Annotated in this window: 111 protein-coding genes, 1 tRNA gene and 3 pseudogenes (2 of these 115 running past the window's edge); 50 read left to right on the forward strand and 65 right to left on the reverse strand. The window is 43.3% G+C overall.

Going from position 1 to position 115,343, the window contains the following annotated elements:
• A protein-coding gene (gene mfd, locus NGM44_RS09905) for a transcription-repair coupling factor (RefSeq protein ID WP_253223493.1) crosses the window boundary here: on the forward strand, positions 1-967 show its 3' end. 2,600 nt of this gene lie to the left of the window's left edge; only the last 967 of its 3,567 coding nucleotides appear in the window; its start codon lies off the left edge, out of view; it ends in the stop codon at positions 965-967.
• Positions 968-1,061: 94 nt separating this feature from the next.
• Positions 1,062-1,499, forward strand: a complete 438-nt coding sequence (locus tag NGM44_RS09910) for an HIT domain-containing protein (RefSeq protein WP_253223494.1) — start codon at positions 1,062-1,064, stop codon at positions 1,497-1,499.
• Between the two features lie 65 nt (positions 1,500-1,564).
• Here NGM44_RS09910 and NGM44_RS09915 read toward each other — a convergent pair whose 3' ends face one another.
• From NGM44_RS09915 to NGM44_RS09925, 3 genes are read right to left on the reverse strand one after another with little or no spacing between them, the layout of a single operon-like run.
• Entirely contained in the window at positions 1,565-1,825 is a 261-nt protein-coding gene (locus tag NGM44_RS09915; protein WP_253223495.1) for an ImmA/IrrE family metallo-endopeptidase, read from the reverse strand.
• Positions 1,822-2,028, reverse strand: coding sequence for a hypothetical protein (locus tag NGM44_RS09920; RefSeq protein WP_253223496.1), 207 nt, complete (start codon positions 2,026-2,028; stop codon positions 1,822-1,824). The genes NGM44_RS09915 and NGM44_RS09920 overlap by 4 nt, the downstream gene beginning before the upstream one ends.
• Positions 2,028-2,378: a helix-turn-helix domain-containing protein gene (locus tag NGM44_RS09925; RefSeq protein WP_253223497.1), complete on the reverse strand. Its 351-nt coding sequence runs from the start codon at positions 2,376-2,378 to the stop codon at positions 2,028-2,030. The genes NGM44_RS09920 and NGM44_RS09925 overlap by 1 nt, the downstream gene beginning before the upstream one ends.
• A gap of 199 nt (positions 2,379-2,577) precedes the next feature.
• Between NGM44_RS09925 and NGM44_RS09930 the strand changes: the two genes are divergently transcribed.
• The gene (locus NGM44_RS09930) at positions 2,578-3,597 is read left to right on the forward strand and encodes a DNA cytosine methyltransferase (RefSeq protein WP_253223498.1); all 1,020 of its coding nucleotides are present in this window, start codon (positions 2,578-2,580) and stop codon (positions 3,595-3,597) included.
• Here the strand turns inward: NGM44_RS09930 and NGM44_RS09935 are convergent.
• Positions 3,569-5,533 carry an ATP-binding protein gene (locus NGM44_RS09935; protein ID WP_253223499.1) on the reverse strand — a complete coding sequence of 655 codons (1,965 nt, stop codon included), beginning with the start codon at positions 5,531-5,533 and terminating at the stop codon, positions 3,569-3,571. The genes NGM44_RS09930 and NGM44_RS09935 overlap by 29 nt on opposite strands.
• Positions 5,534-5,567: 34 nt before the next feature.
• Complete coding sequence (locus NGM44_RS09940; RefSeq protein WP_253223500.1) at positions 5,568-6,314, reverse strand: S24 family peptidase; 747 nt, start codon at positions 6,312-6,314, stop codon at positions 5,568-5,570.
• A 156-nt stretch (positions 6,315-6,470) separates the two neighbouring features.
• Between NGM44_RS09940 and NGM44_RS09945 the strand changes: the two genes are divergently transcribed.
• The 10 genes from NGM44_RS09945 to NGM44_RS09990 all read left to right on the forward strand — a co-directional run bounded on the left by NGM44_RS09945 (position 6,471) and on the right by NGM44_RS09990 (position 17,577).
• Positions 6,471-6,692, forward strand: a complete 222-nt coding sequence (locus tag NGM44_RS09945; RefSeq protein ID WP_253223501.1) for a Cro/CI family transcriptional regulator — start codon at positions 6,471-6,473, stop codon at positions 6,690-6,692.
• Between the two features lie 2 nt (positions 6,693-6,694).
• Positions 6,695-7,336 (forward strand): DNA-primase RepB domain-containing protein, encoded by a 642-nt coding sequence (locus tag NGM44_RS09950; RefSeq protein ID WP_253223502.1) that lies wholly within the window; start codon positions 6,695-6,697, stop codon positions 7,334-7,336.
• Between the two features lie 101 nt (positions 7,337-7,437).
• Entirely contained in the window at positions 7,438-9,558 is a 2,121-nt protein-coding gene (locus NGM44_RS09955; RefSeq protein WP_253223503.1) for a PhoX family phosphatase, read from the forward strand.
• Positions 9,559-9,707: 149 nt separating this feature from the next.
• A complete protein-coding gene (ftsY, locus tag NGM44_RS09960) occupies positions 9,708-10,649 on the forward strand; it encodes a signal recognition particle-docking protein FtsY (RefSeq protein WP_253223504.1) in 942 nt (313 codons plus the stop codon).
• Between the two features lie 58 nt (positions 10,650-10,707).
• Positions 10,708-11,256 carry a methylated-DNA--[protein]-cysteine S-methyltransferase gene (locus NGM44_RS09965; RefSeq protein WP_253223505.1) on the forward strand — a complete coding sequence of 183 codons (549 nt, stop codon included), beginning with the start codon at positions 10,708-10,710 and terminating at the stop codon, positions 11,254-11,256.
• A 139-nt stretch (positions 11,257-11,395) separates the two neighbouring features.
• Positions 11,396-12,424, forward strand: coding sequence for a quinone-dependent dihydroorotate dehydrogenase (locus NGM44_RS09970; RefSeq protein WP_253223506.1), 1,029 nt, complete (start codon positions 11,396-11,398; stop codon positions 12,422-12,424).
• Positions 12,425-12,436: 12 nt separating this feature from the next.
• Positions 12,437-12,946, forward strand: coding sequence for a CvpA family protein (locus NGM44_RS09975; protein WP_253223507.1), 510 nt, complete (start codon positions 12,437-12,439; stop codon positions 12,944-12,946).
• 93 nt (positions 12,947-13,039) lie between these two features.
• Positions 13,040-14,569 (forward strand): amidophosphoribosyltransferase, encoded by a 1,530-nt coding sequence (gene purF, locus NGM44_RS09980; protein WP_253223508.1) that lies wholly within the window; start codon positions 13,040-13,042, stop codon positions 14,567-14,569.
• A gap of 97 nt (positions 14,570-14,666) precedes the next feature.
• On the forward strand, positions 14,667-16,226 hold the full coding sequence (gpmI, locus tag NGM44_RS09985; protein WP_253223509.1) for a 2,3-bisphosphoglycerate-independent phosphoglycerate mutase: 1,560 nt from the start codon (positions 14,667-14,669) through the stop codon (positions 16,224-16,226).
• Between the two features lie 31 nt (positions 16,227-16,257).
• Complete coding sequence (locus NGM44_RS09990) at positions 16,258-17,577, forward strand: S41 family peptidase (RefSeq protein ID WP_253223510.1); 1,320 nt, start codon at positions 16,258-16,260, stop codon at positions 17,575-17,577.
• A gap of 65 nt (positions 17,578-17,642) precedes the next feature.
• Here NGM44_RS09990 and NGM44_RS09995 read toward each other — a convergent pair whose 3' ends face one another.
• Positions 17,643-18,281 (reverse strand): response regulator, encoded by a 639-nt coding sequence (locus NGM44_RS09995; protein ID WP_253223511.1) that lies wholly within the window; start codon positions 18,279-18,281, stop codon positions 17,643-17,645.
• Between the two features lie 503 nt (positions 18,282-18,784).
• Here NGM44_RS09995 and NGM44_RS10000 point away from each other — a divergent pair.
• From NGM44_RS10000 to lptB, 16 genes are all read left to right on the forward strand, one after another.
• Positions 18,785-19,921 carry a D-alanyl-D-alanine carboxypeptidase family protein gene (locus NGM44_RS10000; RefSeq protein ID WP_253223512.1) on the forward strand — a complete coding sequence of 379 codons (1,137 nt, stop codon included), beginning with the start codon at positions 18,785-18,787 and terminating at the stop codon, positions 19,919-19,921.
• Positions 19,922-20,069: 148 nt separating this feature from the next.
• A complete protein-coding gene (gene uvrB / locus NGM44_RS10005) occupies positions 20,070-22,181 on the forward strand; it encodes an excinuclease ABC subunit UvrB (protein WP_253223513.1) in 2,112 nt (703 codons plus the stop codon).
• A gap of 3 nt (positions 22,182-22,184) precedes the next feature.
• A complete protein-coding gene (locus tag NGM44_RS10010; RefSeq protein ID WP_253223514.1) occupies positions 22,185-22,625 on the forward strand; it encodes a hypothetical protein in 441 nt (146 codons plus the stop codon).
• A gap of 2 nt (positions 22,626-22,627) precedes the next feature.
• Positions 22,628-23,203, forward strand: coding sequence for a uracil-DNA glycosylase family protein (locus NGM44_RS10015; RefSeq protein WP_253223515.1), 576 nt, complete (start codon positions 22,628-22,630; stop codon positions 23,201-23,203).
• Positions 23,204-23,272: 69 nt separating this feature from the next.
• On the forward strand, positions 23,273-24,478 hold the full coding sequence (locus NGM44_RS10020; protein WP_253223516.1) for a carboxynorspermidine decarboxylase: 1,206 nt from the start codon (positions 23,273-23,275) through the stop codon (positions 24,476-24,478).
• Between the two features lie 14 nt (positions 24,479-24,492).
• Positions 24,493-25,305, forward strand: coding sequence for a hypothetical protein (locus tag NGM44_RS10025; protein WP_253223517.1), 813 nt, complete (start codon positions 24,493-24,495; stop codon positions 25,303-25,305).
• A gap of 194 nt (positions 25,306-25,499) precedes the next feature.
• Positions 25,500-26,747 (forward strand): saccharopine dehydrogenase family protein, encoded by a 1,248-nt coding sequence (locus NGM44_RS10030; RefSeq protein WP_253223518.1) that lies wholly within the window; start codon positions 25,500-25,502, stop codon positions 26,745-26,747.
• Positions 26,748-26,857: 110 nt separating this feature from the next.
• Positions 26,858-27,454, forward strand: a complete 597-nt coding sequence (locus tag NGM44_RS10035; RefSeq protein ID WP_253223519.1) for a 6-carboxytetrahydropterin synthase — start codon at positions 26,858-26,860, stop codon at positions 27,452-27,454.
• Between the two features lie 4 nt (positions 27,455-27,458).
• On the forward strand, positions 27,459-27,890 hold the full coding sequence (tsaE, locus tag NGM44_RS10040) for a tRNA (adenosine(37)-N6)-threonylcarbamoyltransferase complex ATPase subunit type 1 TsaE (protein ID WP_253223520.1): 432 nt from the start codon (positions 27,459-27,461) through the stop codon (positions 27,888-27,890).
• Complete coding sequence (miaA, locus tag NGM44_RS10045) at positions 27,891-29,021, forward strand: tRNA (adenosine(37)-N6)-dimethylallyltransferase MiaA (protein ID WP_253223521.1); 1,131 nt, start codon at positions 27,891-27,893, stop codon at positions 29,019-29,021. It abuts the gene before it with no gap.
• Between the two features lie 48 nt (positions 29,022-29,069).
• Entirely contained in the window at positions 29,070-29,714 is a 645-nt protein-coding gene (gene hfq / locus NGM44_RS10050) for an RNA chaperone Hfq (protein ID WP_253223522.1), read from the forward strand.
• 182 nt (positions 29,715-29,896) lie between these two features.
• A complete protein-coding gene (locus NGM44_RS10055; protein WP_371923496.1) occupies positions 29,897-30,874 on the forward strand; it encodes a KpsF/GutQ family sugar-phosphate isomerase in 978 nt (325 codons plus the stop codon).
• Positions 30,875-30,882: 8 nt separating this feature from the next.
• Positions 30,883-31,407, forward strand: a complete 525-nt coding sequence (locus tag NGM44_RS10060; RefSeq protein WP_253223523.1) for an HAD family hydrolase — start codon at positions 30,883-30,885, stop codon at positions 31,405-31,407.
• A 9-nt stretch (positions 31,408-31,416) separates the two neighbouring features.
• Positions 31,417-31,995: an LPS export ABC transporter periplasmic protein LptC gene (gene lptC, locus NGM44_RS10065; RefSeq protein ID WP_253223524.1), complete on the forward strand. Its 579-nt coding sequence runs from the start codon at positions 31,417-31,419 to the stop codon at positions 31,993-31,995.
• A gap of 34 nt (positions 31,996-32,029) precedes the next feature.
• Complete coding sequence (gene lptA / locus NGM44_RS10070) at positions 32,030-32,557, forward strand: lipopolysaccharide transport periplasmic protein LptA (protein WP_253223525.1); 528 nt, start codon at positions 32,030-32,032, stop codon at positions 32,555-32,557.
• 30 nt (positions 32,558-32,587) lie between these two features.
• A complete protein-coding gene (gene lptB, locus NGM44_RS10075) occupies positions 32,588-33,298 on the forward strand; it encodes an LPS export ABC transporter ATP-binding protein (protein ID WP_253224681.1) in 711 nt (236 codons plus the stop codon).
• Positions 33,299-33,421: 123 nt separating this feature from the next.
• Here lptB and NGM44_RS10080 read toward each other — a convergent pair whose 3' ends face one another.
• Complete coding sequence (locus NGM44_RS10080) at positions 33,422-35,254, reverse strand: phosphoenolpyruvate carboxykinase (GTP) (RefSeq protein ID WP_253223526.1); 1,833 nt, start codon at positions 35,252-35,254, stop codon at positions 33,422-33,424.
• Positions 35,255-35,823: 569 nt separating this feature from the next.
• Between NGM44_RS10080 and NGM44_RS10085 the strand changes: the two are divergent.
• A pseudogene (locus NGM44_RS10085) lies at positions 35,824-36,477 on the forward strand (IS1595 family transposase).
• 26 nt (positions 36,478-36,503) lie between these two features.
• Here the strand turns inward: NGM44_RS10085 and NGM44_RS10090 are convergent.
• The 8 genes from NGM44_RS10090 to dnaB form a co-directional block, all read right to left on the reverse strand.
• On the reverse strand, positions 36,504-37,427 hold the full coding sequence (locus tag NGM44_RS10090; RefSeq protein WP_371923553.1) for an IS3 family transposase: 924 nt from the start codon (positions 37,425-37,427) through the stop codon (positions 36,504-36,506).
• Positions 37,403-37,927 (reverse strand): helix-turn-helix domain-containing protein, encoded by a 525-nt coding sequence (locus NGM44_RS10095; protein ID WP_253223527.1) that lies wholly within the window; start codon positions 37,925-37,927, stop codon positions 37,403-37,405. The genes NGM44_RS10090 and NGM44_RS10095 overlap by 25 nt, the downstream gene beginning before the upstream one ends.
• 77 nt (positions 37,928-38,004) lie before the next feature.
• Positions 38,005-41,592, reverse strand: a complete 3,588-nt coding sequence (gene putA, locus NGM44_RS10100; protein ID WP_253223528.1) for a bifunctional proline dehydrogenase/L-glutamate gamma-semialdehyde dehydrogenase PutA — start codon at positions 41,590-41,592, stop codon at positions 38,005-38,007.
• A gap of 238 nt (positions 41,593-41,830) precedes the next feature.
• The gene (locus NGM44_RS10105) at positions 41,831-42,886 is read right to left on the reverse strand and encodes a L,D-transpeptidase family protein (RefSeq protein ID WP_253223529.1); all 1,056 of its coding nucleotides are present in this window, start codon (positions 42,884-42,886) and stop codon (positions 41,831-41,833) included.
• Positions 42,887-42,908: 22 nt separating this feature from the next.
• Positions 42,909-43,601 (reverse strand): SIMPL domain-containing protein, encoded by a 693-nt coding sequence (locus NGM44_RS10110; protein WP_253223530.1) that lies wholly within the window; start codon positions 43,599-43,601, stop codon positions 42,909-42,911.
• A gap of 196 nt (positions 43,602-43,797) precedes the next feature.
• Positions 43,798-44,718: an ornithine carbamoyltransferase gene (gene argF / locus NGM44_RS10115; protein ID WP_253223531.1), complete on the reverse strand. Its 921-nt coding sequence runs from the start codon at positions 44,716-44,718 to the stop codon at positions 43,798-43,800.
• Positions 44,719-44,889: 171 nt separating this feature from the next.
• Positions 44,890-46,005 carry an alanine racemase gene (gene alr / locus NGM44_RS10120; protein ID WP_253223532.1) on the reverse strand — a complete coding sequence of 372 codons (1,116 nt, stop codon included), beginning with the start codon at positions 46,003-46,005 and terminating at the stop codon, positions 44,890-44,892.
• A gap of 124 nt (positions 46,006-46,129) precedes the next feature.
• A complete protein-coding gene (gene dnaB, locus NGM44_RS10125) occupies positions 46,130-47,530 on the reverse strand; it encodes a replicative DNA helicase (RefSeq protein ID WP_253223533.1) in 1,401 nt (466 codons plus the stop codon).
• 123 nt (positions 47,531-47,653) lie between these two features.
• On the opposite strand from dnaB, the gene pdxA reads away from it, so the two are divergent.
• From pdxA to NGM44_RS10140, 3 genes are all read left to right on the forward strand, one after another.
• Positions 47,654-48,739 carry a 4-hydroxythreonine-4-phosphate dehydrogenase PdxA gene (gene pdxA, locus NGM44_RS10130; protein WP_253223534.1) on the forward strand — a complete coding sequence of 362 codons (1,086 nt, stop codon included), beginning with the start codon at positions 47,654-47,656 and terminating at the stop codon, positions 48,737-48,739.
• A 130-nt stretch (positions 48,740-48,869) separates the two neighbouring features.
• Positions 48,870-49,715 carry a 16S rRNA (adenine(1518)-N(6)/adenine(1519)-N(6))-dimethyltransferase RsmA gene (gene rsmA / locus NGM44_RS10135; RefSeq protein ID WP_253223535.1) on the forward strand — a complete coding sequence of 282 codons (846 nt, stop codon included), beginning with the start codon at positions 48,870-48,872 and terminating at the stop codon, positions 49,713-49,715.
• 93 nt (positions 49,716-49,808) lie between these two features.
• Positions 49,809-50,660 carry a symmetrical bis(5'-nucleosyl)-tetraphosphatase gene (locus NGM44_RS10140; protein WP_253223536.1) on the forward strand — a complete coding sequence of 284 codons (852 nt, stop codon included), beginning with the start codon at positions 49,809-49,811 and terminating at the stop codon, positions 50,658-50,660.
• Between the two features lie 99 nt (positions 50,661-50,759).
• Here the strand turns inward: NGM44_RS10140 and rpsT are convergent, their stop codons facing one another.
• Positions 50,760-51,026: a 30S ribosomal protein S20 gene (rpsT, locus tag NGM44_RS10145; protein ID WP_078253793.1), complete on the reverse strand. Its 267-nt coding sequence runs from the start codon at positions 51,024-51,026 to the stop codon at positions 50,760-50,762.
• 366 nt (positions 51,027-51,392) lie between these two features.
• On the opposite strand from rpsT, the gene NGM44_RS10150 reads away from it, so the two are divergent.
• Entirely contained in the window at positions 51,393-52,118 is a 726-nt protein-coding gene (locus NGM44_RS10150) for an NAD-dependent epimerase/dehydratase family protein (RefSeq protein WP_253223537.1), read from the forward strand.
• Positions 52,119-52,246: 128 nt separating this feature from the next.
• Here NGM44_RS10150 and NGM44_RS10155 read toward each other — a convergent pair whose 3' ends face one another.
• The 4 genes from NGM44_RS10155 to NGM44_RS10170 form a co-directional block, all read right to left on the reverse strand.
• Complete coding sequence (locus tag NGM44_RS10155; RefSeq protein WP_253223538.1) at positions 52,247-53,440, reverse strand: ornithine--oxo-acid transaminase; 1,194 nt, start codon at positions 53,438-53,440, stop codon at positions 52,247-52,249.
• Between the two features lie 296 nt (positions 53,441-53,736).
• Complete coding sequence (locus NGM44_RS10160) at positions 53,737-54,993, reverse strand: NRAMP family divalent metal transporter (protein ID WP_253223539.1); 1,257 nt, start codon at positions 54,991-54,993, stop codon at positions 53,737-53,739.
• Positions 54,994-55,235: 242 nt separating this feature from the next.
• A complete protein-coding gene (locus NGM44_RS10165; RefSeq protein WP_253223540.1) occupies positions 55,236-56,648 on the reverse strand; it encodes an L-serine ammonia-lyase in 1,413 nt (470 codons plus the stop codon).
• A 56-nt stretch (positions 56,649-56,704) separates the two neighbouring features.
• On the reverse strand, positions 56,705-57,838 hold the full coding sequence (locus NGM44_RS10170) for a WG repeat-containing protein (protein ID WP_253223541.1): 1,134 nt from the start codon (positions 57,836-57,838) through the stop codon (positions 56,705-56,707).
• A 371-nt stretch (positions 57,839-58,209) separates the two neighbouring features.
• Here NGM44_RS10170 and NGM44_RS10175 point away from each other — a divergent pair, with 371 nt between their 5' ends.
• The 6 genes from NGM44_RS10175 to yghU all read left to right on the forward strand — a co-directional run bounded on the left by NGM44_RS10175 (position 58,210) and on the right by yghU (position 66,032).
• Positions 58,210-58,404 carry a bacterioferritin-associated ferredoxin gene (locus NGM44_RS10175; RefSeq protein ID WP_253223542.1) on the forward strand — a complete coding sequence of 65 codons (195 nt, stop codon included), beginning with the start codon at positions 58,210-58,212 and terminating at the stop codon, positions 58,402-58,404.
• A gap of 427 nt (positions 58,405-58,831) precedes the next feature.
• Positions 58,832-59,326 (forward strand): bacterioferritin, encoded by a 495-nt coding sequence (bfr, locus tag NGM44_RS10180; protein WP_253223543.1) that lies wholly within the window; start codon positions 58,832-58,834, stop codon positions 59,324-59,326.
• An 18-nt stretch (positions 59,327-59,344) separates the two neighbouring features.
• Positions 59,345-59,818 carry a bacterioferritin gene (gene bfr, locus NGM44_RS10185; protein WP_253223544.1) on the forward strand — a complete coding sequence of 158 codons (474 nt, stop codon included), beginning with the start codon at positions 59,345-59,347 and terminating at the stop codon, positions 59,816-59,818.
• Positions 59,819-60,155: 337 nt separating this feature from the next.
• The gene (aceE, locus tag NGM44_RS10190; protein ID WP_253223545.1) at positions 60,156-62,894 is read left to right on the forward strand and encodes a pyruvate dehydrogenase (acetyl-transferring), homodimeric type; all 2,739 of its coding nucleotides are present in this window, start codon (positions 60,156-60,158) and stop codon (positions 62,892-62,894) included.
• Between the two features lie 26 nt (positions 62,895-62,920).
• Positions 62,921-64,894: a 2-oxo acid dehydrogenase subunit E2 gene (locus NGM44_RS10195; RefSeq protein WP_253224683.1), complete on the forward strand. Its 1,974-nt coding sequence runs from the start codon at positions 62,921-62,923 to the stop codon at positions 64,892-64,894.
• Between the two features lie 328 nt (positions 64,895-65,222).
• A complete protein-coding gene (yghU, locus tag NGM44_RS10200) occupies positions 65,223-66,032 on the forward strand; it encodes a glutathione-dependent disulfide-bond oxidoreductase (RefSeq protein WP_253223546.1) in 810 nt (269 codons plus the stop codon).
• A gap of 155 nt (positions 66,033-66,187) precedes the next feature.
• Here the strand turns inward: yghU and NGM44_RS10205 are convergent, their stop codons facing one another.
• Both NGM44_RS10205 and NGM44_RS10210 read right to left on the reverse strand, forming a co-directional pair.
• Positions 66,188-66,961 carry a MipA/OmpV family protein gene (locus NGM44_RS10205; protein ID WP_253223547.1) on the reverse strand — a complete coding sequence of 258 codons (774 nt, stop codon included), beginning with the start codon at positions 66,959-66,961 and terminating at the stop codon, positions 66,188-66,190.
• Positions 66,962-67,494: 533 nt separating this feature from the next.
• Complete coding sequence (locus tag NGM44_RS10210) at positions 67,495-68,136, reverse strand: transporter (protein WP_253223548.1); 642 nt, start codon at positions 68,134-68,136, stop codon at positions 67,495-67,497.
• Positions 68,137-68,865: 729 nt separating this feature from the next.
• Between NGM44_RS10210 and NGM44_RS10215 the strand changes: the two genes are divergently transcribed.
• The 3 genes from NGM44_RS10215 (at position 68,866) to NGM44_RS10225 (ending at position 70,621) form a co-directional block, all read left to right on the forward strand.
• On the forward strand, positions 68,866-69,993 hold the full coding sequence (locus tag NGM44_RS10215; RefSeq protein ID WP_253223549.1) for a Fic family protein: 1,128 nt from the start codon (positions 68,866-68,868) through the stop codon (positions 69,991-69,993).
• 109 nt (positions 69,994-70,102) lie between these two features.
• Positions 70,103-70,381: a helix-turn-helix transcriptional regulator gene (locus NGM44_RS10220; protein WP_078318615.1), complete on the forward strand. Its 279-nt coding sequence runs from the start codon at positions 70,103-70,105 to the stop codon at positions 70,379-70,381.
• A gap of 96 nt (positions 70,382-70,477) precedes the next feature.
• Positions 70,478-70,621 carry a hypothetical protein gene (locus tag NGM44_RS10225; RefSeq protein ID WP_253223550.1) on the forward strand — a complete coding sequence of 48 codons (144 nt, stop codon included), beginning with the start codon at positions 70,478-70,480 and terminating at the stop codon, positions 70,619-70,621.
• Between the two features lie 196 nt (positions 70,622-70,817).
• Here NGM44_RS10225 and NGM44_RS10230 read toward each other — a convergent pair whose 3' ends face one another.
• From NGM44_RS10230 to NGM44_RS10240, 3 genes are all read right to left on the reverse strand, one after another.
• Entirely contained in the window at positions 70,818-71,261 is a 444-nt protein-coding gene (locus NGM44_RS10230) for an ATP-dependent endonuclease (RefSeq protein WP_253223551.1), read from the reverse strand.
• 83 nt (positions 71,262-71,344) lie between these two features.
• The gene (locus tag NGM44_RS10235; RefSeq protein ID WP_253223552.1) at positions 71,345-72,562 is read right to left on the reverse strand and encodes an ATP-dependent endonuclease; all 1,218 of its coding nucleotides are present in this window, start codon (positions 72,560-72,562) and stop codon (positions 71,345-71,347) included.
• 64 nt (positions 72,563-72,626) lie between these two features.
• Positions 72,627-73,838 (reverse strand): ATP-binding protein, encoded by a 1,212-nt coding sequence (locus NGM44_RS10240; RefSeq protein ID WP_253223553.1) that lies wholly within the window; start codon positions 73,836-73,838, stop codon positions 72,627-72,629.
• A 216-nt stretch (positions 73,839-74,054) separates the two neighbouring features.
• Between NGM44_RS10240 and NGM44_RS10245 the strand changes: the two genes are divergently transcribed.
• Complete coding sequence (locus NGM44_RS10245) at positions 74,055-75,029, forward strand: Fic family protein (protein ID WP_253223554.1); 975 nt, start codon at positions 74,055-74,057, stop codon at positions 75,027-75,029.
• Positions 75,030-75,283: 254 nt separating this feature from the next.
• Here NGM44_RS10245 and NGM44_RS10250 read toward each other — a convergent pair whose 3' ends face one another.
• From NGM44_RS10250 to NGM44_RS10320, 15 genes and pseudogenes are all read right to left on the reverse strand, one after another.
• Entirely contained in the window at positions 75,284-75,805 is a 522-nt protein-coding gene (locus tag NGM44_RS10250) for a hypothetical protein (RefSeq protein WP_253223555.1), read from the reverse strand.
• A 35-nt stretch (positions 75,806-75,840) separates the two neighbouring features.
• Positions 75,841-76,053, reverse strand: coding sequence for a hypothetical protein (locus tag NGM44_RS10255; protein ID WP_253223556.1), 213 nt, complete (start codon positions 76,051-76,053; stop codon positions 75,841-75,843).
• Positions 76,054-76,089: 36 nt separating this feature from the next.
• Positions 76,090-76,356, reverse strand: a complete 267-nt coding sequence (locus NGM44_RS10260) for a HigA family addiction module antitoxin (protein ID WP_253223557.1) — start codon at positions 76,354-76,356, stop codon at positions 76,090-76,092.
• Between the two features lie 81 nt (positions 76,357-76,437).
• On the reverse strand, positions 76,438-77,301 hold the full coding sequence (locus NGM44_RS10265) for an IS3 family transposase (RefSeq protein ID WP_371923540.1): 864 nt from the start codon (positions 77,299-77,301) through the stop codon (positions 76,438-76,440).
• A complete protein-coding gene (locus NGM44_RS10270) occupies positions 77,262-77,585 on the reverse strand; it encodes a transposase (protein ID WP_253222813.1) in 324 nt (107 codons plus the stop codon). Before NGM44_RS10270 ends, NGM44_RS10265 begins: the two co-directional genes overlap by 40 nt.
• Positions 77,586-78,249: 664 nt before the next feature.
• Positions 78,250-78,639, reverse strand: coding sequence for a hypothetical protein (locus NGM44_RS10275; protein ID WP_253223558.1), 390 nt, complete (start codon positions 78,637-78,639; stop codon positions 78,250-78,252).
• Positions 78,640-78,869: 230 nt separating this feature from the next.
• A complete protein-coding gene (locus NGM44_RS10280; protein ID WP_253223559.1) occupies positions 78,870-79,289 on the reverse strand; it encodes a hypothetical protein in 420 nt (139 codons plus the stop codon).
• Positions 79,290-79,434: 145 nt separating this feature from the next.
• The gene (locus tag NGM44_RS10285; protein WP_253223560.1) at positions 79,435-79,791 is read right to left on the reverse strand and encodes a hypothetical protein; all 357 of its coding nucleotides are present in this window, start codon (positions 79,789-79,791) and stop codon (positions 79,435-79,437) included.
• A gap of 340 nt (positions 79,792-80,131) precedes the next feature.
• The gene (locus NGM44_RS10290; protein WP_371923540.1) at positions 80,132-80,995 is read right to left on the reverse strand and encodes an IS3 family transposase; all 864 of its coding nucleotides are present in this window, start codon (positions 80,993-80,995) and stop codon (positions 80,132-80,134) included.
• Positions 80,956-81,279, reverse strand: coding sequence for a transposase (locus NGM44_RS10295; RefSeq protein ID WP_253222813.1), 324 nt, complete (start codon positions 81,277-81,279; stop codon positions 80,956-80,958). Before NGM44_RS10295 ends, NGM44_RS10290 begins: the two co-directional genes overlap by 40 nt.
• A gap of 692 nt (positions 81,280-81,971) precedes the next feature.
• Positions 81,972-82,391, reverse strand: a complete 420-nt coding sequence (locus NGM44_RS10300; protein ID WP_253223561.1) for a hypothetical protein — start codon at positions 82,389-82,391, stop codon at positions 81,972-81,974.
• Between the two features lie 292 nt (positions 82,392-82,683).
• Positions 82,684-83,043: a lipoprotein gene (locus NGM44_RS10305; protein WP_253223562.1), complete on the reverse strand. Its 360-nt coding sequence runs from the start codon at positions 83,041-83,043 to the stop codon at positions 82,684-82,686.
• 120 nt (positions 83,044-83,163) lie between these two features.
• On the reverse strand, positions 83,164-84,027 hold the full coding sequence (locus NGM44_RS10310; RefSeq protein WP_371923540.1) for an IS3 family transposase: 864 nt from the start codon (positions 84,025-84,027) through the stop codon (positions 83,164-83,166).
• The gene (locus tag NGM44_RS10315) at positions 83,988-84,311 is read right to left on the reverse strand and encodes a transposase (protein ID WP_253222813.1); all 324 of its coding nucleotides are present in this window, start codon (positions 84,309-84,311) and stop codon (positions 83,988-83,990) included. The genes NGM44_RS10310 and NGM44_RS10315 overlap by 40 nt, the downstream gene beginning before the upstream one ends.
• A gap of 104 nt (positions 84,312-84,415) precedes the next feature.
• A pseudogene (locus NGM44_RS10320) lies at positions 84,416-84,762 on the reverse strand (hypothetical protein).
• A 58-nt stretch (positions 84,763-84,820) separates the two neighbouring features.
• Here NGM44_RS10320 and NGM44_RS10325 point away from each other — a divergent pair.
• A complete protein-coding gene (locus NGM44_RS10325) occupies positions 84,821-85,312 on the forward strand; it encodes an NF045616 family extracytoplasmic (lipo)protein (RefSeq protein ID WP_253223563.1) in 492 nt (163 codons plus the stop codon).
• A gap of 104 nt (positions 85,313-85,416) precedes the next feature.
• The gene (locus NGM44_RS10330; RefSeq protein WP_253223564.1) at positions 85,417-86,364 is read left to right on the forward strand and encodes a hypothetical protein; all 948 of its coding nucleotides are present in this window, start codon (positions 85,417-85,419) and stop codon (positions 86,362-86,364) included.
• 480 nt (positions 86,365-86,844) lie between these two features.
• On the opposite strand, the gene NGM44_RS10335 is transcribed toward NGM44_RS10330, so the two are convergent.
• From NGM44_RS10335 to NGM44_RS10385, 11 genes are all read right to left on the reverse strand, one after another.
• Complete coding sequence (locus tag NGM44_RS10335; protein ID WP_253223565.1) at positions 86,845-87,153, reverse strand: hypothetical protein; 309 nt, start codon at positions 87,151-87,153, stop codon at positions 86,845-86,847.
• A 156-nt stretch (positions 87,154-87,309) separates the two neighbouring features.
• Complete coding sequence (locus NGM44_RS10340; RefSeq protein ID WP_253222824.1) at positions 87,310-87,963, reverse strand: IS1595-like element ISEc69 family transposase; 654 nt, start codon at positions 87,961-87,963, stop codon at positions 87,310-87,312.
• A 461-nt stretch (positions 87,964-88,424) separates the two neighbouring features.
• Positions 88,425-88,700: an integrase core domain-containing protein gene (locus tag NGM44_RS10345; protein WP_253223566.1), complete on the reverse strand. Its 276-nt coding sequence runs from the start codon at positions 88,698-88,700 to the stop codon at positions 88,425-88,427.
• Positions 88,697-89,977: a Y-family DNA polymerase gene (locus tag NGM44_RS10350; RefSeq protein WP_253223567.1), complete on the reverse strand. Its 1,281-nt coding sequence runs from the start codon at positions 89,975-89,977 to the stop codon at positions 88,697-88,699. The genes NGM44_RS10345 and NGM44_RS10350 overlap by 4 nt, the downstream gene beginning before the upstream one ends.
• A 111-nt stretch (positions 89,978-90,088) precedes the next feature.
• Positions 90,089-90,739, reverse strand: coding sequence for a LexA family transcriptional regulator (locus NGM44_RS10355; protein ID WP_253223568.1), 651 nt, complete (start codon positions 90,737-90,739; stop codon positions 90,089-90,091).
• Between the two features lie 155 nt (positions 90,740-90,894).
• Positions 90,895-93,381, reverse strand: coding sequence for a site-specific integrase (locus NGM44_RS10360; protein ID WP_253223569.1), 2,487 nt, complete (start codon positions 93,379-93,381; stop codon positions 90,895-90,897).
• A gap of 547 nt (positions 93,382-93,928) precedes the next feature.
• Entirely contained in the window at positions 93,929-96,016 is a 2,088-nt protein-coding gene (locus NGM44_RS10365) for a hypothetical protein (RefSeq protein WP_253223570.1), read from the reverse strand.
• 199 nt (positions 96,017-96,215) lie between these two features.
• On the reverse strand, positions 96,216-96,770 hold the full coding sequence (locus tag NGM44_RS10370; RefSeq protein WP_253223571.1) for a hypothetical protein: 555 nt from the start codon (positions 96,768-96,770) through the stop codon (positions 96,216-96,218).
• A 224-nt stretch (positions 96,771-96,994) separates the two neighbouring features.
• Complete coding sequence (locus NGM44_RS10375; RefSeq protein ID WP_253223572.1) at positions 96,995-97,294, reverse strand: hypothetical protein; 300 nt, start codon at positions 97,292-97,294, stop codon at positions 96,995-96,997.
• Positions 97,295-97,323: 29 nt separating this feature from the next.
• Complete coding sequence (locus NGM44_RS10380) at positions 97,324-98,499, reverse strand: Arm DNA-binding domain-containing protein (RefSeq protein ID WP_253223573.1); 1,176 nt, start codon at positions 98,497-98,499, stop codon at positions 97,324-97,326.
• Between the two features lie 14 nt (positions 98,500-98,513).
• Positions 98,514-98,729 (reverse strand): hypothetical protein, encoded by a 216-nt coding sequence (locus NGM44_RS10385; protein WP_076555708.1) that lies wholly within the window; start codon positions 98,727-98,729, stop codon positions 98,514-98,516.
• Between the two features lie 141 nt (positions 98,730-98,870).
• Between NGM44_RS10385 and NGM44_RS10390 the strand changes: the two genes are divergently transcribed.
• Positions 98,871-99,089, forward strand: coding sequence for a helix-turn-helix transcriptional regulator (locus NGM44_RS10390; protein WP_078317234.1), 219 nt, complete (start codon positions 98,871-98,873; stop codon positions 99,087-99,089).
• A 304-nt stretch (positions 99,090-99,393) separates the two neighbouring features.
• Here the strand turns inward: NGM44_RS10390 and NGM44_RS10395 are convergent.
• The 3 genes from NGM44_RS10395 to NGM44_RS10405 form a co-directional block, all read right to left on the reverse strand.
• A tRNA-Gly gene (locus NGM44_RS10395) sits at positions 99,394-99,469 on the reverse strand.
• Between the two features lie 144 nt (positions 99,470-99,613).
• Positions 99,614-100,321 (reverse strand): N-acetylmuramate alpha-1-phosphate uridylyltransferase MurU, encoded by a 708-nt coding sequence (murU, locus tag NGM44_RS10400; RefSeq protein ID WP_253223574.1) that lies wholly within the window; start codon positions 100,319-100,321, stop codon positions 99,614-99,616.
• 12 nt (positions 100,322-100,333) lie between these two features.
• Complete coding sequence (locus NGM44_RS10405; protein ID WP_253223575.1) at positions 100,334-101,368, reverse strand: aminoglycoside phosphotransferase family protein; 1,035 nt, start codon at positions 101,366-101,368, stop codon at positions 100,334-100,336.
• A 255-nt stretch (positions 101,369-101,623) separates the two neighbouring features.
• Between NGM44_RS10405 and NGM44_RS10410 the strand changes: the two genes are divergently transcribed.
• Together NGM44_RS10410 and NGM44_RS10415 are read left to right on the forward strand one after the other, a co-directional pair.
• A complete protein-coding gene (locus NGM44_RS10410; RefSeq protein WP_253224684.1) occupies positions 101,624-104,482 on the forward strand; it encodes an LPS-assembly protein LptD in 2,859 nt (952 codons plus the stop codon).
• 220 nt (positions 104,483-104,702) lie between these two features.
• Entirely contained in the window at positions 104,703-105,695 is a 993-nt protein-coding gene (locus NGM44_RS10415) for a peptidylprolyl isomerase (RefSeq protein WP_253223576.1), read from the forward strand.
• 61 nt (positions 105,696-105,756) lie between these two features.
• Here NGM44_RS10415 and NGM44_RS10420 read toward each other — a convergent pair whose 3' ends face one another.
• The 3 genes from NGM44_RS10420 to NGM44_RS10430 are packed head-to-tail and all read right to left on the reverse strand — an operon-like array spanning position 105,757 to position 107,825.
• Positions 105,757-106,386 carry a hypothetical protein gene (locus NGM44_RS10420; protein ID WP_253223577.1) on the reverse strand — a complete coding sequence of 210 codons (630 nt, stop codon included), beginning with the start codon at positions 106,384-106,386 and terminating at the stop codon, positions 105,757-105,759.
• 18 nt (positions 106,387-106,404) lie between these two features.
• Complete coding sequence (locus NGM44_RS10425) at positions 106,405-107,160, reverse strand: PP2C family serine/threonine-protein phosphatase (protein ID WP_253223578.1); 756 nt, start codon at positions 107,158-107,160, stop codon at positions 106,405-106,407.
• Between the two features lie 44 nt (positions 107,161-107,204).
• The gene (locus NGM44_RS10430) at positions 107,205-107,825 is read right to left on the reverse strand and encodes an HNH endonuclease family protein (protein WP_253223579.1); all 621 of its coding nucleotides are present in this window, start codon (positions 107,823-107,825) and stop codon (positions 107,205-107,207) included.
• Between the two features lie 313 nt (positions 107,826-108,138).
• Here NGM44_RS10430 and NGM44_RS10435 point away from each other — a divergent pair, with 313 nt between their 5' ends.
• The gene (locus NGM44_RS10435) at positions 108,139-108,792 is read left to right on the forward strand and encodes an IS1595 family transposase (protein ID WP_253223580.1); all 654 of its coding nucleotides are present in this window, start codon (positions 108,139-108,141) and stop codon (positions 108,790-108,792) included.
• 4 nt (positions 108,793-108,796) lie between these two features.
• Here NGM44_RS10435 and NGM44_RS10440 read toward each other — a convergent pair whose 3' ends face one another.
• The 8 genes and pseudogenes from NGM44_RS10440 to NGM44_RS10475 all read right to left on the reverse strand — a co-directional run.
• Positions 108,797-109,930 (reverse strand): DUF262 domain-containing protein, encoded by a 1,134-nt coding sequence (locus tag NGM44_RS10440; RefSeq protein WP_253223581.1) that lies wholly within the window; start codon positions 109,928-109,930, stop codon positions 108,797-108,799.
• On the reverse strand, positions 109,927-111,285 hold the full coding sequence (locus NGM44_RS10445; protein ID WP_253223582.1) for a DUF262 domain-containing protein: 1,359 nt from the start codon (positions 111,283-111,285) through the stop codon (positions 109,927-109,929). The genes NGM44_RS10440 and NGM44_RS10445 overlap by 4 nt, the downstream gene beginning before the upstream one ends.
• Before the next feature lie 184 nt (positions 111,286-111,469).
• Positions 111,470-112,825 (reverse strand): ATP-binding protein, encoded by a 1,356-nt coding sequence (locus NGM44_RS10450; protein WP_253223583.1) that lies wholly within the window; start codon positions 112,823-112,825, stop codon positions 111,470-111,472.
• A 1-nt stretch (position 112,826) separates the two neighbouring features.
• Positions 112,827-113,183 carry a YnfA family protein gene (locus NGM44_RS10455; protein ID WP_253223584.1) on the reverse strand — a complete coding sequence of 119 codons (357 nt, stop codon included), beginning with the start codon at positions 113,181-113,183 and terminating at the stop codon, positions 112,827-112,829.
• Positions 113,176-113,858 (reverse strand): annotated as a pseudogene (locus tag NGM44_RS10460) (response regulator transcription factor). Before NGM44_RS10460 ends, NGM44_RS10455 begins: the two are co-directional and overlap by 8 nt.
• A gap of 37 nt (positions 113,859-113,895) precedes the next feature.
• A complete protein-coding gene (locus tag NGM44_RS10465; protein ID WP_253223585.1) occupies positions 113,896-114,555 on the reverse strand; it encodes a thiamine phosphate synthase in 660 nt (219 codons plus the stop codon).
• Positions 114,556-114,705: 150 nt separating this feature from the next.
• On the reverse strand, positions 114,706-114,891 hold the full coding sequence (locus NGM44_RS10470; protein ID WP_253223586.1) for a DUF2783 domain-containing protein: 186 nt from the start codon (positions 114,889-114,891) through the stop codon (positions 114,706-114,708).
• Positions 114,892-114,903: 12 nt separating this feature from the next.
• Positions 114,904-115,343, reverse strand: partial view of an FAD-dependent monooxygenase gene (locus NGM44_RS10475; RefSeq protein WP_253223587.1) — the 3' end only. It continues 1,213 nt past the right edge of the window; only the last 440 of its 1,653 coding nucleotides appear in the window; its start codon lies beyond the right edge, outside the window; its stop codon occupies positions 114,904-114,906.

Genomic DNA, 115,343 nt, shown 5'->3' on the forward strand with positions numbered 1-115,343 from the left:
GCGCGAGCTGATTGGTGAAGCGCGCGTGGCGGTGGCGCATGGGCAGATGCATGAGCGTGAGCTTGCGGCGGTGATGAGTGATTTTTATCACAAAAAATTCAATGTCCTAGTCGCCAGTACCATCATCGAGACAGGCATCGATGTGCCGAATGCCAATACCATTATCATCAATCGCGCGGATAAATTTGGCATCGCACAACTGCATCAGCTGCGTGGGCGAGTGGGGCGCAGTCACCATCAGGCGTATTGTTATTTACTTGTGCCATCGATCAAGGGATTAAGTAGTGATGCTAAAAAACGCCTAAACGCCATTACGCGCGCGAACACCCTTGGTGCAGGTTTTATGCTGGCGTCCGAAGATCTAGAAATCCGTGGTGCAGGCGAGATTCTTGGCAAGGAGCAATCAGGCAATATGCAGACCATCGGCTTTGGACTGTATATGGATATGCTGGAGCGTGCGACTCGTGCGATTAAGCAGGGTAAGACACCAAGCCTTGCCACGCCATTGGATTTGGTCAGTGAAGTCGATATTCATGCGTCCGCACTGATTCCTGATGACTATCTGGGTGATGTGCATGAGCGGCTGCTGTTTTATAAGCGCATTAGTAATGTCGATGAAGTCAGTGAGTTGATTGACATTCGCACGGAGATGATTGATCGCTTCGGTGCGCTGCCTGTGCCTGCCCAAAACTTATTTGCCGTGCATCGCTGCCGTATTCGCGCCAAAGCGGTGGGTATTAGTAAAATCGATGCGACCAGTCATAGCATCAGTATGGAATTTAAGGCTGATACGCCTGTCGATGGGCTTGCGATTATCAAGCTGATTCAGTCTCATGATGGCTATCGTATGCAAGGGGCGACGATGCTTAAATTCACCGCCAAAACCGAGATGGATGTGCAGGTGCGACTGGATAAAGTGGCGGAGTTATTGCTGTATTTTGAGCAGAATTTGGTAGAAAATGGCTGATGGAAATTTTTCAAGCGGTGAAAATTTGTGCTATAATAACCACGTTTTGGCGAATTGCCATTTAAGATAAGTTAAGATTATAAAGAGAAAGACCATGTTTCAACTACATCCAACCCTTGCCAAGGACACTTTTTTGGTGGGGGATTTTCCATTATCGACCGTGCGACTGATGAATGATTGTCAATTTCCGTGGTTGATTCTTGTGCCGCGTGTGTCGGGCGTAAAAGAGATTTATGAGTTAAGCCATGCTGATCAAGTGCAGTTTTTGCGTGAGTCAAGCTGGGTATCTAGTCAGATGGCGAAGATTTTTGGCGCTGATAAGATGAATGTCGCCGCCCTAGGCAACCAAGTGCCGCAACTGCATTTTCATCATATCGTGCGTTATCAAAATGATGTGGCTTGGCCAAATCCTGTGTGGGGCCGTCCTGCCATCCCATATACCACCGAAGTGCTGAGCCATATGCAACAAACCTTAATGATGGCGTTGCGCGGTCATCATGAGATGCCGTTTGATTGGAAGATGGATGTTTGATATATAACCCATTGATTTATAAGGGAAATTGTATTTTGTAGTATGATAACATACTGCATAGCGTACTACAAAAACCCGCCTAAAGGCGCTAATAACTCAGCAGCGAACTGGTTGGCTTGCCATTTGCTGTCTTCAAAAGGTTTGTGTGCTGATGGGTTGCTGCGATTCAGAGTAGCTGCGATACCTTTGTGCATGAATAAATGGCCGAATTCATGAGCTATAGTAAATCTTGCACGACTGTCATTATTATACAAGGCGTCAAATACATCTTGTCTAATGTACATTACCATATCATCCGGTGATACAGACGCTTCCACATCTTTCATGTAGCTTTTTCCTTTGGTTCAAAAGAAAAGTCATAGGCTGTGGCTTTGGGCAAATCAATCTCAAGACAATTTAATACATCAAAGGGTTTGTGTATGTCGTCTTGAAAGTGCTGACGAACAAGACGGGCAAAGCCTCTAATTTCATGCTTGCTTCGTGGTTTGACACGCACGCCTTTATTGTATAAATGCAGACTATTTAACATTATACCTCCTTTAAAAACTGCATGATTTTTTTAATGTCTAGTGTTTGATTGTCTAGTTTGCGTGCAAACATTAATGCCAGCTCCGCCTCACAGTCATTGGCAGGTTTGATGACAATATCCTGCTCAAGCGTACTTGCTACCGCAACAAGTTCATTGGCTTGTTGTGCGGATAGTCCGAGATAGTCAATAATTTTGTTTAGCAAATTGGCATTAATTGGCTTTTTGCCGGTCTCAATTGCTGACAAATAAGGTGCAGATACGCCAATATTTTCCGCCATGGTTTTTAGCATGATATTATGTTCAATGCGTAATATTCTAAGCATTTTACCAAATTCTGTAACGGTTGCCATAAAACAGCTCCTAATGATGATTGAGCAAGAAATAAATCTTGTCAGATATATATTATCCTATAGGATAATTATTTGTCAAGAAAAAATCTTAAAATATGCTAAATAAAAAAACCACCCGTGGTGGATGGTAAAAAAATAACTCGAGTTTTTTAGCCAAATGGATTATAATATCCATCAATGGGCTGTTTTGAGTGATATTATGGAAAAAATAGAAGCAGTTGATCTATTTTGTGGTGTCGGTGGTCTCACCGCTGGGCTGATTAAAGCTGGAATCCAAGTGAAGGCAGGTTATGATATTGACGCTGCCTGTCGCTATGGCTATGAATATAATAATAATGCCACATTCATCCAAAAAAGCGTAGCGGATGTCACTGCCGATGAGATCCAAAGTTGGTATAGCGATGGTGCGGTGCGCCTACTGGCAGGGTGTGCCCCATGCCAGCCATTCTCCACTTACAATAATGGCAGGGATACAAGTATGGATAAGAAATATCCACTGCTCTATCATTTTGCGCGACTGATCGATGAAGTGCGCCCTGAGCTTGTGACAATGGAAAATGTCCCTGATGTCACCAAGCATCAAGTATATCATGACTTTGTGGCCAAGCTAGAAAGCTTGGGCTATCAAGTGTCGGCTCAAAAGGTGGAATGTGTGAAATATGGCATTCCCCAAGATCGCAAGCGCCATGTACTCCTTGCAAGCCGTATCGGCAAGATAGAGCTAATCCCTGCGACGCATGAGTCACCAGTGACAGTACAGGACGCCATTGGGCATTTGGCACCTATTGCAGCTGGGCAGAGATGCTCTGAAGATTCGTTGCATCTCAGTTCTGGTCTGAGTGAGCTGAATATGAAGCGGATTAAGGCGTCTAAGCAGGGCGGTAGCTGGCGCGATTGGCCTAAAGAGTTGGTTGCTGAGTGTCACAAAAAAAGCTCTGGCAAAACCTATGGCAGTGTCTATGGTCGTATGTCATGGGATAAGCCCGCACCAACAATGACAACATTATGCACAGGCTATGGTAATGGTCGCTTTGGACATCCTGAGCAGGACAGAGCCATCTCACTTAGAGAAGCTGCCATATTTCAAACCTTTCCCGAAGATTATCAGTTTGCAGAGCGCATCAATATGACAGCCATCTCTAGAATGATTGGCAATGCTGTGCCTGTTAGATTGGGTGAAGTGGTTGGGCTTAGCTTAAAGAATCAACTAGCTTCTTAATTTTATCAAGCTCTTTAGTTGATTCTAAAAAGTCTCCATAAGCAGCTTTTGCCTTTATCAACATCTCATCATAAGTGGACACCCTTCCATTGATTGCATTAAAAATATTTTCGATCTCTTTTTGGTCGCGATCAAATCTGTGGCCAATTAAGAATATCACAGATATTCTGTCTTTATCAGTAAAGGTAGGATTGGTCTGGCTTAAGCATTTAAATAATGTATCCCGATATTTTCTACCTTGCTCGAAAAGCTTAAGGTCATCTAGTTTATAGCTCAACTTAGGTCTTTTTAGTTCAATGATAATATGTTCACCACCTAAGGTTCTATAAGCCAAGTCTAGCCTGCCGCGTCTTTCATCTTCTGACAGCAAGTCTTTAATATCTGGATGTTCTAAAAACATCTTGTGTACGCTAGTTTCTTTATATGCTGTCGTGGAAACTCGCTCCCAAGTCGGATCAATCAACCATAGATGCTCATAAATAAAATCACGAATACTATTCTCGTAGTCATTTTCCTTAATCTTACCCTGAATTAGATCAATGGTATGCAGTCTTGATTTTACTATATCGTGATAAAGAGAAACCTCGTAAGAATCATAACTGCTAAATATTTTAATCAGTTCAGCAGGGCTTGAGCTGATGGCATCATTAAACTCATGAGCACTGCCTTCAAGTTTTAAGCGTTCAAAGGCTAATACCGTACTTCTAAATAACTCTTTTCTATCATCTTCTTTATCGCTATTGATACTCAGATGAGATACGGTGGACAATAGCTTTTCTGCATGTTTTCTGTGGTTCCGCGGTAGATCCTGAAGCCAGTTATTTAGGAGTGGATAGCTCTTAATAGATTCTTCGACATCGTATTTTCTTCTTTCCGTGCTCCATTTACTAAACATTTGATTAATAAGTGATTTAATAAATTCTATCAATGCTATATAGCGTGGATCGTCTTCACGAACACGCTGGCGATCGCTGGTTGCCAAGTCATCGACATCGTCATCATCCAAAAAATCAGCCTGAATCACTCCGGTAATGTAGTTTTTAATCAGTCGATTCTCTGAGATTTTATCCAAAATATTTTCTTGAAAGATGCGCCCACGAGAAAGGATGGATATGCCGTTAATGTTTCCCATATCACTACTATCTAGGTCTTTGGGCTTATAAGCTGTGCCAATCCAGCCAGAAAAGGAGTAAGTTGCATCCTTGTGAGTGTATTGATTGCTGGTAAAATTAAACTTTTTGGTATCTTCTGGAAATTCGTGTTGTTTGCTATTGGGCAACTGCCAAACAAACTGCAAATTACGATAGTCATCTCTATCTAGCTGGCTGATTTTTTCGTCATTGACATAAACATCAAATGCATCCTGCTCTCCAATAACTGAAAAGCGTCTTGCAATGCGTTTTTTCATTGCTGAGATAGATTGATTGACACGACTGCTTAATATTTCGGTTAAAACGAAAGTCGTGCCATGTTCTAGCCCGTCAATACCATCTGCTGACTCTTCTGCTGGATGATAAGGCGTCCCAGATGCGATGCAATCTTTTAGTTTATTGACATTAATAGATAGAGCATGACTATCCTGATCTTTTTGTTTGGAAGTGATTACAACATGTTGGGCGATCGAAAATAAGGCGAGTTTACCAATACCTTTTCTGCCCATTACTGGTCGTCCGCTTGGACTCTTGGCTTGATCAATGCGTCTTTTATAAGCTACTTTTAGAAATTTATTATTCAAATCATCTACAGACATACCATGCCCATTATCCGTGATGATAATTTGGGTTTGATCATCGTTGATCGTAATTCTAACTTCGGTGGCATCTGCATCCCAAGCGTTTGCAATTAGTTCTGTCAGTGCGGCGGCGGTGTTACTATATAAATTTAGACCAAGATGCTCAACTGCTGCCAAATCCACAGAGAATGTATATTTACCCATGGTTATCTATCCTTTGATTTATTCAAATACATTTTTAATACTCCACCAACTTCCCAACCACCTTACCCACTAGCCGACATTCGCCCATCGGTAGCATCTTTTGCTCTGGCCAGTCAGGATTGAGTGGTTTTAGGTACATATCAGACTCAGTCTCGCCCAGTACAAGCTGTTTAAATGTCGCTTCGGTATCATCATTGCACTGCACGACGATCAGATCACCGTCTTTGAGTGCCAATGTAGAGATATTTGGCTCGACATAGATGATGTCATCAGGGCGAAACTCTGGCCACATCGAGCGACCACGCACCTTAAGCGCAAAGCCGTCAGCGGATAGATTGCGTGGGCGTGGATAATAGCCCAAGGCATCATCCAATGTCACAGGTGAAACTTCTGACCATGAGCCAGCCGCCACCCAACTAATCAGTGGCACATCATTGGCAGGCATCGCAACACGCACTGTATCGACAATCTCATGTGCCTGTTCATCGGTCAATATACCGCCAGTCTGTAGGGCGGCAATCTGTGCTTTTAGGTCATTAAGAATATCGGATTTATCGGCTTGGGGTGGGGTATCGGCGGTCATTGAGCCTTGACCAGTCAAAAGCCAACCAACATTAACACCTGTTACTTGTGCGAATTGCTCAAGCGTATCTTTGCCAATCTGACCCTTTTTCCACTTGGATGCAGCTTGGGCGGATTTGCCCGCTTCGATGGCTGCTTTTGACCAAGATAAGCCAGAATGATCCAAGGCTTGCTGCATTCTTGAGACAAGATCTGACATGGTGTTAGTCCTCAAAATTTACTATACCTTAAGTATAATATTATACCAAAAGTATAGAAAAATAAAGCAACCAAAGGTATATTTATTCTTGACTTTTGTTTAAACTTAGGGTTTAATTAGCGATATTATTGGTTTAATCATATCAAGGTGAAAAAAATGAATAAAAACCCAGTCCGAGATGTGGTCAAGCATTTCGGCGGTCGAGAGAAAGTTGCCAGCATTACGGGCGTTACCTATATGGCGGTGAAAAAGTGGGAAGAGCGTGGCTATTTCCCACGCACCGACTACACAGGTGAAACCACACACGCCCAAAAGCTTGCAACAGCCAGTCAAGGTGCATTCTCAGAAAGCGAACTGTTGCCGAAGTATCAAGGATGAATATGACCCCATTAATTAACCAACTATCACACGGTACGCCATCACTCTATCAAACTTTTGATGACAATGCCGACCGTAAAAGCCCTGCACTGGCTCGCCAACTGTGGGGGATGTATGACGATGTCAAAGACGAACTGCACAGGCTCAATGAGCAGGGTGCAGGCGTGTATGTCACCGTCAATCAAACAGACGGCAAAGGGCGTAAAAAAGAAAACATCGTCAGCGTTCGCGCCTTGTTCCTAGACTTTGACACCCCTGATGCCGATCGTGTGGCTCGCTTACAGGCACTGCCACTACCGCCAAGCATCATTAATGAGTCAAGCCAAGATAAGCATCATGCTTACTGGGTGCTGTCTGATGAGATGCCAACGGCACGCTTTAGTGACTGCCAAAAGCGTTTGATTGAGTATTTCACCAAACAGGGCGATGCACCAGATAAGGCAATTCACGACTTACCAAGGGTAATGCGCGCCGATGGCTTTATCCATCACAAAATCAAAAACGGCGTAGAATCCGCGCCATTCACCACGCGCACGCTACACATCGGTAAGGCGTACAGCTGTGATGAACTGATGGCATGGCTGGTAAGCCTACAGCTGCACCAAAGAAACTTTATCACCTTTCACTATGCAAAATTGTCATAAAACTGTCATCGGATCGTCAATAAGCTGTCATGTTCGCTTGCTACAATTAGCGCAACTTTTAGATGAGCGATCATCACATCATAGCTATAAGGAAATCTACAATGCAGCATCCGCATGATTATATCGAAGATTCGAACACCAGTGACAATCCAGAATTTGCAAACTTGCTTGACCAAGCCATCAGCCGCCGCACGGTGCTAAAGGGCGGTGCAGGCTTGACAGCGATGGCAATGTTTGGCGCGTTGCCGATGATGGGCAATGGTGCATTTGCCAAGACGACGGCAGGCGCGATGAATCTACCGCGCCCACAGAGCCTGAAATTCAAAGCCGTGCCACATTATACAGGCAATGAGATGATGGTCGCTGAAGGCTATACCGCCAAAGCATTTTTGCACCTAGGCGAGCCGCTTGTCGATGGCATTGAGCCGTTTCGCGATGATCGCAAGCACTCAGGCGAATCGTTCATGTATCGCATGGGTGATAACCATGATGGCATGAATTTTTATGGTATGAGTAATGGCAAATTTGACCCGCATCAGTCAAACCGCGGTCTGTTTGCCATCAACCACGAATACACCAATGACAACCTACACCCTATGGGTATGTACACACAGGAAGATACCAATGCCGCAGCAATTTATCGTAAAAAACGCCTTGCTATGGATGTCCGCCGCGATGCTAACGCTCATGGCGTGTCTGTGGTTGAGCTAGTGCGTAAGGATAATGGTCAATTTGAATTGGTCAAAAATTCCCGCTTTAACAAACGCTACACCAGCAGCACCATGACCCAGCTATCAGGCGCAGCAAGCGGTGCAAGCCTTGTACAGACCAAGTATGACAAGCACGGCAAGACCACTTGGGGCATCAACAATGAATGCGGTGCAGGCGCGTCGCCATGGGGCACTTATTTGACCACCGAAGAGAATTTCTTAAATGTCTTTGCGCGTGGTGAAGACAAAGCCGTGATTGGTGCGCAAGCTGATCTTGCTTTGGCACGCTATGGACTTAAAGAAAACAGTACAGGTGGCGGCTATCTGTGGCACACTGCCGATGATAAAGATGGCGTCGTTGCCGATGAATTTAGCCGCTGGGACATCACCGCGCGCGGTAAGACAGCGCACGATGATTATCGCAATGGCTTTAATGCCTTTGGTTATATCGTCGAGATCGATCCGTTCAATCCACAAGCCAAAGCCATCAAGCGCACAAGCCTTGGCAGATTTGCTCACGAAAACTGTGCCTTTGCCCCAGCGGTGGCAGGTAAGCCTATCGTGTTTTATATGGGTGATGATGCGCGTGGTGAGTATATTTATAAGTTTGTCTCAAAGGCACTATGGTCGCCAAAAGACATTGGCAAAGGTCTAAAAGCTGGCGATAAATACATGAACGAAGGTACGCTGTATGTAGCCGTATTCAATGCCGATGGCACAGGGCAGTGGCGTCCTTTGACCATGAATACGGTCAAGCACAAGGAGTATAACTTTGCCAATCAAGCCGATATTGTCGTCCATGCACGCCTAGCTGCCGATGCACTTGGTGCGACCAAAATGGATCGCCCTGAATGGGTCGCGGTCAGCCCAATCACAGGCGAAGTATATGTAACCTTAACCAATAATTCTAAGCGCACACCTGATGCCACAGATGCCGCCAACCCACGCAGTTATAATGACAAAGGCAATCAACACGGACACATTATCTGCTGGCGCGAAAAAGATGGTGACCATGCTGCGACCAGCTTTAATTGGGATGTGTACCTGTTCGCTGCGCCAAATGATTTGACCGAGCAAAACCTATCAGGCTTAAGTCCGGATAATGATTTATCATCGCCTGATGGCTTGTACTTTGACCCACGCGGTGTGCTGTGGATTCAAACCGATGATGGTGCTTATACCAAGACCACCAACTGTATGCTACTGGCCGCCTTGCCAAACCGTGTCGGCGATGGCAAAATCGTCAGCACCACCACGGGCAAAAACACCCCTGTGGGCATGATGGCGTCCGATGATACGCTCAAACGGTTCTTTGTCGGTCCAAAGGGCTGTGAAGTGACAGGCATCACCATGACCCCAGATCTTAAGACTTTGTTTATCAACATTCAACACCCTGGTGAAGACCACCCTGATGTGGCATGGGGTGCGGTCGCAGGCGGTAAAGTACCACGCTCAGCCACCGTGATGATTACCAAAGATGATGGCGGTGTGATTTTGGGTGAGTCTTTATAAATCAATCATATCACCTAAAATTTACCAATCAAAGCCCTGAGGATGATCAGGGCTTTTTTGTTGGGTGAAATCTTTGTCAAACTGTGCTACAATCACGGTAATCTATTGAATAGTTATCCAATTTATAATTTATCAAAAAAAGGCAACTTATGAGCGAAAACGAACAAGGCGGCTGGTTTGCTCGCATGAAAGCAGGGCTTGCTAAGTCGAGCAAAAATCTGTCCGAAGGCTTGGTGAATGTACTGGTCGGTGGTAAAGAGATTGATGATGAGCTGTTAGAAGAAGTTGAAGATCAGCTTTTGGTGGCTGACATCGGAGTCAATGCCACCAATCGCATTATTAAGAATCTGACCGAGCAGACCGCGCGCGGTGATTTGATTTATTCGCATTCGCTGTACAAGGCGCTAAAGTCTGAATTACACGATATTCTTGCGCCTAAGGTGCATCCGCTTGAGATTGACACCGAGAAGAAGCCTTATGTAATCTTGATGGTTGGTGTCAATGGCGTGGGCAAAACCACCACCATCGGTAAGCTTGCCAAGCGCCTACAAAAACAAGGCAAATCAGTCATGCTGGCAGCGGGCGATACTTTCCGTGCTGCTGCGACTGAGCAGCTGCAGATTTGGGGTGAGCGAAACGGCATTCCTGTCATCGCCCAAGGCCATGGTTCGGACAGTGCGTCGGTGATTTTTGATGCCATGCAATCGGCACGCGCCAAGGGTATTGATGTCTTGATCGCTGATACCGCAGGGCGCTTGCAGAACAAATCGCATCTGATGCAAGAGCTTGAAAAAGTCGTGCGCGTGATGAAAAAAGCCGATGAGACTGCGCCACATGAGACGATGATCGTGCTGGACGCTGGCACGGGTCAAAACGCCATCAATCAAGTGCAGGTATTCTCTGAAGCGGTGAATATCACAGGCATCAGCATCACCAAGCTTGATGGCACAGCCAAAGGCGGCGTGGTGTTTAACATCGCTCAAAATACCGATATCCCAATCCGCTTTATTGGCGTGGGCGAAGGCATTGATGACTTGCAGCCATTTGAACCCAAAGAATTTGTCGATGCACTGCTAGAAAAAGATGAATAACTGACAAAAAGCATTGCCGTATTTGGTGATGCTTTTTATTTTTAATTGATAATAAAATATGATGACAAAACCCATCAGCACCACCTACCAACCACCATTTGGCTTACCAAACCTTAAGCTGACTGTACTGAATCAGCATCTGATTGCGCTTGATTGGTATGATGATAAGACCAATAAGCTGCTTGATAAAATTATGCCCAATCACACGGCAGATGATGTATTGATACCACAAGAAAGTCTTGATAAAGCGGATGCAAATCATGCGGTGTTATTAAACTGTATTGCACAATTGGATGGGTATTTTGCAGGATCAAGAACGCAGTTTGAGCTGCCGCTTGATTTGTCCTTTGGTACGCCATTTCAGCAAAGTGTCTGGCAGGCTTTATGTCACATTCCCCACGGACAGACCATCAGCTACGCTGCGCTTGCCCAAAGTATCGGCAAGCCTACCGCCTTTCGCGCCTGCGCCAATGCCAATGGCAAAAACCCCATCAGTATCATCATTCCGTGCCATCGTGTGATCGCAAGTGATGGTGGCTTGGGTGGTTATACGGGCGGTACATGGATCAAAAAACTACTGCTTGAACACGAAATGTATCAGTTTTAATAAAGCAGCGCGCCCACACAAATGCTTGATGTTTGCCAATCTGTAAATTTACTAAGAATTTGCTTAAATTTTTGGGATGTTGTGCTATAATTAGGCGAAATTTTTTCTCTTAACTTTAATTCTTAACAAAGGTGCGCCTATGTCTTATGCATTGCTTCGTCCGATTCTATTTAGTATGGATCCAGAGCAGGCACATGAGACCACCTTGGAATTGCTCGAAAAAGCCGATCGCGCCAATCTGTTGGGCTTTGGCTATGGCAAGCAGGCATTGCCGACCACTTGCATGGGCGTACAGCTATTGAACCCCGTGGGGCTTGCTGCAGGTCTGGATAAGAATGGCGCGTATATCGATGCCTTATCAGAATTGGGCTTTGGCTTTTTGGAAGTCGGTACGGTCACGCCGATGCCACAAGCGGGCAATGATAAGCCGCGGCTGTTTCGCATCAAAGAAGCAGGCGCGATCATCAACCGCATGGGCTTTAATAATGATGGCGTCGATCAGATGATTGCCAATATCGAACGCGCGCGTTATAAAGGCGTGCTTGGTATCAATATTGGCAAAAACGCCATCACTCCTGTTGAAAATGCGCTCGATGACTATATCTATTGTCTTGAGCGCGTCTATCCTTATGCAAGTTATATCACCATCAATATCTCAAGCCCAAATACCAAAAACTTGCGCGATCTACAAAGTGCCGATGCGTTGGCGCAGCTACTTGATGGCATCAAAAATTGCCAAATGAAACTTGCCAACAGCTATGGTTTTTATGTGCCGATCGCACTGAAAATCGCTCCAGATCTTGACCTTGAGCAAGTTGATGAGATTGCACAGACGGTGCTTGATTTTGAGATTGATGGCTTGATCGCGACCAACACCACTTTGTCGCGCACGGGCGTGGAAAGCTATCGCTTCGCTGATGAAGCAGGTGGTCTGTCAGGTCGTCCTGTTAATCACCAAAGTACTTTGATTTTGACTGAGTTTGCCAAGCGGATTGGCGATCAGATTGATTTGATCGGCGTGGGCGGTATTGACAGCGGTGAGCTTGCACTGAAGAAAATCCAAGCAGGTGCAAAAGCCGTGCAGCTGTATTCAGGCTTGATCTATCGCGGTCCGTCACTGATCAGCGATTGTGTGCACAGCATTGCAAGCCATGAGCAGTCGCAATAATCGAGCGTATCAATGAACGGATTGGATATTGCCATTAGTCTTGTGGTCTTTGTCGGATTGTGGCGTGGCTTTAGTGCAGGCGCGATTAAGACTTTGGCATCTATGGTGTCGTGGCTTTTGGCGCTGATTTTGGCATCGAAATTTGCCGATGATTTTGCGATCTTTTTTACCAGTGTCATTGATAATCCAATTTTACAAATTGCTTTGGCTTTTGTGTCTATCATGGTGGCGGTGGTCGTCATCGTCGGCATGGTGGCAGGCGTGATTGCCAAAAGCCTAAAAGTGCTTAAGCTTGGCTTTATCGATCGTATGGCAGGTGCGCTATTGGGTGCGATGACTGGCGTGCTAAAGGTGCTGATTGTACTAAGTGTCGCCGCGCCGCTACTTGCTAAGACCACACTGTGGCAAAATTCGGTACTCTCGCCTGCACTATTACCTTATGCACCCGTGGCAAAAACCTTATTACAAGAAGCTTTCGGCGAGACTTATAAACAGCTTGAAAACCCTTATCAAAATCAATAAAAATCGCTTGAATTTGATAAGTTTGACAATTTATTAATTAAGATTTATTTGATAAATTATCTTAAAACTCATTATCAATAACTTGGAGCAACTATGTGTGGCGTAATCGGTATCATGGCGCATGAACCTGTCAATCAAATGCTGTATGATGGTCTAACCATGCTTCAGCACCGCGGTCAGGATGCGGCAGGCATTGTCACCCTAAAAGACAATCGCCTATACCTGCGTAAAGACAATGGCATGGTGCGTGATGTGTTTATGAATAAGCACATGGTGCGCTTGGTGGGTAATTGCGGCATCGGTCATGTGCGCTATCCGACAGCAGGCACATCCAGCACTGCTGAAGCGCAGCCTTTGTATGTCAACTCGCCATATGGCATCGCTTTGGCGCATAATGGCAACTTGACCAATGCCGATAAGCTTGCGCGCGAGCTGTACGAAGAAGACCGTCGCCATCTGAATACTCAGTCTGACTCTGAAGTATTACTCAATATTTTTGCCCATGAATTGCAAAAATTCACCAAGACTTCACTTGAGCCGAGTGATATTTTTGAAGCGCTAAAAAAAGTCTATAAACGCTGCGATGGCGCATATGGTGTGGTGGCATTGATCACGGGTCATGGCATGGTGGCGTTTCGCGATCCTAATGGCATTCGTCCGTTGATTTATGGCCGCCGTTTGACCGAAAAAGGTGTCGAGTACATGGTGGCTTCAGAGTCAGTGGCGCTACAGGCTCTAGGCTTTGAAGTCATTCGCGATGTTGCACCAGGTGAAGCGATTTTTATTGATTTAAATCACAGCATCCACACGCATCAGTGCGTCGAGATCAAAGAAGGTCAGTACACGCCTTGTATCTTTGAATATGTGTATTTTGCGCGTCCTGATTCGATCATTGATAATATCTCAGTGCATAAGGCGCGTATGCGTATGGGCGAGAAATTGGCAGAGCAGATTTTGCGTGAATGGGGTGAAGATCACGGCATCGATGTGGTGATTCCGATTCCTGATACTTCGCGTAATTCTGCGCTTGAGCTTGCGCATCATTTGAATGTCAAATACCGCGAAGGCTTTAACAAAAACCGCTACATCGGCCGCACCTTTATTATGCCAGGTCAGCAGCAGCGCAAAAAAAGCGTACGCCAAAAGCTGAACGCCGTATCGCTAGAATTTAAAAACAAAAATGTCCTACTGGTTGATGACTCGATTGTTCGCGGTACGACTTGTCATGAGATCATTCAGATGGCACGCGATGCAGGTGCGAAGAATGTCTTTTTTGCATCAGCTGCACCCCCTGTGATGTATCCGAATGTCTATGGCATCGATATGCCAGTGCGCAGTGAGCTGATTTCATCGGGTCGCAGTGTCGAAGAAGTGCGCGAGATTATCGGTGCTGATCGCTTGATTTTCCAAGATCTTGATGATCTGATCGAAGCAGTGAATGATACCAAGCACAGCCGCGTGCATGGTTTTGACTGCTCGGTATTTGATGGTAAATACATCGCAGGTAAGATCGACGAAGCGTATCTGACCGAGCTACAGAACAAGCGCAACGATGCTGCCAAAGACAAGGGCGTATCACTGGTCGATACCCCTGTGGATATGACAGGCGTCTCAGCGGTCTAATCACTACAAAAGCACTCAATGTATTTGGGTGCTTTTTTGTGCTATAATGCCCAAAATTCATTTGCCAATTGGTACAATAGACAAATCGGAGTAAGTCATGACCCAAAATAAAAAAATCCCCCATGTACTGATGATTCTAGACGGTGTTGGTCATCGCGAAGATCCACGAGATAATGCGGTGCTTGCAGCGAATACACCGAATTTGGATCAGCTTACCGCCACTTGTCCTAATGGTCTGATTTCAGGCTCGGGCATGGATGTGGGCTTGCCTGATGGTCAATTTGGCAACTCTGAAGTCGGTCATATGAACCTTGGTGCAGGTCGCATTCTGTTCCAAGATTCGACGCGTATCATGAATGATATTGACTCGGGCGAATTTTTTAAAAATCCTACATTGACAGCAGCAGTACAAGCGACCTTGGATAATGAAGGTGCGGTGCATATCTTAGGCTTATTATCTGATGGCGGTGTACACGCACACATTGATCATATCAAGGCGATGGCAAAGCTTGCCCTAAGCCAAGGCGCGATGCAGGTCTTTGTCCATGCTTTCTTGGACGGTCGCGATACGCCGCCACAATCAGCAGAAGGTTATGTAGCTGATCTTGAAAATTATTTTGAACAAATCAATGCAGAATTTGATGGCGATGCCAAAATCGCAAGCGTCATTGGTCGTTTTTATGCGATGGATCGCGATAAGCGATGGGATCGTGTCGAAGCCTGCTTTGAGCTATTGACCGAAGGCAAATCAGTGCGCACGGCAAGCTCAGCCCTTGAAGCGATTGAGCTTGCTTATGCAGAAGGTGAGACTGATGAGTTCGTCCAAGCGACTTTCATCGAAGAAGATGGCGTGGTTTGTGATAATGACGGCGTGATTTTTATGAATTTCCGTGCTGACCGCGCGCGTGAGATTAGCCTTGCCTTTGTTGATGCTGAGTTTGATGGCTTTGATCGCCACATCGTGCCTGAGCTATCGGCATTTGTCATGCTGACCAAATACTCTGATGAGCTTGAAAACAACCCAAAAACCAGCATTGCGTATTATCCAACGAGTCTTGCCAATACTTTGGGCGAATATCTACAAAACCTTGGCAAGACACAGCTGCGCATCGCTGAGACCGAGAAATACGCCCATGTTACTTTCTTCTTTAGTGGCGGTCGCGAAGAGCTGTACGATGGCGAAGACCGCATTTTGGTCAATAGCCCTGATGTCAAGACCTATGACCTTAAGCCTGAGATGAGCGCGTTTGAAGTCACTGAGAAGCTCAATGCCGCCATCGATTCTGGCAAATATGATGTTTTGATTGTGAATTTCGCTAATGGCGACATGGTGGGGCATTCAGGCGTATTTGATGCGGCGGTCAAGGCGGTAGAAGCGGTGGATACTTGTATTGGTGAAGTTGTCAAGCATGTGCGCGCGGCAAATGGCCATCTGCTGATTACCGCTGACCACGGTAACTGCGAGCAAATGCAGGATTATGAAAGCGGACAAGTGCATACACAGCACACCACTGAGCTTGTGCCGTTCATCTATGTTGGCGATAAAGATGTCAGCGTGCGCGATGGTGGCAAGCTGTGTGATGTCTCACCGACCATTTTGCATTTGATGGGTATTGATAAGCCAAGCGAGATGACGGGCGAAAGCTTGCTTGTCTGAGTCAAACTGAAGTTTCATCAAGGATTTTTTCATGCCAAGAGTTAAAATGACACATCCGCTGATGGCAGCGATGATGTGCCTTGGATTGATGGGTGGTGCGGTCTTATACGCGCACGCAGCTGATACACCAGAAGTGGATACACAAGCGGTGGTATCGACCGACGCGCCTGAAAGCTCAGCGGATACACCATCTTTAGAAGTGCTGGAGACACGCCCAAATCCTTTGTACGGTATCGAAGGCTTGCACCAAGGGCGCGTGCCACTTGCTGCCATCAGCCCAAATACACTCAAGACCTTCGTACAAGCGATCGACATGATGCGCCGCGAATATGTCGAGCCTGTCAATGATGAAGTGCTGATGTATCACGCGATTAACGGCATGCTAAGCCGCATTGATCGTAATGCTGAGTATCTGGACGCCACCGCCTTTGCCAATTTGCAATCATTCACCAGTGGCAATGTTGCAAGTATCGGCGTGGAAGCGGTGTGGCAGCCTGCTGATGCGCATTGGGTTGTGACTAAAGTCGCTGCCGATTCACCTGCCAAATATGAAGGCATCGCGGTTGGTGATTATCTGCATCAGATTGGTGATGTCAAGCTGACCCAAAGCCACAGCGAAAATGATGTCGCGCAACTTTTGAGTGGTATTGCAGGTACGAATGTTGAGATCACTTATTCTAAGGCGGGACGGTCTAAGCGCACGGTAATTTTGATGCGCAACCAAATGCAGCACAGTGCAATCGAAGTGGTGATGCGCGATGGTATCGCGGTGATCAAATTGCCTGTATTCCAAAATAACACACGCCAAGATATCCTTGATCATATCAATAAAATCGGCACACCGATTCATGGTGTGGTGCTGGATTTGCGTAACAATCCAGGTGGTGTTCTGGATGCGGCGGTCGATGTGGCGTCTTTATTCATGAAAAAGAAAGTCGTCACCCAAGTTGAGAACCGAAACGGTATCGAGCGCGTGCTTGAAACACAAGGCTCGGCAATATTTGAAAACCTGCCTGTCATCGTGCTACAAAATCGCTATTCAGCATCAGCATCTGAAGTCTTAGCAAGTGCCTTACAAAACTATGATCGCTCGCTTGTTGTCGGCGAGACTAGCTACGGCAAGGGTTCGGTGCAGTCGGTGATTCCGATTGGTAACAACCAAGCGATCAAGCTAACCACCGCGCATTACCTAACCCCAAAAGGTAAAAAAATCGATCGCGTCGGTGTCGTGCCCGATGTCAGCTTTGAGAACACACCTGATGGTAGTGGTGTGGATTGGCTACAATTGGCACTGAATCTGATGCAGCAAGGGCGCTTGCCTGCAGGAGAAGGACTGAGCTTTAAGCAGTAGTTTATTAAGCTCAATAAAAAAGCACTCAAGATGATTTGGGTGCTTTTTGTTTTTAAAATAAAAAATCAATTCGCCTGAATCAAGCCATGGCGAATGGCAAGGTGTGTAAGCTTAACATCGCTATCGACGCCCAATTTTTCAAAAATACGATAACGATAAGTATTGACCGTCTTGGCGCTGACGAACAGCTGATCGGCGATCTCTTGGGTGCTTTGGCAATTGACCACCATCATCGCCACTTGCTTTTCACGCTCTGATAAACTGTCAAACGGCGATTCGGCTTGTTCGCCAAGCACAGTCTCAGCAAGCTGTTCTGCGACATCGTGACTGAAATAGCGCGAGCCTGAATACACTTTTTTGATCGCGCGGATCATCTCATCCAGCGGCGTGCCTTTGGTGATATAGCCATCTACACCTGCTTTGAGTAACATTGATGGATAGGGCTGTGCCGAAAGGCTCGATACTGCCAAAATTTTCACACTGGCATTGGACTGCTTAATGCGGCGGGTGGCTTCGACACCATCGATATTGGGCATATTGACATCAAGCAAAATCACATCAGGCTTGAGTGTTTTGGCAAGGATGACCGCGCTCTCACCATTATCCGCTTCGCCGACGACATCGATCTCAGGATTATCGCCCAACATATGCGTGATGCCCATGCGCACCAAATCATGATCATCTGCCACCAAGACTTTTATCATTATTGTTGTGCCTATTTCATTTAAATTTTGGACTTGTATTATAACAAAACGGACATAAATATTCCATGTGTTTGCTTGGCATTTATTATGCAAGTTCAAACCGCTGTTGATCAAAATTGACACAAAATGTTGCGACAACCTTTCCTTTATTTTATTATTTGCGAAATTTTTATAAAAATTAGGACTGGAGACGGGTTTTTGGTGACAATTGATGGTTTTTTGAGCAGTTGGTGACTGCACCACTCTAAAAATGTGCTACAATAAAGCTGTAGGCAAGGCGCGTATTGGATTGGTGCAAATGACGAGCAAACCCATTGATACCGCGCCGCCACAGTTGATCTGCCGCTGTGTAGATTGATGGTTGGCATGGCACAAGCATAATAAAAATTTAGTGGTATCAATATTTCTTTTGATTTATTGATTTGATTTTGATGTTTGAACCGAAGGCGCAACGCGTCTGTTGGGACACTGCTGTTGCCTTGTTCATTTTTAAAGGAAATCCCATGAAAAACACCCATTTTGGCAAACGATTGAATAAGCATTATGCGATGATGCTAGCACTGATGGCAAGCTCAGGCGCGCACGCTTTTGTGGTGGATAGTAGCCAATCAAAAACTGTCAGCACATCAAGCACGGCAGTGGTCAGCACACAAAATCCTTATGTGCAAATCCCTCAAACCCCAAGCTATAGCGAAGCCTATGAGCCTGCGCCTAGCTACACCACCACGCCTGCGCCAGCCCCACAGATCAACCAAAGCCAAACTGTCAGCGTCGTACCAGCAGGTAGCGCACCTGCTGCTAAGCCTGTGACCAACTATGGCACAAGCTACAACAGCGCGAGCAACTATTCAGGCTACGGTTTTAGCAGTGATCAGTTGATGCTATCACCACGCTCTGAAGCGGTGGCGGTGTTTGATTTGCAATCAAATCAGTTGCTTTATGCCAAAAATGCCGATGAGCAGCGTTCGATCGCATCGATCAGTAAGGTGATGACCGCCATGGTGATCTTGGATGCGCAGCTGGATATGCGTGAAGAAATTACCATCATTCCATCGGATTTGGTCGGCGCTAAGCAAGCCAGTACACGCCTAAAAGCAGGCGATCGCATGACGCGCTCTGAGTTTTTGCTGATGATGCTGATGCGCTCTGAGAACCCAGCTGCTAAGGCATTGGGCCGTACTTATCCAGGTGGTTATGATACTTTCATCGCAGCGATGAACCGCAAGGCGCAAGAAATGGGCATGTATCAGACGACTTTCAGCGATACTTCAGGTCTGGATCCGCGTAACCGCTCATCGGCGCGCGATTTGATCACCATGATGAAAGCCGTGAACAGCGATCCGCGTTATCACAGCATCCGCAACTTCTCAACTGCACCGCAGTATGACTTTTATATCGCCAACTACCAATCAGGCGACCGCACTTATAAAGGCAATAATACCAACCGTCTGGTGCGCGAAGGCAACTATCCAATCGGCGTACAAAAAACAGGCTACATCCGCGAAGCAGGTTACAGCGTCGTGATGGAAACCAATATCAACAATCACCCAACGATCATCGTGCAGCTAGGTGCGTCAAACAGTGCCAACCGCTGGTCAGATTCTGAAAATATCATGACTGAATTGGCATATCGTCGCTAATTGCTGTTTGATATTTGATAAAAACCTTCTAAGTGTGTGCTTGGAAGGTTTTTTGTTAAGTTTAAAGTCTTTTGCTTTATTCAATGGCACTTTAAATCCACAGCATTTGCCACCATATTATCCCCAAATTCTATCTAAGATCACCATCATGCGACAACCAACCACCCGAGCAGACATTCAGACCAATCAGCTTGCCAAACAGCTCCAAGACGAAGCCCAATTGACAGGCGTCAATGCGTCAGGCACACAAATCAGCAGCCGTGCCTTTGATATGGTGACAGAATTTGAGCCATCAGGCGATCAGCCGACTGCCATTGCAAGCCTTGTCAAGGGCGTAAACTCTGGCATGACAGGGCAGCTGCTACTTGGGGTGACAGGCTCTGGCAAGACCTACACGATGGCAAAGGTCATCGCTGAGTGTGGGCGACCTGCGATTATTATGGCGCATAATAAGACCTTGGCAGCTCAGCTGTATGGCGAGTTTAAGGCGTTTTTTCCACACAATGCTGTGGAGTATTTTGTCAGTTATTATGACTATTATCAGCCTGAAGCCTATGTGCCAGCGTCGGATACCTTTATTGAAAAAGACAGTGCCATCAATGATCATATTGATCAGATGCGACTGTCCGCCACACGAGCACTGCTTGAGCGGCGTGATGCGATTATCATTGCATCGGTGTCTGCCATTTATGGTCTGGGTGACCCCGAAAGCTATCTAAAAATGCTGCTCCATATCGTCGTGGGTGATCGCGTGGATCGCAATGCCATCATCAAGCGACTTGTTGAGCTACAATACGAGCGTAATGAGCTGGATTTTGGGCGGGGTACTTATCGCATCCGCGGTGAGACTTTGGACATCTATCCTGCCGAAAGTGAATCGTTGGCGGTGCGTATCGCCATGTTTGATGATGAAGTGGAAAAAATCACTTGGTTTGACCCATTAACAGGCAAAAATATCAAGTCTGTGCCACGCATCACCATTTATCCAAAATCGCACTATGTCACGCCCAAGGATAAATTGATGGAAGCATCCGAGACCATCAAAGCTGAGCTTGCCGAGCGATTGGACTATTTTCGTGCCAATGACAAGCTGATAGAAGCACAGCGTATCAAAGAGCGTACACAGTATGACCTGGAGATGATTCAGCAGCTTGGCTATTGCAATGGCATTGAGAACTATTCTCGCCATCTGTCAGGCCGACCAGCAGGTGAGGCACCGCCGACTTTATTTGACTATATTCCGCCAGATGCACTGCTGTTTATTGACGAAAGCCATGTGACTGTACCGCAGATTGGGGCGATGTACAAGGGCGATAGAAGTCGTAAAGAGACGCTTGTGCAGTATGGTTTTCGCCTGCCCAGTGCGATGGATAACCGCCCGATGAAGTTTGAAGAGTGGGAGCGTATCGCCCCATCGACCATCTATGTGTCCGCCACACCTGCCCAATATGAGCTTGAAAAATCCGAACAAATCGTCGAGCAGGTGGTGCGTCCGACAGGGCTTGTGGACCCTGTGCTAGAGATACGACCTGTATTGACACAGGTGGATGATGTGCTTGGTGAGATTAACCTGCGTAAGGCAGTGGATGAGCGCGTGCTGATTACCGTACTGACCAAACGCATGGCAGAGGATTTGACCAGCTACCTAAAAGAATATGGAATCAAGGTCGCTTATCTGCATTCAGACATCGACACGGTGGAGCGGATGAAAATCATCCATGAGCTACGCACAGGTGTGCATGATGTACTGGTAGGGATTAACCTACTTCGTGAGGGCTTGGATATGCCCGAGGTGAGCCTTGTAGCGATTTTTGATGCGGATAAGGAAGGTTTTTTGCGCTCAGAGCGTTCGCTTATTCAGACCATTGGGCGTGCTGCTCGTCATGTCAATGGTAAAGCCATACTCTATGCTGACAGCATCACCCCAAGTATGCACCGTGCGATGGAAGAGACCGAACGCCGCCGCGCCAAGCAAATCGCCTATAACACCGAGCATGGCATCACCCCAAAATCCGCCACGCGTCAAATCACTGATAAGATTGACACAGGTGATGATGAAAATACCGAAGTGGTACGCATTGTGTTATCCGAAGCATTGGTAGGTGTGGACGAAAGCATTTTGCATTCGCCCAAGCTACTCGCCAAAGAAATCGCCCGCCTAGAAAAACAAATGCAAGCCTTATCTCGAGAGCTAAAATTTGAAGAGGCAATGAAAGTGCGTGATACGATGCTTGCGCTTAAGGAATTGATAGTTAAGTAGCAGATGTGGTTTTTAAATTTTACACTAAAAGCTGTAGTGATCTTTATTGTATCAGCTATACTGCTAATTGGTATTTTGCTTTTGCTGATTACTAGTAGACCTACTTATTATGAATGTAATGATGGTCGGTGTATAACTTTGGTGGGTTATTATCAAGGTGGTGGTAATTGGGTGCGGATTTATGACGGAATTATTTTTAGCCGATTTTTGCTTGATAAAAGAGCGTACGCCCTTCATATTTTAGAGGATGGGGAGTTTTGTATAAATAAAAAATTGGTTGATGGTAAGATTGTGCTTTACTCAGATCAATTACCATATTCACAAACCAAAACATTGCAGAATGTCACTTTTGTCAAAAGAGCAGCAGAGGGTAGGCTGCATGATCAATGCCTTGACAATGAGAAAGACTTTAAAACATTATTTAACTTGCCACTAATTTTATAAATATGACCATCGAAACCCACCCACTGGCTCCATTTACTCCGCCAAATAGCCAAGTGCTGATTTTGGGGAGTTTTCCACCACCGCAAACACGCTGGAAAATGCCATTTTATTATCCCAATTTTAATAATGATTTTTGGCGGATTATGGGCTTGGTGTTTTTTGATGATAAAGATAACTTTATCAATACCGCGGACAAAAGCTTTTATCAAGACAAGATTGAGCAGTTTCTCGCCGATACGGGTATTGCCATCAGCGATACTGCGTATCAAATCAAACGCCTACAAAACAACGCCTCGGATAAATTTCTAGAAGTCATCACGCCGATGGATATTGAGCGGATTTTGGCTAAATTGCCTAATTGCACCAGTATCATCACCACAGGCGAAAAAGCCACGCAAATTTTGTGCGATACTTATGCTGTCACAGTGCCAAAAGTTGGGCAATCAGTGGGTCTAAAAATCGGTCAAAAGCCCATCACTTTATACCGCTTACCGTCATCATCACGGGCTTATCCGTTAAGTTTGGATAAAAAATCAGAAGCCTATCACCATGTATTTTCGTTGTTATCATTGATATAAAAATTCAGCCATCGTTGCAAAATTTTGTTAAAATACCAAAATTGCAAACAAGATTTTAGGAAAAAGCCCATGACCGTGCGATTTTTTGACCGCTTAACGGACAACCAAAAACAAACCCTTGCCAAACTGCCCACACCGTATTATCTACTCGATGAGCGAGCCATTATTGATAACCTTGCCATCACCGAAAAGTTGTGTCAAGCCAGCGGTGCTAAGGCATTGCTTGCGCTCAAATGCTTTGCCACTTGGGGCGTGTTTGAGTCGATGAAGCCATATCTGCACGGCACAACATCGTCATCTTTAAAAGAAGTTCGCCTTGGCAAAGAATGCTTTGGTGGCGAGACGCATGCTTATAGCGTCGCTTATAGTGAGCATGAGATTGATGAAGTGCTCGAGTATGCCGATAAGATTATTTTTAATTCATTTAATCAATTGGCTCGCTTTGGCAAAAAAGCTGCTGCCAAACACATCCCTGTCGGTCTAAGATTGAATCCGCAAACCAGTAATTCATCATTCATCATCGCCGATCCTGCCAGGCCTTTTAGCCGACTTGGTGAGCATGATGTTGAGGCGATTATGGCAGTGGCGGATAGCATCAGTGGCGTGATGATTCATAATAACTGCGAAAATGCCGATTTTGAGGCGTTTAGCCAAAGTCTGTCAGATATCGAAGGGCGATTTGGCGAGCTTTTTTATCGGCTTGATTGGGTGAGTTTTGGTGGTGGTATTCACTTTATTGATCCTGAATATCCTTTAGATAAATTTGCCAATCGACTTAAAGATTTTGCCACCAAATACGGCGTACAGATCTATCTAGAGCCTGGTGAAGCATCAGTGCACCAAGGGGCAGTGCTGGTAACGAGCGTGCTTGACACTTTGCATAATGGTAAGCCTTTGGCGGTGGTGGATGCATCTATCGAAGCACATATGTTAGATTTGCTAATTTATCGTCAGTCGTCACCGCTTGCTTATGTCAATGATACTGCTTATGATATTAAAGGAGGTGATTTTGATGGCGTGACAGCGAATGAGACGGCGGTGCGTATCTATGGCAAGTCATGCTTGGCAGGGGATATTTTTGGCGATTATACACTGGATGAACCGCTACAAATCGGGGATAAAGTCGCCTTTGGCAATGCCGCTGCTTATACCATGGTGAAGAAAAACTGGTTTAATGGCGTCGATATGCCGTCAATTGTCATTATCCGTCAAGATGGCGAAGTGGTCGTGCAGCGTCAGTTTGATTATGATGATTATAAAAATAGCTTGTCATAAGTGTGAAATAACTCATGAATACACCAAAAATTGAGATCTATCAGATTTATTATAATGAGGCGACTAAGCAGTCGCTAGACCCTGATTTTATACCATTGGATAACACGCATGGCCCAAAAGAGTGGTATGAATTTTATCCGATGTTGCAGTTTTTGAACACACATGAACTGGATGATGATACTTATTACGGCTTTTTATCACCGAAGTTTTTTGAAAAAACGGGAGTGTGTGGCAAGGATTTGCATCAAATAATTCAGCGCCATGCTATTGATGTCGATGGTAATCGTGTAGATGTGTTTTTATCATCAGTCGGATTTAATTCATTAACTTACCATCAGAATGTTTTTTATCAAGGGGAGCGAAATCATCCTGGGTTTTTAAGTTTAATGCAATTGTCCTTACGGAAAATGGGCGTTTTTCTCGATTTAAAATCCATGATTTCTACCAACTATAATTCGGCATTTTGTAATTATGTCATTGCCAAAAAACGATATTGGCAACAATGGCAAAAAATTGCCAATCAGTTTTATGCATTGGTTGAAAACGATCAAAGCGAGATTGGGCGAATGTTGCGCCAGAACACACGCTATATGACTGATCCAGCACCGATGCGTGCCTTTATCCAAGAGCGGTTCGTAAGTGTAGTTTTGGCGATGGATGGATATAGAACCATGCCTTTTGGCTTTGAGACTTCCAAGTTGAATTTGGATGCTGATAATATTTTTGGGCTATGTCATTACTTTAAAACAAAGTATGAACAGACGCGCAATATGGAGGACTTGTTGATGTATCAAAAGTTAAAAGAGTTGGTTTATTTTCCATGGTAACGAAAATAGACATATTTTTATTTAATGGTTGAAAAATCACCAAATACTCGTTATTATTCTAAGCTTTGTCATGCTTGTAATTTTGCAAGTATTGATGGATGTTGGGTGCATGGATTTTCCTTGAAGTCTTCCTTTTTAATTCATGCATAATTTTGATGTTGCTTATTTTTTTTAAGCACAAAGGAGGATTTATCATGACTCAACCGAATGTTTTGATTATTGGCGCTGGTGGCGTCGCACAAGTCGTGGCACACAAATGCGCGATGGCAAATGATGTTTTTGGCGAGATTCATATCGCATCACGCACCAAAGAAAAATGCGATGCGATTGCTGATAGTGTCGCTGAAAAGGGCAGTTTTAAAAAAGATGCCATCTTGCATACGCACGCTGTCGATGCTTTGAATACTGAGCAGCTTGTACAGTTGATTCGTTCGATTGATGCGCATATCGTCATCAATGTCGGCTCACCATTTGTCAATATGAGCGTGATGGATGCGTGTATTGAGACAGGTGCGCATTATTTGGATACGGCGATTTATGAAGATCCGACCAAGATTTGTGAAGCGCCACCGTGGTATGAGAATTACGAGTGGAAAAAGCGTGACGCCTTTAAGAAGGCAGGTGTGACAGCGATTTTGGGTATCGGATTTGACCCTGGTGTGGTGAATGCCTATGCACGCTTGGGTGTGGAGTATTTTGATACAGATACTGTCACAGATATTGATATTATTGATATCAATGCTGGCAGTCATGGCAAATATTTTGCCACCAATTTTGACCCTGAAATCAATTTCCGTGAATTTACTGGTGTCGTTTATTCTTGGCAAAATAGCCAATGGCAAACCAATCAGATGTTTGAAGTCAAACGCACGGATGATTTGCCTGTGGTCGGCATCCAAAACAGCTACCTATCAGGGCATGATGAGCTGCATTCATTGCACAAGAACCTAAATGTGCCAAATATCCGCTTTTGGATGGGGTTTGGCGAGCATTATATGAATGTCTTTGGTGTACTAAAAAACTTAGGTCTATTATCAGAGCAACCTGTCAAAACTGCCGAAGGTTTGGAAGTTGTGCCATTAAAAGTGGTCAAAGCAGTTCTGCCAGATCCAGCAAGTCTTGCACCCAATTATAAAGGCAAAACCTGTATCGGCAACAAGGTCAAAGGTAAAAAAGACGGCGTCGATAGCGAGATTTTTATTTATAATATCGCTGATCACGAAGAAGCTTATTGTGAAGTTGGCAGTCAGGGCATCTCTTATACAGCAGGCGTACCACCGGTTGCAGCGGCAATTTTGATCGCGACAGGTGAGTGGAATGTCGGCACGATGGTTAATGTCGAAGAGCTTGATGCGCGCCCATTCATCAATCTACTCAATCAAATGGGCTTACCAACTCGCATTACCGATAAAGACGGCGATCGCTTGTTGGAATTTGCATGATAAACGCAGCGCAGATGACGCACTCAAGCCAACTTGGGTGCGTTTTTTATGTTGCTATGAAAATTTATGCTATAATAAAAATCATATGATCAAAATAATAAAGGCATCTCATGCGTATTCGCAAACTGTTTAAATTCGAAAATGCTCACATCGTCCGCAACTGCTCATCCGATCGTTGCAAACGCTCTATTCATGGGCATAGCTATCAAGTTGAGCTGATCTTGGAAGCGCATCGCTTGGATCATGGGCAGATGGTCTATGATTTTGGGCTACTTAAGGGTAATATCAAAGACATCATTGACAGCTTTGATCATGCCATCACTTTTTGGGATAAGGATGATCCAAGCTATATTCAAGCTTGCAAAGACTTTAGTGCGCGTTGGGTGAGCTTACCTGTATCACCGTCAGCTGAGCAATTTAGCCGTGTGATTTTCTTTTGGGCAGACGCCATCTTAAAACAAACGCAAATGCAAAATGGCGAGCAAGATGTCCATGTACACTCGGTCATCGTCCATGAGACGGCGACAGGCTATGCACAGTGCTTTGGCGATGATGTCACCAATGAACAAATGGGCAAGCTTGATTTGGCTGGCTTTGAATTTAGTGAACAGGTCAAGGCAGAATGGGGCGATCCAATGATGTATGATAAGCTAAAAGCAGGCAAGCCATTCATCAATCCCTCTGTGGATTTGCAAGTCCAAGTTTGAGCATATGAAAATTATCCTAAAAAATGAAACTGATACTGCGGCTTTTGCCCAGCAGCTGGCTGATATGAATCTGACGGGCAGTGTGTGGCTGTCAGGGGATTTGGGTGCGGGTAAGACGACGCTGACTCGCTATTGGCTGCAAGCCATGGGGCATACTGGTGCAGTCAAAAGCCCGACTTATACACTTGTTGAACCTTATCAAATCCAAACAAAAACAGGCATCAAGCCAGTTTATCATGCCGATTTATACCGACTCAATGACCCAGAAGAGCTTGATTATATTGGATTTTTTGAATATTTTGATGAGCATGATAGCCTTGTCATCATCGAATGGGCGAGCCGTGCCGAATCAAATCTGCCAAAGCCTGATTATCTGATTGATTTGACTCGTCAAGCAGATGATTGCCGTGTGCTTGAATTTATCAAGGCTTCATAAATGTCATCACTACCGCATTATCAAGATTTGCCCAACAATAGTGTCGTGTGTCTGATGTCGCCGACCGCCAGTGGTAAGACGGATTTGGCGTTTAGACTGTATCAGACAGGGCGATTTGAGCTTGTGTCGGTGGATAGTGCATTGATTTATCAAGGTATGAATATCGGCACTGCCAAGCCAACTGCCGATGAGCTTGCCCAATTCCCCCATCATCTGGTGGATATCATTTCTCCGACCAAGACCTATAGTGTGGCGAATTTTGTGGCGGATGTCGAGCGACTGATTCATGAAATTCATCAGCGGGGCAAGATTCCACTATTGGTCGGTGGTACGATGATGTACTATATGGCGTTGTTTGACGGCATTTCTAGCGTGCCAGAAACCGACCAGTCGGTTCGTGAAAAGGTGAATCAGTGGCTTGACAATGAAGGCAATCAAGCACTGTATGACTATCTACTCGCCCACGATCCGATCATCTGCCAAAAGCTTAAGCCGTCAGATACGCAGCGTATTACCCGTGCTGTTGAAGTACATCTACAAACAGGCAAGCCAATGAGTCATTGGCAAGACACCCCAAAAGTCGCCCTTAGTCATGACCCAAAATGGCAGTGGTATGGCATTGTTGTCACGCCTGATCGTGCTTGGCTACATGAGCGTATCGGTCGCAGACTGGATATCATGTGGGCAGATGGCTTTGTGGATGAAGTGATTGGGCTGATTAATGAACACCCAGCACTGGATGTGGATATGCCATCGATGCGATGTGTCGGCTATCGGCAAGTGCTCGAACATCTATGCCGTACTCGTCATAAGAGTGTGGTCAATCACCCAACGATACATCAATATTATCAATCAAATTTCTCAAAACTAACAGATGAGCAAATCATCAATGAGATTTCAGCCAATTTTCCAAAAAAATCGACAAAAACCCCGATTAACTTATGGGATCTATCTTGTCAAGATATGAAAAATAAGGCATTATATGCAACAAGGCAATTAGCAAAACGCCAATATACATGGCTAAAACAACTTGCCTTGATGGATAATCCAACTATAACCAATGTTACAATAGCTTCATTTGATAGCATAGAACAAGTACAAAAGCAATTCTTGCAATCGCACCAACGTTAGGCACAGCCTTTTTTTGCATTGCATGAGCTATTTTATGTGGAGAGTCGTATGTCAAAAGGACAAACCTTGCAAGACCCATTTTTGAACGCGCTGCGTAAAGACCGTATTCCTGTTTCGATTTTTTTGGTCAATGGCATCAAGCTACAAGGTCAAATCGAATCATTTGACCAATATGTCGTATTGCTAAAAAACACCGTTAGCCAAATGGTGTATAAGCACGCCATTTCTACCGTCGTACCAACTCGTAACCCACGCACCGAAGGGGGTTCCACACCAGCATCAGGTGGCTATCAAGGGGCTAATATTGGCGTAATGAGTAGTGGCACTTATCAAGGTGGCGGCTTTGAACGCCAAGGCTTTGAGCGTAGCGGTATGGGTGGTGGTTATCAAGGTGGCAGCCGTCCACAAGGTGGCTTTACTCGTACGCCACAAGCAGGTTTTGAACGTCAAGGCTTTGACCGTAGTAATATGGGTTATCAAGGCGGTATGGGTGGTATGCAATCAGGCTTTGACCGTAGCACATCTACTGTCATGGGTTTTGAACGCCAAGGCTTTGACCGTCAAGGGTTCGAAGAGCGTGGCTTTGATGGCAAATCGTTTGAAAATAACGATACTCGCAGCTTTAATCGCCAAGGCTTTGATGCCAAAGCGGATGCTAAATTTGGCAATGATGACGATGAATTTGATAGCTGATTTTCGCTGATTGATTTAATGATAAGAGCTTGCAAATAGGCAAAAGGTCTGTTTGCAAGTTTTTTGTTTTTTGAGCAAATGTAAAATTTGGTTATCATATTGAAAATTTGCCAAAATAGCCATCAATCAGTCTACAAAATATGCTATCATAACCTTTTTAATTGAATGAATATCAAGCAATTATGACAGATACAGCCCCTGTGATGACGGATTTTATCCAAGATGGTATCAATGCCATCCGCACCGAACAAAAAGCTCTGGATTTATTGATTGGCGAGCTAGATGAGCGATTTACCCAGGCTTGTCAATCGATTTTGGCTTGCTCAGGCCGTGTGGTGGTGACGGGTATGGGTAAATCTGGTCATATTGGGCGTAAGATTGCAGCGACCTTTGCATCGACTGGAACGCCGGCGTTTTTTATGCATCCGGGTGAAGCAGGGCATGGCGATTTGGGAATGCTGGTCAAAGGCGATGTGCTGATCGCGATCTCCAACTCTGGCGAGTCTGATGAGATTCGGATGCTATTACCTGTGGTCAAACAGCTTGGTATTCCGCTCATCAGCATCAGCCGTGATAAGCGTGGCGTATTGCCAAAGTCGGCGGATATCGCTTTGACACTGGGTCGCTCCGAAGAAGCATGTCCACTTGGGCTTGCACCGACATCATCGACAACAGCGACTTTGGCGCTCGGCGATGCTTTGGCGGTAGCGCTATTGCACGCTCGTGGCTTTACCAGTAATGATTTTGCCTTGTCGCATCCTGCGGGTGCATTGGGGCGTAAGTTATTGACTCGTGTCCAAGATGTGATGCATACGGATAATTTGCCAATCATCAAAGAGTCGGCAAGTTTAAATGACACTTTGCTTGTGATGACAGGCGGTCGCCTAGGTCTTGCGGTCGTAGTTGACGATGCTGATAAGGTGGTAGGGATTTTCACCGATGGGGATTTACGCCGTAAGCTTGCACAAAATACTGATTTATCTATTCAAATTGGTGAGCTAATGACCAAAACGCCAAAAAGTACCACAAGCCAAATGCGTGCTTCCGATGCGCTGACTGTGATGAATGAAAATGCCATCAGCCAATTGTTAGTGCTTGATGATCAGCATTTGGCAGGGGTAATCAGCATTCACGATGTGCTAAAAGCAGGTGTTAGCTAGGATTTGTCATGAACGAAGTTATTTTACAAAAAGCCAAAAATATCAAGCTGTTTGCTATGGATGTCGATGGCATCTTATCTGATGGCAAGATCATTTATAACTCCTATGATGTCGAGACTAAGGCATTTTATGTGCAAGATGGTGTGGGACTAAAGGCTCTGCAAGATTTTGGCATTGAGCTTGCCATCATCACGGGGCGCACATCACCGATGGTGGAACGCCGTGCGCGCGAATTGGGCATCAAGCACCTAATCCAAGGACGCGATGATAAATTCACGGCATTATCAAGCTTGGCTGATGAATTAAACCTAGACTTAAGCGAATGTGCTTATATGGGTGATGATCTGCCTGATTTAAAAGCGGTGCGTGAAGCAGGTTTGGGCTTTAGTGTACCAAATGGCTGTGCTGAGACGCAAGCGGTGGCGGATTTTGTCACTACCAAGGCAGGTGGCAATGGCGCGGTGCGTGAAGCGTGTGAACTGATTTTGCACGCACAAGGTCATTACGATGCCTTTATCGCCAAATTTCAATAAGGATGCGCGATGAATTTTCGCATTTTAAGCGTACTTGGTATCATGGCGTTGGCGGTCGCAGCGTGGTTTTATTATCAAGAAGACAGCGAGATCAAGCCTGCCTTGCCTGAAGTGACGGCGACTAATAATTATGAAGTCACTGGTATCCAAGCGGTGCAGACCAATCCTGAAACTGGCGAAACCGAATATACCCTGACCGCTGATTCTTTGGTACAAAATGCCCAAGGTGAAGATGAGATGGTGGGCGCGACCATCAATTGGCAACCACCACAGGGTGAGAATTACACTCTGACCGCTGAGCGAGCGACTTTTGATCAGCAGACAGGTGCGCTAAATCTTAAGAATGGCTTTAAAATGGTGCGTGCAGCGACAGCGGACAAACCTGAAATGGTGATTGTTGGCAATAGCTTAGCAGGCAATACGCGTGATCGTAAGCTTAATAGCCAAGAGTCATTGACCGTCACTCAAGGTACAGACAGCTTTAAGGCACAAGGGTTTACCGCTGATTTAAATACGGGCGATTATGAATTTCATAAGATCGATGTGCTGTTCAATGCACCAAAGCGCCAAGACAAACCATTATTCTAACTGATTGATTTTTTATACAATTTTAAGGTTTAATATGCATATCAAACCACTGATTGCCAAGTTTAGCTTTTTGACTGCGTTGGCGGTTGCGCCGATGATTGCCAGTGCATTGCCATCAGATGCCAATCAGCCAATCCGTCTATTGGCTGACCGTGCTACTTATAGCGAGCGCACAGGTGTGACCACTTATTCGGGCAATGTCACCATCGAGCAAGGCACGCTAAAGATTGCTGCTGATAATTTGACAGTAAATCTTAACACTCGCAATCGCAGTATCAACTCTGCGGTGGCGACAGGTCGTCCTGCGACGATGCAGCAGATCATCACTCAAGAAAAAGGCTTGGCAAAAGGTCAGGCCAGTCGCATCGACTATGATGCGGTATCAGGCATCGTGACATTGACAGGTAATGCTAAGCTGACCCAAGCAGGTTCGAGCTTTTCGGGCAATGTCATTCGCTATAGCCTAAAAGATGGGGATGTCGAAGCCAATGGTGGTCAAGGTCGCCGTGTGGAACTGATATTCCCACCAAATTCTGATACCAATCAGCGCGGTATTCGCTAATCATCGGGGTGTGATGTGACGACCTTGAGTATGCGACATCTTGGCAAGCGCTATGGTCAGCGTTGGGTGGTCAAAGATGTGTCGTTCGAGATTGAGCAGGGGCAAGTGGTCGGGATTCTAGGGCCAAATGGTGCTGGTAAGACCACAAGCTTTTATATGGTCATTGGTCTTGTGCCGATGGATCGCGGTCAGGTGCTGTTTGGTGATACTGATATTTCCAAAAAGGCCATGCACGAGCGTGCAGCGCAAGGTATTGGCTATTTGCCGCAGGAAGCATCGATTTTTCGTAAATTGACCATCGAACAAAACATCATGGCGATTCTGCAGACGCGCAAGGATTTGGATAAAGCTGCGCAGACTGCCGAGCTTGAAAAGCTAATGGCGGAATTTCACCTTAAGCATGTGCGTCATTCATTGGGTATGAGCGTGTCGGGCGGTGAGCGCCGTCGCTGTGAGATTGCCCGCTGCTTAGCGTCAAATCCGAAATTTATTTTGCTGGATGAGCCCTTTGCTGGCGTTGATCCGATCTCGGTCGGTGATATCATGCAGGTGATTGAAGCCTTGCGCGCGCGTGGCATAGGTGTGCTGATTACCGATCATAATGTACGAGAGACTTTATCTATTTGCCAAAAGGCGTATATCGTCTCAGAAGGTACGATCATTGCTGAAGGCAGCAGTGATGAGATCTTAAGCAATGAGCTGGTGCGTAAGGTGTATTTGGGTAAGGATTTTGTGGTTTAAGTATTGAAAAATATAGTCAAACTGTTTGTTGTGTATTAATAAACCCATCACAAAAATTCAAAACACCCGCCCAATAAAAATCCCCAAAGTTTTTCACTTCGGGGATTTTTTTTAGTTCATCGATTATGATGCTTGGACATCAGCCATTAGCTTGGCATTGTGTGCTTTTAGTGCTTGTGGCATACGCTCGCCCAGTTTTTCGAACAGCTCAGCATGGCTTTCTAGCTCTTTGATCCACTGATCTTTGTCTTGGCTGGTTACCAAATCAAATTGTGCTTTGCTGAAATCTGATTGATCCCAGTTGATGTCTTCATAAGTTGGTACTAGACCAATTGGGGTTTGTACTGCGTTTGCTTTACCTTCACAGCGTTCGATGATCCACTGTAGCACACGCATATTTTGACCAAAGCCTGGCCATACGAAGTCGCCATTTTCATCACGGCGGAACCAGTTTACTTTGAACATTTTTGGTAGGCTGTTGCCAGCGGCTGCGGCTTTGGCGCCGATGCTTTCACCCATTTCTAGCCAATGGTTGAAGTAGTCTGCCATGTTGTAGCCTGCAAATGGCAGCATTGCAAATGGGTCGCGGCGGACGACACCTTGCGCACCAGTGGCAGCAGCAGTAGTCTCAGAACCCATGGTTGCTGCTTTATATACGCCATCCACCCAGTCAAAGGCTTCAGAAACTAATGGCACAGTATCAGCACGGCGACCGCCGAAGATAAATGCAGAGATTGGCACGCCTTCAGGATTTTCCCATTGTGGGTCGATCGATGGGCATTGTGCAGCAGCAACGGTAAAGCGAGCATTGGCATGTGCAGCGCGCTCTTCGCCTGTGTGTGGCTCGCGTTTCCAGTTGGTTAGGTTTGCTGGGACTTCTTTGGTTTTGCCTTCCCACCAGACTTCGCCATCTTCGGTCACGGCGACATTGGTGTAGATAACATCAGAAACCAGCGTACTCATGCAGTTTGAGTTGGTCTTGGTGTTCGTGCCTGGTGCAACACCAAAGAAGCCTGCTTCTGGGTTGATGGCGTATAGCTTACCGTCTGCTGATGGCTTGATCCATGCGATGTCATCACCGACCGTTTCAACTTTCCAGCCTTCATAGCCTGCTGGCGGGATAAGCATGGCAAAGTTAGTCTTACCACACGCTGATGGGAATGCGGCAGCGATGTAGTGTTTTTTGCCTTCTGGGTTGGTCACGCCTAGGATTAGCATATGCTCAGCAAGCCAACCTTGCTCACGACCCATGGCTGATGCGATGCGCAGGGCTAGGCATTTTTTGCCAAGCAGGGCATTGCCGCCGTAGCCTGAACCATATGACCAAATTTCACGAGTTTCTGGATAATGGACAATGTATTTATCATCATTACAAGGCCATGCAACATCTTGCTCACCTTCTGCCAATGGCTTACCAACTGAATGTACACAAGGTACAAATTCACCATCTGTACCCAGTACATCATAGACTGCCTTGCCCATGCGCGCCATCTTGCGCATACTGACAACGACATAAGGCGAGTCGGTGATTTCGATACCGATGTGGGCAATGTGGCTGCCTAGTGGACCCATGCTAAATGGCACGACATACATGGTACGACCAACCATACAGCCGTCGAATAGACCGTTTAGCTTAGCACGCATTACTGCTGGATCTTCCCAGTTGTTGGTTGCGCCTGCATCTTCTTTATTGGCTGAGCAGATAAAGGTGCGATCTTCAACACGAGCAACATCTGATGGATCAGAAAATGCCAAATAAGAATTTGGGTGCTTTTCTTCGTTCAGCTTGATCATGGTGCCACCTGCGATCATTAAATCGATCAGGCGTTGGTTTTCTTCTTCTGAACCATCGCACCACTCGATATGAGCAGGTTTGGTTAATGCGGCGATTTGGGCAACCCAATCAATCAGGGCTTGGTGACGGACAAATTCTGGTGCAGTAATTGTTGCAGTCATGATGAAGTCTCGGTTTTAATTATGAAACGCTCAATGTGTCGGCGCTGCCAAATCACATCGGCACTGTGTGGCATGATTCGTTTCGGCACTGCCGATATGTAACAAAAAATACCAAGTTTTTAGAAAGTGATATTAAACCACAAAATGCTGCAAATAGTAAGATTTATTCAATATAAAAATGTAGCCATCATTATAATAAATTAATAAATAAAAACAATAACATATAATTTTGCATTTGAGAAGATTTGTCATTGACTTGCCATGATGGTTGTTTGATTTTTGTAAGTGGAATGATTGTGGCGATTATGGGTTGGCGTATGTATAAATCAGCTGTAAAAACCTCAAATCATCATCTTGTACAAGATGTACAAGATGTACAAGATGTAAAAACCCAGCAGAAAAAATAGCGTGTTTTGATTTGAATTTACAATACTTTTTGAAACTTAAAATCATGATATAAAAAATGCACCCATCATGAACCGACCCCCAAATCTTAGACAAAGTTAAGATTAAGGACTAGGTTTAAATTAGGGGCTGTACTAGATTAGCAATAATGCTATACTAGTTTTATGAAGATAACCCGTTGTAAATTAAGTAAAAAAGTTCAAGTTAAACTGCTTGAATTTTTTGTGCTTGAAGTCACCGCAAGATCAGCTGCTGATTTGTTAGAGATACATCATAATTCAGCTGCTTTGTTTTATCATAAAATTCGCTTGGTGATTGAATATCGCTTAAACCTTGAAGCTTGTGAATTATTTGACGGTGAAGTAGAATTGGATGAAAGCTATTTCGGTGGCATTCGTAAAGGCAAGCGTGGACGGGGTGCTGCTGGCAAAGTTGCCGTATTTGGTCTTTTAAAACGCAATGGTAAGGTTTATACTGCCTGTGTTAAAGATACCAAAGCTAAGACATTAATGCCTATTATTGCCAGTAAAATCAAACCTGATAGCGTGGTTTATACAGATAGCTATTGAAGTTATAATGCTTTAGATGTGAGTGATTTTAAACACTTTAGAATTAATCATTCCAAAGAATTTGCAAACAATCATAATCATATTAACGGCATTGAAAACTTTTGGTCGCAATCCAAACGCATTCTAAGAAAATATAACGGTATTGACAAAAAGCATTTTCATTTATTTATCAAAGAATGCGAGTTTAGATTTAACTATGGCACACCATCCAATCAATTAAGATTGTTAAGAAAATGGTGTGGGGTTTAGGGATTTATCTAGTACAGCCCCTTAAATTAAGTGGTTTGATCAAGGACTAAGCGCCTGTATTTTACAGGACTTAGTCCTTTTAGTTTACTCTTTATTCTATCATGATTGTAGTAATGGATGTACTCATCAATCGCTTGTTTAAGCTCATCAATGGAGGTAAATCTTCTTTGATGTTTGTCATGAAAGAAGATTTCTTCTTTTAATGTGCCAAAGAAGCTTTCTATCACCGCATTATCCAAGCAATTACCCTTTCTTGACATACTTTGAATGATGTTGTTGTCTTTTAAGGTTTGTTGATAATTTTGCATTTGGTAGTGCCAGCCTTGATCTGAATGCAGAATCAATTGTGGTTTGCTGCTATCGTTGCCAGCATTATCATCTGCTTGCAGTCGCTTTAGTGCCTGATCAAGCATCTTGGCAACCAAGCCATAATTTGGGCTACTGTGCATCTGATAGCTAACAATTTCTCCATTAAACAAATCCATGATGGGAGACAAGTAAAGCTTTTTGACATTACCTTGTTTATCCAACACTTTAAACTCAGTGACATCAGTCGCCCATTTTTGGTTGGGTCGATCTGCTTTAAAATCACGCTTGAGTACATTATCAGCGATTTTACCCACCTTACCCTGATAAGCACTAAATCTGCGTTTAGAGCGAATCCGTGCTTTCAGTCCCATTTGGCTCATCAGTCGCCACACTTTTTTATGATTGATGACAAAGCCTAACTGTTTTAAGGCAAGGGTGATTCTGCGATACCCATACCTGCCTTGATGGGTGTGATATATCTTTTTGATTGCATCTTTGATGTCTTGATGTTTATCCTTTTGCTTGAATTGCTTTAAGTGATAATAAAAGGTTGCTTTGGCAACACCAAGATAAGTCAGTAATTGTTTTAATGGATAAATCTGCCTTAGCTCGTCAATCACTGTGATTTTATTGATGATGATTTGCTTTTTCTTTGCTGACGCTCCAAGGCTTCTAACTTTTTTAAGATGTCATTCTCCATGCGTAAGTACTGCAGTTCAGCAATCAATTCAGCATGGGTTTTTTGCTCATCAGGTTTGGATGTTTGCTTTGCTTTGTTGGTTTTAGGCACAGATTTTCTACCTTTGGGTTTGGGAGTCAGTCCCATGATACCATGATTTTGATAGGCTTTTAACCATTGAAACAGCACACTTGGGTTGCTGATATTTAATTCAATCGCCAAAGTGCGTATGGATTTACCAGCAAGTAGTTGTAATACTGCAGTGTGTTTGAATTCTGGTGAATAACTAGCTTTGCTCTTTCTGATACGAATACCATCAATACCATGAGTTTGATAGAGTCTCACCCAGTTTTGGACAATAGAGCGTTTAATACCAAAAGAGTTGGCTGTGTTGTGGTAACTATGTCCTGTTAAATAATGATCAATGACTTCAAGTTTAAAGTCAATTGTGTATTTGGTCATAAAAACACCCCAAAGGTTGTCTAACTTTTGGGGTGCGGTTCATCAAGAGTACATTTTTTATATTTCAGTGTAAATAATTACGCTGATGCCATCAAGCTTGCGTTACCACCTGCAGCAGTGGTGTTGTAGCTTTGGCTGACTTCGTGGTACAGACGGGTGAAGTCCAGACCGTTGGTCGCATCGATCACGCGGCGAATCGCACCGTCCAAGCCTGCTAGGCGCACTTGCTCGTCGCATGGCATGGCTGATAGGGCGATGATGATGTCGTTGTTGTCAGCGGCTGGTTGCTCGACGACTTCTAGTACACCTTGTAGTTCGCTTGCATAATCCGCCAAAGCGTGTGCAGGGCAAACTTGCGCGCGTGTACCATTGGCAGCAAGCTGTGCTAAGGCTGCGATGCTTTGTGCTTTATCACCGCCGTAGATGGCGACTGATTTTGGTGCGTGCCATGATAGGGTGTTGGCTTCACCGGTTGGGCCCGCTAGGGTGCTGACACCGTGATTAAGCGAAGTTGCACGCGCGCTTTTGACGGTAGCATCAAAGGCGGCTTGCTCATCGCTGTTTAGACCAAGCTTGGCAGCAACTGTTGATACTTTGGCTAGAGCGGCTTCGTTAATCTCTGCAGCTTTATCCAGTGCTGGCGTATTCCAAGTACTAAGCTTGCTTAGGCGCTGTAGATAGAATGGACCACCAGCTTTCGGGCCTGTACCACTCATCGCATGGCCACCGAATGGTTGTACACCAACGACTGCGCCGACGATGTTGCGGTTGATATACACATTACCTGCTTCGATACGGCTTGCGATATGCTCGATGGTACTGTCGATGCGGCTGTGGATACCGTGAGTCAGCGCAAAGCCTTTTTTGTTGATATTATCAATCAAATCATCCAGTTCATGCGCTGCAAAGCGAACCACATGAAGCACAGGGCCGAAGACTTCTTTTTTCAGCTGTGATAGGTCTTTTAGCTCAAACATAATCGGCGCAACAAAAGTTGAGCTTGGTGCATCAGACTTGATTGCCACTTCGTGATATGGCGCGATTTGTTTTAGGTTGTTGATGTGGTTAAGCAAGTTTTCTTGTGCTTCAGCATCAATCACAGGGCCGACATCGGTCGCCAGTGCTGCAGGATTATTCACCACCAACTCATCCATCGCACCTTTGATCATCTCAACCATGTGATCGGCGATGTCTTCTTGGACACATAGGATGCGCAGGGCTGAGCAGCGCTGACCTGCTGAGTCGAATGCTGATGCCAAGACATCCAGGCACACTTGCTCAGGCAGTGCGGTGCTATCGACGATCATCGCGTTCATGCCGCCAGTTTCAGCGATCAAGACAGGATTGTCAGAGCGCGCAGCCAATAGCTTATTGATATGCTTAGCGACATCGGTTGAACCTGTGAAAATCACGCCGTCAATACGCTCATCTGAAGTCAATGCCGCGCCGACATCACCTGCACCCAGTACCAGTTGTAGAGCGTTGGCAGGTATGCCCGCTTCATGCAACCATGAGACGGCTAGGTGAGCGATTAGGCTGGTTTGTTCAGCTGGCTTAGCTACGACGGTATTACCAGCGGCTAGGGCAGAGACCACTTCACCGACGAAGATTGCCAATGGGAAGTTCCATGGGCTGATCGCCACGACTGTACCCACAGGGCTGTTTAGGTTCAAGCGTTCGGTTTCGTCGGCATAATAACGGCAAAAATCCACCGCTTCACGCACTTCAGCAATTGAGTTTAGTAGTGTCTTACCTGCTTCGCGTACCGCAACCATCATCAGTAGCGCCATGCGAGTTGGCTCTTCCATCAAATCAGCAAAGCGGCGCAAGATGGCAGCGCGCTCAGCAGGGCTAACTGCTTGCCAAGTGCTTTGGGCGTCGATGGCAGCAGTGATGACATTTGGCACACTGGCAGCGTCGATGAACGAGACTTGACCGACGATGTCGCGATGATCGGCAGGGTTTTGTACCGCGTGGGCAGCTTGGCTTGTGATACTGACTGTGGTCAATGATGCGGCATTGAACTCAATCTGTGCAGCAGCTTGCATATTGGTCTGTAGCTGAGCCAGTACATGCTCATTTGATAGATCCAGACCGTTTGAGTTGTCGCGCTCACCAAGGATACGGCGCGGTGCTGGGGTCAGTGGGTTTGGCGTGATACCAGTTACGCTAACCACATCAATCGGTGATTCGATCAGTTCATCGATGCTGACATCTTCATCGACGATGCGATTGACAAATGATGAGTTCGCGCCATTTTCAAGTAGGCGGCGTACCAAGTAGGCAAGCAGTGTCTTGTGCGTGCCGACTGGTGCATAGATACGCACGCGACGACCCAAGTTCTTCTCGCCAACCACTTGGTCATACAGTGTCTCACCCATGCCATGCAAGCACTGGAATTCAAATTCTTTATCCTTGCCCATCTCATAGATGGTGGCTAGGCTTTGGGCGTTGTGTGTCGCGAATTGCGGGAAGATCGCATCTTGTGCTGCCAATAGCTTCTTGGCGCAAGCAAGATATGACACATCGGTGTGTACTTTGCGCGTATAAACTGGATAGCCATCCATGCCATCGACTTGCGCCCATTTGATTTCGCTGTCCCAATATGCACCTTTTACTAGGCGAATCATTAGGCGTTGGTTGTTGCGACGAGCCAAATCGATTAGAAAATCAATGACATACGGGCAGCGTTTTTGGTAGGCTTGTACAACAAAGCCGATACCATTAAAGCCTGCCAAATCAGGATCAGAAACCAATTGTTCCATCAAATCAAGTGATAGCTCCAGACGGTTGGCTTCTTCGGCGTCGATGTTCAGACCGATGTTATACTCTTTAGCCAGCATATATAGTGCTTTTAGGCGTGGTAATAGCTCAGTCATCACGCGCCCATGCTGCGCGCGGAAATAGCGTGGGTGGATGGCTGATAGCTTGACTGAAATACCATTGCCATCATATACGCCGCGACCTGCTGCATCTTTACCGATGGCGTGAATGGCGGTGACATAGTCTTGGTAGTAGCGATCGGCATCTTCTTGGGTCATTGCCGCTTCGCCCAGCATATCAAAGCTGAAACGATAGCCCAATTTCTCGCGCTCTTTACCATTAGCAAGTGCTTCGGTGATGGTCTGACCTGTGACAAATTGCTTGCCAAGGATTTTCATCGCATGATTCACGCCTGCGCGGATGAACGGCGCACCGCCTTTTTGTAGGACGCGCGTCAAGGCAGAACCTAGACCACCCTCATTGGTAGGCTGTGTCAATTTGCCAGTCAATACCAGGCCCCAAGCCGCCGCATTAACGAACATCGATGGGCTATTGCCCACATGGCCCTTCCAGTCGCCATCAGCAAGTTTGTCTTGGATTAAGCGGTCGCGTGTCGCAGTATCTGGAATGCGCAGTAGCGACTCAGCAAGACACATCAATGCCACGCCTTCTTCGCTTGATAGCGAAAACTCTTGCATCAAGGCATCGACACCCGATGATTTGCTGCGATCGGCACGCACTTGGGTAATTAGGCGGCGCGCAAGAGTGTTGATGTCTTGTTTTTGCGCATCATCAAACTGCAATGTAGCAAGCAGATTACTGACCGCAGTCACTTCATCCAAGCGATAAGCAGAAGTGATGGCGTCGCGGAGGGGACTTTGGGGTTGGGTGAATTGAAACATGATTCATCCTTCATAAAAAAGTACAGCAAGGCAATAAAATTGCAACCAAAATAAAACAATTTATTATAACATTGAAAACAATATTAATCTATGAAAATCCGTTAAGTAAAAGCGATGACAAATAACCATCACCGTGATTGCTTGGCTAGTCCGTTCAGCTCATACACAAGGCAAATTTATAAAACAGCACAAAAAAGCCCATTCATAATGAACGGGCTTTGGGCTTGGGATTGGTCAATCAGCGGATTTCGACTTCTGCGCCTTGGCTGATCAATGGATACAGCTCCATCACATCCCAGTTGGTCAAGCGGATACAGCCGACGGTTGATAGGCGTGTGACCACTTCAGGAATGGCTGAGCCGTGAATGCCGCAGCTTGTCTTGTCCAGACCCATCCATGCCACACCGACAGGACTGTTCGGACCTGCTGGTAGCACATAGGTTTTGGTGACGCCTTTTTCGTCTTTGACGGTAGCTTTATAAGTTGGCATTTCTACTTTTGTGCCAAGCTTGAATTTGCCGGTCGGTGCTGCTGTTTGGCTGTTACCGACGACGGTCGGATAAGTGGCGACAAGCTTATTATCGCTATAAGCGAACAAGGTGTTTTCAGCCTTATCAGCGACCACGCGCGTCACTTTGGTGTTCAGTGGCTTGCCAGTATTGATCACTGTGATGGTCTCGCCTGCCACGAACTTTTTGTTTGGATTGATTTTTTTGATATAAGCAACATCCATGTGGAATCGCTCGCCTAGCATCTCGATGATGTTTTCATAATACAAGCCCTTCAGCTTGGCGCGTGATGCTGCATCTTCAGGCAGCTGCTTGGCATATGGGCCTGCGACATCGTCATCGGTCAGCGTGTAGGACACAAGCACAGGTTGATCTTTTGGCGCGCCTGCGATCAGCGCATCCCAAGTCGCTTGGTTCATTTTGCCAGTGACTTCCAAGCCTTTGATTTTTTGAAAATTGATCAGTGCTTTTTTGCTGTTATTACCCCAACCGCCATCGATCGCGCCAGGTGATGCGTGATTCCAGTCAAGCAATGCTTGCATTTTTACCGTCATCGCGGTATTGACATTCATGTTCGGCGACCACACCGCTTCATTGACCTGCTGTGCATAGTCGGTCAATTCCAGTGCCGAGACACGCTTACCGTCTTTGGTGATGGCATTGCTGGTGCTTGTGGTTGGCAGAATCACTTCGCCGCCGATGATGTCGCCATCAAGGCTTGCGTGCGCGCTACCAAAAGCAAGTGCGCCAGTCAGTGCCAGCGCTAAAGGTTTGATCATTTTCATACTTACATCTCAAAAAGTACACTTATTTTATCAATTCAATGGTGCCATTGGCATTATAAGTCAAGGTGGTATTGCCTGCTTCGAAGTTTTGCGCTTCGACACCATCGCTTAAAGTTTTCATGCTTGACATCGCCATTATAGGGCGCGGATAGTAGCTGTTACTGCCGCCCAGATTGACATTGACGATCTTATAATCGCTTGCGCCAAAGGCATGGCTGATGGTCTTGGCTTCATCGCTAAAACGCTGAATCGCTTCTAGCTGTAGGCGTTTTTCTTCACTGTCACGCAGCTTTTGTGACACGCCGAAGCTTAGGTTATCCATCACCATCGTTTCTTGTAGATCGGCAATCAGCTGACTGGCTTTCTCAAAATTTTGGCTCTTAAGATCCAATGTCACCGAGCCCGTAAAACCGATCAGCTTATTTTTATTATCATAACGCGGATAAGTATTTTGGCGACCTGTCGTTACGGTCACTTCAGGATAGCGTTTGGCGATTTGTAAGGCGGCATTGACACTGCGGTTGAGTTCATTGGCGATGTCGCGCGCGGCAGATGCTTGTGCGGTTTTGGTCAGGCTTGCACGAATCTCATCGTTCGTGATCTCGCTTTTGACTTCACTATTGAAGCTTACGCGGTTGTATTCTTCGGCGATCGCAGCCGTGCTTGCTAATAATGATACACCCATCAATAAACTTTTGGTTAAGTTTTTCATCATAGCGCTCCTTTTGTTTGTGTGAATGATAATGGCATTATAAAGCCAAATCGCTTAGCCTTTGTAACAGAATATGTCAAAAACTGTATATTTATCGTAGAAACGCGTAAATCAGCTTGTATTAAAGTTGTAAAAGGTGATTTTAGGATTTATTATCTTAAAAATCACCTTAAATCAATCTGATAAAATAAACAGTCGCTCAGTCAAGCTTGATTTTATCTTTTAATAAAAATTCCATTAAGGCTTTTTGGGCGTGTAGGCGGTTCTCAGCTTCATCCCACACTACAGAGCGCGGATCGTTTAATAGATCAAAGCTAATCTCTTCGCCACGATGTGCAGGCAAGCAGTGCATAAATAGCACATCAGGGTCGGCTTTGTCGAGCATCGCAGGGCTGACTTGATACGGGGCGAAACGGCGTGCACGAGTCATCTGCTCAGATTCTTGACCCATACTTGCCCAGACATCGGTAGCAATCAGATGTGCACCTTTGGCGGCTTCTTGGGGGTCTTCGACATAGGTGACGCAGTGGCTGTATTCTTCAATCAGCTCAGGATTTGGTTCAAAGCCATAAGGCGCAGTCACTCGCAGCTGAAAGCCAAACTGATGCGCCGCTAGGATATAAGATGCGCACATATTATTGCCATCACCGACCCAAGTCACAGTCTTGCCTTTGATACTGCCACGATGCTCATGAAAGGTCTGCATATCCGCCAGTAGCTGACATGGGTGAAAATCATCGGTCAAAGCATTAATCACCGGCACCGATGAATGCTGACAAAACAGCTCAAGCTTGGCGTGCTCAAAGGTGCGAATCATGATGATATCGACCATGCTTGAGATAACCTTTGCAGAGTCTTCGATCGGCTCGCCGCGACCCAGCTGGGTATCTTTTGGCGATAAGAAAATCGCATGGCCGCCAAATTGACCCATGCCTGCTTCGAACGAAATGCGTGTACGCGTCGATGATTTTTCAAAAATCATGCCCAAAGTGCGACCGACAAAAGGGCGATAAATCTCGCCACGATGCTGCATTTGGCGCAGTTCACTGGCTCTTTGGATGATGGCTCCTAATTCAGCAGGGCTAAGATCCAACAGGTTTCGAAAATGGCGTACGCTCATGAGAACAAATTCCGTGAGTGATCAATAAATGGGGAAAAAGATTAAGTATAGCACCCACACAAGCGATTGACTAGTGCTTTTGGCAATTTTACCAAAAGTTCGTGATGATGCAGGGTTTGGTGGTCAAATCGCTGGTATGGACTGCAGACACAGATAAATTGATTTGTTGAATCATTTATTGGTAAGCTGTCTGTTTGGGCGTGTGGTCAAGCGGCACATCAGCTCATAGCCGATGGTATTGGCACACATTGCCACTTCATCGATGTGCGGCGCATCGCCCCACAAGATCACATCATCACCAATGGCAACATCCACGCCATCGACATCGATCATCAGCATATCCATCGCCACGCGTCCGATGATGGCGCAAGTGGTTGTCCCTGATTGGCTGATGATACTTACCTTTGCGCCATCAACCACGCGCGGATAGCCATCACCATAGCCGATACTGACGATGGCAATCTTGTGCGCATCTGTCGCTGACCATAAGGCAGCATAGCCGACCGAATCGCCTGCATTGAGCGTGTGAATCGCCATGATCTTGGCAGATAAAGTCATCGCAGGCAATAGCCCCAAATCAGCTGCACTACAGTGAGCGACAGGCTTCGCGCCATATAGGGCAATGCCTGCGCGCACCCAGTTATGATGTACTTGTGGGAAATTGAAAATCCCTGCTGAGTTGCACAGTGAGCCTTGAGCACTGCTTTGTAGTTGTAAGATGGCTTGCAAGGCATGGTTAAATCGTTCGATCTGCACAGCGTTGAGCGGATGTTCTTTTTCGTCTGAGCAAGCAAAATGCGATGTCAAAATGATCTGATAACCTGCGTCAATGAGCAGTTTGGCTTTATCAATGATCTCATCAGCGCCAAAGCCGATACGGTTCATGCCGGTGTTGTATTTTAGCCAAATGGTGCGACAAAAGCTGTCATCACTTGGCTTATGCTCAAGTGCCCAATGTAGCTGCTCATCATGATGAATTACGCAGCCGAAGTCATGCGCGATGGCATCCAACCACTCATCGCGACTAAATACCCCTTCGATCAGCACCACAGGACGCACAGTATCAACGGCGCGCAAGGCATCTTCGACTGCTAGGGCTTCACTCATGCACGCCACCCCAAAGCCATCAGCGGCAATGAGTGCAGGTACAGTCTTATCAACCCCATGCCCATAGGCATCAGCCTTGACCATGGCAAGCACTTTGGTATCAGGCTGTAGCTGAGATTTGATTACTTGTAAATTGTGCGCCAACGCGGCAGCATCGATGGTAACAGTAGCAGTACGCATAAAAAAATCACAAATAGTTTAAAAAATTTGATAAATATCGTATCTTGTTTTAACCAGTAAAATAAGATAAATTTAAAATTATTTTATATAAATAATCATGAAAATACTGAAAAAAGCACAAAAATCAGCCGTCATCTTCTTCTAAATAGGCAAATTCTTCATCGTTGAGTAGATTCTCAAAGCGCGCATATTCACCCAAGAATCGCAGCGGTACAGTACCACGCTCACCGCTACGGTTCTTGCCGATAATCAGCTCGGCTTGGTTTTGGATTTCGGGTTTGTCTTGATGGTAGTACCAGTGGCGATAGACGAATAAGATCAAATCCGCGTCCTGCTCGATCTGCCCAGATTCACGCAGATCCGACATCATCGGACGCTTGTTCGGGCGCGATTCTAGGCTGCGGTTGAGCTGAGATAGGGCGATGACAGGGCAGTTAAGTTCACGCGCCAGTGCTTTTAGGCTTCGTGAGATTTCACCGATTTCATTGACGCGACTGTCCATACCATGTACGCGCATCAGCTGTAGATAGTCGATGACGACAAGCCCCAATCCATCTGGATGGTTCTTTGCAAGGCGGCGGCAGGTGGCGCGCACTTCACTGGGGGTGAGCTCTGAACGCGAGTCGATATATAGATGCTTATCCTGTAGCCATGCAGTCGCGCTCATAAACATCGCCCATTCAGACTCTTCCATATCGGCTGCCATCAGCTTGGCTTGGTGAATGCGTCCCCATGCTGAGATCATACGCATGGCGATCGATTCGGCAGGCATTTCCATCGAGAATACCACGGCGGCTTTGTTGGCGTTCAGCGCAGCTTGTGCAAAATTCAGCGCAAGTGCCGTCTTGCCCATCGCAGGGCGCGCCGCTAGGATGATTAAGTTACCCGCCTGAAACCCCAAGGTTTTGTTATTTAATTCTTCAAAACCTGTATCAATCCCCACCAGACCCCCATCACGCAGGCGAATTTCGCTCAACAGATTGCTGACATTGGTCAAGACATCATCGATGCGCTGCGGACCTTCTTTATTTGTACCTTTGGCAAAATTCTCACCGATGCGAAAAATATCCGCTTCGATGGTGTCCAAAATCTCTGTCACCGTTTGTTTTTTTGGGTGATAAGCCAGATTTAGCATGGTATTTGCCGATTTGATCAGCTGACGATATACCGCCAGATCGCGCACTTTTTCGGCATAATTGACCAAGTTAAAAAAGCTGACAGGGCTTTGGTTGATCTGCAATAGATACTCTTCACCGCCGACAGCTGATAGCTGATCGACGCGCGACAGATAATCATGCACCATCAAGCTGTCATAAGGTTCATTGATACGCGCCAAATGACTGATGGCATCGAAGATTTTCTTGTGGCGTTCACCATAAAAATCATCAGCGCTGATGATGGTATCAATGCTGTCAAAAGACTCGCTCATACCCATCAGCGACGCAAGTAGGCTGCGTTCCATCTCAATGTTATGTGGTGGCTGTAGGGTCAATAAACTGTCGGTTCGGGTGCTGGTATCGGTCATGGGTATTGGTGGCGATGGGTCAAAAAAGCTGCTAAAATACGGTGAAATTCAAACACAAATTGTAGCACAAAATCGCACAAAAAGCGAAAAATCCCCACCATCTTCCCGTAAGGAAATGTATCCATGTTGCACGCAGATTCACGCCTTTTATCACACACCCGCCCGTTACTCATCACCACAGGCGAGCCTGCAGGCATCGGTATGGATATTGTCATCGATGTCTTGTGTCATCATGCAGATGCGCTTTATGGTAAAACTATTATTTGTGCTGATGCTACTGCTTTTGCTGAGCGTATCAAGGCATTGCAAGCACAAGGTACAATCACGACTACACCTGACTATGCAGTGATCGATGTGCCAGATGATTTTGCGCAGCTGCCTGATAATTTTATCCAAGATAATGTAGATAATCTTAATCATAATGTTGTGATAATGCACATACCTTGCGCTGATAAAGTAATGGCAGGGCAATTATCAGTAAACAATGCCCATATGGTCGAGCGTCAGCTGCATCTAGCGCATTTGCTTGCTATCCGGCGTCAAATCCGCGCCATCGTTACCGCACCGATTCAAAAATCTGTCATGGTTGATGCCAATATCACACTGGATAATGGCAAGATGTTCAGTGGACATACTGAGTATTTCATGCACAAGGCAGGCTGCGATAAGGTGGTGATGATGCTTGCCAATCGCGTGATGAAAGTGGCGCTGGTGACGACGCATCTGCCACTGCGCGCCGTGCCTGATGCCATTACTCGCGATGAAGTGGCAAATACCGTGCGTATCACCCATGATGCACTGACTGCACAATTTGGACTCAAGCAGCCTAAAATCCTAGTCTGCGGGCTCAATCCGCACGCAGGCGAGAGCGGACATTTGGGATCAGAAGAGATGGAAATTATTAATCCTGTCTTACAAGGTTTTATCAATAACGGCATGAATATTAGCCTAGCCATGCCTGCCGATACGCTATTTACCCGCCACCATCTGGATGGCTGTGATGCGGTGATCGCCATGTATCATGATCAGGGTCTGGCACCGCTGAAATCCCATGGCTTTGGCGATACGGTGAACATCACACTTGGTCTGCCGTATGTACGCACATCGGTGGATCATGGCACGGCACTGGATTTAGCAGGGACGGGCAAAGCAAGCAGCTCGAGCTTATTACAGGCTATCAGTTATGCTGATCGGATGAGCGGGGTGTAAATACACCTTATGCCTTTGGGTCTTTAAAACCCAGCAACCACAAACCGCCACCCATCCCAAAAATTTCACCAAAATTCATCATTTCATGGTATGATAAAGGGTTAATTATACAAATTTATAAGTTACTCCTATGCATATCATTCCTAAGACTCCACGAGAAGCCAAACACGCCCCACGCAAGCGCTTTGGGCAAAATTTCTTACACGACACAAGCGTCATCGGGCAGATCGTTACTTCCATCCGTTTGGACCGTGCAGATAATTTGCTTGAGATTGGGCCAGGGCTTGGGGCTTTGACTGAGCCTTTGCTTGCTGAAGTCGATGGCATGACGGTGATTGAGCTGGATCGTGATCTTGCCGCACAGCTTAAGATTAATATCGGTGCTAATAGTCATCCTGATTTTACAATTATTAATCAAAACGCGATGGAAGTCGATTATCGTGCCTTAGCTGAGCAGGTCGGCAAAGGGGCGTTTCGCGTGGTGGGTAATCTGCCGTACAATATCTCAACGCCGATTTTGTTCCGCTTGCTTGAGTTTAGTGATGTCATCCGTGATATGCATTTTATGCTCCAAAAAGAAGTGGTTGATCGTATCACCGCCGAGCCAAGCAGCAAAGAATATGGCAGATTGTCAGTGATTATGCAATATCATTGCGCGTCTGAATATCTACTGACCGTGCCAAAAGGCGCGTTCAACCCGCCGCCGAAAGTCACCAGTGCGGTATTTCGCCTGACGCCATATGCTACTAAGCCCATCGTTGCTAAAGATGAGAAGGTTTTTGCCTTAGTGGTGCGTGAAGTATTCAATCATCGCCGTAAGACTTTGCGCGCGATCTTTAAGGCGAATGCGCTGCTGCCGAATCTTGATGAAGTTGCCTTTGACTCTGTTGGCATCAATCCGCAGGCGCGACCTGAGACTTTAAGCGTTGAGCAGTTTGTACGCTTAGCGGATTTGGTGGTGGATCATCACGCTTAAATTTGCTTGTGATGATTATGCTTATTGATGAAGATTTAATTAATAATGACCTATAAGTAATTTGTTGTACAGTTGCTGTTATTGTTTAGATTTATGAAATTTCAAAAAACCAAAAAATACCGTCATCAGTATGTCATCGGCGACTTGCAAGGTTGTTTTTCGGCGTTCAATCGCTTGCTTGAAGCGTTAGAATTTGACGAAACCCAAGACAAAATCTGGCTTGCTGGCGACATCGTGGCACGCGGTGAAGATTCTTTGGCGACACTGCGAGAAGTCAAGCGACTGTCCGACATTGGCGCGCTGACCACTGTACTTGGTAATCATGACATCACCTTGATCGCCACTTGGCGTGGGATTTTACCGCCGAAGCCTAAGGATAAAACTGCTGCGATTTTTGCTGCGCCCGATTGTGATGAGCTATTAAACTGGCTGCGCAAACAGCCTTTATTGGTATTTCCAAGTGATCGCACGGTCTTGACGCATGCAGGCATTCCGCCGAATTGGACGATCAAGCAAGCACATGGCTATGCCCAAGAACTTGAAAAGCAATTAAGCGGCAGCCTAAAGCAGCTTGATCGCTTATTGCCAAATCTGTATAGCAAAAAATCTGAAGAATGGTCAGAGAAATTAAACGGCTATAAGCGAATGCGCGCCATCGCCAACTACTTGACGCGGATGCGCTTGTGTACACAGTCAGGCTTGTTGGAATTTTCGTTCAAAGAAACGCTGAGCGATGTCATGCCGAGTGATTTTCGTCCGTGGTTCGAGTGGTTCGTGGTGCGTGAGCGTCGCATTTTATTCGGGCATTGGGCGGCGCTGCGTGCTGAAGTTGAGACGCGCAATGTGCGTGCGCTTGATGGTGGCTGTGTGTGGGGCGGTACTTTGGTGGCGTATCGTCTGAGTGATGGCGCGGTGATCGAAGTGGGCGCAAAAGCCGATACTTAAGCCTTGTTTATAAGCATAAACTTGAACCATAAAAAAGACCCAGACTTCATAAAAAAGACCCAAACTTCTTAGCTTGGGTCTTTTTATCACAAGATGCGATTAGCCTTTTAGTGCTTTTACCGCAGCGTTTAGGCGGCTCTTATGACGAGCAGCTTTATTCTTGTGGATGATGCCTTTGTCAGCCATACGGTCGATTACTGGCACAGCTTTGTTATAAGCTTCAGTTGCTAGCTCGTATGATTTCGCTTCGATGGCAGCGTTTACGCGCTTGATGAAAGTGCGAACCATTGAACGCTGAGATGCGTTGTGCTGACGACGCTTGGTGTTTTGACGAGCGCGTTTGCGAGCTTGTGCAGAGTTTGCCATGTGTTTTATCCTTATAGATAAATAAAAAAGTTGAAAGTAAGAATAAAGTGGGTGCAATCAAAGGTGAGGTGCTTTGATAGCTTGGACAATATAAACGCCTATATTACCAAATTTCATGCCATCTCACAATAATTAATTACAAAAAAGTTGCAAATCTCGGCTGAAAATCGCGATAAATGAGTCAAAATTTATATTTTGTAGCAATTTGCCTGTGTGCCTAATGGGGATATTTGGATGATTTTTTGACAAATTGTGCTAGAATATCGCGTTGCTGATTGTAATTTGGCCAAGATAGGGTAAAAAGTCAGCAAAGGGCGCATCAGGCGATGACTTGGTGATATCATGATCATAATGTAGGTTCAAGCGATGAAAACAAAAGCCATACTCATCGGGGGGTCAGGGCGTGTCGGTCAGGCATTGGCTCGTGAGCTTGCGACGATGTACGAGACGGTAATTTTGATCACGCGCACACAGCCTAAGGTGATGAGCGAAAATATGCTCGTGTATCATGTGCCTGATTTTCAGTCGCTATCGACGACTATCGAATCGATCTCTATCGGTGAAGATACCGATGCATTCAGCTGTCTTGGCATTGCTAAGGAACACACCGCCAGTCGTGATGAATTTTATCAAGTCAATGTGCTTTATAATATGGAGTTTGCGCGCGTGTGTCATGCCAAAGGCGTTGGGCGGTTCTTTTTCTTATCTATGACAGGTGCAGAAAAGCCACAGTTCAACGAAGAACTCATCGCCAAGGCGGATGTGGAATATTATCTTAAGACGCTGAATTTCCAAGAAGTACTGATTTTCCGATTAAGTAAATTAACCAGTGAAACGCCAAGCCTATCGGTCAAAGGCGCGCGCCAACTGCTCAAATCTGCCAAAAACGCCATCACCAGCGTCATCGGCATCAATCAAGTTGTACCATTGACGCCGCAGCGTGCCGCAGCAAGCATCGCTCTGGTGGCATATCGACTGCATACACGCCCAAGCCAAAAAGCCGCTCAGCGACTGCAAGTCATCACTCATGATCAAATGCGCCAATTGACCGAGCCTAAGCAGACCTTACGAAAATTTGCGATGGTGGATTAAGTGCGCTGACAGTAGTGTGCTGACAGCCTAGATAAAAGCTTAGCTTTATAAATTCTTATCACAAAAAACAGGTCGCCAATCAACGACCTGTTTTTTTGCTTGAATTTAGCTCAAATTAGCAGAATAAATTAAGCAGACAGCACTTCGCGGATTTTTACTAAGGCTTGATCCAGCTCATCTTTGGTGATGATCAGCGGTGGTGCAAAGCGGATCACAGTGTCATGTGTTTCTTTACACAGTAGCCCAAGCTCTTTGAGTACTTCACAGTATGGGCGTGCAGCTTCAGTTAGCTCAACTCCGATGAATAAGCCACGACCGCGCACTTCTTTGATTTTCGGGTTTTGGATTTTTTGTAGTTCAGCTAGGAAATACGCACCGAGTTCAGCTGAGTTTTCTGCCAATTTTTCGTCCACAAGTACATCGAGTGCAGCGATAGAGACTGCACACGCAAGTGGATTACCGCCAAAGGTCGAGCCGTGTGAGCCAGGGTTAAACACACCTAGAATGTTATCATCAGCGACCACGCATGAGATAGGGAATACGCCACCGCCCAATGCCTTGCCTAGGATATACATATCAGGCGCAAAGCCTTCGTGCTCACAGGCGAACAACTTGCCCGTGCGTCCAAGACCTGCTTGGATTTCATCAGCGATAAATAGCACATTATTGGCACGGCAGACATCATAGGCGGCTTTCATATAGCCTTGTGGTGGGATGTTGATGCCAGCTTCGCCTTGGATTGGCTCAATCAAAAATGCCACTGTGTTTGGTGTGATGGCAGCTTGTAGCGCATCCAAATCGCCATAAGGCACAAGCTTGATACCGCCAAGCATCGGGCCAAAGCCACGCTTGTAGTCATCATCGCTGGATAGTGATACGGCGCCCATCGTGCGACCATGGAAATTGCCAATACAGGCGATGATTTCGGCTTGATTGTCTGCTACGCCTTTGACATCATAGCCCCATCGCCTTGCAGTTTTGATGGCAGTTTCGACCGCTTCAGCACCAGTGTTCATTGGTAGCACACGAGATTTGCCAGTCAGTTTGCTGACTTTTTCGTACCATGGGCCAAGCTGGTCGTTATGAAACGCACGGCTGGTCAGCGTCGCACGGTCGGCTTGGTCTTTGAGTGCTTGGATGATTTTTGGGTGACAGTGACCTTGGTTCACTGCTGAATAGGCACTGAGCATATCCATGTAGCGATTGCCTTCAGGATCTTCTACCCAGATGCCTTGGGCTTTTGAGATTACAATAGGTAGGGGTAGGTAGTTGTTCGCCCCGTAGGTTTCGGTTTGTTTGATTAGATCTTGTGAGATTGTCATGATTGATAATCCTTATAATTTCAGTACAACTTAATATGAAGCCAAGTGATACCTGGTTAATGTGCCAATAGTTGGCAAAATCCTTTTTGTTGGATGGTCAATCACACCGACGACCAAAAATGACAACAAAAAACCATTTTATCACCTTGGCTGAACTTTGCAAGCCAAAATAACCAAAAAACCTTGTGAAATTTATGTGAATTTTTTAATCAAATCATCAGAAAATATAAAAAAATCACGCCATGATGCATGGCGTGATCGGGTGGGTGGCTCTGTGATGGCTAAGACAGTCTTAATTAGCCAATGATACCACCAAATTGCAACAAGAACAAAATGGTAAAGCCTGACAAGAACACGATACCTGCTAGAGCAAATAGTGTCATGCCAGTGCTGATGTTGCCTTCTTTTTTGATCAGCTTATAGTTGAGATAGCCAAAAATTGGTGCGGTGACAAATGCAGTAATCATCGCAAACTTCAGCATCGCTGCCATCTGACCCATAAAAAATGCAATCAAGCCATAGCCTGCAATGATGAAAAACGCGGTCCATTTGGCGACGAATTTTTCGGTTTCGTCAGTGGTTTCGGTTTTAATCAGCGATAGGCATTCAGCAGTCGTACGACCATAGCCGTCAGCACAGGTAATCACCGTACCATACATACATAAGAATGCAATGAATGCAACCAGTAGGCGTGACCATTCGCCGATGGTTTCGGTGTACATTTGGATAAGCTGACCAACATAAGCACCGCCTTGCATGGCGATCTCTTCGCCTGTACCGTATTGGACAAATACGCCCAATGCCAAGAAAAATAGTGCTAAAATCGCAGAGGTCAGATAACCGACATTAAAGTCAATCATGCCTTGGTAGCGGCTGGTGTGATCGGTACGAATTTTCTTAGCAGTCCATACAGAAGTAATCGCCGAGAATTCAAGCGGGGCAGGCATCCAGCCCATCAAGGCGATGATAAAGCCAAGCGCTGCCAAGTTCCAAGGCGACGCAGGAATAAAATCAGGTGCCATAACAGCAGGCTTGCCCATCGCCACAAATACCGCTGCCACGGTCGCCACGGTCAACGCCACGATGATCCATTTGGTGACACCATCAAGTAGCTTGTAGTGACCAGCAAATAGCAATAGCCATGATGAGAACATGACGATGGCAGCCAAGGCTAAAGTGTTCAGCTCAAAGGGTAGCATATAGCCAAGAATGACCGACGCCAAAATCGCAACCGCACCTGTACTGATAATGCCCGAAAGGATGCACAAGATGAAAAACGCCCAAATATAAAAACGAGATAGCTTGGCATAGCCTGCCACAAGACTCTCGCCCGTAGTATAAGCGTATTCGGTGCCAAAACGGTAAAATGGATATTTGAACAAGTTAGCAAGAATAATCATAATTGCCAATTGCCAACCATATAGCGCACCTGCTTGGGTCGATGCCACCAGGTGCGAGCCACCGATGGCGGCTGATGCCATCAAAATTCCTGGACCAAAAGCTCTCCAGTTGAGCTTATGGCTACTACCGATTTGTTCTGTATGCTGTGTCATAATATCAATTGCCAATGGCGCTCCAAAAAATAACCGTTTAATACGGCAAAAAGATCATCTTATAAAAATTTGGTAAGTTACAATAACACAAAATGTACAAATGGCAAATTCAATTTCGGAATGTTGATTATAACTTGCTTCAAGCACTACGGCAAAAAAACGGTCATGGAGCTGACCGCTTGATAAAAAGGGATTAACTGATCGGTGTATAAATAAAAAATTGGATGAACCATGGCTGATATTTAGCACTGACTAAAGCCACTGCCAATATTTACCAAATCGATACGATTCATGGCATCGGTAGCATGGATAGCAAGTCCACCTTTAGCAGTTTCTTTGTATTTATCCATCATATCCATACCTGTTGCTTTCATGGTGGCGATGGCTTTGTCCAATGAGACATGATGACTGCCATCGCCACGCAGGGCAAGGCGGGCTGCATTGATGGCTTTGACCGATGCCATGGCGTTGCGTTCGATGCAAGGCACTTGCACGAGTCCTGCAATCGGGTCGCAGGTCAGTCCTAGGTTGTGCTCAAGACCAATTTCGGCGGCGTTTAGGCATTGAGCGACGCTACCACCTAGCACATGAGCAAGCCCTGCCGCTGCCATCGCACAGGCTGAGCCAACTTCACCTTGACAGCCAACTTCAGCACCTGAGATGGATGCGTTTTGCTTGATCAAAGCACCCACCGCGCCTGCGACGAGCAAAAATTCACGCACACCATCGAAGCTGAATGACGGAATAAAGCCGCGATAATAATGTAGCACTGCAGGGATGATGCCTGCTGCGCCATTGGTCGGTGCGGTGACGACTTTACCGCCTGCGGCATTTTCTTCATTGACGGCAAGCGCATACAGATTCACCCAGTCCATCGCCAGTAGTCCACCATTGCCAGAATAGCCATATTCTTTGGACAACTGCTCGTATAGGGCTTTGGCGCGGCGTTTGACATTCAAGCCACCCGGTAAGATGCCATCGACTTTACAGCCTTGGGTGACGCAAGCTTGCATCACCATCCAGATTTCATTGAGATATTCTTTGACTTCATCTTCTGTGTGTACGGCAGTTTCGTTCGTCATCATGATGTCGCTGATGCGCATATCGTGCTTGGCGCACAGCTTAGCAAGCATTTCAGCACTATTAAAATCATAAGGATAAGGCGATACTGTAGTGTCATCATGCAGCTCATGAATCTCAAATTCATCCTTGATAAAGCCACCACCAATCGAATAATAAGTGCGTGCAAATGGCTTGGCATCCCCAAAATGTGCCACCAGTCTCATACCGTTGGGATGGGCAGATAGGGCGTTATCATCCCATAATAGATGCTTATGCACATCAAAACTGATCTCGTGTGTGCCGCCTAGGTTGAGTGTCTGTGATTCGAAAATTGGTGCGAGGTATTGATCTGTCTTGGTGGTATCGATGGTGCGTGGTTCATGGCCGAGCAGACCTAGCAAGATGGCAGTATCAGTGGCATGGCCTTTACCTGTTGATGACAGCGAGCCATACAGCTCGATGTAGATTTCTTGGACGCTAGTGATTTTGTCGCCAAGTTCGCAAATAAAGCGATTGGCAGCAACCATTGGACCGACCGTATGCGAGCTGGATGGACCGATACCGATTTTAAAGAGTTCAAAGACGCTGATCATGATATTTCCTTAAAAATTCTTAAAACTAATTATCCTAAAAAGTAAAAAACTATACATCACCCACAAGACACGCTTACACCTTGAGTGTTGATGCACATTTTTGTGCCATCGACCAAATTGCCAATCCATGCTTTGCCTTGTTCGAACTTCAGCGGCGTCAATGGGCGGACTTTCGATGTGCTGTTTTTGACGATACCACTATCAGTAAAGCGAAAATCAATCACCAAATCACCTTTATTATCAATAAAGCCCCAGCGATCGCCGACACGCACCGCTGCCATATTTTCGCTGTAGTCTTTGACTTCATCGAAGGCGTATTGGATCATCGCCACGCCTTGATTATCGACAAAGCCCCATTTGCCACCGTTTTGTTGTGGGAAAAACTGCGGCGCATTATTTACAGTGCGTGTGGTCACAGTGCTTGGCGTTTGAGTGATCGGCGTGATGGTGGTACTGCTGACGAATGCAGGGCTGACAGTACTTTCGACAGGCACGGTGGTCGGTGTGCCAAGCAAATTGCTACTGGTTTGTGTGATGCTTACCGATGCAGGTGGCGAGATCGTACGCGTGTAGCTTGGCGGTTGGACGGGAGCTGGGTTTGCTGTCGCTGTAGTATTGGTGGCGACATTATTTGCTATATTTGGTGTATCAGGCAAGCGTTGTCCTGCGGTATCGATCTGATAGCGTTGATTGCCGCGCGTGACGGTTGCAACGCCATTTTGAAAATCGGTGATATTGCTGATGGCTTTATCGAAATTCACCACAGTGCGCCCTTGGGTGGTGACGACACCAAACGCGCCATTTTTGCGCACGACGATGCGTCCATCATGCACACCGCGCGCCCATGAGCCTGTCGGCATACGGTCGAAATTCGGCGTCAGTGCCACTTTGCCTGCGCGGTTGATGTAGCCGACTTTACCGTTTAATTGTACAGGCAATAGCCCATCGCCCATCACAGCACCAAGCACGGCTTGATAGCGAAACAGGTCGGCGGTTTTTTTGCCTTTATTATCCAGCAATGCCACAGGTGAGCCATCGTCTTTACTTGCCAAAAAAACTCCTGCTTGTGCGGTGCAGCTGACATTTTTATAATCGCTTTTTGGCACTTGGCAAGCGTGTGCCGTCCCCATGCTGACAGCCGTCAAGCCAAGACCAAGACAAGTTAGAACAAAAGGGCGAATGTGGCTCATGAAGTTTAAATCTATAAAATATGTAAGGTGAATAATAGGCAAGCTTTATTAAGCCAAAAAACTTAGCAATATCAGTGATTATTGTAACGATAGCCAAGCCAAATGTATAGTGTAAAACTGTCAGCAAAGCAACAAAACAGCAGGATTTTCTGCTGATTTATCATAACTGATTAAAAGTCCATCTTTGATTGAAAATTTGTATCGCAATCTTTGAAATAATTGATAAAATCATTTGCAAATGGGAACAATTATTGTTATTATAAACCCATAAACAAGAATCACTCGCTTTTGAGAGCGAAACTTATTCAAGTCCTGTCATTTATAATTGACACTTTTCATCAAGTGTAAACAACCAAAACTGGATAACCGCTATGTATGTTTGTATTTGTCATGATGTCAAAGATACCCAAATCAAAACCGCACTGGCCCAAGGCGTCAATGGCATGGAAGGGTTGCAAGATGCATTGTCAGTTGGTACTTGCTGTGGCTGCTGCGTGCCGATAGTGCAGGATTTGATCGATGAGCATGAAGCCAATTTTATTGCCATTGATGTGATGGCAGGTTGATGGATTTGGGCTAAAAATTATCAAATCTATAGCCAATTCCGTGCCAAATTAAACCTTAAAATATTACCCGATTGTTACTGTCTTGTACGATCGGGTTTTGTTTTGAGTTGTATTACTACCGTGAATTTTATTAATCGATAATTATTTTCACTTTGATAAAATTAAATGATAACCAGTTTCAATTTATTTTTATAGATTTTATGATAATTATCAATGGCTTAAATAAATTAATCGGTGGCAAATCGGTAAAAAATGTACAAAATGCGTCCAATTAGCAATTGCAAGCTGTTATCAGAGTGTAAAGCGTTCGCAGTTCAGAAGTATTACAAACTGGCGGTGGATTTATTGTTTAATTGTGTTAGTATAATTATCATACAACTTTTTACAAACTTTTTGACAAAAATTTTCGATAAAGCGGGAGAATGTGATGAAATCATCTCAAAAAGTCATTGATTATCTGAACTTTTTATTGGGCGGTGAGCTTGGCGCTCGTGATCAGTATTTTATCCATTCACAGCTGTATGCTGAGTGGCATTTGGGCAAGCTGTACGACCGCATTCATCATGAGATGGAAGATGAGACCTTGCACGCGCAGCTATTGATTTCGCGTATTTTGATGCTGGGCGGTACGCCAAATATGCAAGTGAGCGCGATCAATATTGGCACCGATGTCCCAAGTATGCTAAAAAGCGATCTTGAGCTAGAATACAGCGTCCAAGAACATCTAAAAGAAGGCATTGCACTGTGTGAAGCGGAGCGCGACTATGTAACGCGTGATATGTTGGTGCGTCAGCTAGAAGATACCGAGCAAGATCATGCGCATTGGCTAGAGCAGCAGCTGCGTCTGATTGAGCTGATGGGACTTGAAAATTATCTACAAAGCATGGCAGGCGAAGCGGTACAGGCGACCGCTGCACACTGATCATCATAGGAGAGATGTATGAAAGCAGATAAAAAAGTCATCCGCGCATTAAACTCAGCACTGGGTTTGTCATTGGTCGCCATCAATCAGTATTTTTTGCACGCGCGCATCGTGAAAAACTGGGGCATCGGCGAGCTGAACGAAGCGTTTTATAAGCAGTCAATCCAAGAGATGAAATGGGCAGATAAGCTGATTGAGCGTATCTTGTTGCTTGAAGGCCTGCCAAATTTACAAGAATATGGCAAGCTTTTGATCGGTGAAGATGTCGCCGAGATCATTGGCTGTGATTTAAAACTTGAAAAACGCAAGCATGATGCCTTGATCGAAGCAATCGTTATCTGCGAAGAGCATCGCGATTATGTGTCGCGCGCTTTGTTGGTTGAGCTTAAAGATGGCAACGAGGAGCATATCGATTGGCTAGATACCCAAAACGAGCTGATCGAAAGCATGGGTATCAAAAACTATATCCAGCTAAAAGCCAGTGAAGAATAACCAGTGTATGCTAAATACAATCCCCAAAGTGAAATTTGGGGATTTTTTTGTATATAAAACTGGGGAAAATTTGTTATAATAGCATCGGCTAAGTGGCTGATTTACAAAGAAATAATATGTTATAAATTGACAATATTTCCAAAATAAATGTTTGTTATTTCGGTATTTATTTTTAAGAATAAACTTTTTCTGTCAATGCTTTTATAATAGCAAGGAAATTTTTTTGTTCACAGTTGTTTCTTGTGGATAAAACCATCAGTCACATCTGTCAAGTCAATGCAGATGTAATAACCGCTATGTTCGTTGTGGCATAGCTCAATCATGTAGGATAATTGTAATGAGTTATTATAATGACACCGATCATGTCGAAACCCAAGAGTGGTTAGACGCATTCGAATCGGTCATCAAAAACGCCGACAAAGATCGCGCGCAGTTTCTACTAAAAGCCTTGTATAACATGGCAGTACAAGAAGGCTTGCCATTCAACCGCCTAGATACTGCTTATATCAACACCATTCCTGTAGAAGATGAGCCAACTTACCCAGGCGATCTGCACATGGAGCGTAAGCTACGCGCTTTGATGCGTTATAATGCGTTGGCGATGGTTATGAAAGCCAACCTAAATAACGATGATTTGGGTGGTCACTTGGCGACTTTTGCGTCATCAGCGACTTTGTACGAGACTGGTTTTAACCACTTTTGGCGCGCCCCAAGCGAAAACCACGGCGGCGATATGATCTATTATCAAGGTCATGGCGCACCAGGTATGTACGCGCGTTCATTCCTAGAAGGTCGCTTGACTGAAGAACAGCTTGTCAATTTCCGCCGTGAAGTCGATGGTAAAGGTCTATCAAGCTATCCGCACCCATATCTGATGCCTGATTATTGGCAATTCCCAACGGTATCAATGGGTCTTGGTCCTTTGATGTCGATTTATCAAGCGCGTAACCAAAAATACCTAACCAACCGCGGTCTGATCAAAGATGAAGATCGTAAAGTGTGGGCATTCCTAGGCGATGGTGAGACAGACGAGCCAGAAAGCTTGGGCGCGATCTCAATGGCAGGCCGCGAGAAGCTTGACAACCTAATCTGGGTGATCAACTGTAACCTACAGCGTCTAGACGGCCCAGTACGCGGTAACGGTAAGATCATCCAAGAGCTTGAGTCGGTATTCCGCGGTGCAGGCTGGCGTGTGATTAAAGTCATTTGGGGCGATCATTGGGATCCACTACTTGCCAAAGACAAATCAGGCGCGCTAAAACAGCGTATGGAAGAAGTGGTTGATGGTGAATATCAGCTATACACCGCGCGTGATGGTGCATTTGTCCGTAAAGAATTCTTTGGCAAATATCCAGAGCTAGAAGAGCTGGTCAAAGATCTATCAGACGAAGAAATCATGCAGTTAAACCGTGGCGGCCATGATCCGAAGAAAGTCTATGCTGCTTATGCTGAAGCAATGAAAACCAAAGGTCAGCCTACGGTTATCCTTGTCAAAACTGTTAAAGGCTATGGTCTATCAAGCCAAATCCAAGCGGTGAACAAAGCGCACCAATTGAAAAAACTGGATGAAAATGGTCTAAGATATTTCCGTGACCGTTTTGACTTGCCATTTACTGATGAGCAGCTAAAAGAATTGCCATTCTACCGCCCATCAGAAGATTCGGCAGAATACAAATACTTGATGGGTCGCCGTGAGTCATTGGGTGGTCACTTGCCATCACGCCGCAGTGGTCATATCCCATTGCCAGTGCCTGAGCTGTCAATCTTTGATCAAGTGCTACAGGGCTCAAAAGGCAAAGAGCAATCAACCACGATGGTATTTGTCCGTCTATTGTCAGCACTATTAAAAGACAAAGCACTGAACAAGCATGTCGTGCCAATCGTACCAGACGAAGCGCGTACTTTCGGTCTAGAAGGTATGTTCCGTCAGCTTGGCATCTACTCATCAGTAGGTCAAAACTATATCGCTGAAGATGCTGAAGCTCTGATGGGTTATCGCGAAGCTAAAGACGGCCATATGCTAGAAGAAGGCATCAACGAAGCAGGCGCGATGAGTGCGTGGATTGCCTTGGCGACCAGCTACTCAGTGAATGCATTGCCAATGATCCCAATGTACATCTACTACTCAATGTTCGGTTTCCAACGCGTTGGTGACTTGGCATGGGCAGCAGGTGACTGCCAAGCACAAGGTTTCCTATTTGGCGCAACAGCAGGTCGCACCACGCTAAACGGTGAAGGTCTGCAGCACCAAGACGGCCACAGCCACATCCTATTTGGCACTGTGCCAAACTGTGTGACTTATGATCCATGCTATGGCTACGAGCTTGCGGTGATCATGCATGACGGTCTGCGCCGTATGTATGGCGAAGGTGAGCGCGTGTACTACTACATCACCTTGATGAACGAAAACTACGAACACGCAGCGATGCCCGAAGGTGTTGAAGAAGGCATCAAGCGCGGTATGTATCTGCTTGAAGACAATGGCTCAACACAAGTACAGCTATTGGGTTCTGGCGTCATCCTACGCGAAGTCCAAAAAGCTGCTCGCATCCTAAAAGACGAATTTGGCATCACTGCCAATGTGTGGAGCGTCACAAGCTTTAATGAGCTGACTCGTGACGGTATGGCGTGCGATGATTATAACCGCCTACACCCAACCGCAGAACAAAAAACCCCATGGGTTACTGAGCAGTTGGCACAGCATAAAGGTATCGTTGTCGCAGCAACTGACTATATGCGCAACTACTCAGAGCAAATCCGTGGCTGGCTACCTGACAGCCGTCCATATGTGACACTGGGTACGGATGGCTTTGGCCGCTCTGACAGCCGTGCGAAACTTCGCAGCTTTTTCAATGTCAATGCTGAGCATATCGTCGTTGCGACCTTGAAGAAATTGGCAGATGAAGGCGAAATCGATGCGCGCTTGGTACAAGATGCGATCAACAGCTTCGACATCGATGCTGATCAAGCGCCTGCATGGCAGCCACAACCGCATTACGATCACTTCCCAGATGCTCCAGCACCGAAGATGACTCGTGAGCCAAACCCAGTGCCTGAACTGGTTGATGAACACTAATTAACGCCCAAGTATAGGAGAATATGATGGAAATCAAAGCCCCCGATTTGGGTGTAGAAAGTGCTGAAGTCGCTGAAATCATGGTAAAAGTCGGCGATGTCATCAGCGAAAATGACAACCTTGTTTTGGTTGAATCCGATAAAGCATCAGTTGAAGTACCTGCACCCGTTGCAGGTACCATCACCGCTGTGCATGTCAATGTTGGCGACAGCATCAGCGAAGGCACGGTGCTATTTAGTGTGGAATCAGGCGCGGCAGCACCTGCACCAGAAGCCACGCCAGCACCACAAGCTGCTGCTGAGCCTGCACCAGTTGCACAAGCTGCCCCAGTAGCGGCGTCAGCACCTGCTGCTGCAAGTAGCCAAACGCACAATCTGCCTGATCTTGGCGTGGATAGTGCTGAAGTTGCAGACATCATGGTGAAAGTCGGTGATACCGTCACCAAAGATCAGCCATTGATCTTGGTAGAATCTGATAAGGCATCTGTAGAAGTGCCTGCGCCTGTTGATGGTGTCATCGAAGCCATTCTTGTTAAACAAGGTGATGCAGTCACCAACGGTCAAGCCTTTATTACCATTAAAGGCGTAGGCGCAGCTGCTCCTGCACAAGTAGCTGCTCAAGAAACTGCCGCACCTGCATCAGCACCTACAGCGCCAGCACCACAAGCCGCTGCCGCCCCTGCCGCCCCTGCTGGCAGCCAAACTCACAACTTACCTGATCTTGGTGTGGATAGTGCTGAAGTTGCTGATATTATGGTTGCTGTAGGCGATACTGTGACTAAGGATCAACCACTTATTTTGGTAGAATCTGATAAGGCATCTGTAGAAGTGCCTGCGCCTGTTGATGGTGTCATCGAAGCCATTCTTGTTAATCAAGGTGATGCGGTATCAAATGGTCAAGCCTTTATCACGATCAAAGGCGGTGCGTCTGCACCAGTCTCTGCACCAGCTGCTCAGACTGCATCTGCACCGACAGCACCACAGGCCGCTCCAGCAAAAGCAGAAGCACCAAAAGCTGCACCAGCTGCTGCAAGCACCAAGCTGCCTGAGGCTGTCGTGAACGAAAAAGCACGCAATGTCCATGCAGGCCCTGCGGTGCGTAAGCTTGCGCGTGAGATGGGTGTGGATATCAGCCTAGTGACAGGCACTGCTGCACATGGCCGTATTCTAAAAGAAGACCTATTCGGCTTTGTTAAGAGTGTGATGAGTGGTGCGGTTAAGCCACAAGCTGCCCAAGCGGCTGCACCATCTGCAGATGTGCGTTCAGGCTTGCCAAACTTGCCTGATATGAGCAACAAAGAAATTTGGGGCGAGATTGAGAAAGTTGAGCTGACTCGACTACAAAAAGTCTCTATTCCACAGCTGAATCTTAATACCTTGATTCCACAAGTCACTCAGTTTGACCTAGCGGACATCACTGAGACCGAAGCCATGCGTAATGAGCTAAAAGGTGAGTTCAAGGCTCAAGGCATCGGCTTGACCATTTTGGCATTCATCGTCAAGGCGGTGGCGTATGCATTGACTCAGCATCCGAAGTTCAACAGCCATGTTTCTGATGACAATACCAAGATGATCATCCGTAAATCGGTCAATATGGGTATTGCCGTTGCAACTGATGACGGCTTGATTGTTCCTGTCATTAAGGACGCTCAAGACAAGGGCATCAAGCAGCTTGCGATCGAAATCGGTCAGCTTGCCAAGAAAGCACGAGATAAGAAGCTTACTGCCAAAGAGCTACAAGGTGCAAGCTTCACCATCTCAAGTCAAGGCAATATGGGTGGTACTTACTTCACGCCGCTGGTCAATTTCCCACAAGTTGCAATTTTGGGCATCTCAGAATCTACCTTCCAGCCGCGTTGGAATGGCAAAGAGTTTGAGCCACGCTTGATGTTGCCGCTGTCACTGTCTTATGACCATCGCGCCATCAACGGTGCTGATGCTGCGGTATTCACTCGCTATATCGCTAAGCTATTGGCAGATCCACGCTTGATTTTGATGTAATCAAGTATTGGCGAAACAAAAAAAGGTGGCTTTATGCTGCCTTTTTTGCTATAAAATATTGGTAAAAAAGGGCGTCTGTTATAAGATTTGCCTTTATGCTTTATGCTAAAGCCTGCTACAATGACTAACATAATTAGCTGAGCCTAAAATCATTCGCGGGTGTATGCAATAGACCTATAAAAATCTCGTTTAAAATCAAGCAATTATCAATATAATTGTGCGACTTTTTAAAGGTAATAATGGAAGATTTTGAAGCTGATTTGTCATATAAGTATGATTTTGTTTGCCAGAAACTCACATTCTTTTAAAAGACCAATAAGGAAAAACCATGACAACTTACACACCACCAGTCATTTGGGATTATGAAAGCGTCAAAGCTAAAGCAGGGGGTAAATTTGGCGGGACAAACCGCCCAACTGCAGGAGCAACGCATGAGCAGACGCTGCCAATCGGTGATGCGCCGTATCAGCTATACTCGCTAAACACACCCAATGGCATTAAGGTGAATATTTTATTAGAAGAATTAAAAAATTTTGGCAAAATCACAGGCTTTGATGCTTATAAAATCAACATCATGTCAGGCGATCAATTTGGCTCAGACTTTGTCAAGATTAACCCAAATTCCAAAATTCCAGCACTACTTGATATGACAACCGCGCCACCGACACCTGTGTTTGAAAGTGGGGCGATTTTGCTGTATTTGGCAGAAAAGCATCAAGCCTTTATACCAAGTGAACTGCGTGACAAGGCCAAGCTGTATTCATGGCTAATGTGGCAAATGGGCTCAGCACCATTTGTTGGTGGTGGTTTTGGACATTTTTATGCCTATGCACCATATCCGATGGAATATCCAATCGACCGTTATGCGATGGAAACCAAGCGCCAATTAGATGTGCTAAATAAACACTTAGCGGATAGAGAATATATCATGGGCGATGAGTATAGTATTGCAGATATGGCGATTTATCCTTGGTATGGCAGATTGTGCCTAGGCGAGCTGTATGTGGGCGAGCATTATGACGCGGCGAAATTCTTGGCGGTGCATGAATATACACACATCATCCGCTGGGCAAAGATGATGGCTACCAAGCCGACAGTGCAAGCTGCACAAACGCTTGAGCTGTTGCCAATTGCTTGACAATTTTTACCAGCTACTTAGAGTCCTGCAAACAAATGTCTTGGTGAGTGATAGGGCATTTAACAACTTGACAGCAGAGTGGTTGCAGTTTTTTGAGTAATAAAAAGGGCGCTTATTATTATTCGCCCTTTTTATTTTTTACCAATATTAATTAATTAAAAAGTGTAATTCACACCAACTCGAGTCTTTGAATCCACTGAGCCATCGGTCAATGGACTGTCTTTTTGAGTGGATGAGAGCCATTCAACACGCTGATTGCCAAAAACGCTAATGCGATCATTAATCTTATAGGTGGCGGTGGCAGCAACAAAAGGCATCACGCCTGATTCAGCATCGTACCGATCGACACCAGTGCGGCCACTTTCATCAGCAGATACGCCAAAATAATATTGATTGTAGTCTTTGCTTTGCCAAACAGCACCAAACTCTGGATAAACGGTGAGTTTATCTTTGGTAAATTTTGATAAATGCGATAGGCTGACAGTTTGGCCATCGTGACGGCTTAGCACATCGGTGGTCGCTTTGATTTTGAAACCGCCATAAGGCGTGATGTGCATATAGCTAGCATGAGCCAATACCGACCAGTCACGCTTATCCAAGTCTTTCATCGCAGCAACATTGGCATCTTTTGGATTAAATTCACGACCGTCATAACTTAGACCGATACGGACTTGATCATTTGAGTCTTTGTATGGATAAAAGCCGGCCTCAGCGCCTTCGATATATAGACGATTGTTGTCATACGAGCCGACTGGGAAAAAGCTGATGTTGTTGTCAGCTTGATAAGCGGTGGCGTTGTAGGTTGCACTGACGCCAAGTGTTAAGCGGGCGTCTTTATCGATGGGCAGCTGGCTGTCTGGGCTGACGCTTGCCAAAGGCAACAAGGCTAATGTCATGATAGATTTGAAATTTGCAGACTGTGGGCGCATAAAAACTCCGCTGAATTTGTGTGTCTTTTGGTTATTATAAAACAAATTTACTAACAGCGTACGATAATTTCATCATAAGCGGATGAATTTCACGATAATTGTACAAAGTGCACAAAAAAATGATGAGTTGAAAATTGGCAACAGTGAATGGATGGTGATTGGATTAAGGTGTGGTTGTAGTGGTAAATGCGGCGGTAAGCTTGAGAAAATTTATGCCAAATTCGCTTAGGACTTTGCCCTGGTTCGATTGCTTATACTTCGCATAATGTATATTATGTTAAATGATATGAAGTTCTGAAGTATAAAGTATAACGGTGTTTTGTGTTTATGCTGTAAGTTATTGATATTGATAGATTTGTATTTTTATCAAGCTGACTTGATGATTTGTGCACCGCTTACAAATCACAAGCCAGCCAAATGATGGATTTACAGATTAAAAAACATAAGCATAGAGCAGATTGGCTCGTACATTTTCCGCCGCGCCATTTTTGACAGACAGATCACGACCTAGCTGCAGTTGGAATTGATGATTATCAATCCACTTTGACGCTGTTAAGCGAATATTGGTGCTTTGCAGGCGATCGCCCTGTTTGTTGCCATCGGCATCCTTGGTTTCGCCGCCCCACAGATGCCCAAAGACCTGTGCCCAGTGACAGCGTATCATCAATGTGATAGCGACCGATGAGCTGACTTTCAAATGAGACATCTTTCTTAAAATCATGACTATCTTTGCCGTAGAAAATCACATCGCCTGTCACATCCATTGACCATTTTTTACCAAAATTTTTGACATAACCAGCTTGCACATCCAGGCTTAAGCGATCACTGCTCAGCTCGCAGCTGCCAGTTGGTAAGCTTAGCAGTCCTGTTAAGATCAATGCGTCATTATTCTCGTTCAGCTTACGCCGATATGTGGTTGTGACCGTCCAGTCTGCCACACCGCTGATATCAATGCCTGCTGCATCGTGCTTGCCTGTGGCTTTGACAAATGGCACAAAAGTATCCAGATCCAGTGTTGATCGCTCATTGATGCCAAATGTGTGAAAATAGCGCAGCACGGTCATCGATGTGTCAAGGCCAAATTGATCAGATGCTGTCTTGCCCTGCTCGCGCAAACGATCGGTCGTGGCAAATTGCTGATAAACCAGTAAGGCATTGGTACCTGCAGGTGTCAAATCATTATCACCCGGTGAGATTTCGATGGCGAGTGCTTGGGTGCTGATGGCAAGTCCGCCCAGTGCTGTAAAGATCCATTTTTTTCATTACGGTAACTCCTGTGCTGCCTATTGGATTGATATGATGGTGGAATTATCATAAAGGCGTTTGCGGATTTTATCTTGCTTGGAAGTCCGCTAGAAATTGACTGGTGCTATTATGGTGATGAAATTTGGAGAAGCTGTTAGAAAGATGTATAACAAAAAAGCCCAAATCATCTGACTTGGACTTTTTAAAATTTGGAGCGGGAAACCCCAACCTTGGCAATTAGGCGACTATTTTTCGACGAATAACCTTATTTAACCTTAAATAATCTCTTTATATATCAATATCTTATGACTATTATCAGTGTGGATGCTGATTGCACGCTTTGATGGCTTTTTATTTTTTGGCACGAAAATCAGTAGGGTAAATTTACCCCACCATTTTTCGTATTTTATCATAATTTTGAATTTTTTGCTCTTGTGTTTGCTGATGAAAGTTGCAGGTATTGATGGATTTGAATTATTTTTAATTTTATATTTTCTATTTAATAATATTAAAGATTTTTTATTCAAATCTTATAATTTGTCAGTTGGGTTTGGGATTTAGTATGCCAATTTTGCGGTGATTGATGGTATTATTCACCGCATATTTTGCGGAGAATATGTGGTATAATTACCGCAGATGAGGCGAAATTGAGAATAGTGATGGTTGATACGTTTATTCATGAGTATCCAAATTGGACAGATTGGCAGCTTGATGAGGTGCAGTTGCTTCCCCTTGTTGCTCGCATTCGTTTGCTTCAGGGGCGCTTGTTGGGGCAGATGAGCAGCCTTGGGTTTGATTTACCGCTTGAAGTTAGTCTTGAAGCTTTGACATTGGAGGTGATTAAGACATCGGAGATTGAGGGTGAATATCTTAACACTGAACAGGTACGCTCTTCGGTTGCTCGGCACTTGGGTATTGAAGCGCTGTATCAGCATCAGCTTGTTACGCCAAGCTATGAAGTGGAAGCGATTGTTGAAATGATGCTTAAGGCGACTTCAGGATTTGATTTGCCACTAACCCTGGATGAAGTCTGTCGTTGGCATCATGCACTATTCCCACAAGGGCTAAGTGGTATGTATGACATTAATGTGGGCGCATTGCGAGATGATGCCAATGGCCCGATGCAGGTGGTCTCAGGTGCCTATGGCAAAGCCAAAGTACACTTTGAAGCACCAAAGGCTGATAGATTGCCCGATGAGCTTGAGCGATTTTTTCAGTGGTATAACAATAATGAAACGGGACTTGATTTGACAATTAAGGCGGGGCTTGCACACCTGTGGTTTGTCACGCTACATCCATTTGATGATGGTAACGGTCGCCTAACTCGTGCACTCACTGAACGGATGCTCGCCAAAAGCGATGGCAGTCCGCAGCGATTTTATAGCATGTCCGCACAAATTCTTGCCAATCGTCGTGAGTATTATCACATACTTGAACAGACCCAAAGGGGCTTAGCGTCAGCCACCGAATGGCTAATTTGGTTTTTAACCAATCTAGAAGCAGCTTTGATACAAGCACTTGCTCAGTCACAAAAGGTTGTCGCTAAGTCACAGTTTTGGCATACATATCGCCACACATCACTCAATCCACGGCAGGTAGTGATGATCAATAAGCTTTGGGGTGATTTTTATGGCAAGCTTACCACCAAAAAATGGGCGAGTATCACAAAAGTATCCACAGATACCGCTCTAAGAGATATTAATGATTTGGTTGAAAAAGAAATTTTGGTGAAGTCGCTGGCTTCTGGGCGCAGTCAAAGTTATGAGCTGAGTTGTCTTGTAGAGTAGCTACAAAAAAGTTATTCATGCATGAATTTGATAAAATATTATCAAAAACCACCAAAAATCCCGTAATTTTGATAAAATAATATCAAAATTAAACCAAGTTGAGGTGGTTATGCTTCATCTGTATGACGATATTGATGCACGCTTAGCTTTGGCGGCGTATCTAAAACAAAAACGCAAAGATGCCAAGCTATCACGCCGAGCACTGGCTGAAAAATCCTTGATTCCTGAGCCAACCATTCGTCGGTTTGAGAATACAGGTCATATTTCTTTGAAGAACTTTTTGTTATTGTGGATGATTTTGGATGATATTGCTCGGTTTATGGAATTAACCAAACCTAAAGCAATCAAACCCAAAACCATCGCCGAGGTGCTTGCTTATGATCAGTAACCATCAGCCGACTCGGTATTTGAGTGTTTTGTACTGGCATATACCATTTCAATCCATCAGTATCAGCTACTCACAAATACGCCAGCTGATCAAGTTTTGACCGCCAAACAAGTGTCTAATGAGCTTGGCATCTCAGACAGTGCTGCTCGCAAGTTACTCAATGAACTTGAGAGCATGGGATTGGCAACCACTGTGTGTAATTGTCGTGGTAAGAGGTATTTGTTGGCGAAGCTGGGGTGAAAGCTTTTTTGCCGACTTTCGCAAAGGCAAATGCGGTCGTGGCACTGCTAGTAAATCAATGACATTGATATGAAACATCGACAAAGAATATGGGTTTAGATTTAACTATGGCGCATCATTTAATTAGTTTAAAGTATTGAGAAATGGTGTAAGATTTGGGATTTATTTAGTACAGCCCCTCCTTTTTTATATCAATTCAGAGATCTAAAGCTAAAATAAATAGCCCCTTCAAATCATTTAATCTATCTGCATCTATTTCGTTACTCTCTAGCTTCTTAAGTATCTCAAGCGGTTTTAAGTCAGCTCTTGATGGTAAATTTAATCCTAAATAGGGCTCGATACATTGTGGTATGAAAACTGGCTCTGCAATTTTGCAATTACAATTATAGTTTTTAAGCATATCATTTATAGCCTGATGATGGTTTTTATTTAAATCATCATCAATTATCAATCCATATGGGATGCCAAAAATATCAAGAAGAGTCATATAACGATGAAAATTAAATTTACCAATAACATCAACAACAGCTATACGATGTTTTGTAAATGTACGCCAATCATGGTTGTTGGCCAATAACCAATTAAATAACGCCTTTTCGGTCGGACCTTCTACCAATAATACTTTATCTGCAAAGAACATTGATGAGCGTTCTGAATCCAGCCAAAGTTGATAACGAAATTTTTCATTTTGAATTTCAACTTCTTCATCTTGATCTGAATTGCTTAACAGTTTTTTGCTTCTGCCTTATTTTGTTCTGGAACATTGGGATTAGCTACAAAATTTTGCAGGCAAGATTTAAAGTCTAAGCCACTCGAGAAGATATTATTTAATTCCTTCGATTTTATTTGCCCTAAAGATGTTAATCCATCTTTTTTGTGAACTCGTCCTATCTGGCACAAACTGTCTGTTGCTTTTCCAACAAAAATAGGTGAATGGCTAGTGATGATGACTTGTTGCTCGTTGCCCTCTCCTAATCTTCTCAAATGATATGCCATATTTTCTTGTTGTGTTGGGTGTAAAAATGCTTCAGGTTCTTCAAATAGTATTAATGTAAAATCAGGGTTAAAATCATTCTTCTCCTGAGCGGTGTTGTTTTCATTGGATATTTCAGGCACTAATTTAATTAATTCATATAAAAAAGAACGCTGGAATCCGTGCCCATATCTATCAAGAGATAAAGCATAATCACCTAACATAGAATCAACAAATGAATGTTTAATGAGATTTTTTGTAATATCTTCTGGGGAGATAGCACCAATAGACATATCAAACTTAATCCCCCAACTTGAAATAGCACTATTAATAGGATTTGCTATTTGATCCAAAAAACCATTTTTATTTTTAGCTTCATCATTAAACTCCTCAAATGAAGCTACTACTTTTTGGTAAGCATGACTATTAACCAAGGCTTTTTTTAACATCAAATTCAGCATATCTCTCAAAGGAGATGATCCAGATGTTTTCATTTGTTCACTAGCTGATATAAATGCAGGGATGTAAATAATTTGCCCCAATTTTGCAGAGCCGATATTTTTAGCTCCATAAAATAGTGATTCGTCAATTACACCATCAACAATCCCGTATATATTACTCTGTCTTGGCTTTACTTTCTCTTTAGAAATAAAATACTTACGAACAGTTAAATGCTTTTCTCCAGTTCCTTTATATTTATCTGCTAATGCATTCCATTCCCCATCGGTCAATTCAAATGTTAGTTCAACCCAACTTTCTATTTCCATTTCATTTTCTGATGTAACCTTCTGAAATCTTGGTTCATCATCTTTTGTCCACGGAATATTTTCATAAAAAGCTCGTAATGCAGCCATAATATTGCTTTTACCTGCATTATTTGCACCAACTAACATCGTATAGTTATGAACTTCTATTTCAACATCATGAATAGAACGGAAGTTTTTAATATGGATTTTTCGTAATTTCATAAAATTACTCCTAAAACATTATATATGCTTATTCTGTGCCACATCAGTAATGCATGGTTGGTCATCATCCACCCAGAATCTCTCTCAAAAATACCCTCAAACTCAAACACTGTATCCCTTCAAAAGTATTGCCGTCAAATTCGTCCATTGTCACCACATATTTCGGGTAGTTGTCTTGGATTTTCAGCAGGTTGCCAAATTCTCGCTCAAGTGTTTTTTCTTCATTAATGGTCAGCGCCGCCTGCACATATATACGTTCACCATCCTTCTCTGCCACGAAGTCAATTTCTTGGCTATTTAAACCGCCGATTTTGACATCATAACCTGCGATTTGAAGATGATTGAATATGCAGTTTTCAAGCAATTTGCCACGATCTTGTACCCGATAGCCAATCAGGGCGTTTCGCAAACCTAAATCTTCAAAATAGTATTTTTCGCCAATCTCAAAAATGCGTTTACCTTCAATATCATAGCGTGGTACTTTGTGAATTAAAAAGGCGTTGGCAAGATATTCCGCATAATTTTGTACCTGCATGCTTGATGTGGTAATTTTCTGCGATTTTAAAAAATCAGAGATTTTTTTAGCAGAAAACAAATTGCCAATATTGCTTGCTAAAAATTGCGTAAGCTGCTCTAAAAATTGCACATTTCGCAATGAATAACGGTTCACAATATCCCGAATGGCAATGGTGGAATAAATATTTCGTAGATATTCAAACACGATGTTGTCTTGCAACGGCAAGTCTTTCAAATAAGGCAAACCGCCATATTTCAAAAACAGTGACATCGATTTATCGCTATCGTCCAGTTTCATAAATTCAAGAAATTCAAAATAGGACAGGGAGTGGACATTAATTTCAATCGCTCGCCCACTCAGGCTACCTGCAATATCCCGTGAAAGCAAATGAGCATTGCTACCCGTGCAATACAAATCCAATTCGTCATCTAATAAAAGCGAACGCAACGCTTGTTCAAAATCTGTAATTTCTTGAATTTCATCGATAAAAATGTAATTTTTTTGACCGCTCTTTTTCTGCTCTTGCACAAAATCATTCAGGTGCTCTGCGGTTGTAATGTGACTAAATGCCAAGTCTTCTTTGTTGATATAAATAATGTGGGCATTTTCATCCACTGTTTGAATCTCTTGCATAATCTGAAACAGCAAATAGCTTTTGCCTACACGGCGTTGCCCAGTAAACACTTTAATCAAACGTTTTCCGATAAACGGGCGTACCATTTCAAGGTATTTTTGGCGATAAACTAAATCTTTTTTCACGGTAAAATCCTAAAACTATAATTGCTATTTTAGCTTAATATAGAAAAAGTTTCAATTATACTTGAAACTTTTTCTATATATACAAAAGTTTCAAGTATAAACTAATTACCATAAAGTCAATTAGCGACAAACTGAGATAAAATACGATAATTTACGACAAATTACGATAAAATAAGGTAAAATACGATAAATTGCGACATTTTATGGAAAATAACGATGAAATTACCCAAGCCACCTACTTTATCAGAACTAGAAGCGGGGGATATTTCGTCTGTGCTTTTGGGGTATTTGGCAGAGCATCCACCGATAGATGCCAAGGGGCGTTATTTGTCATGGGAGCAGTTTTTCTATCGTCACCCAGCTGACAGCAAACGGCGCTGGCTTACCCAAAAACTCAACCGTCACGCCATCATGCAGTCGATGCATATTGGTGGCTATCAATTCTCGTATTGCTTACCACAAAGCCTACAAGCCAAGCTATATCACATTGAGCATCACTATCAGCAATGGCAATGGCCTATTGATACCGAAGAGCTGCTCTTTGAAGAGCCGATTACCAGTGCTCAGCTTGAAGGTGCATCTACCACACGCAAGGTTGCTAAAGAGCTACTCGGCAGTCGCCGTGCACCTATGAATAAAAGCGAGGTGATGATTGTCAATAATTATCACTTGATGCAAGCGGTGAAACAACAAATAAATCAACCGCTTGATATCACTATGATTTTGCAATTGCACCGAATCGCTACAGAGGGTGCGATTGACAATGATGCGATTTCGGGTGAATTTCGCCAAGATGATGAGATTGTCATTGCTGATTATGACGGGCAAATTGTTCACCAGCCTCCTACATGGCAGACGCTACCGACCTTGATGCAGGCGTATTGCGAATTTGCCAATGCAGATCATCAAGGGGATGGCTTTATCCATCCGATTGTCAAAGCGATTATTCTGCAATCTATGCCAAAATCCGCACCTGCAAATCTAGCTGTTGATTATAGCAATCTTAGCATCCATCAGTATCAGCTACTCACAAATACGCCATCTAATCAGGTTTTGACCGCCAAACAAGTATCTAATGAGCTTGGCATCTCAGACAGTACCGCTCGTAAGCTACTCAATGAACTTGAGAGCATGGGATTGGCAACCACTGTGCGTAATGGTCGTGGTAAGGGGTATTTGTTGGTGAAGTAGGGCGAATGTTGCCTTTCAGTACTTTAATTAAAGGCATGTTTTGCATAGTTTGAGATTTTGGTGACCTAATTAATCTCTCTAGTTTTTTGGTTATATGCCAAATGTTAAGCCAATTTCATCATTTGTTTATGGGTATAACCATAAAAAACTTCATTATTTTAATATTTTTATGGCTATGATAAAAACTGAGCTCACTGCTTTGATAACCACTTGGGATAATTTCATCCAGTTTAGTGTCGAGCAATGAAATCCTTTTACCTTCCCACATCCTGCAAATACCCAAAACGATAAAACGGCTCATGGTAATCATGATACAGTTTTCTTAAATTTGCCGTATCTCGACAAAGCATAGCCGCGCGGATATTTGTTCGATAGACATCTAGGCAGGTGCGCAATGAGCCGATGAAGTCTTTGATTTCAGATGATTGGAGATGGAATGGTTGATATAAACACTCAATATTATCCAGTATTAACAAATATCGCTGATTGCCTGAGATAATTTGCTCAAATACAACTCTTAAAGAATAACAGCTATCTGCTTGATTAGGGCAAACAGCTGCAATCATATGCGACATAAAATGCTGATAGATGGATGCTTGCACATCAGTAAAGTCATAATATATCACATGAATGTCAGCATCTTTAGCCAGTCTTTCAAAGACTTGTCTATATTCATCCAATCGATACAAATACGCATCATCACTGCTATAAAACACAGCAGTATCCAATATCCCTTCACAAAAGGCATCAAAGATACGCGTTGGTAGATCTTTCATGGGTTTTTTGGATTGTCATAAATTTGATGGCTATCTCAATTATCTAAAGATGCGTACGCTGTCATCTGAGTATAAATAAATTCAGGCACCATACAAAATTTAGGTTCTCCATCTTTTATGATAGCAATCACATCTTTTTCAACAACTTCCATCCAGTAATCGAAGTTCTCTTCTAATTCTGATATTTCGATGTAGTGTTTAGGTGCATAGTCTTGAAGTGTCAGCTTTTGGGTGCTTGCTTGTTCCATATGAGTTTCCTTTTTTATGCTGTGATGGTTCTAAGGTTATTTGAAATAGACTGTTTTGGTAAGTTGTTGCTCATAGGTATTTTGTAAGTCCAGCCAAAATCTAGAACTATTGCCAAAATACTGTGCCAAACGCAAGGCAGTGTCTGCACTAATACCACACCGTCCACTGATAATATCATGAACATGATTAGGCGCAATGCCCAAAAACTCAGCCAAAGTCGCTACTGACAACCCTAAAGGTTTTAAAAATTCTTCACGCAGTATCTCACCCACATGAATTGGTCTCATGCTGTTGTTGGACATAAGGACTCCATGATGTTATCGCATAGGTAGCAATTAACAAGTATTTGCAGTCTAGGCAGTGATTGCCTATGTAGTGGTCAACTAATTCAACAGTCCCTGATAAGTTGATTTTGCTGGAACTGGTGCCAGACCTTGATTGTATTGATGTGGACGAATGTGATTATAATACATCACATAGTCTTTGACATCATTCATTGCACTTTCAACATCACGATAACCGCCTTTTGGCATCCACTCATGTTTAAAACTACGAAACCATCGCTCCATTGGGGCATTATCCCAACAATTGCCTCGGCGACTCATGCTTTGGACTAGCTTGTGTCTGTTTACACAAGCTGTAAACTTGTCACTGCCATAAATACTGCCTTGATCGGAGTGAAAGATCATGTTTGGTGTGTGTTTGATGTTTAGCATGGCATGGTTTAATGCATCAATCACTAAATTTGCATCATGACGATTACCAAGCTTCCAGCCCACTACTTGACGATTGGATAAATTAATAACCACTGCCAAATAATGCCACACGCCGTTAACCTTCAGATAGGTTGTATCACCACAAAGCACCGTTATATGAGGCTTAGGACTAAACTGTCGCTCCAGAATATTGTCAAATATTTGGCCATTGTCTTTGTCTTGATAACGCCATTTTTGCGGTTGTTTGCTAAATAAGCCTTGCTGCTTCATAAGCTTACGCACTAAATACAAGCCAACTGTGATACCTTTTGCTTGCAATCGTGCTTTGATACTGCGTTTACCTGCTGAGCCTCTGCTTTCGTCAAAAATGGCTTTTATGTGAGTGGCGATACCAACATGCTTAGCTGGTTTATTAGCCTGTCGTAACTGGGTATAGTAAGCACTTTCACTGACGCCAAATAACTTACATAAACGCTTGATGCCGTGCGATTTTAATGTCTTAATTGCTTGGTATTTTTGCTCTCGAGAGATATTAAAATCGCTGTAGCCTTTTTTAGAATCAGCTTGTCCTCTTCTAGCACTCTGATTCTATCTTCTAGCTCACGAATACGTTGTTGATCAGGACTGATTGGTTTTGAGCCTGCAAGTACATAGCCTTGATGTTCTGCTTTGACTTGGCTTAACCAGCGTCTAAATGATGTTTCACCAACATCCAATTCCTGACAAGCCTGGGATATGCTGTAGCCTTTGTCTGTGACTAATTTTACTGCTTCTAATTTAAACTCTGCACTAAAGCTTCGTCTTGGTCGTCTCATGGTTTATCCTCATTTTTATGATATTGTACCACTTATTGAGGACTGCGGGATTAGTGTACCACTACACTACCCTTTGGTGTATTTTACCATAAATAAAGGAGTTGTCCTGGATAATAACCAAAAATTCCATTTGGGTTAAAATAGCCAAATGGAAAAGATTGTTGCATATTCCACCCTATTTAATCATCCAATAAAAACAACCTTTGATTGTCAAATGTAAAAGATTTTGCATTTATTGGGTATTGGCACACAATCCAATATTGGCAGTTTGCTGATTGCTAGCCAGTATTCTGTTGCAGCTTAACATAGGTTATTTATTTCCTGAGATAACCATTGCTGATGCTATGCTTGATCGCACCATTCATCAAGCATGCTTGATTACATTAGCGGGCGAATCTATGTGAAAGGAATTAACACCATAATAATCATAGAGACTCAACCAAGATGGACAGGGTTCACTGAAATCACTAGTCATTTTAAATCGGAATTGATGCCCATTTAGACTGGAATAGGTGGTCAGGAAGGTGTGGATTTTGCAAGCATGGCCGTCAAGCTGAAAGTGTGTTTCGATATGGGCTTGATAAACTCACTCGTTATCTCATTTCTGTTTTAAACCTAAAGAAATCATTAATATGGACTTCTTTAGGTGGTTTTTGTCATGTACTTAGCGATTAGGTAACACTAATCGCCCTGTAAGCCAACTACTCATACCACCTATGACACCTAAAAAGCTAGCACTTAAAACAATCCAAGCTAAAACTTCCAAATCTAATAATAACGTAGCCGTATCAATCAAATGTATTAAAATGACACCAACATAAAAACATAATGTACAAATCATTGATGATACGCACCCATGTTTAAATAACACAACCCCTGCAACATCTGAATATTGCTTTTGTTTATTCAATTTGATTGCAACCAATACCGCTGGAATACAACCCAACGTACAGCCATACATCACCATACCAAGCATAATGAGATGTAATTCATTCCATGCAATCGTATGATCACCCACCACAGTATTATAGAAAAGCCATGTGCATATCGTCAAAAATCCGCCCTTTCATCAAGCTCCACTTCGTCATATAGTAAATATTTTCGATTCGCTTGATGTTCAAATCTCCCATCTAAAGATTGTCAAACCGACGAATGATGGCGTTGCGATAATATCAAACAATAAAGCTAATTTGGCATCGTCAATATCAATCAAAGTAGCTGATAATTTTAGTTTATAGACGCTCAACTTGTCGCTATATTTTGTTGCCAGTCGAGCGTTACCAATCATTTTTTTAAACAGTTTTTTATATCTTTCCCATAAAAAACTGTTTTGTTATTAATACAAAAATCAAATCCAGAAAATCCATGACCTCCAAGCTCATATTGATACAACATAAAATTGTAGATTTGCTTATTTTGGATTATGGAGGGATAATTTTCTATGGTAAGTTTTGAGACTTTTCTACCTAGGCTTTGCGAATAAACTATTTGGTTGTTATGGTTAATCTCAAGACCACTTGTATAACCCTCCTGAAGAGCAAAAATTAGATTATTTTGCTCAATGATGGCACTTTTTAATGTGCCATTTTTGACGAGATCTTTGTCTTTGGAGAGGATATGGTTCATCAAAAACATAAAGCCAATCGCTATTATGGAGCAAATTGCCATAAAAATAGCCGCGATCTTTATTAATTTTTCTATCATTTTAATCATACCAAATCTAAGAATTAATGGCTCTCTTAACTTTTTTCTTCATAAATCTGAATCACTGTATCCAAATTTCTAGCCCTAACATTAGTTTCAAAGTTTGTATCTTTCATTAAGCTGGGATTCCATATATTTTATCCACCTATTCCAACACTTCAATGGTATATGTTTTTTCAAATTCTTTGCCAACAAACATACTGCCATAAGTACTCCCTGTTAATTTGATGGTAATTGGTTTTAGTTCAGACGGAGTGCCTGTAATAGTTAAGTTTGAGTAATCTGTTCTATAAACAGGTTTATTATATATGTCTTTGTAGCTTTCATACACTTTCGGCTCCACCATAATATCTTCATTTGAAACTTGTATGTCAACCGTTTCCTCTATAATAGCGGCTTCTATCTCAATTTTCGCATAATAAGGTTGATTGAGATGTGCTTTGGGTAATTCTTGGGTTGCAAAATGTGGACGATTAGCAAAATGTGATGAGATTTTAAACATAATAATTAAAAAAAACAATCAAAAATACTATGGTTGCCAAAAACCACAATGCCACTTTCTCCCATAATGCCATATTTTGCCATAATGCTGTCTTTTTCATGTCACACCTTTTTTTACAATAAAAGCGGTTTTATGGTAGAGCATAAATTTATTAAGTGGCAAATTTGACTGGATAGACCAATTGTCCTTTTCCAACCAACCCATTAATTCATGAGGAAATCCCGATATTTTAGCTATACCATTGGTTTTAAAATACCCAGTAGGATATCTGGTTTTCTTAGATGGCTTAAGTTGTATTGATTTAATATTTGCTACACCATAATACCACTGTAGTGGTCAACTAATTCAACAGTCCCTGATAAGTTGATTTTGCTGGAACTGGTGCCAGACCTTGATTGTATTGATGTGGACGAATGTGATTATAATACATCACATAGTCTTTGACATCATTCATTGCACTTTCAACATCACGATAACCGCCTTTTGGCATCCACTCATGTTTAAAACTACGAAACCATCGCTCCATTGGGGCATTATCCCAACAATTGCCTCGGCGACTCATGCTTTGGACTAGCTTGTGTCTGTTTACACAAGCTGTAAACTTGTCACTGCCATAAATACTGCCTTGATCGGAGTGAAAGATCATGTTTGGTGTGTGTTTGATGTTTAGCATGGCATGGTTTAATGCATCAATCACTAAATTTGCATCATGACGATTACCAAGCTTCCAGCCCACTACTTGACGATTGGATAAATTAATAACCACTGCCAAATAATGCCACACGCCGTTAACCTTCAGATAGGTTGTATCACCACAAAGCACCGTTATATGAGGCTTAGGACTAAACTGTCGCTCCAGAATATTGTCAAATATTTGGCCATTGTCTTTGTCTTGATAACGCCATTTTTGCGGTTGTTTGCTAAATAAGCCTTGCTGCTTCATAAGCTTACGCACTAAATACAAGCCAACTGTGATACCTTTTGCTTGCAATCGTGCTTTGATACTGCGTTTACCTGCTGAGCCTCTGCTTTCGTCAAAAATGGCTTTTATGTGAGTGGCGATACCAACATGCTTAGCTGGTTTATTAGCCTGTCGTAACTGGGTATAGTAAGCACTTTCACTGACGCCAAATAACTTACATAAACGCTTGATGCCGTGCGATTTTAATGTCTTAATTGCTTGGTATTTTTGCTCTCGAGAGATATTAAAATCGCTGTAGCCTTTTTTAGAATCAGCTTGTCCTCTTCTAGCACTCTGATTCTATCTTCTAGCTCACGAATACGTTGTTGATCAGGACTGATTGGTTTTGAGCCTGCAAGTACATAGCCTTGATGTTCTGCTTTGACTTGGCTTAACCAGCGTCTAAATGATGTTTCACCAACATCCAATTCCTGACAAGCCTGGGATATGCTGTAGCCTTTGTCTGTGACTAATTTTACTGCTTCTAATTTAAACTCTGCACTAAAGCTTCGTCTTGGTCGTCTCATGGTTTATCCTCATTTTTATGATATTGTACCACTTATTGAGGACTGCGGGATTAGTGTACCACTACACACAGACTCCAAACAAGACTTTTGTAGGTATTTTTATCCACCAATAGTAAAAAATAAAAAAATACAGCAGGACCACACAAAGAGGATAAGCCTTGGTCAGGAACTGTACCGGCACATAGGGTGTTAATAGTCCTTGTTGCAACACTCTTTATGTTAAATTTTTGATTTATTAAAATACAGGAATGCCAAACTATTGATAATAAATAGTATCTGCAATATTACCCAAATAAGTAAATGATTATTATTGCAATAAATAATAGATGACCATATCATATTCCAAACAGTTGAGCTTTCTATAAATAAAAATATGAAATACTGACATATAAAATAAACAGAAAACAAAAAAGCATAGCCAATTTTATTTCTTACTAAGGACAAAAATAATGCAAAGAAAAAAGTAAATATCGCCAATAATTTAAATGCGACACCATCATCACCCCCTGTGCCATTAATTTGATATAAATACATTATTGAATATTTATCATATCCAAAACAAATTTTATTGTATTCAATAAAAAGCAAGGGAAATACTGATAAAAACAAGCATAGCTTTGATGTTATCAAAAAAAGTTTTGGCATGAGAGTTTTTATTTATGGTTAATTAGGTGAATATTATATTTTACCACCTATTCCAACACTTCAATAGTATATGTTCTTTTAAATTCTTTGCCTGAAAACATTGCATCGTAAAATCTCCCCTGTACTTGAATGGTGATGAGTTCTATCTTGGTAGGCGTACCTGCAATAGTTAAGTCCGAGTAATCTGTTCTATAAACAGGTTTATTATATATGTCTTTATTGGTTTCATATACTTTGGGCTTTACCATAATATCAGTGCTTGAAGAAAAAACTGTAGTATCTTCATCAGCAACTATGCCTTCTATCTGAATTTTTGCATGGTAAGGCTGATTGAGGCGTGCTTTGGGTAATTCTTGGGTGGTAAGCTCAGGTCTAGTTGAGGCATAATACAGTACAAGATAGCTCACTATAAATAAAACAAAAAGCCCAAACATAAAGCCCATGGACCACAGAAAAAATCGTTTCATTGTTAAGCTCCTGCTTTTTTATTATGAGCATCTACCCAAACACATATATTTGGAAAATATGTTTGCGAAAGTTAGAAAAATTCACATTGGTTTTAATAGAGTGATTGTCTTTACCCTAACTAAAAATCTTCAAATAATATCAGTATGATAAATTTTTCTAGAAATACTAATAAATTGTCATCTATTAATTCTATGATACAATAATTTAAATTGAATTACATTAATTATTTGTCAATATTAATTACACTGTTTGACATAAATTGTATATGTTTTTTCATAACCATTACTCGGCTCAAAAAAATGAAAACATATGTTTATAGAAAGCAACATTAATCTTTACATCAATCGACTCTAAACTGGTAGGTGTACCTGACACGGTAAGTTCATTGCCATCGTAATCGGGTACCAAAGCACCTGTAATATCCCTATACCCACTAAAATACATTCTTGAATTTACTTTGAAGTTCTCATCAGACACTTGACCGTATTTTGTCCAATCACTTGACACAACATCGCCACCACCAACCTTAATCTCTGCCTTATAGAATTGATTAAGGCAAGCATCAGGTAAGGCATCTGGATAAAAAGTCGCTTTGCTACAACTTGTTAATAACAATATTAAACCTGCTAGGAAAAATATTTTCTTATTCATATCTATTCCTAATTGACAAAATATAGTAAAACTAATTGCACTGTTTTACATTGATTACATATGTTTTCTTATAACCATCACTCGGCTCAAAAAATGAAAACATATGTTTGTAGTGGTCAACTAATTCAACAGTCCCTGATAAGTTGATTTTGCTGGAACTGGTGCCAGACCTTGATTGTATTGATGTGGACGAATGTGATTATAATACATCACATAGTCTTTGACATCATTCATTGCACTTTCAACATCACGATAACCGCCTTTTGGCATCCACTCATGTTTAAAACTACGAAACCATCGCTCCATTGGGGCATTATCCCAACAATTGCCTCGGCGACTCATGCTTTGGACTAGCTTGTGTCTGTTTACACAAGCTGTAAACTTGTCACTGCCATAAATACTGCCTTGATCGGAGTGAAAGATCATGTTTGGTGTGTGTTTGATGTTTAGCATGGCATGGTTTAATGCATCAATCACTAAATTTGCATCATGACGATTACCAAGCTTCCAGCCCACTACTTGACGATTGGATAAATTAATAACCACTGCCAAATAATGCCACACGCCGTTAACCTTCAGATAGGTTGTATCACCACAAAGCACCGTTATATGAGGCTTAGGACTAAACTGTCGCTCCAGAATATTGTCAAATATTTGGCCATTGTCTTTGTCTTGATAACGCCATTTTTGCGGTTGTTTGCTAAATAAGCCTTGCTGCTTCATAAGCTTACGCACTAAATACAAGCCAACTGTGATACCTTTTGCTTGCAATCGTGCTTTGATACTGCGTTTACCTGCTGAGCCTCTGCTTTCGTCAAAAATGGCTTTTATGTGAGTGGCGATACCAACATGCTTAGCTGGTTTATTAGCCTGTCGTAACTGGGTATAGTAAGCACTTTCACTGACGCCAAATAACTTACATAAACGCTTGATGCCGTGCGATTTTAATGTCTTAATTGCTTGGTATTTTTGCTCTCGAGAGATATTAAAATCGCTGTAGCCTTTTTTAGAATCAGCTTGTCCTCTTCTAGCACTCTGATTCTATCTTCTAGCTCACGAATACGTTGTTGATCAGGACTGATTGGTTTTGAGCCTGCAAGTACATAGCCTTGATGTTCTGCTTTGACTTGGCTTAACCAGCGTCTAAATGATGTTTCACCAACATCCAATTCCTGACAAGCCTGGGATATGCTGTAGCCTTTGTCTGTGACTAATTTTACTGCTTCTAATTTAAACTCTGCACTAAAGCTTCGTCTTGGTCGTCTCATGGTTTATCCTCATTTTTATGATATTGTACCACTTATTGAGGACTGCGGGATTAGTGTACCACTACAGTTTGTATATATCATAAGGGCTGTACTAGATAAACCCCCTAAACCCCACACCATTTTCTTAACAATCTTAATTGATTAGATGGTGTACCATAGTTAAAACGAAACTCACATTCTTTGATAAAAAGATGAAGGTGTTTCTTGTCAATGCCATTGTACTTTCTTAAAACACGCTTGGCTTTGTGAATGCCGCCAAAATAGCTTTCATCAAGTTCTATTTCGCCATCAAACAATTCTTCAGCCTTAAGTTAAGATTAAGATGGTATTCTATCACAAGTCTGATTTTATGATAGAATAAAGCTGCTGAATTTAGGTGTATTTGTAGCAAATCAGCTGCCGAATGAGCAGTAACTTCAAGTACAAAAAAATCCAAATGAACCTTTGTTATTACCCAAAAACATCAAATGGATAGAATGTTTTGATATTATTAAATAGGAATTTCTTGAATGAAAAATTTGTTAACTATTTTGATGGTATTGACTGCTCTTACTGCTTGTAAAAAAGGAGAACCTAATGATGGTGGAGTGTTGATTGCACTAAAAAACAATCAACCTTGCTTTTATTTGTATGACGAAAAAGATAATAATCAAAAAGCAGACAATTATCATCTGCTTCTTGAGAATAGCGAACCGTCTGTAGATGATGAAAAAGAAGGGCAAAGAATCTCTTTTACTGGCGACCTACCCATGTTAAAAAGTCCTGAAAGCTGTTTTATGTTTTCAGACTTTAATTATAGACTAAATGATATTTATGTTGTATCTAGCAGTAAATACAGTGCTAGCTCTTACTTTTGCCTAGTAGAAAATAATGGCAAATTACAAATCAATCAAGCAGAGTATGTGCGTGATTCACAAGGTTGGAGTACACAAGTATGCAGTGATAAAGCATATAGCAACCATCGTGGCATTTGGTGGCGATTCAAGCGGAGGCTTTTTTGATGTGCCTGGTTGGGTCGCATCTTGGAAGTTGTTATTGGTTATGGGTGCACCGGTACACCCTGATATATGGCAGTATATTATAGAGCCTGCTTATTGATGAGAATATGATGATAAGATTATTATTTGCTTTGATGGTATTTATCATTGGCGTGATGGGCTTACAAGCTTGTCATGCTGATAGCCCGCCTAAGCCACTCCCTCAAGAAGTAACTCTACACTTTGGTCATCAAGGTGTGAAAGACAATCATCGTTATTTGGGCTATAGTGAAACGGCAGGTTCTCTAAGCTTTGATAGATATCATTGGCAACCACCAAATTTAGGCATTGTCAAGCTTGAGCATTTTGGCAAGACAACAACAATTCCCCATGTTTTTTCCATCTTTGTTGCACGACATGGGGAGCGTACTGATGGTGTTGGTGGTATGGGTATACAAGCAGGACTTAGCCAAGCAGAATTTACTACTGCTGAACAAGCCTACCAAGACTATGTGGCTCTTATTACCGCCTTTAAACAGGCAGGATGGCAACAGTATTTTAGACCTTGGGATGCTAGAATTGCCAAAGAGGATAATGTTAAAATCTTAACTTATGATAACCCTGATGATGTACCTGATGATAGGTATGTGTTTAATACAAGATTTTCATCGGATAGCTTAACCCCCTTAACCTTTGAGGAGTGGCAATATGTGATTGCCAAGCAAGAAAAAGATGGCTATGGTTTTGTATTCAACTTAAATCTTTATCTTCGTGATGTTACGGTTTGGATAAATATTCAAAAAACCGACACCAAACCCAACCCCATTCCCAATCAACCTGATTTGGAGCAGTATATGGTGGATTTTCATTTTAAGACTGCCAAATATGAGTTTTATAGAAACATTGTTGATGAAGAAACAGTCGAACAGCTAAGACAGGTGTATGAGGAATGGCGTAACTGGGGAATAGAATCTCGCCAAGACGACGAAGCCAAAGCCAAAAACGCAGGCTTCTCCATCAACGAATCCTACCAAGACCCTGATATGTGGCAGTATATTATAGAGCCTGCTTATTAGCTTGAATATACAATCCAAGTGCAAAAAAATGATTGAAAACTCTTTAAATCTACTCTTTGCTAAGTGGGATGGCGGGTTGAGTTATGTATATTACTCTTTGCGATCATTCTCTCCCCAGTATAAAGATTTGTACCATTCATTCGCTTCTTCTGGGGTGGCGATTTTAATATTTGGATCTTTAGTGCATTTCATGCCATGCCGATGAAATAAAGCGGTTAAAGCATCAAAAGCCAACGATGTTTGTGCAAATTCATGATCATCTTGAGCATAAGCGAAGTATCAGACTCTTCATGGTTTTGTTCTGATATTGCAGTAGCTGGCTTAGCTTGAGTGCATGACATTAGCATGATGGTTGCCATGACTATGGTGAGATATTTAATCGGTTTCATGGATTGTCTTCTTATGTAGTGGTTGGTTAATAAGAAATACTACTATCTTTCTTAAAATTTCCGATTGTCATTCGGTTGATAGCCGCGCTGATTATGTAATAGATAATACCTCTACACCATCAACGCTACACTGAAGATTTTCTCTGTCTACATGATAAGCACCCTTTAACTCAAATAATCTTCCTTGATATTCCACATTGGCTACAATAATACCCGATGTTAGCAACTCTTTTCTTGCTAATTTATCTTGATAAATTATTTCTAGTTTTGATAGAATTTGTGCCGACTTTTGCGGGTTGTCTACAACAACATTGATTAGGGGTAGAATTTCTTGTCGTTCTTGGCTGGTAATTGTGTGATTAGACTTAATTAAGTCAAAATTATAGGCAATAAACTCCAATTTTGCATCTATAATTCTAATAAATGAGTATCGACTAGCAAAACCTCCATTGTATCTATATGATAGTGATCCATAATTATCAGACTGATTAAGATCCTCAAGCTCCAACTCAAACAAGTGATAAATATTATTTTTGGGGCTGTACTAGATAAATCCCTAAACCCCACACCATTTTCTTAACAATCTTAATTGATTGGATGGTGTGCCATAGTTAAATCTAAACTCGCATTCTTTGATAAATAAATGAAAATGCTTTTTGTCAATACCGTTATATTTTCTTAGAATGCGTTTGGATTGCGACCAAAAGTTTTCAATGCCGTTAATATGATTATGATTGTTTGCAAATTCTTTGGAATGATTAATTCTAAAGTGTTTAAAATCACTCACATCTAAAGCATTATAACTTCGATAGCTATCTGTATAAACCACGCTATCAGGTTTGATTTTACTGGCAATAATAGGCATTAATGTCTTAGCTTTGGTATCTTTAACACAGGCAGTATAAACCTTACCATTGCGTTTTAAAAGACCAAATACGGCAACTTTGCCAGCAGCACCCCGTCCACGCTTGCCTTTACGAATGCCACCGAAATAGCTTTCATCCAATTCTACTTCACCGTCAAATAATTCACAAGCTTCAAGGTTTAAGCGATATTCAATCACCAAGCGAATTTTATGATAAAACAAAGCAGCTGAATTATGATGTATCTCTAACAAATCAGCAGCTGATCTTGCGGTGACTTCAAGCACAAAAAATTCAAGCAGTTTAACTTGAACTTTTTTACTTAATTTACAACGGGTTATCTTCATAAAACTAGTATAGCATTGTTGCTAATCTAGTACAGCCCCTAAGATTTTATTACACGCTATCGTGTTTTCTACTTGGATTATCACTAGTTTTTATTGGGTTAGCGTACTTTATACTCGCTCTGTATATACCTTTATTTGGAGCTGGTGTTCTAAATCAATATCTAATTTTTTTGATTTTTATTATCTTGGATTTCTATTAAATCTTATGGTTGTAGTTCCTATCGTTTATTTTTTATTAATGATTAACAAAAAATTAAAAGGAGTGCTACTAAAGAAATTTAAACTGATATTCTTTGTTTCTTTATTTTTTGTAATTTTATCTAATGGGGATTTTATTATTTTTGATGTTAAATTTTATCCATTTAATCCAAATATTAATAAGATGGTCTATTGTGAATATTTTGCATTTTATTCTGATGATTATCTAAAATCAGGTGGCTGTATTGTACCTGATTGATATTTTACAGGTATTTGCTACTATTATTAAACCCTGTATTTTTATTTCTGGTTTTGTTAAAAAACCGTCGTTCTTTTTCGACAGGACTTAGGTAGTTATTAAAGCTATGGGGTCTGAGTTGACTGTCATAGCCAAGGATATAATTTGCCACGTCTACTTTTGCTTCTTGGATATTCTCATAGCCATGTTTTGGCATCCATTCGGTTTTAAAACTTCGAAAGAAACGCTCTGTTGGTGCATTATCCCAGCAGTTGCCCTTTCTACTCATACTGTGTGTCATCTTACATCTGGCAACAGCAGCAACTCATCCCACCGTGTTGTAAACCTTTGACTCATAAAGCCCCGATTCATCTGCCAGTCATCAGACAGCTTTTGTGTGCCGAGCGTGAGTTTGCCTTTGCCAAATTGCTTATTGATGGCATCCAGTGTTTGCATCAGGTTTTGATTTTCCAAATGCTCAAATTCAGCTTGTTGTGCAAATAAATCATACTGCACACGATGGATGGATTCAATCCCGCCAAGCTCAATGCCACACTTTTTGTAATGATAGCCTTGTTTGTATAGGATTTTAAGCAGTTTTTGGGCATGTTGGTTCAATACTCGAGTATCGTTACTGCCTTTAGTCAGAGTGATGGTCTTTTTACCATAGTACTGTTGATGATTGCCAAATGGATTGGTTCGGATAATAACTGTCAGTGTATGAGCTAGAGTGTCTTGTTCTCTGAGTTTTTGGGCACCACTAGCGATATGATAAGCGATGGCTGATTGCAATGGCTCAATCTCACTAATTGCCTTAGCAAAACTTCTGCTTCTAATGATGTGTTTGTTTGGCTCTTCAATCTCAAGTCCTGCACAAGGTTTGCCGTTCATTTCTTGCCATGTTCTTTGGGTGGTGACGCTAAAATGATGCTTGATAAGATGCCTGTCAGCATCGACAAAGTCTTTGGCGGTGGTGATGCCCAATTGCTTAAGCTGTAGCGCTGTTTGGCTGCCAATACCCCATATTTCATCCACGCTTTGGCTTGCCAAGGCTCTGTGTTGAATGTCTTTTGACCAATCATCCCAAACCACGACACCGCCAAAGTGCTGTGGATAGCTTTTGGCAAGGTGATTGCAGAATTTAGCCAGTGTTTTAGTTGGTGCAATACCGACACAAGTAGGGATACCTACCCATTGCCAGACTCTGTCTTTGATGGATTTGCCTAAATCAGATAGTTGATGCTGATCAATCCCTGTCAAATCCGCAAAGCATTCATCAATCGAATAAATCTCAACGGCTGGCACAAGGCTTGCAATGGTATTCATCATCCGAGCAGAGATATCACCGTAGAGTTCATAATTGCTTGAAAAGGCGATGACTTTACCGCGATGAACCAGCTCTTTGATCTGAAAATACGGCACACCCATTTTAATGCCAAGTGCTTTGGCTTCAGCCGTGCGAGCCACCACACAGCCATCATTATTTGATAGAACAACTACAGCTTTGTTTTTAAGCTTAGGGTTAAAAATCCGCTCACAAGAGCAATAAAAGCTATTGCCATCAATCAGTGCGTACATCAAATCATCATCTTGAAAAAAGTTACCGATATGATACTGTAAAGTTTGATAAATAGCAATTTGAAATTGGTAACTCTTTTCAATATGAACAAGTTAAGTGATATTGATAGCTTATCGCTTACGCACATCCTTAATCACATGCATCACTACACCAACAATAGCAAGTTCATCACCATCACTAAAGGTGTAATTGGGATAACGCTCATCACCACGACTGTTTTCAGAATGTAGTTCGACACATCCATCATCTAAGATATGCAATCGCTTGATGGTGTATTGAGAACCTAAATCCGCCATGACAATATCTCGATGACTTGGGGTGATGGCACGATCAATAACCAATAAATCATCTTTATCAATCCCAGCATCCAGCATCGAATAACCGCCACAGCGAGCAATGATGGTGGACGAAGGATTGCGTACCAAATACTCATTAAAATCGAGATAATCTTCGATATACCCTTCAGCAGGTGATGCAAAGCCTGCAGGGATTTTCTCTGTGGCAATTGGCAAAGATAACTTCGATGGATTAGGATGTACGACTAGTGCATCCAATGGGACAGACCCTGTAGTAAATACAACACCAAGCTTGCCTGCTTTATTCTTTTGGATTAAAGACTCCACCATCGGCAATAAGTTTCTGGGAATCTTCTTTGCCACAGGACTACCAAATGGCGATGGCTTACGCCCACTACCTGCACGGCGACCGCCATGAGTGGATTTGGGACGAGATTCGGGTTTGGTATCATTTGATTGGGTCATGGTGGTATCTTGAAAAAGGTTTCGGTTATCATATATGAAAAGGTGGATGGGGTCAAGTTGTGACTTTGCAATTAATACCAAAACAAGATCTGATTATTTGATGACAATGATGTATCTGCACGCAGACACATCATTGGCTATGCTTGGCTAACAATCTAAACTGTGAAAGCATCAATCCCCACCACCAATAAAAAGCATACATGTTGCAATATGGCAACGCCATTATGCTTCTTGTTATCGATGGTATAGGTATTTGATATCAAAAATCCCGTATAAGAGCTATTTGCACGAGTTGATTTTTTGGCAATGATTGTGGTTTCTTGCTTTAATTGAACCAATTCTTGCTTTAGATTGATAGGCTTTTTAACATCAGACCTAGCAGCAACTTCTATCCGCCAATACTTTTTGTCGCGTAGCTTGACAGCGATTTGTGCAAATCGATAAACTTGCGAGCGATTCTTAAAAGGCATTCGCATCTGACCGCTCACAAAGCTTGCACCGCGTAAAATCACCACAAAATCATCAAATGCTTTGCGATCTGCCTGATATAAATCACCCAATTTTTTAAGTAAATTGTGTAGTAAAGTGATTTCCTGCTTGATTTTGGGCGTGATCGGTAGATATTGATTTGGATTCTTTTTGCCTTTATCCCCAAAATAGGATGTTAATTGTTTACGATGCGTGTCAATATAACTCTTAATCTTCTCAGCCTTGATCGAATCCAAGCCTTCGGGTTTGGCGTGCTCAAATGAGTAATTATCTTGCAGACTCTCCAAAAACTTCATCACAGCTGCATGTACATCAATCCTTAAAATATCAGGCATCTGATTTTTGCTTGGTGCTTTGTGTGACGTGATTTTGATGGCAGGTAGTGTAACACGAGCAGGTCTGCGATAACAATTGGCACCCAATTGCCTGATTATCAATGTGCGAATATCATTTAGATTCACCATGCCGCTAACTTTATCATAGGCACGACGTCCATTGTCGCTAAAACTTTGGCGACGAAGTCCTGTCAATGCCTCCACTAAAGGTGCAGGCATTTCTATTGTTGCATGAGCCATTTGACTATACGCAATCAAATCAGCCACATGAATGTAGCTAGAAAATGTCGTTTCGGGCGATGAATGGCCGGCAAATTCTGCCAAGACGCTCCATGCTGTTGTCGATATCTGATGACATTCACCCAAAAACTTGCGCTTAATCGCCAATATCTCATCGCTGCTATAATCACTAAAATATGGTAAGAGCGCATCCGCACCACCCAAAATCATCGCCATCACACTGATGGCATTATGGCGAAAGCCATGCGGGGTCACCTTATAAGGCAAAGTATCCAATATCACCGAGATTGGCTTTTGGATTTCATGATATTCAAGCGCACTCGATTTGTGCTCTAGCGTCAAAAAGTAAGTCTCATTTCTTTGTTTGCGTAACAAATACCACTCATGCACCAATTGTAGTTCGGATGGCTTGAGCAATGCTTGCAGACAAAACCTGCGACGACCATCATCAGATTTAATACTACGATAACCATTGGGACGTACCAAAATATTTAGGATGACTGTTTGTTCTTGCTTGTAATCATACTCAAAATCCCTAAGTTTAAGTCCCAAGAGCTCATTGATCCGCATGCCTGTGCGATACAAAAGAATAAAGATGATGTCCAATATTTTTTGATTATGCTCACTGAGTGTCGATAAGTGTATCAGATTGCGGATATGCTGATACATAATAGGTGCGACAAGGACGGGCTCAACCACCATGCCATCGCTTTTACTTGCAATTGCGACACCGGGAATGCTCACAAAATGCCTTTGCAAAGATTGATGTAAGGATCTGAGTACAGTTGCTGTGTAACCTATCTTCTTCTTATTGGAATGATAAATAATGTTTTCATACAAATTGATAAAATCATCGTCATTCCAAGTGGTTATGTCTTGATCTTGCACAACATGTAAAAACCAATCGCCAACCTCGCTTAAATAGCGTTTGGCACTTGTAGATTGATGACGTTTGATACCTGCAGATTTTACGCCGTCAAGTAGATCGCTTATCCAGTAAATCAGACCCAACTGGGCACTTATTTGTGTCTGACTGGCAAGCACCTTAAGCGATTCGATGGCTGTGGCGTTAGTTTGATTTAGGGTATTTCTTATTTCACGCACTAGATCGGATTTATATACAGCTGGTTTATCGGTTGGCTCTGCCTTGCCTTTTTTGATGGTCATAGTGGTACTAAACAGCTCATCGGATAGTGTCACTGACAACAGTTTAAAGCTTGGTGAGTGATAGTTTTTCCAATGATCGCTACTGATGCTCGTGTGCTTTTGCTGATTGCCGACAATGGCAGACATTTGCATATCCAGCTGTGAATTATTAAAGGTTTGTCTGGCAAGATACAAACCCTTTTGTATTGCATTAAAGTGATGGGGCTGTGGTTTCTTGACTTGCAGACAGGTCTGCATCAGTCGATCGAACGCCTGCTGGGTTTGCTCAAATGTCGGCATTTTGCTTTGTGGATGGCGATTGATATAAGCGATCCACAGCAAACTGACATCATCAATGATGATATGGTAAGTGACAAATAACAAAGCGTCGGCATTATCTGCCACATCGATCAGCATAGACGAGCTGGACATGGAATGATATCCATAGCTTTTACTAGGGATGTCTACAGTCAGTATCAGTGCATTGCCCAGCCTAAGTAGCGGCTTTTTCTCAATGATATACTGATAGATTTGCTGCCTAATCCGCTCATCTTGTACACCAGTATAAATCCAAAGATTTGCATATAATGCAGCAAATACTTGTGCCAAATTCATCTGACTCAAGCTCTCTTGACAAGTGGATAGCAGTTGAGCTATTACTTGGTAGGCCTCATTAAGCCATGTCATAGTGTCCTTTGATTCAATTGTATTTTTGCCTCGCCCAATCCCAATTTGTGATTGCGTTATAGGTATGGGTGAGTTAGACGACTTTTTAAGGAGATTGAAATACTGAGCTATGTGCCGATCCACCAAAATAGAGTCGCTATTTGGATGATGTGTTTTGATATTCTGCTGAATGAATTGATAGAGTGTGTTATACGCATCCTCAGTTGGGTGTCCGTCAGATTGGCTGATAAGCCGCTCATGATGAATCCTGCAAGCTTCATGCACAATTGATCGCAAATTTGTGATGCGAGTTTTAGTTGCCATACGCCACCATCCCTTGTAGTTGAAGTTGTTTTGCCATTACCTCAAAAGCATCTGCGACACCTTTTATTGAACCCAGTCCCAGTGAGCTTGTCGTGCGTAACAATTCTTGTCCCGCCAGTTCATGACCATAGATCGCCAGTATGAGTGTTTCGGACACATCTAGCTTTTCGGCTAAATAACTTCGCACAAAATGCCTTGCCCAGTTATCTGGCATTGACCAATCCTTGATGCCAATATTTTGCATGGCTGACGGTCTGATTTCACTTAGGTGCAAATGTTCATCGACAGTATTGAGTAATGCTCGATCACCCGACAAAATTTGATCAATGGCGGTAGCAAGCGTTGAAGAGCGAAACCCAATACTTTGTTTGACATGGCGTAAAAACGCGACATATTGCTTGATTTGCGTGATTAAAAATGGACACAATGGCACTATTCGGGCATTCCCATGGCTGCGCTGTTGTTTGTCACTGACGCGCAATAAGCCCAAATCAAGATCGTATTGAGATAAAGCGCCCGGTGAGCCAATCACAGGGCGCACACTGGTCAATAGCAAGGATAATTGCCACAGCCAAGCTGCATAGGCATTAAAATATGCAATAAAGCTATCATTACTATGATCGTTGTCATAACGTTGTTTGAGCTGTATAGCGTTTTCGCGAAGTGCTTGCATGATCTTGCTTACAGCCTGTGGTGTGACTACATGATAACTGCCGATTGTTTGGCTTTGTTCATCTGCATCAAGCATATCTACGGATAGCAATTGATGCAATGCTGGTGAAATTTGTTTGATGGCACTTAGGTAGTTGTCTAATATCTTCTGTTTCGGCAGACTACAATAAAAAGAGCTTGCCATCTTTTTGTTATTACGTCCTGTGATGACAGATGCCAGCAGTATATCAGCAGTTTGAGAAATTAAAGTTTTGTAAAGCAGATTTTTTAGCCGATTTTCAGTTAATAAGGGTAAATTGCATTCGATTTTTAGCACACCAATCAATTCAATGATTTGTGCTTGCATTTCATTTTTATTGATGTGTTTGTATTGGCTGATGATATGCTGATGAATAGCATCTGGCAAGGGTAATGAGAGCGTATTGCTACCGTTTTGTAGCATGTCGAATTTTTGAGTGAGTGCATTAGATGCTTGTGGACTGATTGTGACTATGACATCAAACCTTGGTGATTTGCGATCCATGAGTCTATGTGTTTTCTCGCAAGAGGTTAAATCTGCAATCAGTTCTTCAAATAATCGACCTGTACAAATGACAAGCAGTAGCCATGCAGCCGCGTCTTGATAACGCCCACCGGCATTAAAAAACCATAGCAGCTGATTGCACACTTTATAAGCCAGCTCAATCGGCATAGTTCGCAAACTGGTATCGGACATAAACTCATTCAGATTGGCGTGATTATGGGCGGCTTGAGTGCGTTTGATCACCAACCGTATGTCATATTTTTCTGCACTACTAAGCTGTTTATTGTTAATGCCAATGACAGTGCGGGTTTGCCTTTCATCCAGTGGTATTTTCTCAAAGCTTTCTCGACTACTGTCACGCTGCCAGATTAACATCTCAGACAGCTCGATCGCATCAATATCAGCATCGTAGTCGTGGGGAATGACTTCAAACTGGGCGGCTTTACGAGCGTTTTTATCTTTCCCGCGCTCTTTAGCACTCTTGCTGCGCCCTGAGGTAAGTTTTTGTTCGTAGCAAGACTGAAGAATGAGAAGCAAGTCATGGTACATCGCTTGCTCTGATGAGTCATAGCGGTGTGCTTCGTTTTGCTCAAAATCCTGCATACGATCCAGCATAAGCTTTAGCGAATCAGCTTTTAATAGATCAGTACTTGCCGTCCATACGCTATAATGATTTGACCTTGGATTGCTGCGAACCCGTAGAAACTGGCTGGTGCTTTTGATGCGGATGCGATCATTTTGAGCGATAAAATAACACAGACATTGGCACAGTTTGCCGATTAATTGCCACTGCCCATCAGGGTGATTGGCATCAAACTCACTATTGACATGGTATAAACTGGCTAAAGCAGACTGTAGCTCATGGTATTCATCCTGAGTCATTCTTCCTTTATATTTGCGAAATATCTGATGAAGTTTATCTTTACTAACAATACATGGCTCATGTGTAGGGATGTGAATATGATCTGCGATGCGTGGTACACAAGATGCAAGAGTGCACAGACAATTTCTCAGGTATGTCAGATCATCTTGAGTTGGTGAGCTTAAATCAGTATTTTTATCATTGAGTGTCAAGTAGCGATCAAAGCTCATTGTAAACCCCCTTAGTAGGCAAGCCACTAGCGTATAGATAATCAACCAAACTAAACGCTGGTAGATCGGTTTTTACTCGTTGCAGCCTTCGAGCATTCTTAAGGTCATCGTAGCTCCAACCACCTAAGGCGCAGATATATTGATGTGTTCTCTTTCCATCAAAAATTACTTCGCTTTGTTCAAAAAGCATTTGCTCAATATCAGGCTCTATTTTGCCCCGCCTAACAAACAAGTCGCATAATTCTAAACCTATGGTGCGCATTAGCATCTTATCCGATACAGCCTCGTTGGTTTTATCAATTTGAACCTTGATGCTTGGCTGATCTATTTGGCGGATAAAAGCCAGATAATTTTTAACCAATCGATATTCGGTAGCTGAAAGCTTGACAACAACAGGTGGGTGTTGGTCTGGGTCGATATCTAGCACAGGCATAGGCATAGTCGCGCCGTACCTACCTATCAGTTCAGCCATAGGGATGCATTTGGGATGGATACGGATAAAATGTCTTTGTATTTGCACAGATTTTTTATTTTCAACTTTCATAGTGATTCCTTTATATTGTTGATTATTTTGATTTAACAAATAATTAAATCATCTTGATTGTACAATAAAATTTATAAAAATCTCAAAATATTTATTAGTTTAATTGCAAATATAGTTTGCTGAGCGTTACCTTAAATGACACAAAATAACAAAACCGCCTGAATATTTCCAGACGGTATGTAAATTTTCTAAAATATATATTAAATCTAACACATTTGTATCACTCATCCTGATGGGAACTGATGTACAAAGTAAGATTCTAGATCATAATACAGCTGATCAAAGGTGTAGTCATTAAGTGTTTGTGCACTTAATGCTTCTACTTGACCCATCACCCATCGCCAGATTGCCAAGTAGTTTTGATAGCATGGGCTGACACCAAGAAAATAACACAGGCCATGCCCTTCTTGGATGTTGAGTGAGATAATCAGCTGCTTGGTCAGCTTACTGGTCAATTGCATGGCTGTCATTGAGTTAAGTGATTGATTGCTCTTTGGTTGAGTGCTTGCAAATAGATTGTTCATAAATACATTCCTTAAAATCAGTCATTGAGTTAGCTGGCTTGTTCAAGTTGGCTGTTTAGTAGTAATGCCTCAAAAGCACTGCCATCACGACGAGTGGCGTTTGGTACATAACGGCTATACACCTTAAATAGCATCATGGTATTGACATGACCCATTTGCCGTGCAATCCATTCAGGTGCTTCTCCTGCTGATAGCCACAATGTCGCAGCTGTGTGTCTGGTCTGATAAGCACTTCTTGGCTTTAACCCAAGGTTTTTTAGGGTTGGATGCCAAATACGGCGATTGACATTGTGATAGTCAAGCGGCTCTCCAGTGTGCGAACAAAAGACAAATTTGGATTTACCATAGCTCACCTGATACTGTGCTTTGAGTGCTTCAAAAACAAATGGCGACATCATAATCTCACGATTGGATTCTACTGTTTTAGGCTCACCCATCACGCCATTGACCAATGCTTGTCTGATACAGATTTCTTTTCTTTCAAAATCCACATGCTCCCATGTCAATCCATCAATTTCACTGGTGCGCATACCGGTAAAGAATCGCACGATATAGTAGTTTTTATAATCAGCGCGCACACCGTGGATGAATCGCCACACTTCATCAATACTAAACGGCTCAATCTGTGATTTTGACGTCTTTAACTTCTTAATATCTTCACAAGGATTGTTAAAGTTGTAGCGTTTTGACGCTTCTTTTAGTATCATAGCCAATGTGGTCATAATTGCATTGATTCTGGCTGCAGACAGGGTGTTCTTGGTATTATTGTAGGTCACTTTGGCGAGGGAACTACGAAATGCCAAGACATCCGACTTTTCAATCATAAATAAAGCCCGATTTGCAAACTTAGGCAATAAATACTTGTTTAGAATAATCATAATTTTCTCCTGATAAGTTTTACGCCATTCAATCTGCTTTTCTTCAAACCACAGCTCTGCAAACTCTTTAAATAACGGCGTATCGCTTTGTAGGCTTAATCGTCGGTTATTGAGCTCATCAAAATAGGCAGCCTTATCACTCTTTGGGAAATACTGCTCATAACGAAAGCTACCCAATAAAATCTCCGCTTCCATCTTCTCAAGCACCTTAGCAAGCTTTTTACGATTTGCCGGTGTGTCAGTCAGATTGGTTGTTTCTCGGCAGCGTTTGCCTAGATATCGAAAATCGACAATCAATTTGTTGTATCGCTTGGTAATTGTTGCCATATTACTTTACTCTCCTATTGTAGTGCCATACCATTAATACTACCCATAATGCCAGTACGCATATCTTTTTCAATCTGCTCCCAGATATACAAGATCTTGCGACCACCAAATGGTCTAAAGTAATGAATGCCTTCAATCAATACAGAATCCTTTAGCTGATTGCGAATGGTACGCTCATCATATTTAATCATCTGCGAAAGCTCTTGAGTGGTGAGGTAGGTTTGTGTCATAATATTCTCCATTTGAAGTCAAAAATATAAATATCGAAATCTTAAAAACTTCTTTTGAAGTATTTTGTACTTCGATAGAAGTATATTAGCGTATTTTGTTATTCGATGCAAGTACTTTTTGCAAAAAAATTGGAGTTTTTGATGATTAAAAGCAATTTACCGGTATTATTGGCACAAAGACGATTGAAAGTTGCAGATCTGATTCGCATGACGGGGATTAGTAAATCCACAGTACATAAGATTTACAATGACCAAACAACACGGATTGATTTTGAGACGATTGATAAAATTTGTGAGGCGTTAGATGTGCAAGTAGGGGATATTTTTGAGCATGTGCCAAATTCGGAGTTAACCAAATAGGATTGTGAGTGCCAACAAGAAATATTTTATGATTTACAAAATACTTCTTGTTGGCAAATTACTTATTTATACTTAAGATTGAAAAAGATGGCATAAAAACGAGTTGGGGTCAAATTGGCAATTTACACTGTGTGTCAAAAAACACCTTTGGTCACCAAAGTGGACACCTTTTGGTCACCATCAAAATCGGCAGTGACCAAGTAAAGAAAAGTGGTCACACAACAATACAAATAAACAACTACCCAAACCCTTGATTTTAAACAACAAAAAAGCCCAAACCGTTCGATTTGGACTTTTTAAAATTTGGAGCGGGAAACGAGATTCGAACTCGCGACCCCAACCTTGGCAAGGTTGTGCTCTACCAACTGAGCTATTCCCGCATGGTTCAGCGTTGTGCTTTATTGCTTAGCAGTCATCGCTGTATGGGTGCGTATTATACAGGATTAAATTTCTCCGTCAAGCACTTTTTTCAAAAAATTTGCGATTTTTGCGAAAATTTTTATCAATAAATACAAAGACTTTGCTTAATCCTTACCCAGCACATACGCTTCAACTTCTGCCAAGCGCTCAAGTGTGCCGACATCCACCCATTTGGCGGCAGTGATTTCACCAGTTACACGCCCATCTGCCATCGCTGCCTTTAGGCGTGGTGCAAGTGCGGCGATCTCGCCCTGCGCGACATTTGCGACGATCTTTGGTGACATCACGCTGATACCTGCAAAAGTCGTCTCAGCCGTGCTATTATCCGCCTTGCTACTAAGCTTGCCGTCATGCAGCACAAAATCACCATTGGGATGATGCTCAGGATTGGGTACCATCACCAAATGCGCAAGGTTGTCCTGCAGCTCATGCGCCAAAAGCGCGCCAAAGTCAAACTCTGTCCACACATCGCCATTGACCAAGATAAATGGTGCATCGTGCAACAAGCCCTGATCCAGTGCGTATTTAATCCCCCCTGCTGTCTCAAGCGGCTCGCCTTCTTCGACAGAGATATTCAGTGTGATGCCAAGTTTATTCTCAAGATCCAGCGCATCTAGGCCTGCGATCAGCACATCAGACAGATAGCCTGCGTTCAGCACGATATGCGTAATGCCAGCAGAGGCAAGGCGTTCGATGTGCCAGACGATCAAGGACTTGCCTGCGACAGGGACGAGTGGCTTTGGCGTGGTCAGGGTCAAAGGACGCATCCGCGCACCCTTGCCTGCTGCCAGAATCATTGCTTGTTTGATCATGTGATTTCGCTTTTATAGGTATTTTTTGAACTTTTCTTGATAGCTTGCCAAGACATCTTTTTCAAGCCAAGCTAAAAATTCTGCATACACACCGCTGATGTGATTCGATTGTAGCCATGACAATTCAGCACACAGATCGCGCATGACTTTTGGGATATTTTCAAGATAACGATGCTTACCGTCGCGCTCTGATAGGCGGATAAAAATGCCCAACACTTTTAAGTGACGCTGAATGCCCATGATGTTCGTCTCGGCGATGAAGCTGCCCAAATCAACAGGTGCATTGATCAGTTTATAGAACTCATGAATGCGTTTTTCGACCCAATTTTCATCATAATCGATGTATGCATCACGCACAAGGCTCACCAAATCATAAGTATAAGCACCGATCACCGCATCTTGAAAATCAATCACACCAAGCGCATCACTGCCTTTATCTGCCATCAGATTGCGGCTGTGATAATCGCGATGAACGATCACTTGTGGCTGAGATTGGATGTCGGCGATGATTTTATCTTTGAAAGTTTGCCACATTTTTTGGGCATTTGGACTCATTTTCACTTTGATGAATGGTAAGAACCATTCGCTGAACAGATCCATTTCTTGTGCCAATTTCTCCGCGCTATAAATAGGCAGATCGGCGTGCGGATCGATACTTTGTAGTTGAACTAAAGTCTGTAGAGCCTTGGTATAATAGGCATCTTTATTCGCGGTATCGTCAGCGATCAGATGGGCAAATTCGACCGTGCCAAAATCTTGTAACAACAAAAACCCACGCTCAATATCACGCGCAATGATGTCAGGCACATTCACCGCTTCACTTAAGATGTCGCACACATGCAAAAACTGATCGACAGATTCAACTTCAGGCGGCGCATCCATCAGTAGATAAGTCATGTGTTCTTTGCCCGTCTCAGCTTCGACAGGTAGATGAATGCGGTGATAACGGCGAAAACTGGCGTCCCCTGCTAGGCTCTCAACCGTAAAGCCCTTGGCGATATTGGCATTCAAAAAACTCATCATCTCATCATGGCGAGCGTCACTCATAATATGATCCTTAAAAAATCTTATTTCATTGAAAATGTGCCTTAGTTTAGCCGATTTTCGCTGATTTCACCAGTAAATTTGTTGGCTTTTGGATACTTGTGCGTACAAATTTTTCACGCCATTTAGACAAAGTTAATAACGAGCAATGATTGCTTGATTTTCTTTGGCAAGTGTTGCCAAATTTTTCGCACTCACCCCAAAAATAGTGTAAAATAGACAGATATTTGTGTATTTTTTAGGGCAAAACTTGTGAATATGCGTCATCGTCAGTCTTCTCGTCGCCGTGCAATGTCATCATCTGCCGTCAAATCGCCGCTGCATTTGGCGATCAAAAGCGTGCTGTGTGGTGCGATTATCTTGCCTGTCGCGCCATTTGCCAATGCTGAATTGGTGATTGATCAGCAGATCGTAGGCTTGGCTGAACAAACCGCAGATGTGATCAATGCCGACGCTCAAAGCGTGAATGTACAAAGTGCAAACACTGGTGCGACTGATACAGCGGCTAATACGGATGCCAATGTCTTTGATGGCGTGGATTTTGATGCCATTGCCGCTCAAACACAAGATACCCAAGCAGCCGAGCAAGTAGAACAAGCGGAGCAAGCCACTGATGCGACTGATACGACCGCCAATACCACCGATCAAGCCGTCCTAAAAGCCGATGCACAAGGCGATGTCAATACCGCACAAGCCAATACCGAGCCATCGGTTGCTGATCAGCTGATCGCACGCTTAGGCTTTGAAGGCAATGGCGCAAAAAGCCAAAGCTTAGCCAAGCTTGCCGAAAGCTATCAGACCCTGCCAAGCCATGATGCGCGCTGTCAAGGCGTGTGGCTGCATCCGCAAAGCCAAAGTGCGACAGTCAGCGCGCAGACTGATAGCAGTGGCAGTGTCCTGCCTGCAGGCGCGATCTATTCGCAGTCGGATTATGGCTATTATGATGCCAAGCGTTATGCTGAATTATCAGGTAATGTCATCGTCGAACAAAACGGTCAGCGCGTGATGGCAGATAAGATCAAGCTTGACACCGTCACAGGTGAAGCGGTGGCATCAGGTCAGGTGCAGTTTAGCGATGCAGGCACAGCCAATAATGGCGCAGGCATCATCGGCGTGGCAGATAATCTACAGTACGATACCGATGGCACGACCGCACGCGCAACCGATGTTGCTTTTGCCAGCACCAGCATTGGCGCGCATGGCTATGCAGGTCAGATGGATAAGCTGAGTAGCAGCGAATATCAGATGTCAGATGTGATGTTCACCACTTGTCCACCAACCAATCGCAAATGGCATCTGGATGCCGAACGCATTGATATCAACAGCGACACAGGTCGCGCGGTCGCACGCAATACTACTTTGCGCGTCAAAGAAGTGCCTGTCTTATACTTGCCTTATTTTAATTTCCCGATCGATGATCGCCGCGCCACAGGCTTTTTGTTGCCGTCGGTGGGTTTTGGTGCATCAGGCAGCTTTGAAGTCAGCGCGCCTTATTATTTAAACCTTGCGCCAAACTATGACGCGACCATCACGCCGACCATCTTTACCAATCGCAACCCGATGATCACAGGTGAGTTTCGTTATCTGACCAATCATCTTGGCGCAGGCACTTTGACGACATCGTATTTACCAAGTGATAAAGAGTTCAACAACGAAGATCGCTATCGCATCCGTTATGATCATTTGTGGCGTTCTAAGTCCATCAAGAATTTGAGCGCATATGCCCTGTATCAGCGTCTGTCTGATGCCAAATATCTGTCGGATTTTGATTCATTAAACCTTGAAAATAATGAACTGAACTTACCGCGTCGTGCTGGTGTGCAGTATTTTAACGAAAATATCTTTGCTGATTTGCGCGTAGAAGATTTTCAGCGTTTGGACGGTACAGATCTTGGCGGTGTGCGCATCGCTGATAAAGACCGCCCTTATGCGCGTCTGCCGCAGCTGTCGATCAATTATCGCGTGCCAGAGACATGGACGCATTTTGATGAAAATCTTGACATCACAGGCGTGCACAACACTGCTTATTTCAAAAAATCAATCAAAGATGGCTCAGAAGCTGAAAAAAGCGGCGTGCGTATGTATAACCAAATCTCGGCAAGCTATCCGATGATCAAATCATGGGGCTATGTCACGCCAAAATTAAGCCTAACGCACCTTTATGCCAGCTATGATGAAGACAGCCTGGCGGCGCAAAACTTAAGCGTAAAAGACGGCTCTTATTCGGTATTTGCGCCAACAGCAAGTGTCGATGCAGGTCTATTTTTCCAAAAACAAGGCAGTCCGTTTGGTTTATATGATAAAAGCTTGGGCGGTTATCAGACTTTGACACCGCACATCAAATACACTTATACGCCCTACCGCGACCAAGACGGTATTCCAAATTTCGATACCAGTATCGCGCAGACAAGCTATGATCAGCTATTGTCCGACAGTTGGTATCTGGGCTATGACCGCATCCAAGATCTACACGCTGTGACCCCTGCGATTAATTATCGCTACATCGATAGCTCAGGTCGTACGCGCTTTGAAGGTAATTTGGCTGAGCAGATTTTGTTGGATGACTTGCGTGTCGGTATTGACAGCAGTGAAGTTTATACTGGCAAAAGCTCTGGTCTAGCATGGCAAGCTAGTATGCAGCCGATGGATAATCTGTGGATCGATACAGCAGGTGCGTTCACGCCAAGCTACGATCTGAACAGTGCCGCGGTACAGCTACGCTACCAACAAGACGACAGATACCTGTTCAACTTCGGCGTGATCGAGCGCAAAGAACACCGTGCGACCAATCAGCGTCCGCTGTCAGCTTATACCGCATCGGCTGTATTCCCGATCAATAACAGCTGGCGACTGCTTGGACAGGCGCAGTATGATTATCGTAATGATTTGCTGTTAGATGCCTTGGTTGGTGTCAATTATGAAGACTGCTGCTATGGCTTGTCGGTCTATGCGCGCCGTTATCGCGATGAGATCAATCCGCAAGATAAGCCGAACACGGCGATCATGGCAGAGTTTCGCCTAAATGGTATCACATCAGGCGGTAAGCTAAATCGTTTGCTGAGTGATCGTGTGCTTGGCTATGATCAGGCACAGCGTGCGTGGGAGCGCAATTACTAATCGGCTAATTGCTGATCAGCTGTGGTCAAAGCTGCGTGTTTGCCGATCAATTTGGCACACATAGCTTACACAAGATTAGCAATTTTGTAACTACCGTGCAGATTTGTCAAAACTCCGCCGTTGTGAGTTTGACGATTGTCAAGACAAATGCTACACTTGTGCCATTTATACAAATAGTGATGGCGCGTTGTGTCGTCTTTTGAGAGTTTAGGATATTTTTATGCGACAAAATTTTTTGGCCAAGGCGATGGCAATCGCGATCAGTAGTATGGTGCTGACCACTGGGCTTGCTCATGCATCTTTATCAGGTAACAGCACCGATGGTGTCGTGGCTTTGGTGAATGATGAAGTCATCTTAAAAAGTGAGCTGAGCACTGCAGCGGCGGTGATCGGTGAGCAGCTGCGCAAGGCGGGCACTGAAGCAACCCAAAAGCAAATTAACACGCTGGCACTTGACGAGCTGATCACGCGTAAATTACAAATGAGCCTAATCAATCGCTCAGGCATGGTGACCAACGAAAATGTCATCAATCAGCAACTGCTACAAATTGCCCAGTCGCAAGGCTTGACCAGTCTAAGCGAACTGCAAGCCAAACTTGATGGTGAAAAAGCAGGTCAATACGCACAGCTGCGCAACAGCTTGATCGAAAATGCGGCAATCTCTGCCCTATGGAAAAACCAAGTCGAAAACCGCGTGTATATCAGCGATCAAGAGATTGAGACTTTCCTGCGCTCACCAGAAGGCGCAAAAATCGCCAACTCTGATCAGGTACTCGTCCCAGAATGGCAAACTAGCCACATCTTAGCGCGTATCGATGATACTCAAAACGCCGCCATTACTGAACAAAAAATCAACGCCCTGTACGCTGAGATCGAAAAAGGCGCGGATTTTAAAACTTTAGCGGCGACTTATTCAGATGATCCAGGTTCAGCTGAGCAATACGGCAGCCTAGGTTGGGTGTCTGAAGGTCAGATGGTGCCTGAGTTTGAAACTGTGATGAAAACCACCGAAGCAGGCAGCTATTCTAAGCCATTCCGTTCACAATTTGGCTGGCATATCCTAAAAGTAGATAATAAACGCGAGCGCGATGTCACCAATCAATACCGCAAAAATGCCGCGCGCGAGTATCTATTCACACGCCAAGCGCCACAAGCTGAAGAAGATTGGCTACAAGAGTTGCGTTCAAGTGCTTATATCAAAATCTACGAATAAGCCCAATCGCTTATATCCCATAGCAAATCAGCCACAGTGTTTGTGGCTGATTTTTTTGTTATTAAGCTTGTATTTCGTGTGATGAATCAGAATCAGACTTTGATATCGGTGAATAAAGCATATCCACTATGATTTCATCATCTACAGCAAAATCATGATCCAGTGTAAAAGATAAAGATACTTCAGCATCACAATCAGAGAATAATTCGATCAGTTCATTCATATCAAAATCACCATGACAAAAACAATGCTCTAAAGATGGTGCAGATCTGATATTTTTGCACTGATCGATAATCATCTGAATCCGATGATCGCCCCCACTGGTGAATCTTTGATAATAAAACACATTGCCCTTCAATGTTGCAAGCAAATCAACCAAATCAATCGCAATCACGCTATTCTCAGGGGTGACAGCGTTACAAATCGACTGAGCGATAAACTTTGCATCATCACAGCAAATCATCGCAAATGCCCGTTCTGGCAACTGCCTTGTATCGTCTGCATCCACAAGTGCGATCAACTCCACACCATTTTGTTGCAATTGATTTAACTGATCGCAATCAGACTGATTATCTGGATGATAAAAAGCCAAAAGAATTGTCACATTCTCTGACACCTCATCAAGTGTCATCAAACGATTGGTATGATTAGCTTCGTTGGCGACACATAAGCAGAGTATTTCATTTAACATCTTAACACCTGAATTCGTTTACACGCACCGCACCAATATAGCACTGATGTTATCAAGCTGCTGATTGGGTTTGATTCGTCCGATTTGTTTGATTTGATGAATACTGTCGCTGAGCCATTGTTTTGGGCTGATTTCACCATCCATTGGCAAAAGCTGACCATCCAATACTTCAGAAAAACCATCACTGCACAGTAGCAGACTCTCACCTGACTTCAACCTTAAAGTCTGACAGCTCGCCATCTGGACTACCGACATATCTGCCATGCGATCAACAACAAAATATCCCACCAATGCATCATAACAGCTAGCATACTCATCGTGTATCGCCACGCCATCTGCCTTTAGTTCATTGATAAAGCTGTGATCTTCGGTGAGACAGTGCCATGATACGCCGTCATAGCGATATGCCCGACTATCGCCAAGATGTTTAAGCACAATATCATCACCCACTGAATAAGCACACACTAAGGTGCTGCTTGCACCTGTGTATTGATCATCTGTGAGTGCTTGATTGAGCTTGTGTTGTAGCTTGGCAAAATCCACCGTTCCGCCATCAGCGTACATCGCACTTGTAAGCTGTAACAAGGTTCGTGATGCCAGTGCCGAATAAGGACTAGCCGATACGCCATCAGCAACAGCGATACAAAACTGTTTGGCATCATAACACCGACTAATCAGTCCTTTGTGTTGATAAACTTTGGGTGCAATCAGTACCGCATCTTGTTGGTACGCCATACCACCACGCCAGTTTACAGCTTGGATTTGATATGTCATCTATACTCCAAAAGCTCATTTCAATGATGGCTATGATAACCTACTCATGCGTCAGATTGTGTCGTGCAGATATGCTGATTGAGCAGCTTAATCATTGCTTTGCCATGTTCTTTTATTTCTTTTTCGCTCCAATTTTCATAAGTCATCATTAGCATTTGCTTGATACTAACCGATCGATGCGTGGATTTAAGATAATCCTGCTTTTTATCGTTGGGCATTTGGTTGTTTAATGATGAATTTTGACCATGAGTAATTAAGCATAGGTTGCCAAAACAATCAACGCTATCAAGAACTTCGCCATTCCGCGGGTTTTGTGGATAAAAATGCTCCACCGAATTTCTGGCGGTAAATTTAAAATTTTTGAACTCATCCTGAAATTTCTGATGAAATTTCTGATCTTTTTCTTCAATCTTGCTCAAATGAATTTCGGGATCATTATTACAGTCTTTCCACAAAATATAATCCAAGCGATTAAAGATAAAATTCGCCACCGCTGTGCCTTGATGTAAAAATTCATGATTTTGAATCTCATTTAATTTAGGGTCTTTATAAATGATGTCAAAATACTCATCACCATGACCATTATTATAAAACCGATTAAAATAAAACTGATCACACAGTTTTTCCAAATACTTAATATGAACATCGGCAGGCAAATTTAGCACACAACCTGTTTCTTTATGGTTTTTAAGCTCTTCTTGGCTTTCGTCATTGAGCCATTTGAGATAGCCAAATAGCCAATATTTATAGTTTTTGGCAGGGAATGAATAATGGAACATGGTTTGTAGCATTTTAATTTGCTTGTTCTCAGCTTTACCAAAGATATTGGCATAAGGATTGTTTGAATTACTGAATTGGTATATATGCCAATCATCTTTATCATCAAGCCCATCATATTTAATCACATGGCGATCAAATAACACTCGCACATTTAATAAAGGGGCTGTACTAGATTAGCAACAATGCTATACTAGTTTTATGAAGATAACCCGTTGTAAATTAAGTAAAAAAGTTCAAGTTAAACTGCTTGAATTTTTTGTGCTTGAAGTCACCGCAAGATCAGCTGCTGATTTGTTAGAGATACATCATAATTCAGCTGCTTTGTTTTATCATAAAATTCGCTTGGTGATTGAATATCGCTTAAACCTTGAAGCTTGTGAATTATTTGACGGTGAAGTAGAATTGGATGAAAGCTATTTCGGTGGCATTCGTAAAGGCAAGCGTGGACGGGGTGCTGCTGGCAAAGTTGCCGTATTTGGTCTTTTAAAACGCAATGGTAAGGTTTATACTGCCTGTGTTAAAGATACCAAAGCTAAGACATTAATGCCTATTATTGCCAGTAAAATCAAACCTGATAGCGTGGTTTATACAGATAGCTATCGAAGTTATAATGCTTTGGATGTGAGTGATTTTAAACACTTTAGAATTAATCATTCCAAAGAATTTGCAAACAATCATAATCACATTAACGGCATTGAAAACTTTTGGTCGCAATCCAAATGCATTCTAAGAAAATATAACGGTATTGACAAAAAGCATTTTCATTTATTTATCAAAGAATGCGAGTTTAGATTTAACTATGGCACACCATCCAATCAATTAAGATTGTTAAGAAAATGGTGTGGGGTTTAGGGGTTTATCTAGTACAGCCCCTTAATAAATATACAGCAAACGCTTTAATATCTTTAGCATTGTCAAACAAGCCAGAGCACTCAAACTGCTCAATCAGATTGCCATCATCCAAGCGATGAATGTCATCTTTGATTTTATCCTTATCCTTATCCTTATCCTTGTCTTTTAAAAACAGATACAATACCTGCGCCAAAAAGTTCGGAAAATCAATGATGGAAGTAAAGCGTTCTGGTTTATCCATTGACTTCTCATCGATGGCAATATGATGAGTTGGCTCCAAAATTTTTGACAAAGTTTTGGATTCGTCATCAGACTGACCATCAGTACTTTTGTCAGAGTCATTTTTAGCCTTTTGAGTTTTTGGAAAATTTTTTCTAATATTATCAAAATTCTCATAAAGCCAAAAATATTCGCCTTTATCCTCAAATAATTCTCGCCGTTCATCACTAGAAAATGATGACACCGCATAACGGCTCATGTCCGAGCAGGCATTCCAAATGGCAGAAAATACCGCCTGATCATCTTTATCATCAGATAATTTGCTCATCAATTTGGCTTTGATAACTTCGTGGTGCTCTAGCTGTTCGCCACGATTGTTCATGCGCTCAAAATATTGATTTAAATCCGTATTTTCTGGAATTTCGGTGCGAATGATTTGTGCTTTTGTTAATAATTTTTCCAAAAAATTTTGCTGATTGGTATTATCACTGCCAAATAGCTTCTTAGCATTGGATTGTAGATAATGATAAATCGTGGCAATTTGACTGCTATTTTTGTCAGTAAGTTCACCATTTTGCTTTATAATATTTAATTCATTCTTTGACGTCTCGCGATGTTCAAAAGATAATTCCAGATTGAATGGAGACTTAAGCACGGACAATAGTAAATATAGTGTAGTTAATCGCTGCTGACCGTCAATCACTTCAAAACAGCCATCGGTACGCTTTTTGACGGTCAAACTGCCCAAATAATACTGACCCCGTGTATGGCGACGGATATCATCAATCAGCTGTCCAACTTCTGCATCTGTCCATGCATAGTTGCGTTGATAAATGGGGATAATGTATTTATCTTGGGCTTCAAACAGTTCTTTGATGGATAGTCGCGCAATACCGTTTTTAGTTTGTGAATTGGTCATTGATTCTCTCCTGTGTCTGATTGGGTTTTGTCAACATAAAATCCCTCTAGCAGATCGTTTAGATAATTAACATTTTTACTATTCGTCCTTTTTTCAGTTTTACCAATATTAAAGGATAAGAACTGTTCAGGCTCGATGGCTTGTTGCAAGGCGACATACAAGCTATTAGTTTCCCTAAGATGCTTTTCAACCGATGAAAAATAAATGCTTTTGTGATAAAAACGCAAAAAATACGCCCACCTTGCGATTTTGACAGCCGCCTTATCAAGCCTATAACCACCAAATTTGTCATAATATCTCATGACCATAATGACAAACAGCATAAACACAAAGCCATCACCTTTATTAATCGTCGAATATTGCTTTAAATGGCGAAAAAGCGGTGTTTGTGTGTTTGGAATCACAATCTTTGGATGATTAACCAAACCACCGTCGGCAAATAAACTCTCATACTGTGCTTTGTAATGCTCTATATGCTCAAAAAATTTCTCGCCATCCAAAATCACGCCATTCATTTGAATTTCATGAGTATACCGTTTGCGTAGATTTTGGAAATCTTGCTGATTTTGACGGCTAAGCCCCTTAAAAATATCCACATCTTGCTTCTCAAAAGATTCAGTTGAAATGTTTAGCTCCCAACGGCGGTAGCGAGACAAAATATCACTAATGATGAGTTTAAGCCAGACAGGTTGATTTAGCACATCAGCTTTTATAGTGGCATTTTTTTCCCAAGTTTTCACCAATCTATACACATCACAACCATCCGCCATCTCTCTTAGATGGTATGCTTTTAATAAATCATAGGCTTCTAGCGATTTGCCCCGAGAGTTTTGTGAATCAAAATATTGAAAGGCTTCATCCAGATTGCCCAAGACCACCACCGCAAAATCACAATTTTGCCTGATATATGCTTTAAAATTGGCACGATATTTTTCATCACCCAATTCTTGTACATAGTTTTCCAAAAACTGATAATTTTTACGAATATTTGCCATGCTTTGAGTATGGTTGAATTTTTGGTTTAAGAATTCGTTATTAAAAAGATCTTTGTTATCGTTTAATACATACAACAGCAAAAATAAACTGGTTAGGCGTTGCTGACCATCCACAATATCGTACTTGTCAACATCATTGTCGTCTTTATGGTGATGTAAAACAATTGTTCCTAGTCGGCACTTGGCATTACCATCAGCCCTGCCATCTTGCACTTGTTCAAAATATGAACGGATGTCATCAACCAGCTGTTTGATGTGCTTGGTTTGCCATTTATAGGGGCGCTGATACTCTGGAATAACAAGCGATTTTTCAAAAATCTCATCCACTGTTTCAATATTTACTGGTGCTAAAGCACTCATGCTTTTCTCCTTATACCTAAAGTAGTTTTATTATACAATACTCATGCGTCAGATTGTGTCGTACTTGGTTTTTAAGCAAAACCTCAAACACAAAAAACCCACCCAAAACGATAGGATAACTCTGCTTGAGCGGGGGTTTTGTGATGCATTTTACCCACAGGCTTACTGATTCACCAAAGACGGCCTATTTTAGCTTTGGCAGTACGATGCTGGCAGACAGCCCACCATATTGTGTACTTTTGGCAAGCAATAATTGCCCATGATGATGCTCAGCGATTTTGGCAACGATAGACAGCCCCAAACCTGACCCAGTTTTTTGACTGCCTAGCACACGGAAAAACCGCTCAGATAACCGAGCCAAATCCGCATCGCTGACACCCACGCCATTATCACTGACCGTAATTGTCAATTGCTGCGAAGTATGCGTCACCGCAATCCACACCGCCACGCCTGCACCGCCATAGTTAATCGCATTATCAATCAGATTGCCAATCGCCGAACCCAGCAACCGCTCATCCGCTTTGATGGTGACGCCATCCAATGACTGCTCAAGAAAAACAGGATGCAAAAGAACATTGGCATCTTGTGCTACTGGCTGCATACGTGCCACCACTTCTGTCAAAAAGTCCACCACTGCAATCTCTTGAAAGTCTGCTTTGATGGCATCACTATCTAGCCGTGCCAAGGCAAGCAAACTCTCAACCAGTGCAGTCGCCCTGCTGACATCTTGGCGTACTTCATCCAAGCCTGCCACCACCGCCTCATCTTGTGCATGGCGACGCTGTAGCAGCTGCAATTTCATCTGAACCGCTGACAAGGGCGTACGTAGCTCATGCGATGCATCAGCGGTAAATCGCTCCTGAGCTTCTTTGGCACGAATCAAGCGTGCAAACAGTTGATTGATGGCTTCAAGTAGTGGCTTGGTTTCGCTAATCACAATTGGTGGCGTGATTGGTGATAGGTTTTGCAGATGTTTTTGGCTAATTTCTTCACGCAGCTGATTGAGCGGCTTAAGATTGTTGCGCACCGACCATGCATTACCCAGTGCCAGCGCGATGATGAGTAGTAGCATTAAACCGACATAATTACTAACGATCGGCAAGGCAAATTCGATACGCTGTCGCCACGGCTGAGCGATTTGTACGAAGCGGTTTTGGTCATGATCATGTGCGGCATACACACGCCACAGTCTGCCATCTTGCCAGACATTATAAAAGCTGTCATGATCAAATTGATCAACAAATGCCACTGTCGGTGCGTGTTCAGTTTTGCTTATTAATTGATCTGATTGATTATAAACTTGATATTCAATATCCATCTCATCATTGAGATATTGTAAACTGTGCTCTATGTCAGGATAAGCAGCGCTATTTTCACCAAGCAGCGCATGGGCATTACTTTCTAGTAATTCATCAAACACTTCATCACTGCTATAAGAAACCGACAGGCAAATCAGTACAAAGCCAAATATGGCGCATAGCAAGCTGATGAACAAACTGCTTTTGATCAGTTGGGATTTTAAAGAAACGGCGGTGCTCATATCAGATCCCCTGACGCGGCTGTAGGATGATGATCAAGGTACCAACTAGCACCACAGCAGCTCCTGTGATGTCCCATGTACTTAGGCTGACGCCATCCACCACTTTTAGCCAAATCAATGCCGTGCAGATATAGATACCGCCATACATTGCATAGATACGACCCGATGCATCAGGGTGTAGGCTAAGTAGATACACAAATGCCAATAAGCTTATGATGGTCGGCAGCCACAGCCAAGCGGACTTGCCTTGATTGAACATCAAATACGGAAAATAACAGCCCAAAATCTCAGCAACAGCAGTCACGAAAAATAACAATAGCGTACGCATCAGTGAAAAACTTGTGAAGTGATCAGACATTATCACTCTCACTTAATGTGTAGCCTTGCTTACGAATGGTTTTGATACTTGCCATGCCAAGTTTTTTGCGCAGATGTGAGATATACACTTCGATGGCGTTGCTTTCGATCTCATCACCCCAGCTGTATAGCGCATCTTCGAGCTGTTCTTTTGAGATGATGTGTTGGGGATTTTTCAGCAGGCGGTGTAGGACGATGTATTCTTTTTGGGTGAGTGCGATGGGTGCATCATCGAGCGTGACGGTCTTGGCGGCAGGATTGAGCGTGATACGCCCTGCTGCACTTTGGTGCGTCAGTAGCGGCGTGCGCGCTGTATCGCTGTATTTGCGCACTGCGGCACGGATGCGCGCTGACATTTCTTCTAAATCAAAGGGTTTGATCAGATAATCGTTGCACCCAAGTCAAGACCCGTCACGCGATCTTTGATACTGTCTTGGGCGGTGATCATGATGACCGCGACAGGCAGTCGATCACTGCGGATAAAGCGCAGCACTTCATCGCCGCTCATCGCAGGCAGACCGCGGTCTAATAGTACGCAGTCATAGCTGTGGTTCTTGAGCGCGCCGATCGCCATCGCTGCACTTTGTACCCAATCAACCGCCAAGCCGTCCATATCCAGCCAGTCTTTGATAGTCTGACCCAGGGACGCATCATCTTCGACCAATAAAATTCTCATCACTCACCAAGTTTTAATTTTAATAAATTCTTAATTATTACCAGTGCTGTAGCTTGTTTGCCCATGCGTGGCATTTTTGTTCGATGGTGTCCACCGAATGCCCCATGATGTCAGCTGTCACTGCGATGTAGTCCAGTGGTGTACCTTGCAGATCATCACGCAGCTGGTAGATATTATCAAGTGCGACACCACCAATCACGCACAGCGGCAGATCCACTTGGCTTGCTTTTCGTAAGATCTCACGCGGTACGATGCTTGCGCGCGGTTTGGTGATCGATGCAAATGCCGTCCCCATCGCACCATAGCTCGCCCCTTCTCGTTTAGCTTCTTTAAACAATGCAATATCAGCATGACAAGTGCGCCCAATCACCACATCATCGCCTAAGATCTCACGCGCCACGCGCACACTGCCGTCGCGCTGCCCTAGGTGCAGCCCTGTACCAAAGTGTGAAGCCAGCTCAAGATCATCATTCATCACGATATCGATGTCGTAGTCATTGGCAAGGCTGACGATCAGCTCGGCTTCTTTATACACGGTTGCAAGGTCGAATTGCTTCAGCGTGGCTTTACGACGGATTTGCAGTAGTGATACTACGCCAGTAGATAGCACGCGCTCAAGCTTATCAAGCAAGGTGTGAATATCATCGTCATTGGTTAGTAAGTACAATTTCGGTGCTTTGTCTGTATTTTGTGCCATGGCAAATTTCCTTGTCATTATTCTTGCCTATTATAGACCTTTATTAACTTATTTTCGAATAAATTTTGATGAATGATGTGGGGGTTTGGGTATAAAAAACACCAAGTTAAAAAAGCCAACTTGGTGTATCTATGATTTGCTTGGATTGTTTTAGTTTTCAAAAGTTGCAGCGGATTTGATTGCCGTTTCGATGACGGACAGATCACCCACTTCATTGGTAAGCAATAGTGTTAATTTGGTCAAAAATAACAGCTGCTTTTCTTCATTGATACCATCCAGTGCGGTTGCCAAAGCATCATAAATGGTTTCTAATTCTTGAGTTGTTAGTTGTTTCATAATTTTCCTTATTTAGTTAAACTTATCAAAATAGGTTTTAATAGCATCTTTTTGAAAGCTCTGCCAACGCCCTGCGATATGATGATCAGGACGCACCAAATAGACTTCACCACCTTGAGCATGGTAGCGCGCATCAATCACAGCAGCATCCACCACAACATCAGCATTGGCGTCGCTGATTGTTACAAGTTTAATTGGTAATTTATTAGCGATGGCTGTGATTTCATCGTGTAAATCTTGTGGTACTGTCTGTCCAAAATAGACCACAGCAAACTGATAATCCAAGGCATCATATAGGCTACCATCATCCATTTTGACATCAGGGAATAGGCTACCATTGGCAAGATCTGCGTGCATAATCGCATTATCATCGCCTGCTGCATTTAAGCTAGAATGCGCATAACTGTGTGGTCGCGATGTGCGCCAATGATACAGCGGACGAACAAATTCAT

Source organism: Moraxella sp. FZFQ2102 (assembly GCF_024137865.1).
In the GTDB taxonomy this organism is placed as follows: Bacteria; Pseudomonadota; Gammaproteobacteria; order Pseudomonadales; family Moraxellaceae; genus Moraxella.

Excerpts from the sequence above, each read along its gene's own strand:
- bfr (WP_253223544.1), top strand. The coding sequence starts at position 59,345 with ATGAAAGCAGATAAAAAAGTCATCCGCGCATTAAACTCAGCACTGGGT.
- NGM44_RS10245 (WP_253223554.1), top strand. The coding sequence starts at position 74,055 with ATGAAATTACCCAAGCCACCTACTTTATCAGAACTAGAAGCGGGGGAT.
- pdxA (WP_253223534.1), top strand. The coding sequence starts at position 47,654 with ATGTTGCACGCAGATTCACGCCTTTTATCACACACCCGCCCGTTACTC.
- NGM44_RS09935 (WP_253223499.1), bottom strand. The coding sequence starts at position 5,533 with ATGGGTAAATATACATTCTCTGTGGATTTGGCAGCAGTTGAGCATCTT.
- NGM44_RS10425 (WP_253223578.1), bottom strand. The coding sequence starts at position 107,160 with ATGACATATCAAATCCAAGCTGTAAACTGGCGTGGTGGTATGGCGTAC.
- NGM44_RS10420 (WP_253223577.1), bottom strand. The coding sequence starts at position 106,386 with ATGTTAAATGAAATACTCTGCTTATGTGTCGCCAACGAAGCTAATCAT.
- NGM44_RS10165 (WP_253223540.1), bottom strand. The coding sequence starts at position 56,648 with ATGATCAGCGTCTTTGAACTCTTTAAAATCGGTATCGGTCCATCCAGC.
- NGM44_RS10110 (WP_253223530.1), bottom strand. The coding sequence starts at position 43,601 with ATGATGAAAAACTTAACCAAAAGTTTATTGATGGGTGTATCATTATTA.
- NGM44_RS10365 (WP_253223570.1), bottom strand. The coding sequence starts at position 96,016 with ATGACTCAGGATGAATACCATGAGCTACAGTCTGCTTTAGCCAGTTTA.
- NGM44_RS10295 (WP_253222813.1), bottom strand. The coding sequence starts at position 81,279 with ATGAGACGACCAAGACGAAGCTTTAGTGCAGAGTTTAAATTAGAAGCA.
- NGM44_RS10010 (WP_253223514.1), top strand. The coding sequence starts at position 22,185 with ATGTGGTTTTTAAATTTTACACTAAAAGCTGTAGTGATCTTTATTGTA.
- NGM44_RS09945 (WP_253223501.1), top strand. The coding sequence starts at position 6,471 with ATGAATAAAAACCCAGTCCGAGATGTGGTCAAGCATTTCGGCGGTCGA.
- NGM44_RS10300 (WP_253223561.1), bottom strand. The coding sequence starts at position 82,391 with ATGAAACGATTTTTTCTGTGGTCCATGGGCTTTATGTTTGGGCTTTTT.
- alr (WP_253223532.1), bottom strand. The coding sequence starts at position 46,005 with ATGCGTACTGCTACTGTTACCATCGATGCTGCCGCGTTGGCGCACAAT.
- NGM44_RS10140 (WP_253223536.1), top strand. The coding sequence starts at position 49,809 with ATGAAATTTCAAAAAACCAAAAAATACCGTCATCAGTATGTCATCGGC.
- NGM44_RS10360 (WP_253223569.1), bottom strand. The coding sequence starts at position 93,381 with ATGTCCAGCTCGTCTATGCTGATCGATGTGGCAGATAATGCCGACGCT.
- NGM44_RS10350 (WP_253223567.1), bottom strand. The coding sequence starts at position 89,977 with ATGTACGCACTGATTGATGGCAATAGCTTTTATTGCTCTTGTGAGCGG.
- dnaB (WP_253223533.1), bottom strand. The coding sequence starts at position 47,530 with ATGACCGATACCAGCACCCGAACCGACAGTTTATTGACCCTACAGCCA.
- NGM44_RS10160 (WP_253223539.1), bottom strand. The coding sequence starts at position 54,993 with ATGACACAGCATACAGAACAAATCGGTAGTAGCCATAAGCTCAACTGG.
- NGM44_RS09990 (WP_253223510.1), top strand. The coding sequence starts at position 16,258 with ATGCCAAGAGTTAAAATGACACATCCGCTGATGGCAGCGATGATGTGC.
- NGM44_RS10330 (WP_253223564.1), top strand. The coding sequence starts at position 85,417 with ATGATGATAAGATTATTATTTGCTTTGATGGTATTTATCATTGGCGTG.
- NGM44_RS10015 (WP_253223515.1), top strand. The coding sequence starts at position 22,628 with ATGACCATCGAAACCCACCCACTGGCTCCATTTACTCCGCCAAATAGC.
- uvrB (WP_253223513.1), top strand. The coding sequence starts at position 20,070 with ATGCGACAACCAACCACCCGAGCAGACATTCAGACCAATCAGCTTGCC.
- NGM44_RS10020 (WP_253223516.1), top strand. The coding sequence starts at position 23,273 with ATGACCGTGCGATTTTTTGACCGCTTAACGGACAACCAAAAACAAACC.
- NGM44_RS10325 (WP_253223563.1), top strand. The coding sequence starts at position 84,821 with ATGAAAAATTTGTTAACTATTTTGATGGTATTGACTGCTCTTACTGCT.
- NGM44_RS10435 (WP_253223580.1), top strand. The coding sequence starts at position 108,139 with ATGAAGATAACCCGTTGTAAATTAAGTAAAAAAGTTCAAGTTAAACTG.
- NGM44_RS10000 (WP_253223512.1), top strand. The coding sequence starts at position 18,785 with ATGAAAAACACCCATTTTGGCAAACGATTGAATAAGCATTATGCGATG.
- NGM44_RS10215 (WP_253223549.1), top strand. The coding sequence starts at position 68,866 with ATGGTTGATACGTTTATTCATGAGTATCCAAATTGGACAGATTGGCAG.
- NGM44_RS09920 (WP_253223496.1), bottom strand. The coding sequence starts at position 2,028 with ATGTTAAATAGTCTGCATTTATACAATAAAGGCGTGCGTGTCAAACCA.
- NGM44_RS10055 (WP_371923496.1), top strand. The coding sequence starts at position 29,897 with ATGACAGATACAGCCCCTGTGATGACGGATTTTATCCAAGATGGTATC.
- ftsY (WP_253223504.1), top strand. The coding sequence starts at position 9,708 with ATGAGCGAAAACGAACAAGGCGGCTGGTTTGCTCGCATGAAAGCAGGG.
- NGM44_RS10285 (WP_253223560.1), bottom strand. The coding sequence starts at position 79,791 with ATGTTTAAAATCTCATCACATTTTGCTAATCGTCCACATTTTGCAACC.
- NGM44_RS10415 (WP_253223576.1), top strand. The coding sequence starts at position 104,703 with ATGCGACAAAATTTTTTGGCCAAGGCGATGGCAATCGCGATCAGTAGT.
- NGM44_RS10150 (WP_253223537.1), top strand. The coding sequence starts at position 51,393 with ATGAAAACAAAAGCCATACTCATCGGGGGGTCAGGGCGTGTCGGTCAG.
- NGM44_RS10445 (WP_253223582.1), bottom strand. The coding sequence starts at position 111,285 with ATGAGTGCTTTAGCACCAGTAAATATTGAAACAGTGGATGAGATTTTT.
- NGM44_RS10170 (WP_253223541.1), bottom strand. The coding sequence starts at position 57,838 with ATGAGCCACATTCGCCCTTTTGTTCTAACTTGTCTTGGTCTTGGCTTG.
- NGM44_RS09915 (WP_253223495.1), bottom strand. The coding sequence starts at position 1,825 with ATGAAAGATGTGGAAGCGTCTGTATCACCGGATGATATGGTAATGTAC.
- NGM44_RS10030 (WP_253223518.1), top strand. The coding sequence starts at position 25,500 with ATGACTCAACCGAATGTTTTGATTATTGGCGCTGGTGGCGTCGCACAA.
- NGM44_RS10255 (WP_253223556.1), bottom strand. The coding sequence starts at position 76,053 with ATGGAACAAGCAAGCACCCAAAAGCTGACACTTCAAGACTATGCACCT.
- NGM44_RS10380 (WP_253223573.1), bottom strand. The coding sequence starts at position 98,499 with ATGGCAACAATTACCAAGCGATACAACAAATTGATTGTCGATTTTCGA.
- aceE (WP_253223545.1), top strand. The coding sequence starts at position 60,156 with ATGAGTTATTATAATGACACCGATCATGTCGAAACCCAAGAGTGGTTA.
- NGM44_RS10155 (WP_253223538.1), bottom strand. The coding sequence starts at position 53,440 with ATGACAATCTCACAAGATCTAATCAAACAAACCGAAACCTACGGGGCG.
- NGM44_RS10105 (WP_253223529.1), bottom strand. The coding sequence starts at position 42,886 with ATGAAAATGATCAAACCTTTAGCGCTGGCACTGACTGGCGCACTTGCT.
- NGM44_RS10260 (WP_253223557.1), bottom strand. The coding sequence starts at position 76,356 with ATGTCCAACAACAGCATGAGACCAATTCATGTGGGTGAGATACTGCGT.
- NGM44_RS10405 (WP_253223575.1), bottom strand. The coding sequence starts at position 101,368 with ATGAGTGACGCTCGCCATGATGAGATGATGAGTTTTTTGAATGCCAAT.
- NGM44_RS10250 (WP_253223555.1), bottom strand. The coding sequence starts at position 75,805 with ATGAAAGATCTACCAACGCGTATCTTTGATGCCTTTTGTGAAGGGATA.
- argF (WP_253223531.1), bottom strand. The coding sequence starts at position 44,718 with ATGAGCGTACGCCATTTTCGAAACCTGTTGGATCTTAGCCCTGCTGAA.
- murU (WP_253223574.1), bottom strand. The coding sequence starts at position 100,321 with ATGATCAAACAAGCAATGATTCTGGCAGCAGGCAAGGGTGCGCGGATG.
- NGM44_RS09910 (WP_253223494.1), top strand. The coding sequence starts at position 1,062 with ATGTTTCAACTACATCCAACCCTTGCCAAGGACACTTTTTTGGTGGGG.
- NGM44_RS09970 (WP_253223506.1), top strand. The coding sequence starts at position 11,396 with ATGTCTTATGCATTGCTTCGTCCGATTCTATTTAGTATGGATCCAGAG.
- NGM44_RS10385 (WP_076555708.1), bottom strand. The coding sequence starts at position 98,729 with ATGACACAAACCTACCTCACCACTCAAGAGCTTTCGCAGATGATTAAA.
- NGM44_RS09950 (WP_253223502.1), top strand. The coding sequence starts at position 6,695 with ATGACCCCATTAATTAACCAACTATCACACGGTACGCCATCACTCTAT.
- NGM44_RS10470 (WP_253223586.1), bottom strand. The coding sequence starts at position 114,891 with ATGAAACAACTAACAACTCAAGAATTAGAAACCATTTATGATGCTTTG.
- NGM44_RS10345 (WP_253223566.1), bottom strand. The coding sequence starts at position 88,700 with ATGACACACAGTATGAGTAGAAAGGGCAACTGCTGGGATAATGCACCA.
- NGM44_RS09925 (WP_253223497.1), bottom strand. The coding sequence starts at position 2,378 with ATGGCAACCGTTACAGAATTTGGTAAAATGCTTAGAATATTACGCATT.
- lptB (WP_253224681.1), top strand. The coding sequence starts at position 32,588 with ATGCGACATCTTGGCAAGCGCTATGGTCAGCGTTGGGTGGTCAAAGAT.
- NGM44_RS10220 (WP_078318615.1), top strand. The coding sequence starts at position 70,103 with ATGCTTCATCTGTATGACGATATTGATGCACGCTTAGCTTTGGCGGCG.
- NGM44_RS09965 (WP_253223505.1), top strand. The coding sequence starts at position 10,708 with ATGATGACAAAACCCATCAGCACCACCTACCAACCACCATTTGGCTTA.
- NGM44_RS10375 (WP_253223572.1), bottom strand. The coding sequence starts at position 97,294 with ATGAACAATCTATTTGCAAGCACTCAACCAAAGAGCAATCAATCACTT.
- miaA (WP_253223521.1), top strand. The coding sequence starts at position 27,891 with ATGTCATCACTACCGCATTATCAAGATTTGCCCAACAATAGTGTCGTG.
- NGM44_RS10230 (WP_253223551.1), bottom strand. The coding sequence starts at position 71,261 with ATGTTCTTTGCAGATAAAGTATTATTGGTAGAAGGTCCGACCGAAAAG.
- rsmA (WP_253223535.1), top strand. The coding sequence starts at position 48,870 with ATGCATATCATTCCTAAGACTCCACGAGAAGCCAAACACGCCCCACGC.
- putA (WP_253223528.1), bottom strand. The coding sequence starts at position 41,592 with ATGTTTCAATTCACCCAACCCCAAAGTCCCCTCCGCGACGCCATCACT.
- NGM44_RS09940 (WP_253223500.1), bottom strand. The coding sequence starts at position 6,314 with ATGTCAGATCTTGTCTCAAGAATGCAGCAAGCCTTGGATCATTCTGGC.
- NGM44_RS09955 (WP_253223503.1), top strand. The coding sequence starts at position 7,438 with ATGCAGCATCCGCATGATTATATCGAAGATTCGAACACCAGTGACAAT.
- purF (WP_253223508.1), top strand. The coding sequence starts at position 13,040 with ATGTGTGGCGTAATCGGTATCATGGCGCATGAACCTGTCAATCAAATG.
- NGM44_RS10340 (WP_253222824.1), bottom strand. The coding sequence starts at position 87,963 with ATGAAGATAACCCGTTGTAAATTAAGTAAAAAAGTTCAAGTTAAACTG.
- NGM44_RS10270 (WP_253222813.1), bottom strand. The coding sequence starts at position 77,585 with ATGAGACGACCAAGACGAAGCTTTAGTGCAGAGTTTAAATTAGAAGCA.
- NGM44_RS10370 (WP_253223571.1), bottom strand. The coding sequence starts at position 96,770 with ATGAAAGTTGAAAATAAAAAATCTGTGCAAATACAAAGACATTTTATC.
- lptA (WP_253223525.1), top strand. The coding sequence starts at position 32,030 with ATGCATATCAAACCACTGATTGCCAAGTTTAGCTTTTTGACTGCGTTG.
- bfr (WP_253223543.1), top strand. The coding sequence starts at position 58,832 with ATGAAATCATCTCAAAAAGTCATTGATTATCTGAACTTTTTATTGGGC.
- NGM44_RS10450 (WP_253223583.1), bottom strand. The coding sequence starts at position 112,825 with ATGAGCACCGCCGTTTCTTTAAAATCCCAACTGATCAAAAGCAGTTTG.
- hfq (WP_253223522.1), top strand. The coding sequence starts at position 29,070 with ATGTCAAAAGGACAAACCTTGCAAGACCCATTTTTGAACGCGCTGCGT.
- NGM44_RS10035 (WP_253223519.1), top strand. The coding sequence starts at position 26,858 with ATGCGTATTCGCAAACTGTTTAAATTCGAAAATGCTCACATCGTCCGC.
- NGM44_RS10205 (WP_253223547.1), bottom strand. The coding sequence starts at position 66,961 with ATGCGCCCACAGTCTGCAAATTTCAAATCTATCATGACATTAGCCTTG.
- NGM44_RS10355 (WP_253223568.1), bottom strand. The coding sequence starts at position 90,739 with ATGACCCAATCAAATGATACCAAACCCGAATCTCGTCCCAAATCCACT.
- NGM44_RS10175 (WP_253223542.1), top strand. The coding sequence starts at position 58,210 with ATGTATGTTTGTATTTGTCATGATGTCAAAGATACCCAAATCAAAACC.
- NGM44_RS09930 (WP_253223498.1), top strand. The coding sequence starts at position 2,578 with ATGGAAAAAATAGAAGCAGTTGATCTATTTTGTGGTGTCGGTGGTCTC.
- NGM44_RS10440 (WP_253223581.1), bottom strand. The coding sequence starts at position 109,930 with ATGACCAATTCACAAACTAAAAACGGTATTGCGCGACTATCCATCAAA.
- NGM44_RS10315 (WP_253222813.1), bottom strand. The coding sequence starts at position 84,311 with ATGAGACGACCAAGACGAAGCTTTAGTGCAGAGTTTAAATTAGAAGCA.
- NGM44_RS10465 (WP_253223585.1), bottom strand. The coding sequence starts at position 114,555 with ATGGCACAAAATACAGACAAAGCACCGAAATTGTACTTACTAACCAAT.
- NGM44_RS10095 (WP_253223527.1), bottom strand. The coding sequence starts at position 37,927 with ATGACCAAATACACAATTGACTTTAAACTTGAAGTCATTGATCATTAT.
- NGM44_RS10410 (WP_253224684.1), top strand. The coding sequence starts at position 101,624 with ATGCGTCATCGTCAGTCTTCTCGTCGCCGTGCAATGTCATCATCTGCC.
- gpmI (WP_253223509.1), top strand. The coding sequence starts at position 14,667 with ATGACCCAAAATAAAAAAATCCCCCATGTACTGATGATTCTAGACGGT.
- NGM44_RS10390 (WP_078317234.1), top strand. The coding sequence starts at position 98,871 with ATGATTAAAAGCAATTTACCGGTATTATTGGCACAAAGACGATTGAAA.
- NGM44_RS09975 (WP_253223507.1), top strand. The coding sequence starts at position 12,437 with ATGAACGGATTGGATATTGCCATTAGTCTTGTGGTCTTTGTCGGATTG.
- yghU (WP_253223546.1), top strand. The coding sequence starts at position 65,223 with ATGACAACTTACACACCACCAGTCATTTGGGATTATGAAAGCGTCAAA.
- lptC (WP_253223524.1), top strand. The coding sequence starts at position 31,417 with ATGAATTTTCGCATTTTAAGCGTACTTGGTATCATGGCGTTGGCGGTC.
- NGM44_RS10305 (WP_253223562.1), bottom strand. The coding sequence starts at position 83,043 with ATGAATAAGAAAATATTTTTCCTAGCAGGTTTAATATTGTTATTAACA.
- NGM44_RS09995 (WP_253223511.1), bottom strand. The coding sequence starts at position 18,281 with ATGATAAAAGTCTTGGTGGCAGATGATCATGATTTGGTGCGCATGGGC.
- NGM44_RS10195 (WP_253224683.1), top strand. The coding sequence starts at position 62,921 with ATGGAAATCAAAGCCCCCGATTTGGGTGTAGAAAGTGCTGAAGTCGCT.
- NGM44_RS10235 (WP_253223552.1), bottom strand. The coding sequence starts at position 72,562 with ATGAAATTACGAAAAATCCATATTAAAAACTTCCGTTCTATTCATGAT.
- rpsT (WP_078253793.1), bottom strand. The coding sequence starts at position 51,026 with ATGGCAAACTCTGCACAAGCTCGCAAACGCGCTCGTCAAAACACCAAG.
- NGM44_RS10080 (WP_253223526.1), bottom strand. The coding sequence starts at position 35,254 with ATGACTGCAACAATTACTGCACCAGAATTTGTCCGTCACCAAGCCCTG.
- NGM44_RS10455 (WP_253223584.1), bottom strand. The coding sequence starts at position 113,183 with ATGTCTGATCACTTCACAAGTTTTTCACTGATGCGTACGCTATTGTTA.
- tsaE (WP_253223520.1), top strand. The coding sequence starts at position 27,459 with ATGAAAATTATCCTAAAAAATGAAACTGATACTGCGGCTTTTGCCCAG.
- NGM44_RS10280 (WP_253223559.1), bottom strand. The coding sequence starts at position 79,289 with ATGATAGAAAAATTAATAAAGATCGCGGCTATTTTTATGGCAATTTGC.
- NGM44_RS10060 (WP_253223523.1), top strand. The coding sequence starts at position 30,883 with ATGAACGAAGTTATTTTACAAAAAGCCAAAAATATCAAGCTGTTTGCT.
- NGM44_RS10025 (WP_253223517.1), top strand. The coding sequence starts at position 24,493 with ATGAATACACCAAAAATTGAGATCTATCAGATTTATTATAATGAGGCG.